Here is a 115,343-nt window from a genome sequence, read left to right as displayed (position 1 = left end):
GGCTGAAGCGGGATCATTGGAGGATGAGTGGGCAAAGTTGTTGGAAGAGGATGCCGCAAACAAAAAACCGGAATAGCGTTCCTTACTATGGGGCAGCAACATAGGTGGTTAAATAAAAAAAGGACGCCCAGGGGCGTCCTTTTTTACGCATATCTAAACAAGTGATGTTTATTTGATGGCGCTTGTCATGCTGTCGCTGCCACCTTTGTTGTCGCTCCAGGAGAGTTCAAGTTCATCACCCTTGGCGCCGCCGGTAAATTTAAATGAAATATAGGGGTTCTTGGATACGCCACCGCTCCATTCCGCAGTCATCACCGTATTGCCCTTATGTTTACATACCACCTCTTGGATGAAGTGGGCAGGTATCTTTTTACCAGTCTTTTTGTCCTTGCGACCACCGGTCTCCATGGGATGGGTCATAAGGGCCTTGACCGTGGTTACGCCGCCTTTCTCTTTGGCGCGGATCTTAATCGATTTAGCCATGTTCTATTCCTCGTATACTTTGTAGCCGGGGTTGGTCCGAGTGGGATCAACCGCCACAACCACCGATGGTGACTTTAACTTCTTTCTTGGCGCTGTGGAGCTTACCGCCAGCCTTTACAATGCCGATTACATCGCCAGTCTTGCCCATCTTGATACGGGTGGATACAAAACCTGTCGCGCCAGCACCCATAACGAAGTTCGCTACCAATGGTACCGGGTTATTCGAGGCGATGATGGAAATCGATTCAACACCGTCCATGCCGGTATCGACGGTGACCGGAACCACGGCGCCGTTCTCTGCAATGTCGGGTGCCTTTACGTTGATATCGGCTGACTCCGCCATATCAGAGCTACCTAGCAGCGCATTCAATGCGGCTGGCAGTTCTTTAGCTTCAAAGGCTTCTTTGTTCCAAGCTGCAAGCAGCCGTTGAGGTGCCAGGAGACCGGCGGCAGCAGCCACGCCTACCGTGCCTGCTGCAAGCGATCTTTTGAGGAAGATCCTGCGTTTGATTTCAGTGCTCATTCATTCTCTCCAGACTGAGAAAGTTTAGTGATTAACAGTTTATTTTTTTGAAACTGATTTGGTTGGTCAATTTCATTTCCCGGTTATTCTAATCATCGATATGCCATCCACCCATCAACAAATGAGCCTTTACACCATGACCACCGGGTTGAGTGCACAATATCAATTGTCGTCATCATTGTTTACAGGCGTGTGTCAGACAAAAACCACCAAGGTTTAGCTGTCGGTTCTGTACAAGGTCTTGCTGCACTGGGCAATCAAGACGTACCAATTCCGGCATTTCATATGACATCAGACGCTTTAGAACAATATAAATAAAAAAAAGTTGCGACAACCTGCACTCACTCATCCTTGTTGCAATTCACTGTATGGCTAAACCACTTCAATAGTTTTTGTGTAGATGGTGGCTTGCCGATACACATCATACCTTAAACAGGTAGGTCGTAAGAATACCTAAACAATCGACGATATCAAGTGAAAAATGTTGAATTATTAGTGATTTGTGGTTTTCAGGGCGTGTCATCTGCATACCGGAGTTGGGTTTTATGCGTGGTGGATTGGGGTTTACCGGAATAGATGCTGATGGATCTGCAGTCTTTTGCTTTTTGGATCAGATTTCTGTCGCGCTTTTTCGATATCACGCAGTTTACTCAGCCGGGATTCTATGCGTGATGTGAGGAAGAAGTCCGATTTATTCACACCATTTAAGGCTATCTCTAATTGCTGTATAGCGGCTGCTAGCTCCCCATCGGCAGCGAACGCCTCAGCCAGCATACGGTGAGATTCCACTTGATTGTTGTCCAGCTCCTCGATTTTGCTGAGCAGGCGATAGAGTCTGGGCTCGTTGTTACGCAAAGTGATTGATTGTTGACTGATTTCACGGGCTTTCTCCAATCTGCCCGCAGCGGTCAGCGCCTCGATATAGGCAATAGCCAGAGGATAGTTCTCCGGCATCAAGCTGTAGTAGGTATCAAGTATCTTGAGTACTTGTTCATGTTTGCCATTTTTCCTCGCAATATCCGCGCTGGCCAGGATGTACTCGATCTGGCCCGGATTATTCCGCAACAGCTCGTCGATAATCTTTTCTGCTTTGCCAAATTGACGATCAGCCACGAGGGCCAGTGCCGAACCATACTTATGGGCCTCCTGATTGAGGTGACGTCCTTCTTTGAGTCCGCTGGCAAAATGGGTGACAGCCTTGCTTGGATCCTTGAACTGTCTGGCCCGCAAGGCTTCACGTGTCAGGTGATAACTCAGGTTGCCCGGAAACTGGCGATAGGTGTATTTTTCCGCCCGTCCCAGCGCATCGGCTACACGGTTGGTTGTGACTGGATGGGTACGCAGTATTTCCGGTATACCCGATTCATAGAGTCGGCTGGCATGGGTCAGGCGCTCAAAGAAAAGTGGCATCGCACGGGGGTCGAAATCGGATTTCGCAAGGATTTGGATACCCACGGTATCCGCCTCCTCTTCGTTGCTGCGGGTGAAGTTGATCTGTTCTTGTATGGCGCCGGCCTGGACACCTGTCGCCATGGCAAGGCCGGCATCCGGTGAACCGGAAATCCCCACCAGGATAGAGGCCAGTAGCAGGGCTGCGGTCTTACCGCTCATGCGGTTGGCGGCATCGAAGGCGCGTAGCAGATGCTTCTGCGTGACATGGGCGATTTCATGGGCAATGACTGATGCCAGTTCACTCTCGCTTTGGGTTGCCAATATCAGGCCGCTATAGATGCCGATGTAGCCACCAGGGCCGGCAAAGGCGTTGATTTCTGGCTGATCGATGACAAAGAAGGTGAATTTCTGCCCAACCGCTTCGCTCTGTTTCAGCAGTTTGTCACCCAATTGCTGGATGTACTCTGTAATCTGGGGATCATCCAGCACCTTACCTGTTTTACGCACACTGAGCATGAACTCCTTGCCAAGCCGGGCTTCATCACCGGGTGTCAGATACTGATCTGATGGAGAGCCAAGTTCCGGCAACTGGATCGATTCACCCTCCTCGGAATTGGCACTGGATATCGCCACCAGGCTAATGAGGAGGACGATGATGGAGGCTTTTTTCATCACATGCATGGTCATGCCTTTAACTGATCCCCGGCGATGATGGTTAGTTCCTGATTTTACAGAATTGAATGTTCTACGCAGTCCATGCTGGTTAGTTAACACAAACATCCGGTTGTCGCCAAGGAGATTTATCCTTTCAGGGGCTCTATTGAGCATCCCCCAGTTCAGTTGAGCTGAATCCGTTCTCCCCAGGGAGTGGTTTTTTTTCCTTTAACCAGCCAGATTACCGGATAGTGTGGTGCATGGTCCGGGAAGGCACCCTCCGCATCGGTGAAATAGACCAGCAGGTCGGGTCTCATGCCCTGGGCCGAGATCCACTCGAAGACCGGCTCGAAACTGGTGCCGCCGCCCCCGGTGATCTTGGCTGGCAGCTGGAAATCCTCCCAGGCCTCATATACCCAGGGTGCGCCCTCGGCAATCGCCGAGTCACAGGCGAGGAGGGTGATACGGGCCCGCATCTGCCCCTTCAGGGCATTGATTTCAGATAAAAAATCACCCATCTCGTGATCCTGTATTGAGCCACTGCTATCCAGTGCGACCACCAGCTCGACCTGATTGCTGCGCAGGCTGGGAAGAATATGTTCACCCTCCCTCCGGGCGGGGCGCATATAACTGAAATCGTCCCGTGCGATAGCTGTCATATAACGGGCAAGCAGCAGCCGCCAGGGGAGTTGTGGTTGCAACAGGTGATCCACCATGCGGGCCATCGCCCCATCCAGCTTGCCCACCTGCATCGCCGATTGGGCTGCGCCGGCAAGGCGTTGCTGCCACTGGATATTCAGGGTTTCCGCCTCATCGGGAGTGGGTGGCGGTGGTTGGCTGGCGGCTGATCCGTCTCCGCTTTGCTGATTCTCGCTCTCATCCCCTTCGTTTTCGGTCTCGCTCTGATCCTGCTTATTGGATATATCCTTCTCAGTTTTGCCGGCCCCCGAACCCTTGGTGTTGTCCTGATCGTAGATATGATTGTCCAGGGGTGTCTCATCATCCTTCTCATCCAGCAGGGGATAGATCTCCTCGGCGGTCATACCCTCGAACTCGGGTAGGAAAAGCGAGCCTGGGGGCGGCTTGAGATCATCCTCTATCAATAAGGGATTGATGGCGTAATCACAGGCCATATCCCAGTGGAGTTTGTGACGATGCTGGCGGCGGGCAAAATGGGAGAGGGCGCAATGCAGGGCCTCGTGGGCGAGCATGAATTGGGTCTCGTCCAGACTCAGCTGATCGATAAATTCAGGATTGTAATAGAACTTTTTCGCATCCGTGGCGGTGGCGGGACACCAGTCAGGGTTCGCTTCCTCCATCGGTAGCCGCATAACTAGCGCACCGAGGAAGGGCTTGTCGAGGATTAATTTGGTGCGGGCTGCTGCCAGCTTGGTTTCGATCTGTTCCTGGTTCATTTAATTTTGAGTCCGCGAATGAACGCAAATGAACGCGAATGATCGATATGAATGTAGGGTGCGGCTTGCCGCACCGCATGCCACCGATGCCTGTTTGTGCGGTGCGGCAAGCCGCACCCTACGCACTGAATGAAAAACATTTGCGTTTATTCGCGTTCATTTGCGGACTAATCAAGATTCATACAACATCACATCCGACACCGCCTGGGCCCAATCACTGAATTGGGGAACGGTGAAAATCGCCTCACCGATGGCGCGGTGCATATCAGAAACCAGCATCACCCCCATCTCCCGCTGCGGAAACTGGCGTGCATAGTCGAGGATCCGGCCATGGGTGAGGCTTCCATCACCGGCGTCATGGGCACGTATGGCACGCCCCACCAGGGCTGCGGCTATGGCGTACTGCAGGTCTATCTCCTTGGGTACAGGCAGATCCTCCCCGGCGATAATGGCATCCAGATCGGGCATCTTATCGAGACTGTTTATAAAGGCGTTCAACTCAATGCCTGCAGCGGGTCCAACGCAAGCCTGTAGGGCACCCTGCAAGAGTTGTGGGTGATTATCAAACTTTTGCAGGGCACGGTGGGCGAATTCCCAGGAGCGGGGTGAAGGGAAGGCAATGGGATTGTGTGCGGGATCGAAGTCGAACAGCAGTTCGGGCCGAAAACGCAGGAAGGCGATAATCCGCTCATCGATTGAGTTGCGATAGGCCCAGGCAACCCAGTCATCCAGATTGGTCTCCACCTCGAAATGAGAGAAGCGGTTGGCCAATGGCGCTGGCATGCTATAGGTCACACCACGGTCGCCCTGGCGATTGCCTGCTGCAAAGATGGCCCACCCCTGGGGGACCTGATACTCACCTAAGCGGCGATCAAGGATCAGTTGGTAGGCGGCAGCGGAGACAGTGGGGGGTGCCGAGGTGATTTCATCCAGGAAGAGGATTCCCTCCGGGCCATGCCTTTCCCTATTCGGTAGGATTGAGGGGATTGCCCATTCCACGCTGCCATTGACTCTGAAAGGAATGCCCCTCAGGTCGCTGGGCTCCATTTGCGAGAGCCGAATATCGATCACCGGCGCCCGGTGGTTTTCAGCGACTTCGCGCACCATATCCGATTTACCGACACCAGGGGGCCCCCAGAGCATGACCGGTGTATGGTGACCGGCCCGGGTGCTGATGAACTCCTGTTCAAGAATGGTTATTAACTGAGTGGGACGCATAGGAATCTCCTAGTCAAAGAGATTTCTGACAGCGCGTGCCAGCTGTTTGTAGACTTCAGGGGCATCCACGTCCATCACCTGATCGATGACCCAGCGGTTTTCATGCGCTTTGTCTCCCATGACCTGTTGAATCTCATAACCGAGATGTCGCAGAAACGGATAGCTGGGACCTTGCTGATCGAAATTGAATTCGGCGTACTCGCCTGAACGTTGGTTATAGCGTTCAATGAAACTGTTGCCATGGTCACCGGGACCGAACAGATCGCTGGCGTTGTCCTGAAAGTGCTCAGCCAGTTTCATCACCAGTGCGGTGATGATTGCCACCCGGGACTCATTATCGACCATTTTGTGGATCAGGCGATCGCTGATTTGTGCCTCAAAGCACAAGTATTCGGCAATCACGGCAAGCCGTTGTTGGTCGTTTTCATACACGAAGTGTTTGCCGTGCAGGGTGATGGCTTTATCCAAAGCGAGACGCCAGGCGATAAAGGCGATGGCCCCTCCCAGCTCTTCCGCTGAACGGGAGCTATCCTCATCATGCCACTGACTTTTGATTCTGATTGCCAATGCAAATCTCCTCTCATTGCCTGCATCGTTCGATGCGGTCTACAGGCAGTCAAGTCATAAGGGGGTATACCATCGGAAGCGATGATGCTTGTACTGCAGGTTCAATAACCAAGTATTTTACTGGGTTTAGATTGAAATTCAATAACCCATACGAAATTTATCCCTTTGCCTTTTTCGGATTGCGCAGTAATAGATAGGCCGCGCCGGTGCCTCCGTCCCGACGGGGGGCTGAGGTGAAGGCCAGTACATCATCCCGTTGCCTCAGCCAGAGATTGAGCTTCTGCTTGAGAATCGGTTGTTTTCCCTCTGACCGATAGCCCTTGCCATGGATGATGCGCACGCAACGGATATCCCGTTCCTGACAGATCTTGAGGAACCGGTTCAGCTCATCCCTGGCGTGGCGTACGGTCAGGCCGTGCAGATCCAATTCGGCGCCAATCTCCAGGTAGCCGCGACGCAAATCGTGCATGACACGGTGTTGTACACCGGGCCTTGCATAGTCGAGTACCTCGCCTGTCTCGATCTCCTGATCGGAATAGAGATCCTGTTCGGTATCATCCTCATCGCCGACGGGGAGATTCAGGGGCCTGGGCGGCAACTTGCGGCGATAGGGCTCAGTCCGTCGCTGCTGTATCGGCTCTACATCATCAAGTGCCTTGTATAACAATGTCTTGTCATCGGTTTTTTTCTCATCGTCACTCATTTCCCAGTCCCTCAACGGGTGTTTATATGCATGGTATGGGCTGCTGAAGGGAATCTCAATCGGAGAGTGGAATGGAAGGATGAGAAGGTTGAGACTTTCCAGTATATTGTGCCCGGTATGAAAATCCTCCTTAGTAACGATGATGGTTATCAGGCCCCGGGTCTGCGGATACTGGCCGAACAGCTGTCAGCGGTTGGTGATATCGTGGTGGTGGCACCGGATCAGGATCGCAGCGGTGCCAGCAACTCTCTAACCCTGGTCAATCCACTGCGTGCCCGCACCATGGAAAACGGCTTCATTCGTGTGGATGGCACACCAACGGATTGTGTCCATCTGGCAATAACCGGACTCCTGTCTGATGAACCGGATCTGGTTGTCTCGGGTATCAATGCGGGTCCGAATATGGGCGACGATGTCCTCTACTCCGGTACTGTTGCAGCGGCTACTGAGGGACGCTTTTTGGGTTTTCCTGCGATTGCCATCTCCATGAATTCCCATGATCCGCAACATTTCGAAACGGCGGCCCGGGTTGCCCAGGAGCTGGTGAGTCGACTGCTGCGTTATCCTTTATCGTCAAACGTTATTCTGAATGTCAATGTGCCAGATATTCCTTATGACCAACTGCTGGGGATTCGCTCCACCCGTCTCGGTCACAGACACAAGGCCGAGCCAGTAATCAAGGCCAGCGATCCGCGGGGAAAGACCATCTACTGGGTCGGACCCGCGGGGGCTGAGCAGGATGCTGGGCAGGGTACCGATTTTTATACGGTCAGGCAGGGCTATGTCTCTGTTACACCCCTGCAGGTGGATCTTACTCGTCACAGCGCACTGCAGACAGTCAGCGAGTGGCTTGAACAGTGATGATACGCCCTGAGCATCAAGGGATCGGCATGACATCCCAACGCACCAGGCAGCGTTTGATCGAGCGCCTGCGAAAAAAAGGGATTCGTCACCAGGCTGTGCTTGAAGCAATGCGTAATACGCCCCGGCATATCTTTGTCGATGAGGCGCTGGCCAGTCGGGCCTATGAAGAGACAGCCCTTCCCATAGGTCATGGTCAAACCATTTCTCAACCCTATACCGTGGCACGTATGACAGAAGCGTTGTTAGAGGCCGGGGTGCCGGAAATGGTACTCGAGATCGGTACCGGTTCCGGTTATCAATGCGCAATTCTGGCCCAGCTGGTGCGTCGGGTATACAGTGTCGAGAGAATTTCGGCGCTGCTCGATCAGGCCCGGCTCAGGTTTCGGGAACTTGGTCTACGCAATATTCGTCTCAAGCATAGTGATGGTGGCATAGGGATACCAGAGTACGCACCCTTCGATGGCATATTGGTTACAGCCGCACCGCTGGGCTTGCCACAAACACTACTTGATCAATTGGCGGTGGGAGGTCGCTTGGTGATACCGATCCAGAGCGAAAAAGGACAGGTTATGGTCAGGGTTACACGCACTAGCGATGGCTTTCAGCAGGAACATCTTGAATCAGCGAATTTTGTGCCGTTGATGGGTGGTATGATCTGATGCGCCTCTTCTCCTCGCTCTACGCTCGCACCATGCAGTGGTCCCGCCACCCCCATGCGCCTGCCTATCTTGCGGGGCTAAGCTTTGCCGAGTCCTCCTTCTTCCCCATCCCCCCGGATGTGATGTTGGCACCCATGAGCATGGCCCGGCCAAACCAGGCATGGTTTCTTGCCGGCTTGACCACCCTTGCCTCTGTCCTAGGCGGTATGCTCGGTTACCTGATAGGCGTGTATGCATTCGATTTGATCCAACCCTGGCTGCACAACTGGGGTTATTGGGAAGGCTATCTGGAGACCAAGGGGTGGTTCGGCGAATGGGGATTCTGGGCCATATTCCTGGCAGGCTTTTCCCCCATCCCTTACAAGATATTCACTATTACCGCAGGGGTGATCGGAATGGCGTTTATACCCTTTGTGATCGCATCCGTGATTGGACGGGGGGCACGCTTCTTCCTGGTGGCGGCTCTCATGGCCTGGGGCGGGGCACGCATGGAGAGGGTACTGCATCGCTATGTGGATCGTCTTGGCTGGCTGTTGGTGATCGTCTTTTTGATATTAATAATTTATCTGAGATAGTCAGGGGGTTAGGTATCGCAACTCTGCTTGTCAGACACCGACGCCAAAGAGTGCAGCTGGGGCCTGTCGGTCTCATGCTGCTGCTGAGTCTGCTGATTGGCATAACCGCCTGTACGTCTAGAGGCAGTGCCCCTGTCTACAACCGCACACCCTCACCCTCGCAGGGAGTGGAATCAGGTCAACAACAGCATCAGTCGCCGTCGGCTCGGCATAAAACCTCTCGCACCTACTACCTGGTGCAAGCCGGGGACACCCTCTACTCTATTGCCTGGCGGCACTATCTCTCCTTTCGCTCATTAGCTACCTGGAATGGGATAAAAGGGCCGAACTACTCCATCTACCCTGGTCAGCGTTTGCGCCTGAAGCCACCCGAGACAAGGTCAAGGCGGGTTAATCGTCCGGCACAGGCTGATCGGCTCCCAGCGAAGAAAAAGAGCTCTCCTGTTATCAAGCCGTTGCCGGATAAGCGATCCGGGGTGGCGACTGCCAAGGCCCAAGCGACCCCGTTGAAGCAGGAGGGGTCTGTCAGGCGGACAAAGTCTCAACAGGTGAAGAAACCTATTAAGTTAAGCTGGAGATGGCCGACCAAAGGTAGAGTGGTACAGACCTTTTCGAAATCGGATCAGAACCGAAAAGGAATCAGAATCCAGGGTGATACCGGACAACCTATAAAGGCAGCCGAAGCCGGTAGGGTGGTGTATGCTGGCGGGGGATTGGTCGGATATGGGAATCTCGTTATCATCAAACACGGCCAGGAGTTTTTGAGTGCCTACGGGTACAATCGGAAACTACTGGTAAAAGAGGGTGATAAAATAGCCAAAGGCGATATAGTGGCTCAAATGGGATCACCGAACAGAGGTGGTCAACCAATGCTGCACTTTGAGGTCAGGAAGCAGGGGAAGCCGATCAATCCGCTCCCACTGCTCCCGCGTAGATAAAAATAATATGGCCTCACCACTGAGAAGGGTGATTGAGGCATGCTTGGGGCTGGATTGGCGGTTGTGCGAGCAATCCCTAACGAGCTTCGTATGCAGGCATGTCCAGGTTGATGGAGATGTGAGATGAGTAAAAGTCCGGTAGAGCCTGATGATTCGGATGAAAGTCCGATCATTGACGATCTTGCGGCAGATGAAGTCATCCTGTCGGATGATTCCGCTGACAGCGAAGAGGTCGTAGAGGAAAAAACAGAAGATATCAGCGATGTCCTTAAGCTCAAATCACCTGAGCCGGGTGATGCACAGATGGATGCCACCCGGCTCTATCTGAATGAGATAGGGATATCCAAATTGCTGACCGCCGAAGAGGAGGTCTACTTCGCCAGGCTCGCGCAAAAAGGCGATCAGTCAGCCAGACAACGCATGATCGAAAGCAATCTCCGCCTGGTGGTGAAGATTGCGCGTCGCTACATGAATCGTGGTCTCGCACTGTTGGATCTCATCGAGGAGGGAAACCTAGGATTGATTCGAGCAGTGGAGAAGTTCGATCCTGAACGGGGATTTCGCTTTTCAACCTATGCCACATGGTGGATCCGCCAGACCATTGAGCGGGCAATCATGAATCAGACCCGCACAATCCGTCTTCCCATTCATGTGGTCAAAGAGATCAATGTCTATCTGCGCGCCGCCAGAAAGCTGGCTCAAACCCTGGATCATGAACCAAGTTCAGAGGAGATCGCCGATCTGCTCGACAGGCCGATAGATGAAGTCAAGCGCATGCTGGGACTGAATGAACGTGTCACATCGGTGGATACGCCCTTTGGCAAGGATGCTGACAAACCCCTGCTCGACACCATTGCCGATGAGAAGAGCATGGATCCAACGGTGGATATTCAGAATGATGGACTCAACGCCAATCTCGACCGATGGCTGAGTAAGCTGAATGACAAGCAGCGCGAGGTGGTGGAACGCCGCTTTGGTCTGCATGGCTATGAGAATTCCACCCTGGAGCAGGTGGCCAATGAACTGGGTGTCACCCGTGAGCGTGTCAGGCAGATTCAGATGGATGCCCTCAGACGTCTGCGTGATATCCTGGAGAGAGACGGTTTTTCGGTAGAGTCGATATTTAAGTGAGGGTGGAACTGTTTAACTGAGCCCCTCCCTAACTGCGGTATTAATTGTACAGTGTTAAAGTCTTGCTGCCTTTCAGATGGACATGATGGCGAGCACTTGCTCGAGGTCGCTTGCAGGGAGTGCGGTCTCGATCCCATGTGCCAGGTTCTGGATTATGCAGCGCCGGACAGTGGAGTGCCGTCAGGGATCTTGCTGCGCCGCCAACCGGTCAGCAAGGGGGAGAGGCTGTTTGGCGTCGATCAGCCGTTTGATGCCGTCTACGCCGTCAAATCGGGATCCTTCAAGACCATGCTCCCCGATCTGAACCGGCGGGAGCGAGTTATCGGCTTCTACCTGCCAGGGGATTTGATTGGCGCCGAAGGCATGGCCAATCGTTACTACTCCTACTCAGTCCGGGCCCTTGAGGCCAGTAGCGTTTGCGTACTGGATATTGGCCGATTGGAGCAGAGTGGACGTTCCCCCGAGGCGGTTCAGCGCGCACTTATTGAAATGCTGGGACAGGAGGTTGCATTGAATCACTCCGTGACCGCATCGCTGATACGGCAGAATGCGGATCAGCGCCTGGCCGCCTTCATCCTTTCCCTCGCCATACGCTCCTCGCTACGAGGATTGGGTAGCAATCGACTCTATCTGGCCATGTCAAGAAGTGACATGGCGAGCTATCTTGGTCTTGCGCGAGAGACAGTCAGCCGGGTGCTGACAAGGTTCCAAAAAGACGGATTAATTCGACTCCGCAAGCAAAGTCTGATGCTGCTGAGTCGGGAAAAATTAGAGCAAGTCGCCACCTCCCGTTGAGTACCCTTTCGATTTAGTCAACTACTTACCACATCCCATGACTGCTGGATGCGGTGGGTAAAACTTGCCAAGTACACTCTGTTTGTGCCAATTAGCCCAATTCTAATGCCAAGCACCATCTGGAATAGGGAAAAACATGTTTTTTTCACTTTCGTTGATCTATGTCAATTAAGGTAATGTGCCTATAAAATATTTTTTATATCAATATCTTAGATTCATTGTCTGGCATTAGATTTTTCTAATGTTCATATTGACATCTGAGCCATTTAAGAGTGATATATGTCACGCTGCAATTGTGTCATTTCACACAGTTGTGGGTAGTGGGGCTTTTCTTAAAAGTCAAATTTTAAAGTCTTGTTCAATCTTAGTTTTATGAGGGGGGTTCATGGACGCCGCAGCCGAGCAGAAATACAACTTTGCAGTTGTGCGCTGGTTTACCGTCATGGCCGTTGTCTACCTTGTTGTAGGCGCACTGGTGGGGGTTTATATCGCCGCCGAACTGGCATGGCCGTTTCTTAATTTCGATATTCCATATATCACTTTCGGGCGTCTACGTCCGCTTCACACCAATGCAGTAATCTTCGCCTTTGGCGGTTGTGCATTGATGGCAACATCTTTCTACAGCGTACAACGCACCTGCGGTGTTCGGTTATGGAGTGACAAGCTGGCTTGGTTCACCTTTATCGGCTGGAACCTGATTATCGTCTCCGCGGTAATCACCCTTCCTCTCGGCATCACCACCGCTAAGGAATATGCTGAGCTGGAGTGGCCGATTGATCTGGCGATCGCTGTGGTCTGGCTGGTCTATTCATTCAACTTCATCATGACCCTGGCGACCCGTAAGACATCCCATATCTATGTCTCTAACTGGTTTTTCCTCGGAATGATGGTGATGATCACCTACCTGCATGTGGTTAACAGCCTGGCGGTTCCGGTTGACCTGTTCAAGTCCTATTCAGCCTTTGCCGGCGTCCAGGATGCGATGATTCAATGGTGGTACGGACATAATGCAGTGGGCTTCTACCTGACTGCCGGTTTCCTCGGCATCATGTACTACTTCGTGCCAAAGCAGGCCGGTCGCCCTGTCTACTCCTACCGTCTCTCAGTGGTCCATTTCTGGGCACTGATGTTCGGTTATGTATGGCTGGGTTCCCACCATCTGCAATACACCGCACTGCCAGACTGGGCCGGTTCACTCGGTGCCGCTGTCTCCCTGGCGATGATCATTCCGTCATGGGGTGGTGCAGTTAACGGCATGATGACCCTCTCCGGTGCTTGGGACAAACTGCGTACCGACTACATTCTGCGTTTCATGATCATGTCCCTGGCCTTCTACGCCATGTCCACCTTCGAAGGACCGGTCATGTCCCTGAAGACCGTGAACGCACTCTCACATTACACTGACTGGACTGTGGGTCATGTTCACTCCGGTGCTCTGGGTTGGGTGGCCATGGTCGCTATTGGCGCCATCTACCACTTGATGATGCGTACCTTCCACACCGAAATGTGGTCCATGAAGCTGATCAACGCTCACTTCTGGACTGCCACCATCGGTGCGGTCATCTATGTCGTTGCGATGTGGGTGTCCGGTATCATGCAGGGTCTGATGTGGCGTGCCTATGACGAGTACGGCACCCTGGCCTATACCTTTGCCGAGTCTGTTGAAGCGATGCATCCATACTACGCCATGCGTACCGTGGGTGGAGCGATCTTCCTGCTTGGTGCATTGATGATGTTGATCAACGTTCTTATGACCGTTGCCAAGGCATCCAGTGAAGGTAGTCTGCAGCAAGCCCGCACCGCTGCGGCATCTGCTTAATTAAAGGGGGTTTCGCAAAATGGCGAATGAAAACCAATCAACAACCTTCCAGGAGAAGATGGAGAAGAACGTTTGGTTGCTTCTGCTAATCCTGGCTTTGTCTCTCACCGTGGGTGGTATTGTCGAGATCGTACCGCTGTTTACCATGAATTCCACCATGGAACACAACAAAGCACCTGAGCTGATCTGGCAGCGTCAGGCCGGTCAGACGCTGCAGGACCATAAACCTGGTGATGGCATACGTCCCTACACAGCCCTTGAGCTGGCGGGTCGCGACATCTATCAGCGTGAAGGCTGCTATACCTGCCACTCTCAGATGGTTCGTCCTTTCCGTGATGAGAAAGAGCGTTATGGCCACTACTCTCTGGCATCAGAGTCCATGTACGACCATCCCTTTCAGTGGGGATCCAAGCGTACCGGCCCTGACTTCGCCAGACTCGGTGGTAAATACTCTGATGACTGGCAACGCAAGCATCTACGGGATCCGCGCTCGGTTGTGCCAGAGTCTGTCATGCCCAACTATCCCTGGCTGAAAGATAGCATGGTCGAGGGTAAGGATATGGCAACTCGTTTCACAGTCATGAGACTGCTGGGTGTCCCTTACACCGATGAAGACATTGCCAGTGCCAATGGTGAACTGGCCGGCAAGACCGAAGAGGATGCTGTAGTGGCATACCTGCAGGTCTTGGGGACCATGGCAAAGCTAGACGAGAACAAGGTCTATCGTGAGTAGTTTCAGTGACTATTTTCATACTGACTGGGAGGCTATGACCACCAGTGATTGGGTGGGCCTGATCATGACGGTGGTCACCTTCTTACTCATGATAGGCGTATATTTCTACGCCTTACGTCCGAAGAATCGGGAGAAGCTGGAGAAGAACCGTTTCATCCCGATGGACGATGATGATGCAATTGATAGCGGAGAGAAAAATGGCGGATAACAATTCTTTTCCGGGTGAAAACAATACCGGACACGTGTGGGACGACAACCTCCGGGAGTTGACCAACCCACCACCACGTTGGTGGATGCTGGCCTTCTGGGCCTCGGTGATCTGGTGGGTAGTCTACGGTGTTCTCTACCCCATGTGGCCAGTTGGACATGAGTCGACCAAAGGTGTCATGGGCTGGACTCAGATGGATGAGTACATTAAGGGCGTCGATGAGGTCGAAGCCGTGCGTGCCGAGTTTGAGACTCAGATCAAAGGCATGTCAGCTAAGGATGTATTGGCTGCACCTGGACTTTCCCAGTATGCAGTGGCCTCAGCCAAGGTACTGTATGGTGACAACTGTGCGGCCTGTCATGGCGGCGGTGGTCAGGGTGGCCCAGGTTATCCTGTACTTGCTGACGATGACTGGCTCTATGGCGGAAACATTGAGAACATTCAGCAGACCATCACCATGGGTCGTAAAGGTATCATGACGGCACATGGCAAGATCCTGTCTGATGCCGAAATCGATAGCCTGGCGAAGGCGATTCAAGCGGGTGATCCGACTTCTGATCCCAACTTTGCCCAGAAGGGCTGTATCGCCTGTCACGGAATGGACGGTAAGGGTATGGCTGTCCTCGGTTCTGCAAACCTGACTGATGGTATCTATCGCTTTACACCCGCTGAGGGCGAGTCCGTATTGGATAGCATAAAATACACCATCAAGTATGGTGTGAATGATGCGACCGAGCAGAAGACTCGTGAAGCGGTGATGCCGGTTTTTGGTGATAGACTGTCACAGGATGACATCAAGAAGCTGGCTGTTTATGTTCACAAGTTCGGTGGTGGCCAGTAAACAAGGTTGAATAATTTATTCACTGAGTAGACTTTTTCCACCATTACCTCGTGGAGCTGTAGGCTTCACGGGGTCTTAGAAAAAATCAGGGGTTTGCTATGAACGGAGATGCAGTGTTTTGGGGTTCGATGATCACTGTCGCAATTAGTGTAGTGATTATTATTTTCCTCGCCTTCAAGGTTAAAAATCTCATCAAGAGCGACGCTGAAAAGCATCAAAACTAAACCAAGCAAGTACTAAGAGATAGTCAAGGGGGGTTGAATACCCCCCTTTTTTTGTTGGATGAGAAATGTATCTGTGATTCCCCTAGTAACCGCAGTTGGAAAATCTGGCAGAATGGTTGTTTAATTGTTACTAATGTATTGATAAATCGCATTGGTGTTCATTAGAGTCGGCATATATGATTTTCTCTAAACGACATTACTGATTTCACAGGAGTTGATCCCTTGAGCGGAAACGAAAACACGGCAGCCAGGCAGTCTGTGGTGGATGACCTTTATGCTGAATCGGTGCATTGGCATCTGAATACCGGCGAGGAGACTATCCACGCCAAACGTATGGGGGGGTATTGGCGCAATGTCAAGTGGCTGAGTGCCGCGGTCTGGATCATCTTCTTCATTGGACCCTATTTTCAGTGGGGTGACCGGCAGGCGGTTCTGTTCGATATCCCCAACCGTCAATTTCATATCCTTGGGATTACAGTGCTGCCCCAGGATTTCTGGATGCTCTCTCTGACGCTGCTCTTTTTTGCTCTTTTGCTGGCAGTCGCCACCGCATTGGCGGGTCGTATCTATTGCGGATTTTTCTGTTTCCAGACTGTCTGGACCGATGTGTTTACCTGGTTTGAAGATAAGCTTGAGGGTACACCTCAGAAGCGGCGCAAACTTGAAGAGGCGCCGATGAGCCTCAAAAAGGCTAGAATCAAGACAACCAAACACTTGATCTGGCTGCTGATCTCGGTGCTGACAGGTATCAGTTTCGTCGCCTGGTTTTACGACGTCTTCGATCTATGGCGCGATCTGTTTACCCTCCAGGCCAGTGCGGTCGCCTATGGCACCATCGCCCTGTTTACCGCCGGCACCTATGTGCTTGCGGGATATATGCGTGAGCAGGCCTGTTTCTGGCTCTGTCCCTATGCCCGTATCCAGGGTGTGATGATCGATAAGGCCACGGTAGTGCCCACCTACGATTTTCATCGCGGGGAGCCCCGGGGCAGGATTAAGAAAGGAGAATCCGAAGAGGAGCGAACCACAGGTGATTGTGTCGATTGTAAGATGTGTATCGCTGTCTGCCCCACCGGTGTGGATATCCGCCACGGTCAGCAAGAGGGCTGCATTATGTGCGCGCTCTGCATCGATGCCTGCGATGAGGTCATGGAGAAGATCGGCCGGCCGATAGGGCTGATTCGCTACGAATCCTACGAGGCCATGGAGGCGAACAAGAAACCCCAGCCCCTCTACAAACGGCCCAGGGTATGGATCTACGCCACAATCATGTCGGCGGCCCTGCTGGGTATAGCCTATGGACTGACCTCTCTGGCGCCCCTGGAGTTGAAGGTCATCCATGATCGTCAACCGTTGTTCGTGCTGCAGAGTGACGGTAGTATTCAGAATAAGTATACCTTGAAGATTCTAAACAAGATGACCAGTGATATCCCTGTCACAATCAGTGCGGAGGGGATTGAGGGCCTGATTCTGGTGGATAAGGACCAGGTAACCACCGCTCGTCGTGGCAAGGTAACCGCGCGTACGGTATTCATTCGCGTACCGCAAGAGTTATTGAGCAAAGAGACCACACCGGTGACATTCACTGTACAGGGCGAGTATGATGACCAGTTGTTAAAAGGCAACCGGAAGAGTGTCTTTATCGGCCCCAAGCGTTAGAATTAACAAGTCTGAACCTAAGGGCGGGCACAAATGCCCGCCCTTTTTTAATTGTTCCTCAAAAAAGTTATAATCCGCTGTTATGACAGAGAAAAAATCAGCCTGGCAGAGTCCATGGGTCATCGCTTGGGTAGTTATGGTGGTAGTTTTCTTCACCATGAACATGATCATGATCTATCTCGCCATCGACAATAATCCGGGTCTGGTGGTGGAAGATTTCTACGATCGGGGTGAGGATTATGAAGAAAACATGCTCAAGCGTCAGGCAAGAAATCCTGGCTGGATCATGAATATAGGTCTGCCCCGGAAAATCGAAGTCGACCAGCCGGTTGTCTGTCATTTCTCGGTTAAGGATAAACAAGGAAATCCGATTTCCCGGGATGGTGTGACCTTCTATGCCTATCGACCGTCTGATGCGAATCAGGACTTTTCCGTACCCATGGTGCAGGTTGCGCCTGGTGAATATGAAGCGGAAGTAAGCTTTCCTCTGAAGGGGGCCTGGGATACCCTGGTGAGCATTAAAAACGGGGAAGATGAATTCAACACACCCAAGCGAATTGGCGTTGGCATTGATTGGATCCCTTGAGCAGCTCTCCTTTATTACAAGCAAATCCAGCAGAGGCAGAGAGTCAAGCGCTCTGTTTTCACTGTAATCTGCCTGTTCAACCCGAAGAGGATGTGGTCGCAGAGATTGAGGGCGAACCTCAGCACTTCTGCTGTATAGGGTGCAAAGCAGTCTGCGAGGCGATCTATGCGGCGGGATTGGATGGATTCTATCGGCGCACCCCGGAAGATGGCTGCCTGGCCCCACCCCCCGATATACCCAAGGAACTTGCGCTCTACGATCTGGATGAGGTGCAGGAGGAGTTTATCGATGAGCTGGGTGAGGAGAGAGAGATACACCTGCTTATCGAAGGTATTCACTGTGCAGCCTGCGTCTGGCTCATAGAGCATACCTTGAATGCCGAATCCGGCGTGACCTCGGCTCAGGTCAACCTGTCCGGGAAACGCCTGCATGTGAAGTGGCACAACAGTGCTATCAGTCTCTCCCATATCATCAAACGTCTTGGCCAGATTGGCTATGCGGCTGTGCCCTATGACCCGGAGGTGGCAGAGGGTTCGCTGAAAAAGCAGAACCGCAATCTGCTGTATCGCATGGCCTTTGCCGCGTTCGGCATGATGAATCTGCTCTGGGTGTCCATCGCACTCTATTCAGGGGCCGATGAAGGTGAGTTCCGCTCTCTGTTTCACTGGATCGGCTTTGCCCTGGCAACCCCGGTGCTGCTCTACTCAGGCTATCCATTCTATCGTGGCGCCTGGTCCGGCTTGCGCAATCTTCATCTGGGTATGGATCTGCCCATTGCCATCGGCGCCTCGATCACCTATCTCTATTCTGTCTATGTGACTGTTACCGGGAGTCAGATCGGTGAGGTCTACTACGATACGGTGGTCAATTTTCTATTCGTTATTCTGGTCGGACGCTACCTGGAGGCGATATCCAAACGCCAGGCGGTGGCCGCAACCCAACGTCTGCTTGACCTGCAACCCAGGGTTGCAACCTGCCTGGTGGATGGAGATGAGAAGATTGTGCCGATTCGGGCTGTCACGAACGACGACACCATTTTGGTTAAGCCGGGTGAAAGGATACCCGTGGATGGTGTTGTCACCCATGGGCAGAGCAACGTCGACGAGGCCATGCTCACGGGAGAGTCTCAAGCCGTCAATAAAACAGAAGGTGACAAGGTCTCCGCGGGCACCATCAACGCTCACGGTGTACTCCAGGTCAAGGTAACCGGTTCACTAAAAAATACCGCCCTTGGGCGTATTATCCGTCTGGTAGAGGAGGCCCAGGGTTCCAAGGCACCCATTCAATGCCTTGCGGATCAGATTGTACCCTGGTTCGTGGCGGTAACGCTCCTGCTGGGCACGTCTACCTTTCTGTATTGGGTCGGTAGCTCCTTCGAAGTGGCACTGCTGGCAGCCACTTCGGTACTCATCATCACATGCCCCTGCGCCTTCGGCTTGGCAACACCCATGTCCATTGCGGTGGCATCCGGGCTAGGGGCGAAATATGGCATTCTGGTAAAGAACGGCGAGGTGCTTGAAACCCTCTCATCCATCAATCATGTCATTTTCGACAAGACGGGGACCTTGACCGAGGGTGGCATGTCAGTGGTTGGTATCTATACGGAAGAGGCCAAATGGGAGATAGGCCAAACCACATCTCCAGCTGAACCCCTGATTGAGCTTATGCAAAATGCACTCGCCATAGAGCGATTTTCGGAACACCCTACAGCCCAGGCTATTGCAAGATGGTACGAAGAATTCACTGAAGGGGGGGGCCGCTTACAGGGAAGCGATTTCACCTATAGGCCCGGCTTGGGGGTTTCCGGGATAGTGTTGGGTAAAAAGCTGCTTGCAGGTAACTCGGGTCTGATGAAAAGTGAAGGTATAGTGCGATCGGAGCAACTTGAGCAGTTGACCCGGCAGCTGGGAGAGCAGGGTGTGGGCTCCTTCTATATTGCCATCGATGGCCGCCAGGTAGGATTGATTGCGGTAGAGGATAGAATACGTCCGGGTGCCAAGGAACTAATTGCAGAGCTGAAGGCTGCAGGCCTGCACCTGACCCTGTTGAGCGGCGACCATCGCCAGGCAGCGGAAGCGATTGCGCAGCGCCTGGGGGGGCTGGATGTCATTGCCGAGGTGTTGCCGGAGGAGAAGGATCAGGTGGTGCGGCGACTCCAGGAGCAGGGGCAACGGGTGGCCATGGTTGGAGACGGGGTCAACGATGCGCCTGCATTGGTTCGGGCCGATGTGGGAATTGCCATGGGCTCGGGAACCGATGTGTCTATCGCCAGTGCGGATATCGTGTTGATGAGCAGCGAACTGGATAAGGTGAGGCTTGCCATTGGCCTCTCCAGGCGGACTCTGCTGACCATCAGGCAAAATATAGGTATATCAATCGTCTACAATATCATTATGGTTCCTTTGGCGATGGCGGCGATTGTCACGCCACTGGTTGCCGCAATTTCGATGCCACTGAGTTCATTGGCTGTAATTGGCAATTCGGCACGCATACGAACTCTGTTCAAAGGTGTAAAAGCCCAACAATAATGCCTACTGGCCAGAAATGTATTGAATCGTAACCCGAACCGGGCAGGCCTGGAGGATATGCCCTCCCAGAGTTTGCGTTAGATAAACCTATTGGAGCAGTTAGATGGATGTCATTTATGGTTTGATACCAGGCATGATTCTTTTGGGCCTCGCCGCAGTCGGGGTGCTGTTTTGGGCAGCCCGCAGCGGTCAGTTTGATGATCTGGATGGGGAGGCCCACCGAATCCTGATGGACGACGATATCAAATCGGTCAAGCAGAAGAGGAAGAAGCCCAAACAGATGATGCCGGATGCAGAGGATCAGGAATGACTTTTTAGATCATCTAGCCGTTTCGTCTTGGTTGTGAGAGATATGTGCCACAAAGGACGGGATCCTCTCCAGCGGCATGTATTGAATCAGCTCTTTTCCTTCGGGATTGACGCCGATACTCAGCCCTTTATTGGGATAGATCCAGTGTGTCATCCCACTCTCACCTTCACTGATTCTCTCGGAGGGCTCACCAAAACGGTTGAGAATCAGGGATTCATCCAGGTTGGCCGCTGGTATGTAGTTGATCAGTTCGATAGGTAGATTGGCTGCTACAAGCTGGTCTTCACCAGACAATGCCACCTTATGAATGGATTCAGATGTCCTGCTGATGCGGGATCCCCGGTTGAACAATCCCTGTAGCTGCCCTGTTTCAGCCTTGAGAACCAAAATAATGTCAGCCCGCAAGCCGCTCAGGAAGACCCGTTCAAAATAGGCCTCCAGGGAGGGGGCTCCGGATTCGGCAATAAACATATTGATCTCCCCCTGCTCCTGAAAGACATCACGGGCGTCAGCGAGACGACTGTGATTCAGGGTAAGATCGAAAACCTCAACCTCATTACTGGCATTGATAGTAATGTCCCAGGGCAATCTGGGATTGGGGTCGACAGTGCGTCCGCCAGGCAGAAGTATTGCGAGTGCAACTGCTACCAGCGACAGTGAGACAACCCAAAAAATAATCTTTTTTTCCATATTTCAAACCGATAACAGAAACATCTTTTATATCGACTCAGATGAGAAATGTGCGAGCTTGTATGTTCCAGCTTGCAATCGCCCCAGTCGAATCTATTTCAGTGGGGATTCTACAATGGGAAACAGCGTTTGGGTTATAACAATTCTCAAAGAGCATCCATGGATTGGTATCCTGATGGGTATCATACTGTTTTTCCAGCTTATTTGTTAAAGGAATGGCTGATAAAAAACTTATACCAGCCAACGAGGGGTAAAGAAATCGACTATCTTTCATCTGGTTACGGTTTCTCATTGATGCATTCAGCCAGATCCAATGGTAGTCTCATATTTCACTTAGATGATGGTTTAGGCTCAGAATAATGAAATTCGAGATTTCCGATGAATTGGTGCATAAAGCCAAGATTCCCCACGATATCTTTCTTAGCAATCTGATCGGTAACCATATCCTGTGGTTCGTGGCGGCGCTGGGGCTCGTTCGGTCATACTGGCAACCCCTGGCGCTGGTGCCAATCTTCTCTTTCGCGGCGCTTTTTTACACCCTATGGCGGGCCAAGCGCTCCAAGGATCCCTGGTATGTCTGGGTGCATTGGCAGATTGCGGCAGAGCGTAGCCGTGTCTTTATCTACATGCTGCTGGCCGTTCTTACCGTCTGGTTTTTGGGCTGGGTTGGATTCACCTATTTCGAAATGAAAAAAGTTGCCGTGCTGGCGCTGATAGGCGGGGTTGGTATTTTACCTATCATGGTCACGGTATTGATCCTGATCCTGATGGAATCTGACGCATTGCACCAGGCTTCATCGCGTCGATTGAGTAAAAGGGTGGCGGATAAGTATCCCTATCCCGAGGATGTTGTGGTGCTGGAGTACGATACTGAGGAAGCAGTGCCTGTGGAAGTGGAGGAAGAGGTTAAATCATAAAAAGTGCGGCAGCTACGCGTCGCCCTTCTGCCATCAGGATATTATACGTCCGGCATGCCGCAGATGTAGCCATTACTTCCAGCCCGATCCGGTGTTGCATTAGTGGTTCAGTCAGGCTGGGATGGGGAAAGTGCTGAGTGGCACCTGTGCCCAGAATGACGATTTCCGGCGTCAGCTCAAGCAGAAGGCTAAAATCCTCCGCTTTGAGATCGAAAAAGTCACTTGGCCGCCAGGTTGGGATGACCTGGTCAGGCAGTACGATACAGTTGTCTTTGTAAATGACGCCCCTGACAGTGACTTCACCCTGATCATAGCGCTGAATGACATGGCCTGCGCTGGTGTCATCGAGTATGAATTTCATGCCCTGACCATACCCTATTCAAAACCAGGAAAAAAGTCAGCTTCAAACTGAACAACTGCACCCCTCCACTGGGATCTCATGTGGATTATCCCTCCAGCAGTATCTATGCAGGTGATAGGTGCGGTGAATCACGATTCTGTTGAGGTTGAACAACCGGCTGGATTGATCAACCTGGAAAGATCTGATCTTGTCAATTGATCTTTGATAGTGGGTCAGTTAACTTTACCTCTTTTAAGCCATGTGAAAAGTCGAGGTTTTCGTGTCTACGCCTGAGATGGAAGAGTTCCGCAGAATCAAGCGGTTGCCACCCTATGTGTTCGCTATAGTCAATGAACTAAAGGCGGCGGCTCGAGCGCGTGGGGAGGATATCATCGATTTCGGCATGGGAAACCCGGATCAGCCGACACCCCAGCACATCGTGGATAAGCTATGCGAAGTGGCGAATCGAAAGGATACCCATCGCTACTCCATGTCCAAAGGCATACCGAGACTTCGCCGCGCCATGAGCAATTGGTACAAGGTTCGATACGATGTCACCTTGGATCCGGAGACCCAGGTTATCGCCACCATCGGTTCGAAAGAGGGGCTGGCGCATCTGGCATTGGCTTGTATGGGGCCGGGTGATTCTGTACTGGTACCCAATCCCGCCTATCCGATACACCCATACGGCTTTATTATTTCCGGTGCTGATGTGCGCCATGTACCGATGGTTCCGGGTATCGATTTTTTCGATGAGCTGGTGAAATCGATCAAGGACTCCTGGCCGCGCCCCAAGATGCTGGTGCTCAATTTTCCAAGTAATCCCACCACCCAGTGTGTGGATCTGGAGTTTTTCGAAAAAGTTGTCGAGATTGCCACAGAGTATAATATCTGGGTTGTTCATGACCTGGCCTATGCGGATATTGTATTTGATGGATATGTGGCACCGTCGATCCTGCAAGTGCCTGGCGCCGATCAGGTAGCGGTTGAGTTTTTCTCTTTGTCGAAGAGTTACAATATGCCTGGTTGGCGTGTCGGGTTTATGTCGGGTAACAAGACCCTGGTCGCAGCACTGGCACGGATAAAATCCTATCTGGATTATGGTACCTTCACGCCGATTCAGGTGGCAGCAATCGCTGCCCTCGAAGGTCCACAGGAAGTGGTAAAAGAGATTTGCAGTATGTATCAGAATCGTCGTGATGTACTGTGCGACGGATTAAGCAACATCGGCTGGCAGGTGGAAAAGCCCAAGGCGACAATGTTCGTTTGGGCACCTATACCTGATGCATATAAATCAATGGGATCGCTGGAATTTTCCAAGAAACTTCTGAGTGATGCAAAAGTTGCGGTCTCACCAGGTATCGGTTTTGGTGAACATGGTGATGACCATGTGAGGTTTGGGCTGATAGAAAATGAGCACCGGACCCGGCAAGCTGTGCGTGGGATCCGTGATATGTTTCGAAATGATGGCTTGAAAGCCTCGTAACTGATTGGACTTTTACAGCAGGAGTAGAGAACTTGAATCCAGTTAAAGTTGGTTTATTGGGGCTTGGGACCGTGGGTGGTGGTACGCTGAATGTTCTGACCCGCAATGCCGATGAAATCGCTCGCAGGGCAGGCCGGGGTATCCATATCACCCATGCGGCGGCAAAACAGTATGACCCCAGCAAGCTGATTGGGCTAGAGAATGTGGAGGTCACCGATGATGCATTTGCTGTTGTGGACAACCCCGAGTTGGATATCATCATCGAGCTGATTGGTGGTTACACGCCAGCACGAGAATTGGTCATGAGGGCGATCGAGAATGGCAAACATGTGGTGACCGCCAATAAAGCCTTGATCGCCATGCATGGCAATGAAATCTTCGATGCAGCCCAACAAAAGGGTGTTGTTGTAGCCTTCGAGGCCGCCGTTGCGGGTGGTATTCCGATCATTAAGGCAGTTCGAGAGGGTCTCGCGGCAAACCATATTGAGTGGATTGCAGGCATCATCAACGGAACCGGTAATTTCATACTCACAGAAATGCGTGACAAAGGGCGTGAGTTTACCGATGTGCTAAAAGAGGCGCAGGCCTTGGGTTATGCGGAAGCTGATCCCACCTTCGATGTGGAGGGTATAGACGCAGCCCATAAATTGACCATCCTCGGTTCCATTGCCTTTGGTATTCCTCTCCAGTTTGAAAAGACCTATACCGAAGGTATTACAAAAATTGAACCGCAGGATGTTGAGTACGCCGATCAGTTTGGCTATCGGATAAAACACCTTGGAATAACCCGTAAGACAGAGGCTGGAATAGAGATGCGGGTCCATCCGACCATGATTCCCCGGCGGCGGCTGATTGCCAATGTAGATGGGGTTATGAATGCTGTGCTGGTGAAGGGTGACGCAGTGGGTCCCACACTGTACTACGGTGCGGGTGCCGGCTCTGAACCCACGGCTTCGGCTGTTGTGGCGGACGTGGTCGATGCGGTGCGTATGCTGACGACCGATCCTGAAAACCGGGTGCCACATCTTGCATTTCAACCAGGAAAATTGGTTGATTTAGCGATCTTACCCATTGAAGAGGTGGAAACCACCTTCTATTTACGTATGCAGGTTGTGGACAAACCTGGGGTGGTTGCAAGGATTGCCAGTATTTTGGCTGAATCGCATATCAGCATAGAAGCGATTCAGCAAAAGGAACCTAATGAAGGTGATAATACTGTGCCACTAGTAATGCTGACCCAAAAAGTCATCGAAAAGCAGCTCGACAAGGCTATCGCAGAGATCGAGCAGTTGGAGACCGTGTTTGGGCAGGTGATGCGTATACGTGTGGAGCGTCTGGATGGATGACCATTGGTCTATCTATTTTCGCTACAGTAAATTGAATTATTATTGAGGTTTATATATGCCATTCCGTTCCCGCTATACAGGATTGATAGAAAGATACCGTGACAGACTGCCTGTTCATGATGATACGCGGATCATAAGTCTTGGCGAGGGCAATACTCCGCTTATACGTCTTAACAATATCCCCCGGCAGTTAGGAAAGGATGTGGATATCTACGTTAAGTACGAAGGTTTGAATCCAACAGGCTCGTTCAAGGATCGGGGTATGACCATGGCCGTAACCAAGGCCGTGGAAGAGGATAGTCAAGCCATCATTTGCGCATCCACGGGAAATACCTCAGCTGCTGCGGCTGCGTATGCAGCACGTGCTGGTATTACAGCCTTTGTACTGATACCGGATGGTAAGATAGCGATGGGCAAGCTGGCCCAGGCAATGATGTATGGCGCCATAACCATTCAAATCAAAGGCAATTTCGATGATGGTATGCAGTTGGTAAAGGATGTCGCTGACCATGCCCCTGTGACCATCGTCAACTCGATTAATCCATACCGTCTACAAGGTCAGAAGACAGCCTCTTTCGAGATTGTTGAGGAGCTGGGCCATGCTCCTGATTACCACTGTTTGCCGGTTGGGAATGCTGGGAATATAACGGCACACTGGATCGGGTACCGTGAATATAGTTGTACATCTGCAGACAATGTGACAGAGGCATGTGCCTACTGTAATGGCAAGTGTAAATTTGCTGGGGGTGCGGTTACAGGCAAACAGCCAAAGATGGTTGGATATCAGGCCTCCGGCTCGGCCCCCTTCTTACGTGGCGGTCCTGTTAAAGATCCGGAAACTATAGCTACAGCAATTCGGATTGGAAATCCGCAATCCTGGAATCAGGCATGGAAGGTCAAGGAAGAGTCGGATGGATGGTTCGATGAATGTACTGACCAAGAGATTTTGGCCGCGCAAAAGCTATTGGCTGAGCAAGAAGGCGTATTTTGTGAACCGGCATCAGCCGCCTCTCTGGCTGGTGCCATGCGTGATGTTGGTTCTGGGCAAATACCGGAAGGATCAAGTATCGTGTGTACTTTGACAGGAAACGGATTGAAAGATCCCGACACGGCTATTCAGCAATCGGCTTCACCTGTACTCACAATAGATGCAAAACTTGATGAAGTTAAACGGGCCATTTTCAACAACATGGAAGAGAGTTGAATGTGATTAGTAACGAATGCAGTATGCCTTTGTAGTGCTCTGTGGTAGATATAATAACCATACACCTCCTATTACCGGAACTGCTTTGGCCAGTTGATAACGACAGTATAGAGAAAACAAATGTCAGACCCAGGTTCATTGAAAAGCTGTTGTCTAGAGCAAGCAAACAGCATACTGAAGGTTTGGGCTTAGAAGAGACGCTATTTCGTCTATTTGATGTTTCTTTACACAATTCCTTCGATCTACCCACTGCTGCTGTAACCTATCTGGGCGATGGCGGAGATCCAGCAGAATATTGTTGGGCCGTGGCTTCTCCAGTCCAATTTATAGCAGACAGAGACAGGTTGTTAATGGTCGGCTCAGAACATTTGAATATACAATATTCAGAAGCTGAAGTCCTGATAAAGCTATTTAATAGGCACTTTGAAGAAGATGGTTTAACGCTTGTATATGGACGCTCAGGTATTTGGTATTTAAGAATATCTGAATGCCCAGAGGTTAGAACTTGTAGTCAAGAGTCGGTTGTTGGTCATTTTCTCGATGACTACCTGCCGCAAGGTGCAGATGAACAGAAATTACTGAGTCTTCTCAACGAAACTCAAATGCTTTTCCATCAAAGCGATGTAAACCAAGAAAGAACAGTTGCCGGGAAGGAAACTATAAGTGGTTTATGGCTTTCTGGTTTTGGTAGGTTGCCTAAGGTTGATGCTCGTGCTGTTCCGATATATTCCTCCCTACCGATAACCAGGGGATTGTCTAACCTGATGACTGCCACGCATTATGAGTTAAGTGCAGATATTAACGATATAGACCTTCAGCATGAAGAAGTATTTATAATTAATTCGGAGTTTATGGAGACAAAAAAAGCGCTTGATTTGCCCGGGTGGAGGGCGGCATTGATGCGTTTAGATAGCAATCTTGCATCACTAATGGTGGACAATAGGAAGAACATAGAATTAGTTATATATAATTGTATGGGGGAGAGGTACCATATAAACAAGAAAAGACTGAGTTACGCGTTTTGGAAAATATCCAAAAACATTAATTCATTTAAATAAATTGCATTAATTTATCAGCTTTTAAATATTCGGTATTCGTTTAAATGATTTAATATCTGTCTGCATGAGTCGAGGCGATATTTTTTTGGTTTAGAAATCAAATAGCATTTATTTTGAGGTGCTTTACTGGTGACTGATAATAATACGTTTATTAAATCTAAAAACATGCAGATCCCTCCTGTCATAGTAGGTTTTGCAGGCGTTATGCGTTTGGATGGACAGTCTCATGACCTCAAAAAAGAACTGGACTTAATTGATAGCCAATTTGCTAGATCCGAATCTACATCGAAGACAGTCTGGTTAGGTGAGAACGTTGCTGCACTGTCATATCAAAATACACAGGAAAGCAAAACTGATTCTGATGTTAAAGAGTATACAATTCCAGTTTTGGATGGCCTTCAAGGTGTGTTGCATGGATCACTCTTCGAACAAGAACAAAGTCATGATCATATAAAGTCCAGTTTGCGGTTATTGGAAATATACAGGCAAAATGATGTCTCAAAATTTCAAACAATCAATGGCGCATGGGCTGGTTTTATTTTTGACAGCAAAACAAAGACCATATCGTTTATTAGAGACAGGATAGGTATTCAGACACTCAATGTTATAAAGCATGGTGAGAGTGTTTATTTTGCCACTGACTTACGTTTATTAAGAAATTCTGTTGCACTAAATGCCGACAGTCAATCCATAGCTGAATTATGTCACTATCTATATGTGCCCGCACCATTAACAATCTACAAGAACTGCACCGCAGTACTTCCAGGGCATATCCTGCAAATAGATAGTCAATTTAAACAGAAAAAATACTCTAAAGATCGATTTGTCATAGGTAATTCACTTAATGACGATAATCGAATTAATGAAGCTATAGAAAAACAGCTACCAAACTTTGAGAATCATTTAATCAAAGCAGTCACGGACTGTCTACCTGAACAGGGTAGGATTGCGCTAACACTAAGTGGTGGAAAGGACTCGTCAGCTCTTGCTATCGCTCTAAGTAAAATTTGTCCGGATAGAGTAGTTGCATTAACAATAGGACAATCGGAAAAACGGAGTGATGAAACAAAAGATGCGAGAAAAGTGTGCAAGGCATTAGGGTTGCAGCACATAAGTTATTACCCAACAGATGATGAGATTGAAGAGGGGTTTTACAAATTCACGGCCCTGTCTGATCAGCCTATTGGTGATCCGGCTACATTGCCATATTTTCTCGGCATGACAAAATTACCCGATGACTGCAATTTGATTTTAGATGGGACTGGAAATGATTATTACTTTGGTGTTTCAAGCGTTCCACGCGGTATTTGGAAATATCAAAAGCGTATAGATATAGAGGATCACGTACCTAAGTATCTATGGCGTACAGTTCTAGGCGCAATGAAGTTGACGACTTCAAATATGCGAAATCTAGCAAAAAACTGGGATATGCCAATAGAAGAGGCGTTCGTTGCATGGCAGGGATGGAGTAGTAAGGAATTAGAGGACCTCCTGGATAGGGAAGTATCTTTTGAACATACCTATTTATGGAATGTGATGGGTCGTCGAAAGTCAATGACTCGCATAGAGTTGGAAACAGAGGTCATTTGCGGTGTCTGGGAACCACATACCGCCTATAGGAAAGCGCATTATTTAGCTCATGCTCTGGGAAAGGGAATAAGATTTCCTTTTACAGACAACAGGCTTGCTGAATATATAAATGACTTGCCTGAAGAGCTAAAACTTAAAAATAATGTAAACAAGCAAATACTGCGAGCCTATCTCAAAGCTAATCTGCCTGAAGAGATTGTGAATAAAAAGAAAATGGGATTTGTGTTTAATATCAATCGAATCCTAGAGGATTCTAGTTATAAGTGGATTGATTATTTGGTTAATTATAAAGAGGAACTATTCTCTAACAATGCAAAATCGATAATTGATAAACTGTTGAAGGATTATCGTGACAATCCAAATGATCCATCAAATCAGCACAGGCTCTATGCGCTTATGTTATTAGCTTTTGTATTGGCATCAAAGGATAAAATCCAGTTGGAATATTGATCTTAGTAATATTCAAGCATAGATATAATATTATCGGGTTGGCTTAATCTAACTTATCAATTTGACTACCTTAATAATGGTACATATCTTTGGAGCAGGGACCATAACAGTTCTTTTTCATCCTTCTTTAAACAAATTATAAATATGGAAATAATGTACACAGGCATAATCGCCGCCAATTGCAGGAAAAAAGTAAATAATGATTCTGCTGCATGATAATTTGTAATATAGAGACCTGCCAGCGCAAAAGGCAGACCTGCAATTAGTGGTTTGGTGTAAACGTCGATAATGTATCTGTAACCATCAAATTGGATGTGTTTTCTGACTAAAATTGGAAGGGTTATAACCATGAATATAATCTGTGGAATTGCCGTACCTAGTGCAACCCCGAATATACCAATATAGTTGACTAATATAATGCTCAACAATAAATTACATATTGCTTCAAGTACTCTTAGATAGGCAACGGTTTTGTGCTTGCTAATACCATATAGAATAATGTTGATAGTATTATGCGGAACAGCAAGTAACGTACTCACAGCTAAGATATAGAGTACTATTGGTGATGACTCAGTGTATTCAAGCCCCATCCATACCCTAATAAAATCTTCACCCAATGATAAGTAGACGATGCACACAGGTAATGCGATCAGCATAGTCAACCTGCTTGCATTTAAAACAAGTTGACCGACACCTGACATGTCGTTCTTTGATTCGAGTTCACTGGCAACAGGGTTCAGGACGCTGTTGCTCATTAATATCAACTTCCGAAGATAAATTATCAGGTTTCCAGCTATTGCGTAGAAAGTGACAGCTGGTGCTGATAAAAAGATACCGATTACTAAGGCGTCGGTACTGAAAATTGCCTTCTCACCTAGATTGTTTATCAAAACAAAGACACTGTAATTGTAAAGCTTCTTAAATATTGGGAATCTTTCTTTAAATGGCTTGTGTATATACTTGAAAGGTACGTTATGTTTTTTAAGTAATCTGTGCGCAAAAATATAAATAAATATACTTACACCAAGACTGATTATCAGTTGTATTGAAGCAAGGGCAACTAGTCCATATCCATTACCCAGGAAATAGAGAATAAGTCCTAATCTTATGAAAGCGGCAAATATACCTATAATGTTGTAAACATCGTAACGCTGTAACCCCATTAGAATGCCCATGTAAACATTAAAAATGAGGAACTGCATTATAGTTATACCGCTTAATACAACGGCAATACGAATATCTGTAAGATCACCAGCAGGACTTGAAAATATATAGGGAAATATAAAGGAAAAAAGAATAGCTATAAATAAGCTTAGGACGCCTATACCGCCATATAAGAGTATACCGGTACTTAATATCTCATTTAATTCTCTATTATCATCTTTGGCTTCAAGTTTAGAAACATATCTAATAATTGATTCACGTATACCAAAATCCATAAGGTACAGATATCCGGTAAACTGCATCAGGATTACCCAGATGCCATAGTAAGTATTACCAAGACTGTGAACTATGAAAGGCGCCAAAAAGAAAGAAATTAATACATTAACAGCAAAATTCATCCAGTTGGAAAATATGTTCTTGAATATTTTCTTTTTATTCAACATCTTTATTCAAATCTAGGTCAGAAAAATAAGAAGTTATAGCGATTGTTTCAAATCAAAAACTACACACAGTCAAGTGAATCGTCTGGGTTACTCTAAATAGCGACAGCAAATCAGGAATGTACTTTGGGTGTACAAGTTAGCCAACAATTCTACAATCATTTTAGGAACATTACGATGCTTACAACTAGGGCCTGTTAACAGGCCCTAAATGGCTTTATAGCAATAAACAATGTAGTTGAAAAATTTAAGGATTGATCCGGATATAAATATAACTGCCATTATCTGAGTTTAAATTTTAAAACCCTCTGCTCATAGGAATTAAATTAAAGTCATATGAAGAGCCCAATATTGAAAGGAGTAAGTCTAAAAACGAAAAAATTGTCGTATAAATATACAATGGTAGACTGTTACTGCTTATGAGTAACTGTTGCATTTGAATGGCATATGATTCACTAAAAGAACTGGATGGCGGTAGGTCGCATCTGAAAACAGTGTTGTTATTAACCACAATGTCCAACAGGGTAGAAAACTGGAACGGTAAAGATCTGTATAATCAAGTGTGATCGACATTTACTCAAAAAAGATATAAATATAACATATGTACCAATTAAAAAAATTAATGGATATGTGAGAATTTGTTTCGATTAGCAGGGATTGTGAATTATCCACACATTTTTTATATCTAAATTCATCCACAACAATTCACTATAATTTCACACATATATTCTTACTGTGTCACCTGAGTATCTGTACTATTGGTGTGGAAGGTAAAATTTTCTGGATTAATAGTTGTCTCATGATCGGTCGGGCACAGCCAGCAGATAGGGTCTTAGATGCCATGCATGCACAGAGAGGGGAGTGACAATCGGCGATATGCATAGGTAACACTCTGAATGAGCAGGCAAATTCACGAAAAGTCCAAGAAATGTTAAGCACACAATCGTGATTGGTCTCTTGAAATACCTCCCACATCTGGGATGAGAGCGGTAAAATATAAATATGTGAACTGCTACATCAACATTTGCGAACTAACACTCAAAGAAAATCGTGTTGCATGCCGATAATGGCTATGAATAGAAACTAAACCCATGCTGAAATTTACAACAATATGGAAATTTCTAATTAGTATAGTAAATTCAGCGAGTTATGAGAGTTCATCATGAAGAAATTAATATTATTTGCAACATTATTGCTAGCGTTTTCTCTGGTACAGGCTAAAACCCTTTACGTAGATGCAAGTACAGGTAGTGATTCCACCACCTATGACGCTAACAGCAGCTCACAACCATGGGCGAGTCTAGGCCGTGCCGTGTGGGGGAGCACATCAAGGACCAGTCCGAACTCTCAACAGGCGGCGCGTGCAGCGGATGTCGTTATAGTACGAGCTGGCACATACACTACCAACCAAGGTATCGGTAGTAGATACATCCCCATCTATAATCCTGTAAATTCAGGATCCGCGGGTAGCCCAATTACATTTCGCGCAGAAGGCAATGTGATCCTGGCTTCTCCCACCAGTTCAGCCGGTGAACCGATTGTCGGTGCATATGATAATAGTCACATTGTTTGGGATGGCTTTATTCTGGATGAGAGAAATATCAATACAACTCCAGATACAGGACCTGTAGTGATATGGACTTCCGATAACATAACAATTCAAAACTTCACTATTCGAAGTGTCACGGCCGGTTGGCATGACAATCATAATGCTATCAGGGTTGAGAGCTCTCGAGACTCATTAGTAAGGAATAACACTATTTATGGGAATAGAAACGCTGACGGTAATACTAACGGCAGCGCGATTATGACTTACACATCAAGTAATATCACTTTTGAGTATAATGATATTTCTGAATCAAATGGTGGCATTTTTATCAAGGGTCACAATATCGGACCTTTCACAATCAGAAACAACTACATCCACGATATAGACGTAGCAGCCGTCACTTTTGGTACAGTCGGAAGTGCTGGTGTGCTTGCCTACCAAAATATTATCCGTGACAGCTTTATCGGTTATCAGTTCGTTGGCTATGATTCCAGTAATCCGGCAAACATAGATGTTGTGAACAACACTATCTATAACTGTGTCAGCGGATTTGCATTGATGCCTGGAACCAGTGGTTATAGAGATATTGTTATTGCAAACAATCTGGTAGTTGGCGGTACTAGGGCTATTCAGGCTGAAGATATTTCAAACATTCCTGGAACTACCTTCAGGTATAACATGTATTACAATAATGGTTCTCAAGCGAGAGTCTACTATCAGAACTATTCATCATCTGGTTGGCAAAGCAGCTTCAATCAGGATGTCACTGGATCACAATTCACAAATCCACAGTTGAGTGATGTGTCTGCAAACAATTTAACGCTCTCATCCAACTCCCCAGCTTTAAACGCGGGCGTGGATATGTTGAATTTACTATCGAGTGGTACTAACGCATCGATAAATATAGGTGCCCGTGTTTCCTCAAATGATGTCATTGGCGCTAGTGGTGCGGCTCCGGATACACAGCCAACGGTAGCAAATTCGCCACCGAGTTCCCCATTTTTGTACTAAACGTACAGCTTATTCATTGAGTAGATAAAAGCACTACCCGCGAGAGCGGGTAGTGCTTTTTTTATTATTAACTTCCCTGACAGTTGAAGTTTTTATAGACCCGGGTGTTGTTGAATGGCCTCGTTTAACTCAGCTTTTAAGTCTTGCGGGCTTTCTTGCAGAATGAATAAACGTTTCCATATTCCATAATTAATCCAGTTCCAATAGATCATGGCTCGTCTTTCGTCTGAACCCTGAAAAGTTCTTACCAGTTCAATATCAACAACAGGTTCAATGAGTTTTAACAGAGGCTCGCTAAGGCCCCCTTTATTGGCCCAAAGAGATGATCTAACACCAAAGCCAAGCTTGGGTCTATTGAGTATAAATTCTGGGACACCTAGCTTGGAGCCAAGGTGGAACATAAGCCTTTTAGGCTCAGTCAATTTCTCCTCCCAGCTTATACTGTTGGCTGTTTTTATAATATTTTCTGGATTGAATGAGTAATATACGTTGCGGCCTGTATCAATAGCCATTTGTGACCAGATATCTTGAGTTACAGCCACATCTGAAAGAAAATCCAGGGTTGAAAATGCATCAAGAACAGAGTTCGGTTTTATATTATTAATGGTTGTAAGTCTGCTTTGAAAAATATCTGATTGATCGACATTGAATTCATTCATAACCCAGTCCATATCACCAAATATTCCAAGCATCCAGATGGCATGGTTAAGATTGCTGTAATCAGAATTCCATTTGCGTTTGGACCATGTGTGAAACCTGGCAAATGTAAAGGAATTTTCAGAGATTAATTTGGAAGCGATTAAAAGAAGAGGTGAGAGGTAGGGTTTGATCATATATTTATAATGTTGGTAATTAAACATGACATTTAAACCAACTAGACCATCTGCGCCTTGCCCGCAAAGGATAATTTTATCTTTTTCACTCAGGGAGTTTTTGAATAGTAATGAAAGCAAGATCGATTGCAGATGAACTACAGGCATCTCAGCCTGGCTGATTGAATCTACTAAACCATTGAGGAATTGAGTATTGGTGAATTTGTGGTAGACATGCTTGGATCCTAATGCCTCTGCGGCGGTGGTTGCATATAATAATTCACCATTTTCCTCCTCGATTTCGAAAGGATATCCAGTTGAATGTGAGTTATTAAGAGTTAATATGTCTTTAGCAGATTTGAATATTACAGATGAGTCCATTCCACCGCTCAATAGGCAGGAGACATTATCCTTTAAAGGTAATAAGTCTTGAGTATTGCTTGTGAAATTTTCGACAAGTAAATCAGAAGCGCTATTGAATGATAAGTCGTCTTTTTTATCAAAGGCGCGGGTCCAGATTAGATTTTTTGTTTCTACTTTCGTTGAACCAACTGTAAAGACAAATTGACTATCCAAAGGCAGGGACAAAATATTCTTGTACAAGGTACTTGGTGGAGTAACATACCTGAAAACAAAATACTCCGGTAAGACCTTAGTATTGATATCTGTCTTGATACTTAGTTTATGAAAAAGTCTTATATTGGAAGATATTATAAGGGCGTCTGAGTTATCATATATATAAACAGGGCAGCTGAGCATGAAATTCTTTATAGAATAGCCTGACTGATCCTGTTTGTTGAATACAAATATATCACAAGAATAAATCGAAGATTTTATTAAGGTTACTTTGTTATTTTTCTCTTCTATTTCATAATCTCTCTTTGAGTAATAGATGTGGCAATCCAGATTATCATTTATTGAAAAGCTGTAATGCTTTAATTCCGGAATGCTTTTTTCGTTGAGAGTCTTTGAACCGGTGATGGATATTAAAAACACTTCTACTCCCCTTGTTGAGTATTTTTTGTAATTAAATATACTATCTTTGATACGGTTGTGTAAGTTGTTTTGCGTTCTTGATATGAAACTTGAGTCAAGCTGTGAATATAATAGAACATTTAAAAAGTAAGGGCACGAATGGCTGTGTCAACGGTAAAAACACCATTATTAATACATGTTAATATATATAATGCACAGTAGCTCAAGATTCACAGGAATTAGCCAAAATTTTACCAGATTATCTTATTAGGCATTGACCTAAATACTGAGTGTGGTCCAATAAATTGGAATGGTTGTGGCCAGACTTCATTTGACATGAGCTTGGTCTGCCCTGGGTAAATGTTAGAGTAATCTACTTGCTATTTATTATTTATTGCCTAAGTGAAGTAAAAAATGACTAAGAAGAAAAATATCATGTATTGCGAAGGTAATACTGATGGTACTGTTGGTGGATCATTTTACAGTTTATTATTTTTGACGAAGGGTCTGGATAAATCAAAATATAATCCCATTGTTGTTTTCCATAATCACCATTCTCTGATACCTGAATACGAAAAAGCAGGAGTAAAAACGCTAATTCTACTCCAGTTTAAACCGAAGGCGTTGCACATAGACAATGATTATTTAAAATTATTTAACTCAATTGCTAGAGTAATACAAAAAATAATTAATTTAATTGGCTTTCTTGTTGTGTCGAGTTTTAAACTAAAAAAATTATTAAATGAATATGAAATAGATCTGGTTCATTTAAATAATTCAATTCTTAGAAATAACAATTGGATCATCGCTGCATATTTGGCGAATATACCCTGCATTACACATGAGCGTGGGATTAATAATTATTATCCGCGCATTCCGAAATATTTATCAACCAAATTAAATGCAATTATCAGTATTTCTAATTCAGTTACTGAAACATTAGTTAGCAACGGGATTCAAAAAAGCAAAATAGTGACGATACATAATGGAATTGATCCTTACGAGGTCATTTCAAAGGTATCCGATGAAGATATCCTAGAGAAGTTGGGCTTAAATAAGGTCAAAAATTTAATAGGTATTATAGGGAATATAAGAGAGTGGAAAGGGCAAATCGTCGCTGTCAGGGCTATGCGAAAAATTGTTGAAATCTATCCCGAAACTGTTTGTCTTCTGATAGGTGATACAGCTAAAGAAGATGGCTATTATGAAGATCAGTTACATTCACTTATTAAGGAACTGGGATTGGAATCAAATATTATTTTTACAGGATATGTAAAAAATGTTCCTGATTATCTAAATATTCTACAAATAGTACTTCATACATCGATTGATCCTGAGCCTTTTGGACGTGTATTAATAGAGGCTATGTCTCTGTCAAAGCCGTTGATTGCTGCGAATGATGGGGCAATACCAGAAATTATTGAAAATGGAAAGTCGGGTCTGACATTCACTCCAGGCGATCATGATCATCTCGCTGAACTCGTCATACAATTAATAAAAGATAAGCAATATGCGGATAGTCTTGGAAAAGGGGGGTACGATAGGCTTGTCGATAATTTTCATATAAAAGTTAATGTTGATAAGACACAATTACTATATGATAAGATACTGTCACATGAATCAGGCTAACAAATCTAATTGGCATGACACTTTCTTGTGTTAATTCACTCATTAATTTCTTGCAAATGATGCAAAGCACTTGGATGGTTGGTGACAGATGTTAGTAAATGCGATGACGGTTGACGTAGAAGATTACTATCAGGTATCTGCTTTTTCGAAAAATGTCGATAAATCTGAGTGGGAAAAATACCCTTCCAGGGTTAATTCAAATACAAATAGGTTACTGGACCTGTTTGACGAAAAAAATATCAAAGCTACATTTTTTGTCTTGGGGTGGGTTGCTGAAAGAGAGCCGAAATTAATTAAGCATATTTCAGATCTTGGACACGAAATAGCGTGCCATGGATATAAACACGACTTAATCTATAATCAAACAAAACAGGTATTTACAGAAGAAACAATAAAATCGAAGTTGATCCTCGAGGATATAATTGGTAAGCCGGTGAATGGTTACAGGGCGGCAAGTTATTCTATTACATCAAAATCAATTTGGGCGATGGATGTACTATGTGAGGCCGGCTTTACATATGATTCGAGTATTTTTCCAATAGTTCATGACCGTTATGGCATACCCAATGCCAAAACAATTCCGCACAATTTCCGTACCGACTCAGGTAATGAAATCGTAGAATTTCCACTATCAACTATCGGTTTCGGTAATAAAAGGTTACCAATCAGTGGTGGTGGTTATTTCCGGTTGTTTCCGTATTGGTTGACACAACAAGGTTTGAAGAAAGTTAATAATAAGAATATCCCGTTTATCTTTTATATGCATCCTTGGGAAATAGATATTGATCAGCCAAGAATTAAGTCATCGATGTTATCTGAATTCAGGCACTATCAAAATATTGATAAATTTGAATCTAGACTCAATCGTCTGATTGGACAATTCGAATTCAGCACAGTAAAAGATGTTCTTAATAATAGTGGGTTGCTGAATCTGGACTGACTGATTGACTAATTAGAAAATGTTTAGGTTTATCGCAAGAGTCATATCTTCATTAAATAGAAGAATGTCGCATATTATTGTATTAATTAGTGCAAAGAAGAATAGTCGAGAAGCAGTCAAAAACAGACAAGGAAATAATATACTTATACTATGCTATGGTAATATTTATCGTAGCCCTCTAGCGGAATATTTAATGAAAAAAAATTGTTCTGGAGGTAAGTATTTTATTAAATCAGCAGGATTTCACACCAACACTGATCGGGAATGCGAGCCTGGATATTTAAAGATCCTCAATCAATCTGGCCATGATTTAACCAATCACAGGTCAAAACTTATTAATAAATCAGATATATTATGGGCAGATATAATTGTAATAATGGATAGATATAATTGGGATTTACTCAATAAAATGGATAGAGACTGTGGAAAAAAGACAGTATGGATCGGTGCTTTTTCAAATAATAATAGTGTTGAAATAATGGATCCATATAATAAGGGGCAAATATTTACAAATAAAGTAGTGGCTGAGATTGAAAATTGTGTAATAGATATCTGTAAAGTACTATCTCAACCAAGATAATGACTTGATTATAATGTGTGGAGTTACGTTGTAATTATTTTGATAGAATTCACGCATCAATTATTAATAGTGACAGGCCGAAAATGGAAGAAACCCCAACATTCTTAACAATAAATAGTGAAAAAATATTTTCAATATTTCATGTTCCCGATAAAAAAGATGTCAGGGGAGCGTTTGTTTTTATACATCCGTTTGCGGAAGAAAAGTTGTGGAGCCATAGAGTTTATGTCAGTTTTGCCCGTGAACTTTCAAATATGGGATATATCGTCGTTAGGTTCGATTTCAGAGGGCATGGCGATAGTGATGGGGAATTTGTAGACTCATCGATAGAAAATAACATTGCTGACATCTCTGCTGTCATCAGAGAGATAAAAGATAAATATCAAATAGAACATGTTGGTTTGTTTGGTCTAAGGTTGGGAGCCACGCTAGCTGCAATTTATGCAGACTCGTATAATGATATATCAAATCTGATTCTCTGGGATCCAGTCATAAGCGGTGAAAGGTATATGCAAGAATTACTTAGAAGTAATCTAGCTGCACAAATGGCTTTAAAAGGAAAAGTAGAAGTAACTAGAGAAGACCTGGTTAATCAAATGCAATCAGGAACACCTATCAATATCGAGGGATATTTACTGACATATGACTACTACAAGCAGATATCGGAGTTGAATTTACTTGAGGTTGATTATAGAAAAACTATAAGCTGTCTGATTAATCAAATAGTTAGGAACCCAAAGCAACCAATAAATAAAACCTACTCAGAAATTATCAGTAAATTTGCTGAAGATTCACAATTAATCAAGTCTCATGAGGAGCAATTTTGGAAGGAAATAAAGACGTTCTACCAAAACGCAGAGAATCTTAGCTCATCAACAGTAAACTGGTTGCAGGCATTAAAATGATAGCTACTCCTGTTACTTTCAATAATAGAAATGGATTGAAATTATTCGGAATACTCGAAACACCGTCTACTAACGCAAATAATGTTGCCGTTTTATTACTCTCACCCGGCATAAAGATGCGTGTTGGCCCACATCGATTATATAATAAATTATCGAAAATACTGGTTAGTAGTGGCTTTACTGTCTTAAGATTCGACTTTTATGGCTTGGGAGATTCCGAAGGGACATTGAATCAAAGTGCTCTCGTTGATGTATATAATAGTATCCAGAATGGGCGCTATATTGAAGATACGATAGACGCAATGGATTGGCTAAGTGACAAATATAATATAGGAAAATTTATATTAGGTGGTCTTTGTGGTGGTGCCATAACAGGTATGTTGGTTGGCAGTACTGACGAGAGAGTAAAAGGATTGATCGCGCTTGGATTAATTAATGTGTTTGAGGGGGGGGAAGGTAATTTCTCTAAATTTGTCACAGAAGGTCAGCTAGATGATCTAAAACAAGGATATATGAGCAAACTCACCGACCTTGATTCATGGAAGAGAATAATTACATTTAAAAGTGATTTTAGGACTATATTTAAGATCTTATTAAAACCAATTAGAGTTATTTCTGTAAAAATTAAAAATATATATAAAAACAAATCAAATAAACAAATAGAATTTATACAAGATGCTTCGAGTAACGTTAATCCCAAATTCGCACCAACCTTTTTCTCCATGTTACAGCAATCGAAGAAGATGCTTTTAATCTACAGTGGTGGAGATAGGTTACTGTGGGAATTTAAGGAAAAATTTGAGGATGTATATAAGTCTCATTTAACAGAGTACAGTCACATATACCAATTGCATACAATACCGGATGCCAACCACATTCTCTCTTTATCAAATTGGGAAGAGTCAATGCATAAATATGTCAGAGAATGGTTGGAAATAAATTATAAATAATGACTGTAAGATAAAAAGAGCTGTTCCTCATAATATTTAGAATAGTTTGTATTGAAACTCACTATCCTAAATACAATTAAATATTCAAATTATCGAGTTGTCCTTGGTAGTAGTAGAAACTCCCATGAAAAAAATCTTTAAGGATGCGTCGAGTATTTTCGATATCTGTTTTAAATTGGGAGGAAATAATAAAAACTGATTCATCTTTTCTTCCGGTCAGGATATTGATTATACCCAATAATTTTGCTCTATGATTATCATGCGTCACCTTTCCACCTATATAGTACCAATGCCAAATTAATCGTTTCTGCATGTATTGATTAACGACAAGAGTCTCTTTTACTTTATAAGTATCACCGGATTCTAAAACAATTTCGGTAGTATTCGTTTTTTCTATTTTCCAAATACCAGTCTCATATGGAAGATTTAAATCATTGATTAGCTCTTTACCCTGCCTCTGGTTAAGAAAAGTGGATAAAAAGAGGTCCACCTGATCATGCTCATATGAATAACTCGTAAGTATTTCGTAATCTGAGGGTTGCCAGGTTGGTTTCCATTTTTTAGTTGCTGTTATTTGATTCCAGCCATCTAATTGTGACTCTAACTTAATATCTTTGATATTTGTATTTGAAGTGGAACTGTTCGATAAAGAGATAATTGGTCCGATACTGATAAGTGCAATAAGTATTATAGGTAAGATAGAAGTCACTACATGATTGGTTTTTTGGGGTTTCGGTGATATAGGATGAGATGTAGTTACTCTCGTTTCTACAGATAAGCGATTATCGATTCGTCCTAAAAATACTAGATAGGCTAAAAAAAAGATCCCGAATACGAGCCACCCAAGCCAAATGTGATCTTCAAGCAGAGAGTGAGTCATATTAGTATAATGACCCGAAAGGACTACTATATAAATACGTATTACATTAGAGATAAAAGCAACAATTGAAGCAATAATAATACATATTATAGATATTTTAAGTGTATATTTTGAAAAAAATACATAGAGAATTGTTGTAGTAATAGCTGCTATTTGATATCGAAGGCCACTGCAAGTATCGCCAATCTCAAATATACCCTCGGGGATATGGATATAGAAACTCTCCTGAAAAGAAGTATAGCCTGTTAATTTGAGTAGATGATCAACGATTATTGCAGTCGGAAGTTGAAGTGGTGCCGAGAAAATAGACCACAAGGGGACTGAGCTTAGTAAAATTAATATCGTGAAGGAAAGACGAAGAGTTTGTCTAATACCGAACAAACTATAAATATAAAAACATAAAATTAGTATAAATAGAATTTGCGATGAAATCTGAATGTGTATGGATTCAGAAATAAACCACAGTATGGATAACGATATTAATAGCAGTGCCGAGAATGGTCTGAATTTAATTGAGAAATTATCTCTGGTAGATTTCCACTCATTGTAAAAAAGGAACAGGGATATGGGCAGTAATAGTAAACCGTGAGTATAAAGGCTGTTTTCTGCCGTCCAATTATTATAAATACTGACAGCTGTTTTATTATAAAATACAAATATTATAGCTATTCCAAAAAATAGTGAAATATCACTAATAGTAAACTTGAGAGATGCCGGTTTATGCATTTTTTATTAAGTTTAAAGCGTTGTGAAATATTTACTATTTTTATATAGCATCCAAAATTATAATCATTCTAAAACTTTTTCGTGTTCTGATCCAGGTGAAGTAAAATCCTGATTAAATTGTATGGAAATATGCTACGCGTAGACAAATCAATTTAGGTCTTTTTAGAGATATGGGATTCACGACTATTTAATACTATTTACAGATAAAAGACACATTGATTGGTTAAAAAAGTACTTATAAATAATAGCCGAATAAATGAAATTATGCGATTATATAGAAGCTTATACGGTAATTTTGTAATTTATTTAAATCTCTAAAATGATATTGATATGAAAATTGATCACATATGTATAGCTGTCAGATCTATTGAAAGGGCCATACCGAGGTTTGTGGAAATATTTGGGTATAAACAGAAGACCGAGAAAATTACAAATACACGCCAAAAAGTAAATGTAGTTTTTTTAGAGAAGCAGGAATCTCTGGACATTAAACTGATTGAACCATCTGATTCTGAATCACCTCTTATTCAGAGTTTAAAAAAAGGGGAGGGCCTTCATCATATATGCTTCAAAACAGAGAATGGCGTAACTGAGGAACTGGAAAATTTGAGGATGAAAGGTCTTAGAGTGCTGTCTGAGGCAGACAAGGGAGAGGCATTCGAAGATGAGCTGATAGCATTTATTTATGCTGGTTATGGGCTTAATATAGAATTGATCGATACAGATAAAAGAAGAGGAGTTATTAATAATTAAATAAGAACTATTATGATAAGAATTAAAAATAATTACTAATATGTAAATTACACCGGCATGAGAAATTAATATTTAAGTAATCCAATGAATGATTCTTCTGATATGATCAATGCCAATTTTAGTACTGCTGCTCTAAAACATCACTCAACGCGGATTCTGTAACAAAATGACAATCCTGTTTTGGTTAATGCTTTTCTTTATCCTTTATGCCTATTTTCTTTATCCACTTTTGCTGGTCTTTATCGGTAAAAATAGACAAAAATTAACTTACAAAACAGTTGGAGATGAAGAATTACCAAGTGTTGCAATATTGTTACCTGTTCATAATGAAGCAAATGTTATTCAAGCAAAATTAGAAAATATAGAGCTTCTCAACTACCCGACTGAGTTACTTAATGTGGTAATCGTGTCAGACGGATCAACAGATAATACAATAGAAATAGTTGAAAATTACAAGAGTAGATTAAATATCAAAGTAGTAGAGGTCGAGCAACAAAAAGGAAAGGCTAATGCGTTAAATCAAGGATTGAAAGAGGTGAGTTCATCCATTGTGATATTTACTGACGCATCTATTATGCTAGATAAACAATCCATCAAGAATATTGTCATGCCATTCACGGTAGATAACATTGGTTGTGTGTCCGGAGAAGATCATATACCTGCAAATCAAGGAGGTGAGGGGCTTTATGGGAAGTATGAGTTGTTTTTGCGTAATAAAGAATCAGCAATTGATTCCATTGTAGGGGCCAGCGGTTCCTTTTATGCGCAGAGAACTTCACTGGTAAAGTCTTTCAAGGAGGGTTTAGCGCCTGATTTTCTTTCTGTTCTATATACTGTTGAAGCTGGGTTCAGAGCAATTACAGAACCGAAAGCCATTGGAATAATGAGTGCGTCAAAAAGTACAAGCAATGAATATAATAGGAAAGTAAGAACAATATTACGAGGAATGACTGCGTTATTTTCAAAACTAAACTTATTAAACCCAATCAGATATGGATGGTTTTCGATATTTTTGTTATCGCATAAAATAATGAGATGGTTAGTTCCATTTTTTTTGATCATGCTGTTTTTAATTAATATATATTTATTGGATTACGATCTATATAGAATTATATTTGGATGCCAGATAGCATTTTATATATTGGCTGTGGGCGCAATCCATGAAAATAGCATCTTACACAATAAATCTGTTGGTAAAATTCCTCTCTTTTTTACAATGGTTAACCTGGCAATCCTTAAAGCTTGGGTTCTTTACTTGTTCGGTAAACGGCAAGAAGTATGGAGGCCAACGAAGCGTGAACATAGATTATGAGGCAATATTTTAGTGCCAAGATAATTGTTATTAATTTTGTAGCAGTGGCAAAGATACTATTTTATAAAAACTGTAATTTATATTATTAAAATGCAACAAAAAGTAATTCAGGTACTAGATTTACGTGATTCACCTTGGGTGGATGGCCCTGGTAGGACGATTCTACAGTGCGCTGATATGATGGATGAGGAAAAATGCAAAATAGTTATAGGAGGTTTCTCAGGTGATAGCCATAATGATCATGCCTATATCAAAAAAGCTAAGCAGTTATCACTAGATATAGTGACGATTGAGGAAAAAAGATCTTTCGATTTGGGTGTTATAAAAAAGATAAAACAAACTGTTGAGGAAAAATCCATAGATATTATTCATACCCATGATTTTCGTTCTAATATATATGGGCTTGTATGCGCTAAGAGTCTAGGGTTGCCGCTTGTTTCAACCTGTCATGGTTGGATTTCTAATAATCTAAAAGGTCAAATTTATACAAAAATAGATCGCTATTTATTGCGCTACCACGATAAGATAATAACTGTATCAGAGCTTATGAAAAAACAGCTGGTTCAAGGCGGAATTGACCCTAATATAATTAAAGTAATTAACAATGCACTAGTAATAGAAGATTATATAATTGATAAAGAAAATAGGCGATTTAGAGATGAATTCAAAATCCCGCATGATAAAATCGTTGTAGCCAATATTGGTAGATTAAGTATCGAAAAGGGACAGGAAAATTATTTAAAAGCAGCAAAATATATATGCGAAACAAATAGTGATTTTGTTTTTTTAATTATTGGAATAGGTCCAGAGTATGAAAAATTAGTCAACATGGCAAAAGAATTACAAATATCAGATAAAGTAATTTTTACTGGTTACAGAGAGGATATGGTTAATATCTATAATGGTGTGGATTTGGTTGTTCAAAGCTCAAGTACAGAAGGTATGCCAAATGTAATTCTGGAGTCATTGTTGATGGAAATACCGGTAATAGCAACAGATGTGGGCGGGACCTCTCAAATAGTCGATCACAACCTAACAGGGTTCCTTATAGAGGCAAATAATGTTGAATCATTGAAGAATGCGATGACCGAATACGTTAAAAACAAATCTCACTTTAACAAGATGGCAACATTAGGAAGAGAAAACATAAAATTAAATTATAATCAGGATAATAGAGTGAATAAATTGTATGATGTCTATCACGAAATAGTGCACTGATAAAGCCATTTAAATATGTTGTATATAGGTTTACTGCTATCTCTCTTCATGGATTATGTGCGACCAGACGCATACTTGCCAGTACTTGCGGCTATAAAGCTAAATTCAGTTATTCCGCTGGCTGTTACACTCGGTGCTATTTTTTATGCTAGTGCCAACGGTAATGGCAAAATATTCAGCCATAGCAACACCAAGTGGTTTTTGTTCTTTTTATTTCTACTATTCATATCATTATTCATTTCAGATGTAACAGAATATGCATACAAAAAATTTAAACTAATATTTGGTTTTGTGTTGTGGTACTACATCATCGTTAAATTAGTAACAGACATAAATAAAATCAAGGGAATATTTATTGTCTTTGTCTTAAGCCATATACTACTTGTTATCCTGAATCCAAATGTGGTTTTAGAGCCTGCTACCAGATCCTATATCAGGAATAATGCCTTTCTAGGTGATGGAAATGATTTTTCCCTGTCAGTATCGCTGACAATACCAATGTGCTTGTTTCTGATACAGGATGCTAAGAAGTTTATATCTAAATCTTTTTATATTCTTGCATTGATAATATTGATAGGTGCAATTATAGGTACTCAATCCCGTGGAGCGTCATTGGCCTTAATGGCGACTTTCGCTTATCTATGGTGGATGGGGCGACAGAAGTTGCTGGGAATTATGCTGATAGGTGGAGCACTTGTAACAGTTTTAGCTTTTGCTCCACCCGTATATTTCGAGAGGATGAACACAATAAGGAATTATGAATCAGAAGGATCTGCTATGGGTAGAATTATAGCGTGGAGGACAGCCATAAGAATGGCGGCAGCCAAACCGCTTACTGGGGTTGGGCCTGGCCATTTTGCAGTGAAACTAGGGACTGATTTCAGACCGCCTGAATATGGTTCAGAGAATTTACCATGGCTAACAGCACACTCATCCTATTTTTTGATACTCGGTGAATTGGGATTGCCAGGGATCATATTCTTTCTTGCTATACTCATTGGCAATTATAGAAGGAACAGTAAATACATGAAAACAATGAGGGAGTATGCAGACTCTGGAGGAGATTCTGGAGTGGAGTCTGAGTACAGAAAGTTATTTCTAATGTTGAATGCCAGCCTTGTAGCATTCTCCGTCGGTGGTGCATTCCTATCTGTTACATATTATCCTCATATATTTGTGCTAGTGGGGTTATTTGTGGCAGCTGAATTTATGTATAAATTGGATCTGGAAGAAAAGAATATTAATAAAAGTTTAGCAACCGATAAATAAGTTAAAAACAGTGGCCATGAATAACAGCAAAATCAAAATATGCATATTGCATTCAACTTTACATATAGGTGGTGCCGAAGAGGTTACAGCAAATATATGCAAAACAATCGACAAAGATTTATTTGATATTACGGTCTGTTATCTTAAAGAGATGGGTTTGGTAGGAGAAAGAATTGCAAAACAAGGTACAGATGTAATTGGGGTTGCAAAAAAATCTATAAATAAAACAGACTATTTAACATCACTACGCCTTAGAAACCTTATAAAGAAAGAGCAATTCAGTATTGTACATACACATGACATTCACTCTCTAATTGATGCATCAATATGTAGGCTAACGATGCCATCACTAAAATTGGTACATACATTTCACTTTGGGAATTATCCACACAGAGAACCGAAAAGGGCAAAACTTGAGAAATTATTTTGGAGAGTACCTGATAAGCTAGTCTCCGTATCAGAGAAACAAAAGAGTGATTTATGTAAATTTTATAAAATCCCGGAGAATAGAGTAACAACTGTTTGGAATGGGGTGGATATTTTAACAGAGAATAAAAAACTTGATGCTATAGAAGGATACAGGCAACAAGGCAAGGTGATTATTGGTTCAGTCAATACACTTATAGAACAGAAGGGCATGTTTGATTTGATTGAGGTATCCAAGGTTTTAAAAGACAATCTACCTGACAAGTTTGTCTTTGTTGTTGCAGGAGATGGACCTCTCAGATCTAAATTGGAAGCAGAGATAGCCAAATACAATCTAGAGGATTATGTCCATCTTTTGGGCTGGGTAGACTCAGCATCGTCAGTTATTCTACCGAAAATAGATATATTCTTTCAGCCATCGCTATGGGAAGCAATGTCAATGGTTTTACTTGAAGCCATGGCATCAAGTAAGGCAATAGTCACAACGAGTGTAGGAGAGACGCCAAAAATCATCAACAGTCCGGAATATGGAGTAGTGGTTGAGCCGGGTAACATCCAAGCAATGATTTCATCTTTGACAGAAATGATAGAAAAAAAGCAGTTGAGAGAACAGCTTGGAAAAAATGCAAGGTTAAGATATGAAGAGCATTTCACGGCAGCTAAGATGTCTTCTAGATATGCAGATCTGTATCAAAAATTAATAAATGTTTAGGTAGCCAATAAATGAAAGTTTTATTTTTATCACAAATCATACCTTACCCTCCGCATGGTGGAGTTTTACAAAGAGGCTACAATATCATTCGAGAGATCGGAAAAGAGAATGAAGTCTACCTACTCGCATTTCATCATCCCGATACAATAGCCACAGAATCGCTGTTGGAAGAGAGCAAACAGGAGTTAGAGAAAATATGTTCTCAGGTGCACTATTTCAAGCTGTGGCCAAAGCAATCAAAGATTCACAAATTCCTGGCGTTTTTGTTGGGCTTCTTCTATCCATTACCATTTAGTGTGCTTGCTCATAAAAGCTCGGCATATAAAAAAACGATTAGAGAAATTCTAGAAAAAAATAAAATCGATATTGTCCATATTGATACCGTGGGTTTATCTCAGTACAGAGAATGTATAGGTGATATTCCATGTATTGTTACTCATCACAATATAGAATCATCTTTGATGGCCAGGAGATCAAAGGTTGAATCTAATTGGTTTGCAAGATATTACGTTGCAAAACAGTCAAAAAGATTAAGAGAATATGAGGCAACAGAAAGCGAAAAATACCCCGTCAATGTGATGATGTCAAAAACAGATGCAGAAGAGTTGAACCAAATGTCACCAGGCGTTAATACTGCAATTGTACCAAATGGTGTTGATGTAAACTATTTTACCAAGCTTGGTGATAAGGAAGAGCAAGCGATTATTTATACCGGTGGTATGAATATGTTTGCTAATAAGGATGCAGTCATGCATTTGATTAATGATATTTGGCCGATGGTAAAGAAGAAAATACCAGCAATTAACTTTTATATAATAGGTCAGGATCCGCCAAAAGAATTGTTATCTATTGCATCTCAAGATAGTGGTATAAAAGTCTTGGGATTCGTTGATGACATCAGGCCATACGTTGCTAAATCAGCCATATATGTTGTGCCATTAAGGGTTGGCGGTGGAACAAGGCTGAAGGTATTGGATGCACTTGCACAAGGAAAGGCAATTGTGTCGACTTCAATAGGTAGTGAAGGAATTGAAGTGACTGATCGATTGAATGTTTATTTAGAAGATACTGATGAAGGTTTCGCTAACAGTATTATCGAATTAATAAACGATGAAGAAAGAAGAGATGAATTGGGTAAACAAGCAAGACTTCTTGCGGAACAGAAGTATGCATGGCCTTCTATAGCTGAAGGTTTAATAGCAGCGTATAAAAGTGTAATACACTAGTTTGAATAATTAAGATAGACCATGGATACCCCATTTAAGAATATATATGATTTATTACCAGCTCCAATTCAAAATTTAGCTGTAACAACTTATAGTATTATTTTGGATAAAAAAAGGTACGGTGGGGAATTCAAAAAAGTAAAAAGTTTCTTGGATAAGAGCCAGTGGTACGATGAAAATGAAATTATAGATTATCAGGAAACAATGCTTAGAGACCTCATAAAGTATAGTTATGAGCATGTAGAATATTATTCTTTATTGATGAAAAAACTTAAATTAAAACCATCAGATATTACTACTATCGATGATCTGCAAAAACTGCCTATCTTGACAAAGGAAAATATTAAAAATAATTTCAATGCTCTGCTGTCTGACGAATATAATATGAATACTGTTGATAGAGGTCATACAAGTGGAACAACAGGCTCTCCACTTGAAATTTGTTATAGTAAAAATCTTATTAACTTTAACTATGCCATGTTAGACAGGCAATATAATTGGGCTGGGGTAAATCTTGGTAAATTCGGCGATAAAGTTGCCGTGATCAGAGGTAACATCATAGTACCGTTGAGCAATCAAACCCCGCCATTTTGGAGATACAACTATTTTCATAATCAATTGTTACTATCATCCTTTCATTTAAAACCTGAATATATAAATTACTACCTGGATGAGCTTAGAAGATTCTCACCAAAGACCCTGGATGGTTACCCATCAACTGTTTACATTTTAGCAAAATACTTGAAAAGTATCGGTGAACAACTGAAGCTGGAATCTGTACTGACATCATCAGAAACTTTGTATGATTTTCAAAGAGAAACAATCGAACAAAGTTTTGATTGTAAGGTTTATGATTACTACGGTTCAGCTGAAAGAGTACTATTTACAACAGAATGCTCTCACTCTGGTGGTCACATTGGGATGGAGTATGGCATTACTGAAATATGCGATAGCGATGGTAATTCATTAGAGCGTGGAAAAACAGGTACTGTAGTAGCAACTTCATTACACAATCTTGCAATGCCTTTAATACGTTATAAAACGAATGATATGTCAGCTATTAAGCAAGAGAAGTGTGCATGCGGTAGAGCTCATTATTTACTTAATGAGGTGACCACAAAGGCAGAAGATACAATAGTGCTTAAGGATGGAAGGCTGATATCGCCATCAGTACTTACCCACCCTTTTAAGCCGCTGACTTCCATATTGGAGTCTCAGATAATCCAAAATGATATTGACAATATAACTGTCAAACTTAGAACAGATGACAATTTTACTGAACACGATAAAAATGAATTGTTACACAGCCTATCAGAAAGGTTGGGAAAAGATACCAAAGTCTCTATAGAGATGGTACAAGAACTTGAACGCACAGCAACAGGTAAGTTTAAGTGGGTTATTTCCAATGTAGACATGAATATTTAACAGGAATAATAAAAGATGTGTGGAATAGCCGGTGTACTATATGCAGACTCATCTAAGAGTGTCGACAAGTCAAAGCTGCAAGCAATGACAGATATATTTTCTTATAGAGGGCCGGATGACAGTGGTCAATATGTCTCAGGATCACTTGGCATTGCTCATAGAAGGCTAAGTATTATAGGACTTTCCACTGGCCACCAACCAATGACGGATAGTAGTAATAAATATTGGATAGTATTCAACGGAGAAATCTACAATTACTTAGAGCTAAAAAAAGATTTGGTAAAAAAAGGATATTCGTTCAATACCGAATCAGATACTGAGGTAATTATATACCTTTACATTGAGTATGGATTTGACTGTTTGAAGTATTTAAATGGTATGTTTGCTTTTGCTATTTATAATGAAATTGATAAATCATTGTTCCTGGCAAGAGATAGGATGGGTATCAAGCCTATCTATTACAGCCATATAGAAAGTGGTTTTTACTTTGCTTCAGAGATTAAGGCAATTCTGGAGTACGGTGATATCAGAGGTGAATTGAATACTCAATCTATATATGAATATTTCATGTTTAGAGGTGTTGCTGGTCCAAATACAATGTTCAGCCAGATTCATTCGCTTCTTCCTGGCCACTATATGGTCGTGAAAAACAATCAAGTTAATATTGTAAAATACTGGAATTTGCAGGCCATAAAGCAGGATAAATCTCTAGATAAAGTCTCAGCTATGGAAGGCATTGAATCCTTGCTCAAGGATGCTATAAACATTCGATTAATGAGTGAAGTACCGCTTGGTACATTTTGCAGTGGTGGAATAGATTCCAGTCTTGTAACTGCAATAGCTGCTGGTATTGCCGGCAACAATATGAATACATTCTCTGTTGGCTTTAACGAAGAGAACTATGATGAGTCAAGATACGCAAAGATAGTTTCGGACAAATATGGCACAAAACACCATGAGCTTGTACTGAATAGTGATGATTTTGCTGGTTTACTCAATAGATCCATAACGTTAAATGATGAACCGCTTCATTTCTCAAATTCTGTACACATATTAGCACTGAGCGAATTGGCAAAGGAGCACGTGACAGTAGTGTTAACTGGAGAGGGGGCAGACGAACTCTTTTTGGGTTATCCAAGATATTTTATTCCTGAATTAATAAATAAGTTCAGAAGGTTATCATGGGTGATGTCACCAATATTGAGATTATTATCAAAAGTAATATCTGATCATCGCTTTACAAAATTAAGTGACTATTCAAGTTTTGATAAAGAGTTATTATTAATGCTTAATTCTGCTGTTAATAAATATGACTCGGTAGAAAAAATTGCGTTGAATGATCAAAGTATTAATCTTGATTATAGAAAACATGTTTCTTCTTCAATGATGAACTATGAGAAGACCATGGATATGGTTTCGATACAAGACCAGTTAACATATCTAGTATCAATTCTAAACAGGCAGGATAAAATGAGCATGGGTGCTAGTGTTGAAGCCAGGGTACCATTTATTGATTACAGATTAGTGGAGTTTGCAAACTCGATACCCTCATCTGTAAAAATAGAAAAGACAAATACAAAAATGCTCATAAAAAACATTGCAGAGAAGTATTTACCAAAAGAACTGATTTATCGTAGAAAATCTGGTTTTGGTGTGCCATTGTCTGACTGGATAAGAGATGGTAGCGGATTTGGTAAAATGGTAAAAGAGGTTTTATATGATACAAAAAATGATGAAAATATAGACCTGGCATACGTTCGAAATCGGTACAAAGATCACATGTCTGGAAAGTCAGATATGTCAGAAATAATCTGGACGACTGTAAATTATTTACTGTGGAGAAATATTTACAGTATATGATTTCCTCAAATTACTCTGTAAAACTTTAGTGATGAGACTACAACAGTGACTACACAAAACTCAAATGATGCAGAAAAGACATTACAACAAAATTCGATTCATGACGAGTGGGTGGATAATTACAGAACGCCAGATAATGAGTTATTTTACAACATGGCTTTTGACTTCATACGCGATTCTTTTGAGCAAATAGACGGTGACCAAGTATTGGACGCTGGATGTGGCAGCTGCGCAAAGTCTAAAAATTTAGTAGACCGGGGCTATCAGGTCGTAGGAACAGATCTTTCTGAGTCCGCACTTGATTTAGCTAGAAAGGGATTAGCTGGATCTGACTATGACGACAAGATAGAACTCAGGTGTGAAAATTTAACCAAATTAACAATAGAAGACGAATCGTTTAGCAAGGTTTTATGTTGGGGAGTATTAATGCACATTCCTGATGTTGATAAAGCGATATCTGAACTGTCGAGAATTGTTAAAAGAGGAGGCATACTTGCGATAAGCGAAGGTAATATGCATTCATTGCAGACAATCGCAATCAGGTTATTGAAAAAAATCCTAGGACGCGAAAAAGCGGTAGTCAATATTGTCGATGCAGGTATAGAAAACTGGGAAGAAACAGGTGATGGTCGCTTAATGACAAGACAGGCAAATATAGATTGGTACGTCAAAGAGTTTGAAAAACATGGTCTTGAGCTGGTATCAAGGAGAGCAGGTCAATTCACTGAATTGTATTGGGTGGTATCATCAAGCGTATTAAAAAAAGTAATCCATTACTTTAACAAGATTTGGTTTAAATATATAAAAATACCGGGCCCAGCATTCGGAAATATATTGATTTTGAGGAAAAAATAAAAAATACTTTCATATGAGAAACATAGTCTCAAAACTGTTTCGTATTATTAAAAGGATTATTGCTTATATCTTATACTATACCGGTATAACTGAATATTTAATAAAAACAAAATTATCAAATAAAATAGTCATTATTACGTATCACAGGGTACTACCCTATAAAAAAAGAAATCTTAGTTTTTCACACCAGGCTATTATGGTAGATCCTGCCAATTTTGATATGCACCTTAGTATCGTAACAAAATTATTTACAATAGAAGATACTAAAGGGATTGCAGATATTTTAAATAATAACGCTAAGATATCTGAACCTAAATGCATAATTACCTTTGATGATGGATGGTCTGATAACTATGAGTATGCATTTCCATTACTTCAAAAATATCACTGTCCTGCATTAATATTTGTTCCCGTAAATTACATCTCATCAACGTCAACATTTTGGCAGGAAAGGCTTGGGTTCTTGATATGGAAATCAACTGAAATCAATACCGTTGACTCACGAATAACTCTGAAAAAATACGGAATGGATAAATTAGATGAAAAAAACAAGCAATCAAGCATCATGAATTATGTCAGGTCGCTTAAATCACTATCGTATAGGGAAATCGACACTATTATGAGTGATTTCTCTCAAATGATCAGCTTAGATGAGGTTTCATCAGTTGATAAGCATATGTCATGGGAAGAATTAGTTGAACTGAATTCAAACAACATTCAGATAGGATCGCATGCATGCAGCCACAAAATATTGACCCAACTTGACAGTAAAGAGATATATGAAGAGTTGAAGCAATCAAAGACAATCATCGAAGATAAATTAAGAATTAAGGTAAAAGATATAGCCTATCCGAACGGAAATTATAATAAAGAGATTGGAGAAATCGCAAAAAAAACTGGGTATGAGTTGGGTTTTGGTACCACCTTTGGTCATGTTGATAGCAGTGTAGATAAATACAATCTTAAAAGAATCAATATTAATGACGATATTGCAGATAGTAAACCTATGTTTCTTGCAACAATATTAGGAATATTTTAGATATATTTTAATGTTTTCGATCGATTTAAATATCACATGTCTTTGTGTGAGATCGGATCAATACATGTTTATAAGGTATATTATATCCAAATATATTATGTGAATCGATATCATTTCATTATCAATAGAAATCCATATGAATGGCAGCTATATGAACCAAAGTAACATCTCCATAAAATTATATAATGCAGATGAATCGAATCGAGAAAAATGGAATTCGTACTTAAAAGAGAACAATCATGCGAATTTTTATCAATTATTTGAGTGGCAATTAATAAATTCTAGGTATTTTAAACATGATGTCTCTAATCTGGTTGCGGAAAAAAATAACGAAATAGTAGGTGTTTTTCCGTTTGTATCGTTAAAAAGTCTGATATTCGGTCATGTAATTTGCTCAATGCCATTCGTGAATTATGGATCAAGCTGTACAGATACGATTGAAATTGAAAAAGAATTAATACAATTTGCCTGTCAAATGGTAAATGACAGAGATGCTAGATATCTTGAGATAAGGAGCCAGAAACCTTCTGAAAACAGTTTAAAGGAATCAACAAATAAAATATCTCTAACAATAAATCTAGATAGTGAAAGCGAAAATATATGGAACAATTACAAATCAAAACACAGAACAAACATAAGAAGGGTATATAAAAACGGGATAACTGTAAAGAAAGGGGGTGAGGAGCTCTTAGCGGCATTCTACAAGGTCATTTCAATGTCATGGAGAGACTTGGGCACTCCTATATATTCCATCGAATATTTTAAACAAATATTTAAATACTTCAAAAATGATATTAAAATATTTGTTGCGTATAAGGATGAAATCCCTGTGGCGGCTGCTTTGAATGGCTACTATAAGGGAACGGTAGAAGGTATGTGGTTGGGTATAAACAATGAATTCAGAAAATACCAACCTAGTTATGTTCTATATTGGGAAATGATTAAAGATGCTTGTGACAGCGGTTATAAACAATATCATCTAGGACGATCAAGCGTTGATTCCGGGGGTGAATCATTCAAGAAAAAATGGAATGCCGATGTTCGACAGCTTTACTGGCAATTCTATCTCAACACAACAGACGAATTACCAAATCTCAACCCTTCAAATCCTAAATACAAACTGGCGATCAGGGTATGGAGAAAACTGCCGTTAAAAATCACTCAATTGATCGGGCCACTAATATCTAAGTACATCCCATAAGGCGACTTTACTGTGTTCAAGTATATTGCTCCAAGTGGTTCACCCATCAATACGTCTGAATTATTATACTGGTTAGTATGTTACTTACTATCTATCGATAAACGTCAGGAGATAAAAAAAGAAATTAAAAGTAAGTACAAAGTTGATAATTGTTTTCTGTTCTCTACCGGCAGGGGAGCAATGACAACTTTGTTAAGTTCTCTAAAACAGCTCAAGCAAGATAATTCAAAATACGAAGTAGTTATACCTGCATACACATGTTATTCAGTAGCAAGCGCTGTGATTAATGCGGGTTTAAAAATCAGATTATGTGACGTAGATCCAAAGACTTTGTCATACAACATAGAACAGTTGAATGATTTACCTTTTGACAATGTGTTATGTATGATAACAGCAAATTTATATGGTATTCCCAATCAACTGAATGAATTAGAAGAAATCGCAAATGCAAACGACATATATTTGGTTGATGACGCAGCGCAATCATTTGATGCCAGCTATGCTGGAAGGCAGGTTGGAACCTTTGGTATAGCTGGTCTATATAGTTTCGATAAAGGAAAAAACATTACTTCAATTGATGGTGGCGTACTTGTCACAAATAACAGTCAGCTGGCGGATATTCTTGAGAATAGATACAAATTATTAACTAATGTATCTGCAAAACATAGTCTGATTACTGCACTAAAAGTATTTATATATTATACTTTTTTAAACCCCTTTCTTTATTGGTTGCCGGCCTCTCTTCCTTTTTTAAACCTAGGAAAGACCAGATATGAGGAGAAGATTGAAATTCAAAAATATCCTGCAAAATTAGCTCCTCTTGCATTGAAGCAGATAAAGAGGTCGAAAGATATTATGGATATAAGAGTAAATAATGGCTTATGGTATAAATTAAATATACAAGAAAACAAGATAGTAACGAAGATTAATGAATTTAATACAACTAAACCTGCTTATTTACGATATCCCTTAATGATTTCAGATCCAATTACAAGAAATACGCTAATAGTGAACGGTAAGAGATATGGATTGACCGTATCATATCCGAAGTCATTAAATATGCTCAAAGAAATACAAGAGTATATCGTTAACAATAATACATTTGCAGGTGCAGAACAGATATCACAACAAATTATTACTTTGCCAACTCAAATGTATATAAAAAATGAGGATAGAAAAAGTATAAATAATCTCATATATAATTCTCAGCATTCATAAAATAATATATAATTACATAGCTAGATAAATATTCGTGACTAAAATAATTAAATTTAAAATAAAGATCAATGAATATAATTAAAAATATTTTAGTTACAGATGGAAATAGCAGAGCGGCGCTTGCAGTTACAAGGTCATTAGGTTCTAAAGGGTACAAGGTTTTTGTAGCTGATAGTGCGGAGACATCACTGGCATCCAATTCAAAATATTGTTCGCAATCTATTGTTTATCCAGACCCTGTAAACAATTTCAATGAATTTTGCTCATCAATAAAAAAAATTGTCAATGAGTTCAAAATAGATCTTATCATTCCAGTAACTGATGTTTGTGTTTTTCCAATTTCAAAATTATTTAAGGACAATGAGTTAAACTGCATCACACCTATAGCAAGTGATGAGACTGTCAGTCTGGCCGCTAATAAAAGTAAACTTATAAAAGTGGCTGAAGAATTAGGTGTAAATGTACCTAATTCTCAAATAATTGAATCAAAAAATGATATCTCAATTGACTACGCTGATATTACTTATCCAATTGTTATTAAACCCTCCCGATCAAGAGTTATGATTGATGGTAAATGGCATTTCACCAGTGTTACTTATGCAAAGACAGGAGAAGAATTATCTACAATTCTAAAAAACACGCATCAAGAAATTTATCCAATAATTTTACAAGAGAGAGTGCTTGGCAATGGTGTTGGTGCATTTTATTGTTACAAACACGGTAAGTGCATTGCTAAATTTGCACATAAGAGAATTCGAGAAAAACCACCATCTGGCGGTGTGAGTGTACTAAGAGAGAGTGTAGAAATTGACCCACTGATAGACAAGCACAGCCAATTACTGTTAAGTCATTTAAATTGGCATGGTGTGGCAATGGTAGAATATAAAAATGATGAGAATAGGGGTATACCATACTTCATGGAAATCAATGGAAGATTCTGGGGTTCTTTACAACTTGCTATAGATGCAGGTGTTGATTTTCCTGATCATCTAGTCAGTATTGCGAAGAATATAGAAATATCAAATGCTCAAACGTATAAAGTTGGCATAAAAACACGCTGGCTGTGGGGCGATATAGACCTAATGTTAATGCTGCTCTTCAAGAGCGGTAATCAACTCAACCTTCCAAAGGACTATGGTCCTAAATGGAAGGTGATAATAAATATACTAAATCCATTTGGAAAAAATATGTTTTATGAGGTTCTAAGATTGAGCGATATAAAACCCTGGCTATTTGAAAGTAAACAATGGATAAAAAGTTTAAAAAAATAAACTTAAGGTACTCGACTGTATTTCATCAAAAAGGGATAGCATCTTTAAGTACAATATTGGATAACTCTCCTTCAACCCCTTCTGTATCGTAAACAGAGATAGCAAAAAAATAGCTTCCGGAAGAGGGAACTCCAATCCGATACTCATCAATACCGGCTTCCTGTAAATCAACTAACATTTTTAAATTGTCACTATCAGTACCGTAGTAAACCTTATAACCGGCAATATTGGATGAGATCAGATAGCTACCATCTTCCCTGGTCTTGGGAGGAATCCAGATCAGGTCCGTGTATGCGGTATACGTACCAGGAGTCTGAGTATCACTGCTAACATTGCTACCACCACCACCTCCACCGCATCCCTGAAGTGCAAAAAAAACAATAAAAATGATGATTGATAAAGTATGTTTGTGATACATAAGACTCTCCAATGAATCTATAGAGACATTGATATCACATAAGTTGTTCCAGGTTTAGTGAATAAATCCTGTTTAGTGAAAGATTACCACCACACTGTACAAAATATATACAGTAAAGAGCTGCGAAGCATTATCATAAAATAAGAATATAACGATAAGCTAAGCATCTAATCAGGACCCTCTACTTAATATGTTAATATCTTATTGCTTAAACTCAAGCCGTTTAGTATGACAAGAAAAAACTGTAAACAGATTATAGAGTTAACTTCTGATTCTTCACTCTGTCATTTTTTGTGTAACAGTGCTTCTGAGACAATTCAGTCTATCTTCATCCAATATTGGCCTGTCATCTCTATCCGTAATAAAAAATATATCTTCCACCTGTGCGCCGAGAGTGGTTATTTTTGAATGCTTCAGTCTGATTTTGCATTCTGCGAATGCCCGTCCAACATTGGATAAAAGTCCAGGACGATCCATTGTTACCAAGCGCATGGCTGTTCTTTTCAGTTTTGGTTCCTGTGTAAAGTAGATAGAGGTTTTATTGTCGAAATGTTTATTTTTTCTAGGAATACGCCGACTCACCTTGAAAGGTTGGGTGCCTTCCAGGGAAAGGCCATCAGAGAGGGTTGTGATTATCTCATCGCTGCGGCGCCCGATTTCAACAGGGCTGCCATCCTGCTCAAGCACCAAGTATGAATTTAAAGAAAACCCATCAGTGGTACTCATTACCCTGGCATTGACAATAGACAGTGCGAGTTGATCGAGCATAGTGGTCGTGACTGCAAAAAGATTGTCTCTATCCAAGCAGTAAATGAGTACTTCACTACCGCCACGCTTTTCTGTCTGACGCATCTGTATCAGTGGTAAATCACTATTTGGTGTTTCTATTATTGCTTTAGTGTGACGTTTTATCGCATTTGGCGAATGTGTAAGAAAGTACTCCTTGGTGAAAGTCGTCCATAGATTACTGATATCTTCGCTAGAGATGTTTTGCTGCAAAAGTTGATGTAGAGCTGCGGTTTGCTTTTCCCGTATCAAATCATCCTGTGCAAGTGGATTATCGAGTCCCCTTAAAAGCGCACGTCGCGTTGCATTGAACAGATCCCGCAATAGTGAGTCTTTCCAAGAGTTCCAAGCTGCAGGGTTTGTTGCTCTGCTATCGGCAAATGTAAGCAGGTAGAGATAGGTTAATCGATTGATGTCGCCGACTAGTGAAGCAAAACTCTGTACAACTTCGGGATCGGTGATGTCCTTGCGTTGCGCAGTCATCGACATAACCAAGTGATGCCGCACAAGCCAAGCTACCAAGTGGCTGTCATATTCACTTAATTGATGTAATCGACAAAAATCGTAAGCGTCTATGGCGCCAAGTTCTGAGTGATTGCCGCCTCGCCCCTTGGCAATATCGTGAAATAGTGCAGCGAGATAAATTATCTCTTCCTTTGGTAGGGTATTCATCAGCTGTGTGCAGACAGGGTGTTCATCTGCATACTTTTTTGTTGTCAAGCGGCGTAGGTTTCTCACTACCATGAGTGTGTGCTCATCCACGGTATAGACGTGAAAAAGATCGTATTGCATACGACCGACTATATTTTCGAAGATAGGAATGTAGACAGCTAGTACACCATAGATATTCATGCGTCGCAGAGCACTGGTGATACCAACCGGTTGACGCAATATCTCCATAAACAGGCTTTTAGCACGTATGTCCTGGCGGAACTTTTCGTCTATTAAATAGGTATGATTGCGTATTAAACGAATAGTACTGGCTCTGACTCCCCTCAATTCAGGGTTTTCCTGCATAACCAGAAAAAGTTCCAATAGTGCAGTAGGGTAATTCTTAAATATATTTTTATGAGTGACTTCTAGAAAGTAGCCGCGTTTTTGAAAACGTTTGTTTATTTCAATCGGGTCTCCCAACTCATTCTTGAAAAGTATATCCTCCTGAAAATGTTGTAGTAACATTTCATTCAGTCGGCTCAACTCCATCACTGTGCGATAGTAATCACGCATAAAAAACTCAACTGCCATGTTGGCGTGATCTGCGTCATAGCCCAGATATGATGCGAGTGTGCGTTGGTGGTCGAAAAGCAAACGATCATCGTGACGACCGGTTAGCAGATGAAGTGCGAATCGAACCCGCCACAGATGCTCCTGACCCTCGATCAAAGTATGGTATTCAGCTTCCGTGAGAAAGGCATGTTCAACCAAATCGTGCAGGTTGTCGATTTTGAAATGGCGTTTGGCCACCCAACCTATCATATGGATGTCCCTCAATCCGCCGGGACTCTCTTTGATGTTGGGCTCCAGATTGCTGATAGTGTCGTCCTGTTTTGCGTGGCGAATACGTTGCTCATTCCATTTCGCCTCGAAGAAATCGTGGCTGTTCCACATCCGCTCAGGCCCGGTAGCCTCCAACATTGCAGTGAATAGTTGGGTCGAACCCACAAGACTTCGGGATTCGATCAGGTTGGTCATTACGGTGATATCCTGATCGCCCTCCCGCACACAGTCGTCGATTGTGCGAACGCTATGGCCGACATCAAGGCCAATGTCCCAAAGCAGGGTAAGAAACTCTGTCAGGGAGTCCTTGAAAGATTCAAACTGATCTTCGTGGTCGAGTAGGATCAGCAGATCAATGTCCGAAGCTGGGTGTAACTCACCGCGACCATAGCCTCCAACGGCCACTAGGCAGGCATCGATAGAGGTATCCAGATAGCGATTCCAAGCGCGTATCAGGATCTCATCGATCATTAGGGCGCGTTCCGCAACTAGCTTGCTGATGGGGGTTTGGCCGGTGGAGAAGCGTTGCTTAGCGCCTTCCGTATAGTGTTTCAGAATGACCTTGCAGGGTTGAATGGGGGAGCCATCCTCTGCGAACGCCTGATTCAGAGCCGAAAAATCTATCATTATATAACCAGCTCAATCCCAGCTATGGGACTTTGCCGTGCTCTTCATCCCGTAAGGTGAGTACTTCAAATCCATTATCCTTTACCAGTATGGTGTGTTCAAATTGTGCCGAGAGACTGCGATCCTTGGTTACCACTGTCCAACCATCAGGTTTAAGTTTCACCTGTTGTTTGCCTGCATTCACCATAGGTTCAATGGTAAAGCACATCCCCGGTTGTAGTTCAATACCCGTACCGGGTTGCCCATAGTGGAGAACTTGGGGATCCTCATGAAATTCCCGCCCGATGCCATGCCCGCAATATTCACGCACAATGGAGTAATTGTAACTCTCCACATGGGTCTGAATGGCATGACCGATATCTCCAAGGCGGCGTCCGGGTTTGACTTGATTAATCCCGATCCAAAGCGCCTGCTGTGTTACCTCAATCAACCGTTTGGCCAACACTGACGGTTGACCGATACAGAACATTTTACTGGTATCCCCATGAAATCCATCTTTTATGACGGTGATGTCTATATTGACGATATCGCCCTTTTTAAGTCTCTTTTCTCCGGGTATGCCGTGACAGACCACCTGATTTACCGAGGTACAGATCGATCTGGGAAAACCCCGGTAATTGAGCGGTGCGGGGATGGCATCCTGCTCATTGACGATGTAATCGTGACAGATTCGATCCAGTTCCAGGGTGGTTACGCCGGGCTGGACATGGGGGGCGATCATTTCTAAGACCTCCGCTGCCAGTTTTCCGGCAACGCGCATCTTAGCAGTCTCTTCGGTGGTTTTTATTGTGATACCCATTTGAAAATGTTTAAGAATCCGGGGAAATATAGGGGCTAGGGGGGTGCGGCGTGTTTGTCGCAACAAGCAGGTTATGGTATAAAACGCCCCGCCGAATCGCAAACGCTTCGGCAGACTAAATCCGCTGCTTAATTAAGGTATTGACAGCGGCAAACCACACACACATATCGACACATGGGCCTGGGTGCCACGGGATGTCGCGATTATAAGTAGTAATTACTTATAAATCAGTGTCTTATGGTTGGACCATGGGATATGTGGAGGTATAACCCGATACAATCAGGAGTCACTCATGAGTGAAGTATCAATGCGCCAAATGCTTGAGGCTGGCGTGCATTTCGGGCATCAGACCCGTTATTGGAACCCAAAAATGGGTTCTTACATCTTTGGTCATCGCAATAAGATTCATATCGTCAATCTTGAAAAGACCATGCCTCTGTTCAAGGATGCGATGAATTTCGTCGGTTCCCTCTCCGCTAACGGCGGTAAAGTTCTCTTTGTAGGTACCAAGCGTGCGGCACAGAATGTGATGCGCGAAGAGGCTGATCGTTGCGGCATGCCATTTGTTAACCATCGTTGGTTGGGCGGCATGCTGACCAACTTCAAAACCATCAAGCAGTCCATCAAACGCCTGAAAGAGCTGGAGGCGATGTTTGAAGACGGCAGTGTGGAGCAACGCTTCAACAAGAAGGAAGCGCTGGGCCTGAGCCGGGAGCTGGAAAAGCTGGAGCGGAGCTTGGGTGGAATAAAGAACATGAACGGCCTACCTGACGCACTTTTCATCGTCGATGTGGGGCATGAGAAGAATGCTGTTGCCGAGGCTCGCAAACTGGGTATCCCCGTGATTGGCGTGGTTGATACCAACAACGATCCAGATGGTATCGACTATGTGATTCCAGGCAACGATGATGCGATTCGTGCCATTCAGCTCTATGTACAGGGGGCTTCTGCAGCCATTCTCGAGGGCCGTGCGAGTGCCGCAACCATGGCTGGCGGCAACGGTACCGAAGAGTTCGTTGAGGTATCGGAAAGCGGTTCCTGAAGCATTGATTACGAAACGATTTAGCGGTTGTTGACCAAATATGCCGCTATCCGCAAGTAAGAATTTTTTAAGCTTATAATTTAAGGTAGACAGACTATGGCGATTACAGCCTCTCTGGTTAAGGAGCTGCGCGAGCGTACAGGCGCAGGCATGATGGAATGTAAAAAGGCACTGGTTGAGACCAATGGCGACATTGACGCCGCCATTGAGCAGATGCGCAAGTCCGGCCAGGCCAAAGCGGCCAAAAAGGCTGGGCGCATCGCCGCTGAAGGTGTGATTGTCATCAGCTTCAGCGAAGATTGCGGTCAAGCTGCGATGGTTGAGGTTAACAGCGAAACCGATTTTGTCGCAAAAGATGACAATTTCACCTCTTTCGCAAAGGCGGTTGCCGAGCGGGTATTGGTGGGTGCAGTGGATGATGTCACCGCACTGATGGAGTTACCACTGCACGAGGGCGAGGAGACTACTGTCGACCAAGCCCGAGAAGCGCTGGTATCGAAGCTCGGAGAGAATATGAATGTGCGTCGATTCTCCCGTATCCAAGCCAGCAGCGGTAAGCTGTCGAGCTATCAACATGGAGCACGCATAGGTGTCGTGGTGGAACTCGACGGAGGAGACGAGGATCTGGGCAAGGATCTGGCAATGCACATTGCAGCCACCAATCCGATCTGTCTCTCTGCGGATCAGATGCCCAAGGATCTGCTCGACAAGGAGCGTGAAATCGTCACCGCTCAGGCAAAGGAGAGTGGCAAGCCGGATGAGATCGTTGCCAAAATGGTGGATGGCCGGATGCGCAAGTACCTGGCTGAGAACACTTTGCTTGGTCAGGCCTTTGTCAAAGATCCGGACACCACGGTGGAAAAACTGCTGAAGAGCAAGGCTGCCACAATCGTTCAATATGCCCGCTTCGAGGTTGGTGAAGGCATCGAGAAGAAGCAGGAAAACTTTGCTGAAGAGGTTATGGCACAGGCGAAAATGTAACCTGGATAATAGATGACTGATCTGATTTGCCAACGCATTCTACTTAAACTCAGTGGTGAAGCCCTCATGGGAGGAGGGGATTTCGGTATTGACCCGGCTGTCATGCGGCGGGTTGCCGATGAGATCAAGGATCTGGTGAATGCAGGCATTCAGATAGGATTGGTGATCGGTGGCGGAAATATTTTTCGCGGCGCGGGTCTGGCCCAGGGTGGCTTTGACAGGGTGCGAGGTGATCACATTGGCATGTTGGCAACGGTCATGAATTCGCTGGCGATGCAGGATGCGCTGTCACGGATCGGTGTCGATGCTGTGGTATTTTCGGCGCTACAGATGCCCGATGTCTGTGAGACCTTCACTGCCAGGGATGCGCGACACGCGCTGCAAGACGGTAAGGTGGCTATCCTCTCCGCTGGTACCGGCAACCCCTATTTCACCACCGATTCGGCTGCCAGTCTCCGCGCGGTGGAGATTCAAGCCGATTTGATGATCAAAGCGACAAAGGTCAATGGCGTCTATTCGGCTGATCCGGTAAAGGATTCACAAGCTGAGTTTTATCCCCAATTGACTTATGATCGTGCATTAGCGGAAAACCTGCAGGTGATGGATGCAACCGCGATCGTGCTCTGCCGGGACAATGAGATGCCGCTACGCATCATGAATATCAATGATCCCGGAGCCCTTATGCGCTTGATGCAGGGCGAGGAGATTGGTTCACTAGTGGTAAAGGGTGGCTGACATGATAGACGACATTAAGAAAGATGCTAAAACCCGTATGGGCAAGAGTGTTGAGTCACTGGTGCATGAATTGGCCAAAGTGCGTACCGGTAGGGCTCATCCCAGTCTGTTGGATCACATTCGGGTTGACTACTACGGCTCGGAGGTGCCAATCAGCCAGGTCGCCAATATCAATGTGGAGGATGCGCGTACATTGACCGTGGTCCCTTGGGAAAAGCCCATGGTGGCAGTGGTCGAGAAGGCGATTCTTACTTCCGATCTGGGTCTCAATCCCATGAGCGCCGGTACCGTCATCCGCGTTCCCATGCCACCGCTGACTGAAGAGCGGCGCAAAGACCTGATTCGGGTTGTACGGCATGAGGCGGAGGGGGCTAAAGTCGCGGTACGGAATATCCGGCGTGATGCCAATCATGATCTCAAGGACCTGGTTAAGGAGAAGATGATTTCCGAAGATGACGAGCATCGTGGTCAGGATGTCATCCAGGACCTGACTGACCAGCATATTAAACAGGTTGACGAACTGTTGGCAGAGAAAGAGAAGGACCTCATGGAAATCTAATCTGTGGCCGTATACAGCATCACGCCGGTTGCAACGCTCTATTGAGGACTAAATGACTAACGGCAAGACAAAGGAGTCCGTACCTGTCGAAAATCGATTGCCGAAGCATATCGCGATCATCATGGACGGTAACGGTCGTTGGGCGAAAAAGCGTGGTCTTCCCCGTTATGCCGGTCATCCGGCAGGTGTGGAGGCCGTTCGCGGGGTGGTCGAGGTCTGTGTCGAACGACAGATTCAAGTATTGACTCTGTTTGCGTTCAGTAGTGAGAACTGGCAACGGCCTCAAAAGGAAGTCAATCTCATCATGGACCTGTTTTTAAGGTCGCTGAAGAAAGAGGTTCGGCGCCTGGACCGCAACCATGTCAAACTCAAGGTGATCGGTGATTGCAGCGCCTTCCCCGGCAATCTCCGGGAACAGATTGCCGAGGCTGAAAACCGCACCGCATCCAATCAGGGTTTGTTGTTACAAGTGGCTGCCAACTACGGTGGACGTTGGGACATTACACAGGCCGCAAAACACCTGGCTGAACGGGTGCAGCAAGGTGAATTATCACCAGATCAGATTGATGAGGAGCTACTATCCCAGAACCTCTGCTTCACCGGTGTACCTGAACCGGACCTGTTTATCCGCACTGGTGGTGAGCAACGGATCAGCAACTTTCTTTTGTGGCAGTGTGCCTATACTGAACTCTACTTTACCGACCTGCTTTGGCCGGATTTCAACCGCAAGGCCCTGGAAGATGCGTTGCATGACTTTTCACGTCGACAACGACGCTTTGGCCGCACCGATGAGCAGGTACGGGATCAGACCGCAGAGGCCTCATAAGGCTGACGATATGAGGCATAGATGCAATGATAGCGGTCGTATCCATACAGGGCAAAAGAGACGGCATGCAGCCTGCAAGCCGCTGAAGGGTAAGATGTCCAATACTCATCTATGTTGAAACAGCGCGTCATCACTGCCCTCATCCTGGCACCTTTGGTTGTCGCGGCGGTATTGTTGCTGCCTAATGGTTACCTGGCATTGATTGCCGCTTTAGTGATCACAGTCGGCAGTATGGAGTGGGTCAGGCTGAGTGGTATTGAAGCCACCTTGCTGCAGATTGGCTACTCATTTTCATTATTGATCTGCCTGCTAGCGCTCTACTATCTAGTACCGCCCGGCTGGGTGCCAGGGATTATGCTGCTCTCTGTGGCCTGGTGGTTACTCGCACTTCTACGCCTGGTTCGCTATCGTGCCGACCAGCCACAATCTGACAGCGTGCCACTTCGGGCGGTCGAGGGTTTTATCGTGCTCCTGCCTGCCTGGCTTGCACTGGTCTCGATACATCGGATTCCAACCACCGGTCCCGGGCTCCTGCTGTTTGTGCTGATCCTGATCTGGAGTGCGGATATCGGCGCCTATTTTGCGGGACATCGTTGGGGAAAGCACAAACTTGCTCCTCAAGTGAGTCCGGGAAAGACCCGCGAGGGTGTGTATGGCGCCATGGCCTGCGCCTTGCTTTGCGCCATTGGTCTGGGCATTTGGTTGGGTAGTGATGTAACTCAAACCCTATTGATTGTCATGCTCTGTCTGGCCACCGTGCTCGCATCTGTTGTTGGAGATCTGTTTGAAAGCCTGATTAAACGCCAACGGGGTGTCAAGGATAGTGGGCAACTGCTACCCGGACATGGCGGTATGCTGGATCGAATCGACAGCCTTACCGCAGCCGCACCGGTTTTTCTGTTTGGTTTGATCCTGCTGGGAGAAGCGCAATGAAGGGTCTTACCGTACTTGGATCCACCGGCTCAATCGGTGTAAGCACCCTGGATGTGGTGGCGAGGCATCCTGACAAATACCGTGTCATCGCCCTGACTGCGAACCGGGATGTGGAGACCATGCTGGTTCAGTGTGAACGCTTCAAGCCAACTATCGCGGTGATGGCGGATCCGGATGCCGCGAATCTGCTGGCGAAAGGACTGAACCAGAGAGGAGTGGCAACAGAGGTCTTATCCGGCTTGAGAGGGCTGGAGATCGCAGCCGCCATTCCCGATGCTGAAATAGTGATGGCGGCTATCGTAGGTGCGGCCGGACTGTTACCCGCGCTGGCGGCAGTTCGGGCCGGAAAGCGCTTGCTATTGGCAAATAAAGAGGCACTGGTGGTCGCGGGCAGTCTGTTTATGGCCGAAGTGGCTGCCCATGCTGCTGAGATCCTGCCTATCGACAGCGAACATAATGCCGTTTTTCAATGCCTGCCACCCAGCGGTGGCGAAGGTTTGACCAGAGGTGGGGTAAAACGCATCCTGTTGACTGCCTCAGGCGGGCCTTTTCGCACCACGCCACTTGCGCAGTTGGCGGATGTCACACCGGCACAGGCATGCGCCCATCCGAACTGGGACATGGGACGGAAAATCTCAGTCGATTCCGCAACTATGATGAACAAGGGTTTGGAGGTCATCGAGGCACACTGGCTGTTCGAGGCCAAGGCTGAAGAGATCGAGGTGGTACTGCATCCGCAAAGCATTATCCACTCCATGGTGGAGTATGTGGATGGCTCGGTGCTGGCTCAGCTCGGCAATCCGGATATGCGCACACCGATTGCCCACGCCCTGGCCTGGCCCCAGCGAATCGATTCCGGCGTCGCGAGCCTCGATCTTTTCCAGGTCGCCCGGCTCGACTTCGATCAACCTGATCTGCAGCGATACCCCTGCCTAAAACTTGCCTATCAGGCGATTCAGGCGGGTGGCACGGCAAGTGTTATCCTGAATGCAGCGAATGAGGTGGCCGTGGAGGCGTTCTTGTCAGAGCGACTTGCCTTCACCGAAATCGCCTGGGTGGTGGATGAGACCTTACAACGGTTGGCGGTGGAAAAGGTCGAAGATCTCGACAGCCTGCTCTCAATCGATAGGGAGGGACGGGCCATTGCGGAACAAGTCGTGCAAAATAGGGTCTTAAGCAGCGGTATGGGTTAGGGCACGTTAACACTATAAAATTCCAATGGACTCACTACTTTTCACAATAGTTTCATTCATCGTCGCCCTGGCAATTCTAATTGCGGTGCATGAGTTCGGTCATTTCTGGGTCGCGCGTAAACTGGGCGTCAAGGTGTTACGTTTCTCGATTGGCTTCGGCCGAGCCCTGTGGCGACGCACTGCTGATGCAGATGGCACCGAATATGTGATTGCCGCCATACCCCTGGGTGGTTACGTAAAGATGCTGGATGAACGCGAAGCGCCGGTAGAACCGGAGGAACAGCACCGCGCATTCAATCGCCAGTCTTTGGGCGTTCGCAGCGCCATCGTTGTTGCGGGTCCACTGTTCAATTTCCTGTTTGCCATCTTTGCCTTCTGGCTGATCTTCGTCACCGGTGATACCGGTCTCAAACCGCTAGTGGGTGAGGTGGAGAGCGGCTCTATCGCGGAACAGGCGGGATTCGCCCAAGGCGATGAGATACTCGCGGTAGCCGACCAGTCCACCCCGACCTGGGAGAGTGTGGTCTATGCGATGCTGTCAGAATCCCTCGACAGCACCAATCTCCATATCCGGGTGCGTGGTCAGACGGGAGTGGAGCATATCCATCAACTCCCTGGACTGGGCCTCTCCGAGTTGGCTGAGGATGGCATGTTGTTGCAGAATCTCGGTCTCTCCCCCGATCGACCCACCCTGCCACCTGTTATCGATGCGGTGCTGGATGGAGAGCCCGCTGACTTGGCCGGCCTGAAACCGGGGGATCGTATCGTCACTGTTGACGGTATCGAAGTGATGGATTGGAGTGATTGGGTCGAATATGTGCGTAAGCGACCTGGCCAAGCCCTAGAACTGGAGATCGATCGCAATGGCGATTATATCGCAATGCGCATCACCCCGTTGTCGATTGAGGGCGATGGGGAGAGCTATGGTCGAATCGGCGCAAGTGTGGCTGTACCCGATGATCTGATGGATGATTACAGATCGGTGGTCAAATATGGGCCGATCGATGCAGTCGGACAATCCATCTACAAGACCTGGGACCTATCCCTGCTGATGTTGCGTATGCTGGGTAAGATGATTGTCGGCGAGGTTTCAGTTAAAAATCTCAGCGGCCCGATATCTATTGCTGATTCTGCAGGAAAATCAGCCAGTTACGGCTTCAGTTATTTTTTGAAATTTCTTGCGGTGGTGAGCATCAGTCTGGGTGTGCTGAATCTGCTGCCGATACCCGTTCTGGATGGCGGGCACCTGTTTTTCTTCCTCATTGAAGGGATCAAGGGCGGGCCCCTATCGGATCGCTTCCTTGAACAAGGCCAAAAAATCGGATTATTAATCCTATTGGCGATTATGAGTTTGGCCTTCTATGTCGATATAAACCGGTTTCTGGGGTAGAGATATCGCTGTTGTCACAGAGTATGGGCCGTGAACGTCGCAGAAGGCTATCGGTATCCTGATCTCTGAAGATCACTTATACTAACGCGCTGTTTCGCAACCGAAATCGTTCTGAATGTGAACCGTCCAGTACGGATAATTTGAAAAAACACTGTTGTAGTTATTGATAATGCCTCTAATTTCCCGGATTTTAATCCTTGTTGTTCTGCTTGGTGGACAGCTGTTGACCCAGCAGGCTGCCGCCTTTGTGGTGGAGGATATACGGGTGGAAGGTCTGCAGCGGATCTCGGCTGGGACAGTGTTCAATTACTTGCCCATCAAGACCGGGGATGTGGTCGACGCGGGCAACACTTCGCACATTATCCGCACCCTCTACAAAACAGGCTTTTTCAAGGATATAAGGCTCGAAAGCGACGCCAATGTTCTGATCGTATTCGTCCGTGAACGTCCCGCCATTGCGGAGATAAATATCTCTGGCAACAAGGAGCTGGATACCGAGCCATTGATGGCCGGGTTAAAGGACATCGGCCTGGCGGAGGGGCGGGTCTTTAAGCGGGCATTATTGGAGAAGGTGGAGCAGGAGCTCAACCGTCAATACTTCGCCCGGGGCAAATATGGCATCAAGATCCAATCCACCGTTACCCCGCTGGAGAGAAACCGTGTCGGCCTGGATATCGAGATTTCCGAGGGCCTGACCGCCAGGATCAAGCACATCAATATTATTGGCAACCAGGCCTATGAGGATGATCTGTTGTTGGATGAGTTTGCCCTGGGTGTACCCTCCTGGTATGCCATCTTCTCCAGCCGGGACAAATATTCCAAACAAGTGCTTTCCGGCGATCTGGAGACACTGCGTTCATTCTATCTCGACCGGGGTTACATCGACTTCAAGATCGAGTCTACCCAGGTATCCATTACACCGGACAAGAAGGATATCTACATTACCGTGGTGGTGGACGAGGGCGATGTTTTCACCCTAAACGATATCAAGCTGGCCGGGGATCTGGAAATTCCCCCGGAAGAGCTATTCCCCCTGATCCACCTTAAACGGGGAGCGGTCTTTTCGCGCAAAAAACTGACCGCCAGCGCAGATAGGTTGAACAGTCACTATTCCGATGTGGGATACGCATTCGCCAACGTCAACACCATTCCGGACATCGATCGTGAAAACAAGCAAGTGGGGATCACCTTCTTCGTCGATCCGGGTAAGCGGGTGTATGTCCGCTACATCAATATATCGGGTAATACCAACACCCGCGATGAGGTGCTGCGCAGAGAGTTGAGGCAGATGGAATCCGCCTGGTTTTCCGGTGAAAAGACCCGCCTCTCCCGGGAACGGCTACAGCGTTTGGGCTTTTTCAGTGATGTGAACATGGAGACCCCTGCGGTACCCGGCTCAACGGATCAGTTGGACGTTAACCTGGCGGTGACCGAGGCCGCGTCCGGGCAGTTCAGTGCCGGTGTGGGATTTACCCAGACCCAGGGTGTGATCTTCAATGCCAGTATCAGTGAAAACAACTTTCTCGGCACAGGGAATAGATTCAGTGCCGGCTTCGATACCAGTGACGCGACCAAAAAGCTCTCCCTCTCCTATACCAATCCCTACTACACCATCGATGGTGTGAGTCAGGGTTATGAGATGAGTTATCGGAAGACTGATTTCTCCGAACTCAATATCTCCAGCTATTCCACCGATGTGGGACGTCTTGGGGTCCACTACGGTATACCCTTGACCGAATACGATCGGCTTAGATTCAGTCTGGCCTATGAGCGTACGACCTTCTTCCTTGGTTCCTCCCCTTCTGATGAAATCGAGGAGTTCATCGATACCAATGGCGATGAGTTTGACGATTTCGAAATCGTGGGTAGCTGGATTCACGATACCAGGGATCGCGCCATATTCCCCAATCGCGGTGGCCGGCAGGTATTCAGTGTCGAGGCCAATACCCCCGGCAGTGACCTGCAGTATTACCGTGTTAAATATTCAAATGCCCACTATTTCCAACTCACCAACTCGCTGACCCTGAAGCTGAATGGGGAGTTGGCATATGGAGACGGATATGGGGAAGATGACGAGTTGCCCTTTTTCCGCAACTTCTACGCCGGCGGCATTGGTTCGGTAAGGGGTTTCGAGGAGAATACCCTGGGGCCACAGGACTCCCAGGATGATGCTTTGGGAGCAAATGCTAGAATCGTGGGTCAGATGGAGTTACTCTTTCCCGCCTTTGGCGATGATTTCAAGGATACGGTGCGTGCCGGTTTCTTTGTCGATGCGGGCAACGTATTTGATCTGGCAGGGGGTGAGAAGATCGAGTGGGACCTGTTTAGGGCTTCCACCGGTCTGATGTTATCCTGGTTCTCACCAGTGGGTGCCCTCTCATTTAGCTGGGGGTATCCGATCAAAGAGGAAGAGGGTGATGATATAAAGAACCTTCAATTCAGGATTGGTGGTGGTTTTTAATCAGTTTGGGAGTGAATGGGTGAATTCGCTAAGACAAATTTTAATTGTTATTACCTTAGGATTGTTCGTGACCTTCAGTGTATCTGCTGAGGAGTATCGTATTGGCTTTGTGAACGCCACAAAAGTCTTCGAGGAGTCACCGCAATACAAAACGGCCAGGGAGAGGTTGCAAACCGAGTTTTCCCGTCGGGAGAAGGATCTGCTTGCCTCCCAGAAACAGCTCAAGCAGCTCGAAGAGAAGCTGCAGCGGGATGGTTCGGTGATGAGTGAGTCTGAGGTCAAGAGGCTGGAACGGGACATTCTCAGTCGAAGCCGTAAGTTAAAGAACGCCCAGACCGAGTTTCGCGAGGATCTCAATCTGCGCCAGAATGAGGAGTTCAAGAAACTTCGTCAGCAGGTGCGTGAAGTGATCCGGGAAGTGGGCAAGAGTGAGAACATAGACCTTATCGTTTCAGATGGTGTCGTCTACTTTAGCAAAAAGATCGACATTTCCGATAAGGTGCTGGAAAAGTTACGTCAGCTGAAAGCGGAATAAGGTGGTATCAAGATCATCTGGATCCAGTCTCGGTGACCTGGCAGATGCTGTTGGGGCGAAACTGCTAGGTGATCCGAAAACGACGATTACCGGGGTTGGGACACTACAGGGCGCAAAACCCGGAGAGATCAGTTTTCTCAGTAATCCCGCCTATCGTCGCTACCTTTCCACGACCCAGGCATCGGCGGTGATCCTTTATGAAAAGGATGCTGCTGATTGCCCGGTTTCCGCATTGGTCTCCGACAATCCCTATCTAGCCTATGCCAAGGTGGCTGAAAAACTATTTCCCCATGAAACCTTTACGCCCGGTGTCGATGTAACCGCGGTCGTAGCTGGATCTTCTTCGATTGACAGCGGTGCCTGGATTGGACCCTGTAGTGTGATCGGGGAGGGGGTGAGGATCGAATCGGGAGTCTATATTGGCCCTGGCTGCGTGGTCGAGGACAATTGCAGGATTGGCGCCGATACCCGCTTGGTGGCGAATGTGACCCTGTGCCATGACACCCGCTTGGGTGAACGTTGCCTGATCCACCCAGGCGCTGTGCTGGGTGCGGATGGCTTCGGCCTGGCCAATGATGAGGGGCATTGGCTCAAAGTGCCGCAGCTCGGTCGGGTGTGGGTTGGGGACGATGTGGAGATTGGTGCCAATACCACCATCGACCGAGGTGCATTGGAGGATACGATTCTGCATGATGGGGTCAAGCTGGATAATCTTATTCAGATTGCCCATAACGTGGAAATTGGCAGGAGTACGGCGATGGCCGGTTGCTCAGCGGTGGCTGGCTCAACCAAGATCGGCAGTCACTGCACCATCGGCGGTCAGACAGGCCTGGTGGGGCATTTAACGATAGGTGATAATGTGCATTTTTCAGCGGCCACCCTGGTTACCCGCTCATTCAGAGAGGCGGGATACTACAGTGGTAACCTTCCGGCTATGGAAAATGGCGCATGGAAAAGAGTGGTTGCAAGACTCCGAAATCTGGAGTCGATGGCAAAACAGATGAAATTCCTTAAGAAAAAACATCTAGACGACCTGTAGAGAGCCGTTGAGATGAATGGCATGAGAAACTGGAGGGCGGTTTGATCGCAATGGACATCAATAAGGTGCTGAGCTTGCTGCCGCACCGCTATCCTTTTCTGCTTATCGATCGGGTGCTTGAGTATGAGAAGGATACACGGCTCTTGGCATTGAAAAATGTCACCTACAACGAACCCTTTTTCAACGGCCACTTTCCCATTCAACCGGTGATGCCGGGTGTACTGATCGTCGAAGCGATGGCACAGGCGACCGGCCTGTTGGCGATGGAGTCCAATCCGGAAACAGTCAATGAGACGACCATCTATCTTTTCGTCGGTATCGATAAGGCCCGATTCAAGCATCAGGTGGAGCCTGGTGATCAACTCATCATCGAAGTCAATCAGAACAAGATGAAACGTGGTATCGGCTTTTTCGCCTGCACCGCAAAGGTCGGGGACAAAACCGTGGCCACCGCGGATATCATGTGTACGGCACGGGAGATAGGCAACTGATAGATCCACGCGCAGTTATCGATCCGGATGCTGAGCTTGATGAAGGGGTCAGCGTGGGTCCCTTCACAATCATCGGCGCCGGGGTCAAGATCGCCGCCGGGACTGAAATCGGTCCTCATGTAGTGATCAAGGGACCGACCCAGATAGGCCGGGACAACCGGATCTACCAGTTTGCCTCGGTAGGGGAAGATCCCCAGGATATGAAATATGCCGGTGAGCCGACCACCCTGGAGATCGGTGATCGCAATGTGATCCGTGAATTTGCCACCCTGCATCGCGGCACCGTACAGGATCAGGGTGTGACAAGGATCGGCAATGACAATCTGCTGATGGCCTATATCCATGTGGCCCATGATTGTGTACTGGAGGACCATATCATTATGGCCAATGCGGCCTCCCTGGGCGGGCATGTGCAGATTGGGCGTCACGCTATCCTGGGGGGGTTCACGAAAGTGCATCAATTCTGTCGGGTGGGGGCACACAGTTTTTCCGGGATGGGATCGGCAATCAGCATGGATCTGCCGCCCTACGTCATGGCCTCGGGGCAACCGGCCAAACCGCATGGTATCAACCGGGAGGGATTGAGCCGCCGGGGATTCAACGATGACGCCATCCAACAGATCAAACGAGCCTATAAACTGATCTATCTCTCCAAGAAACGCCTGGAAGAGGCCAGGGAAGGGATCGATGCGATGCTGAGCGATACCCCTGAACTTGAGATCCTGACCGATTTCCTCAAACATAAGGGTCGAGGTATTTTACGTTAGCCTTGGGTATTTCTATTTCCGTCTATGCAACAGAGACAAGCAAAGAGACCCCCAAGGATCGGCATCCTGGCGAATGAGGTGTCGGGTGATCAGTTGGCAGCGGCATTGATCGAAGCCTTGCACGCCAAGCATGCGGATATCGAGTTCGAGGGTATGACAGGGCCGTTGATGGAGGCGGCAGGTTGCCGTTCTCTTGCCAAGATGGATCCGGTGATGGGGTTTGCCGAGGTCATCGGTCATCTGCCTGGACTGCTACGCACACGTAAAAACCTGCTGGCCTACTTTCTCGCCAATCCCCCCGATCTCGTGTTAGGGGTCGATGCCCCCGATTTCAACCTGGCACTGGAGACCAAGCTCAAAGCGGCCGGTGTAACAACAGCGCATTTTGTCAGTCCCACGGTTTGGGCTTGGCGGCAGGGCCGGGTGAAGAAGCTGCAAAGGGCGGTTGACCTGATGCTCTGTATCTTTGACTTCGAGGTCGATTTTCTGCTTCGACACAAGGTGCCTGCAGTCTATGTGGGGCATCCACTGGCGGACCAGATTCCCCTGGAGCCGTCAGAACCCGCAGCGAACAGGGATGGGTTGGGCCTGGTGAGGGAAAGGCCTGTTGTCGCCCTATTGCCAGGAAGCCGGATGAGTGAAGTGAGCAGGCTTGGCCCGGTGTTCCTGCAAACAGCGTTGTGGCTGCAACAGCAAAGGCCGGATCTGCAGTTTGTCGCGCCGATGGTGAATCAGAAGCTCAAACAGCTTTTTCAGGAACTGATTGAAGCGACTGCGCCTGAATTGCAGGTAACGCTGCTCAATGGTAGACCCAGAGATGCGATTCGTGCAGCAGATGTGGTGCTGACCGCATCGGGTACGGCTACCCTTGAAACCCTGTTACTGAAGCGTCCCATGGTGGTGGCCTATCGACTTTCACCGCTCACGGTTTGGTTGATTCGCCGCTTTAAGTTATTGAAAACTCCCCATGTGGCATTGGCGAATCTGCTTGCCGATCAACCCTACGCCCCTGAATTCATCCAGGAGGCGTGCAAACCGGGCGCCCTGGGTAGGGCGGTGCTGGCGTTTCTCGAAGACGCGACAAAGCGTGCGCAGATTACCCGCGCCTATATGGAAATCCACAGGAATCTGCGTCGTGATGCCGCCCAGGCCGCCGCCGATGCAGTCCTGGATTTGCTGGCTGAAAATTAGAGCCTGGCATTCCGGCGGTCACTCATTATTTGATTAGACAGAGGGTGATTTTTTTGCTCTTATTGGCTATGCGGAAAATATAATCACATATCATTTACCTGCGGCAGGGATACCTTTAGTTAGCGATGGCTGTACTTCTCCATGATCTTATATACGAATCGGCCAGCCGCACTCCGTCACAAACGGCCCTCAAGTACAAATCAACCTCTCTGACCTATGCTGAACTTGCACAACAGGTCGATCACATATCCCGGGCTCTGATCGATATCGGAATCGATAAACAGGACCGTGTCGCAATCTATCTGCCAAAGTGCCTGGAGGATGTGGTCTCTATTTTCGCCACGGCTGCGGCGGGTGCCGTATTCGTGCCAATCAATCCGGCCCTCAAGGCCCATCAGGTTTCGCATATTCTGCTGGACTGCGATGCCAAGGTCCTGATTACCACCCAGGGTAAATGCCGTTCGCTGAAAACCGCCCTTGGGTATTGCGTCGATCTACAAAGCGTGGTTTTGATTGATGGGGTAGACAGCGAGGAGGAGGGAATGCATGCCCAGCGTTTGATCGCCTGGGATGAGTTGATCGCGAATCCTGTCGCCCCTCGCGGACATCGGGTGATCGATACGGATTTGGTCTCGCTCATCTATACATCGGGCAGCACTGGTGATCCGAAGGGTGTAATCCTTTCCCATAGGAACATGGTGAATGGCGCGAAAAGTGTCGCCCAATATTTGAAAAACAGCTCGTCTGACAGGATCCTTGCAGTACTTCCCCTCAGCTTCGACTATGGCATGAGCCAGTTGACAACCGCATTTCTGGTCGGCGCTACTGTCGTATTGATCAACTACCTGTTGCCTATGGAAGTGCTCAACACCCTTGCCCAGGAGCAGATCACCGGCTTGGCCGCGGTGCCACCATTATGGAATCTGCTGGTCGAGCTGCCCTGGCCCGGCGAAGTTGCATCCCACCTGCGCTATATCACCAGTTCCGGTGGCGTGGTGCCGGTAGAGACCACGGAGCTGCTGCGCCAGGTACTGCCCGATACCGAGATCTATCTCATGTATGGGCTTACTGAGGCGTTTCGATCGACCTACCTGGCGCCGGATCAGGTCAAGAAAAGACCCACCTCCATTGGCAAGGCGATTCCGAATGCCGAGGTACTGGTGTTACGCAGCGACGGAAGCCCCTGTGGCGTGGATGAACCCGGTGAGTTGGTTCATCGTGGATCGCTGGTCTCAATGGGTTACTGGAACGATGTGGAGGCGACAAATCAGCGATTCAGACCAATACCCAATCGCAATGATGCCATACCAGGCAATGAGCTGGCAGTCTGGTCGGGGGACATCGTGAAGATGGACAGCGAAGGCTATCTCTATTTCATGCGCAGAGATGATGATTTGATCAAAACAATGGGTTATCGGGTCAGCCCAAACGAGATCGAAGAGATATTCTACCGTTCGGGCCTGGTATCCGAGGTGATTGCATTGGGTATTCCTCACACCACGATAGGCCAGTCGATCGTGCTTGTAGCTACGCTTAAAAGCGGTATCGAAGTGACGGAAAAGCAGTTGCTGGATAATTGTAAACAGCGATTGGCAAGTTATATGATGCCGGCTGAAGTGATTTTTCGTACCAGTTTGCCAACCAATCCCAATGGCAAGGTCGATAGAAAACAGCTTAGGCTGGAGGTATTGGAGTCGATCTCAGAATGAGCTGAACTCCCTATCGATCTCCGTCTGTTTGACAAATAAACTCATGACCTTGGTCATATGATTTGATGTGTTGCCACTCTGATTGGGGTGATGGCACGGGTGTGTAACGCTGATTTTAGGTGACTATGAGCATGGCAAAAGCACTTACCCTGGTTGCAGGTGTCGATGAGGTGGGAAGGGGCCCCTTGGCAGGACCGGTTGTCGCGGCAGCCGTGATACTCGATCCTGAGCGACCCATCGAGGGATTGGCCGATTCCAAGAAGTTGAGTGAGAAACGCCGGGAACAGCTCTCCCAGCTGATCAAGGAGCAGGCCCATAGCTGGTGTCTGGGACGGGCGGAAGTGGAAGAGATCGATCGGATCAATATCCTGCAGGCGAGCCTGTTGGCCATGCAGCGGGCGGTGGAGGGCCTGCCTTGCCTGCCCAGTCTGGCCATGGTGGATGGCAAACACGCTCCGCAGCTGGCCTGTAGGGTGGATACGGTGATTGGCGGGGATGCCCTTGTGGAGGCAATCAGCGCAGCATCTATCATTGCCAAGGTGGCTCGGGATCGTGAGATGGTCGATTTGGACAGCCGCTATCCCGGTTATGGACTCGCGCGCCATAAGGGCTATCCAACCAAGCAGCACCTGGAGGGTCTGCGCTCTCTGGGCGTCACCCCGATTCACCGGCGCTCATTCGCACCGGTAAAACGGTTGCTATCAGGCTCATGACCTGAGACCGATTCGGGGTAGAATAGGCAACCATGGAACTCCCCTTTGTTCATCTTCGCGTGCACTCCGAATACTCCCTGGTAGATGGTCTGGTGCGTGTCAAACCCCTGGTCAAACAGGTGGCTGAGTCAGGCATGCCCGCAGTGGCCTTGACCGACCAGTCGAACCTCTTCGCCCTGGTACGTTTCTATCAAGCCGCCCTGGCCGCCGGGGTCAAGCCCATCGCCGGTGTCGACGCCTGGATTCGCAACCCGGAGGATATCAACACACCTTTTCGCCTGGTGTTATTGGTGCAGAACCAGGTTGGCTACAACAATCTGACCCGTCTGGTCTCGCGTAGCTACCGGGAGGGTCAACACCTGGGTCGCCCGCTCATGGATGCTGCATGGCTGAGTGGCAATACGGATGGACTGATTGCCCTCTCCGCCGGTCGACAGGGGGATGTGGGACGGGCCTTGCTGGCCGGCAACCAGGCTGAGGCGGAGCGGCTGCTCAACCGTTGGCTGGAGTTGTTCGGTGACCGCTACTATCTGGAACTGCATCGTACCGGGCGCACCGAGGAGGAGCGCTGTCTGCATGAGAGTGTGGCCCTGGCGGCGGATTATGGCGTGCCCGTGGTGGCCACCAATGATGTGCATTTCCTGCAAGCGGATGACTTCGACGCCCACGAAGTGCGGGTCTGCATCCATGAAGGGCGTATCATCGACGATCCAAGGCGGCCCAGAAACTACAGCGAGCAGCAATACCTGCGTACCCCGCAAGAGATGGTGGAGCTGTTTGCCGACATCCCCGAGGCACTGCAGAATACCCTTGAGATCGCCAAGCGCTGCACCATCGAACTGACCCTGGGTAAAAACTTTCTCCCCGATTTTCCCATCCCCGAGGGGATGACCATCGCTGAGTTTCTCGCCGCCGAATCCCGCAAGGGCCTGGAGTGGCGGCTGGCACGCATCTTCGATAAGCAATCATCCGACTTTGCCGAGCAGAGAAAGGTCTATGACGAACGCCTGCAGGTTGAGCTGGACGTTATCAACAGCATGGGATTTCCCGGCTACTTCCTCATCGTCGCCGACTTCATTCAGTGGGCGAAGGACAATGATATCCCGGTCGGTCCCGGGCGTGGTTCGGGGGCAGGTTCGCTGGTCGCCTATGCCCTAAAGATCACCGACCTCGATCCCATCGAACACGAGCTGCTGTTCGAGCGCTTTCTCAATCCGGAGCGTGTCTCCATGCCGGATTTCGACGTGGATTTCTGTATGGACAAACGCGACCAGGTGATCGATTACGTCGCCCAACGCTATGGGCGCGATTCGGTATCCCAGATCATCACCTACGGTTCCATGGCGGCCAAGGCGGTAGTGCGTGATGTGGGCCGGGTACTGGGCCATCCCTATGGTTTCACCGACCGGGTGGCAAAGATGATCCCATTCGAGATCGGCATGACCCTCGACAAGGCCCTGGCCGAAAGCGACGACCTGAAGCAGGCCTATGCCACGGACGAGGAGGTGAGCGAACTTATCGGTATGGCGAAAAAGCTGGAGGGTTGTGCCAGGAATGCAGGCAAACATGCCGGCGGTGTGGTCATCTCCCCCGGACTGCTGACCGATTTCACCCCCCTCTATTGTGAAGCCAACGGGGAGGGGCTGGTCACCCAGTTCGACAAGGACGATGTGGAAAAGGTCGGCCTGGTGAAGTTCGACTTTCTCGGTCTTCGCACCCTGACCATCGTCGATTGGGCGCTCAAGACAGTGAATGGGGAGCGGGTAAGTAAAGGCGAGGAGCCGATCGACATCAATGCCATACCCATGGATGACGAGGCCTCCTTCAAACTCCTCAAGAGTGCCGAGACCACTGCGGTGTTCCAGTTGGAATCCCGCGGCATGAAGGAGTTGATCAAAAAACTCCAACCCGACTGTTTCGAAGACATCACCGCTCTGGTCGCCCTGTTTCGCCCCGGCCCCCTGCAGTCAGGGATGGTGGATGACTTCATCAACCGTAAACATGGCCGGGCCAAGGTGTTATACCCGCACCCGGATCTGGAGCCAATCCTGAAGCCCACCTACGGCGTCATCCTCTACCAGGAGCAGGTGATGCAGATCGCCCAGGTATTGGCGGGCTACTCCCTCGGTGGTGCCGACCTGCTGCGACGGGCCATGGGTAAGAAGAAACCGGAGGAGATGGCAAAGCAGGGGGAGATCTTTCGCCAGGGCGCCGTGGAGCGGGGGGTGGAGGAAGAGACCGCCACCTACATCTTCGACCTGATGGAGAAGTTTGCCGGCTACGGCTTCAACAAATCCCACTCCGCCGCCTATGCCCTGGTCTCCTACCAGACCATGTGGCTGAAGGCCCACTACCCGGCCGCCTTCATGGCCGCCGTCTGTTCAGCCGATATGGACAATACCGACAAGGTGGTGCCGTTGATCGAGGAGTGTCGCCGTATGCGCCTCAAGGTCGAGGCCCCCCAGGTCAACCTCTCGGAGTATAAGTTCACCGCCACTGACAATAACAGCGTCGTGTACGGCCTCGGCGCCATCAAGGGGGTGGGTGAATCCGCCATCGAGTCGGTGATCGATGAACGTAACAGCCATGGTGCTTACCAGGATATCTTTGAATTCTGTCGTCGTATCGATCAGCGCAAGGTCAACCGGCGGGTGACCGAGTCACTGATCCGCGCCGGTGCGCTCGACGGCTTGGGCGCCAACCGGGCCACCCTGATGATGCAGTTGCCACTGGCTTTAAAGCTTGCGGAACAGCACCATGCCATGCAGGCGGTGGGTCAGAACGATCTTTTCGGCATGGGCGATCCACAGCCGCAGGAGGCCAGTCACGCCCAGGTGATCCCCAAGGATGTGGATGAATGGGAGGAGGAGCAGCGCCTGCTGGGGGAAAAGGAGACCCTCGGCCTCTATCTCACCGGTCATCCCATCGACCGCTATGCCGAGGAGTTGGGCAATATCAGCAGCAGCCGCATCGGTGATCTCAGCCTTGACGGTACCCCGGAGCCGGGGCAAAGGCGTCGCGGGGTGCCGGTGGTGGTGACCGGTCTGGTGGTCAGCGCCAGCCACCGGCAGACACAACGGGGTCGTATGGGCACCCTGGTGTTGGATGATCGCAGCGGGCGTATCGAATGCACCCTCTTCAGCGAGGCCTATGAACAACATCGTGAACTGATCTCCGCGGACAATATCCTGGTGGTATCGGGTAATCTCAACTACGACGAGTTTCGCGGTGGGCTCAGTATTCGGGTTGATAATCTGCTGACCTTTGAACAGGCCCGTTCACACTATGCGGGTCTGCTGAATATCAAAGTCTCTCTCAACGGTCTCGATATATCCGGATTCAGTGAACAACTGCAACAGATACTCTCTCCCTTCAGGGGCGGCACCACCGGAATCAGACTGCACTATCAGGCAACGGACGCCTGTGGCGATATCCAGTTGGGCAAGGAGTGGCAGGTCAATCCGACAGACGAGTTGCTGCGCAGACTTGAACAGTTCTTCGGACCAGGTTCTGTGCAGGTCGCTTATCGTCACTCCCAGCAAGGGAGTAAAAATGGGGGTCGTCGACAGGCGGTTCATTGATGAAGCCTGCCTGAGATTTCCTGATTTAGAGGCTGTCCTAACCTATTTGAATCCGGTATATTTCGCGCATGGATCTGAATTTTCTAGAATTTGAACAACCGATCGCCGAACTTGAAGCGAAGATCGAAGAACTCCGCTTGGTGGGTACCGACAACGAGATCAACATCCAGGACGAGATTGCCCGGTTGGAGAACAAGTGTCAGACCCTGACCGAATCGATCTTCTCCAACCTCAAGCCCTGGGATATCTCACAGCTCTCACGTCATCCCCAGCGGCCCTATGTGCTCGACTATATCGACCGCATATTCGACGAGTTCCACGAGCTGCACGGGGACCGGGCCTTTGCCGACGATCATGCCATCGTCGGCGGCGTGGCGCGTCTCGAGGGGCGGCCGGTGATGTTGATCGGCCATCAGAAAGGCCGAGACACCAAGGACAAACTGTTTCGTAACTTCGGCATGCCCCGTCCCGAGGGCTATCGCAAGGCCCTGCGCCTGATGGAGCTGGCGGAGCGTTTCAGATTGCCGGTCATGACCTTCATCGATACCCCGGGCGCCTATCCCGGTGTCGGCGCCGAGGAGCGGGGGCAGAGCGAGGCCATCGCGCGTAACCTCAAGGTGATGTCGGGCCTGCGTACACCGATCATCTGTACCGTGATCGGGGAGGGCGGATCCGGTGGCGCCCTGGCGGTGGGTGTCGGCGATCGCATCCTGATGCTGCAATACAGCACCTACTCGGTGATCTCACCGGAAGGGTGCGCCTCGATCCTCTGGAAAAGCGCGGAAAAGGCCCCCCTGGCTGCCGAGGCCATGGCGATCACCTCAGATCGGCTGAAGGAGCTGGGACTGGTCGACGAGGTCGTGCCGGAGCCCTTGGGCGGCGCCCATCGGGACATCGAGACCATGGCCAAGAGCCTCAAACATGCGTTGGTGGAGGGATTGGACAACATCACCAGCATGGCCGTCGACAAACTGCTCGATACCCGCTATCAGCGGCTCATGCAGTATGGTCAGTTTGCTGGAGACTGATAGCAGGAATCCCTTGTGAACCTCACAGCCAGCCGGCTGCTAGAGACGCTGCGGCAGCTGCCGACTGCATCCAGATGCCATCTCGCCCTCAGCGGTGGACTCGACTCCTGCGTATTGCTCCACCTGCTGGTCCAACTCAGACCCCAACTTCCCTTTGAACTTAGGGCGATCCATGTGCACCACGGATTGCAACATCAGGCCGATAGCTGGCAGAACTTCTGCGAAGAGCTCTGCAATGGCTATGACATTCCCCTGAAAAGCGTACATCTGACCCTCAACGTCGACAGCGGCGAGAGTCTGGAGGCGGTCGCCAGGGAGGCCCGCTACCAGGCAATGGCCGATCAGATGAGGGAGGGGGAGCTGTTGCTGACCGCCCAGCATCGGGACGATCAGGCGGAGACCCTGCTACTGCAACTGCTGCGCGGCAGCGGACCCGCCGGACTCGCCGCCATGCCGCCCCTGGCCCGGTTCGATCCCGGCTGGTTGGCCAGGCCACTATTGGATTGCTCACGCCAATCCCTGGAAGAGTATGCCAGGCGACATGACCTGACCTGGCAGGAGGACCCCTCCAACCAGGATCAGCGCTTCGATCGCAATTTCATCCGCCATCAGGTGATGCCCCTGCTCCGTTCCCGCTGGCCGGCAGCGGCCACCACCCTATCCCGGGCGGCCCGCTTCAGCGGTGAAATGCTGATGCTGGTAAGAGAGGAGGCCGAAGAGGACCTGGCCAAGGCCCGCACTAAAGATGGCGATACCCTCTCGATCTCAGCCCTGAAACAGCTGAACTCCGTTCGCCTCAGAAACCTGCTGCGCCACTGGATCAGCGCCAGCGGCGCCCCCCTGCCCAGTTCGAAAAAGCTCGTGCGCATGGAACAAGAGGCGGTGCATGGCCGCATCGATGCGGTACCGCTGATCAGTTGGGAGGGTTGGGAGGTGCGACGCTATCGTGACCGGCTGTTTCTCAATCCCGCCCAGATGATAGATCTACCCGCCCAGCCGCTGGCCTGGCTCGGAGGGAACGAACTGATACTCCCCAAAGGTTTAGGACGGTTGATTGCGCAACCCGGTGAAGGCGGTGTCTCAGTAACCCGTTGGGAGCAGGCCAAAGTGGAGGTACGATTCAGACAGGGTGGTGAGCGATGTCTGCTGCCCAATCAGTCCCACCATCGGCCGCTGAAAAAACTCTTCCAGGAGTGGGGTGTGCCGACCTGGGAACGGGAGCGTATGCCACTGGTCTACCTGGATGGTGAATTAGCGGTGATACCAGGGTTCTGTATCTGTCAGCCTTTTCAGGCGCGAGTGAGCGAGGATGCCATCCTTATTGAATGGATAAAGGTTTAGCTTTTGAATTCTGCATGTTTGGTTTTGCAACAAGGGTTCCTATACAATCATTGCATTAAATCCAGCTCCCGTGAATCGTTATTTGGACCCTGACATTGGTGTGGAAAGTAATAAGGCATGGGCAGAAGAAGCTTCTCAAACGGATTGTTTTTCGGAGTAGGCATCATAGTCGGAGTGCTGGTTTTGCTGTTTATTGCCGCGCCGCAAATATACCTGTCGTCAGAGAATAGGAACTTTGTTGATTTGCGGGAAAAGTCCAAGCTGGATTGCCTGACCATGCCGTTACATTGTTTAGTCCGTGATGGGGATATCGATGGTCTTACTGGTTACCTAAACAATGGGAAAGAGTTAGAGCTTAAGGACAACTGGGGACGGACTGCGCTCTATTACGCTCTTTGGAATGAGAAGCCGCATATCTTCAAAATGCTATTGAGCGCCGGTAGTGATGTAAACACCAAAGATGAAAATGAGCGGTCAATATTATTTCAAGCGGTTGCCTGGAAAAAGTATGCTGTTGCAACGGAATTGTTGGCCAATGGCGCGGATATCGATGCTTTAAACGGGAAAAAACATCCGCAGACAGCCCTGCACTATTGTGTCATGAAAAATATGCCTGAATGTGTGGAGTTGCTATTGAATCATGGGGCAGATAAAAGCCTCAAGGACTCGTTTGGATATACTCTGTATGAAAGGGTGCGAATGCACAGTCATATTGATGACAGGGTTGGAGATCTGTTGCATAAGTAATCGATAAGCACCTATATGCGTGGGCTGTGCAATCTATTTACCGTGTCAATATTCAATCAATGGATCAATACTTTCTTACATGTCTAATGGGAATGTAATATGAAGATTCTGGTGGCCGTTGATCTTTCCGAGTCGTCACAAAAGATCGTCACAAAGGCTGAAGAGATCGCACAAGCATTGTCAGCAACTATTTGGCTGCTGCATGTCGCAGAACCTGAACCGGATTTCGTCGGTTATGAAGTGGGACCGCAATCGGTTCGGGATTCACTCTCGCAGAAATTCCATGATGAACATCGCCAGATCCAAGAGATGGCTGATAGTATGCGAGAGAAGAAGCTGGACGTAACTGCACTTCTGATGCAAGGATCAACTGCAGAAACCATTCTGCAAGAGGCCTCAAGGTTGGGTGTGGATATGATTGTCATAGGCTCGCACGGGCGAGGAGCCATGTATCAGCTTCTTATGGGGAGTGTTACTGAAGGTGTGCTCCATGCGGCAACGTGTCCGGTCCTGATAGTCCCGACACGGAAACAGGTATGACAGCAGCGAATGGATCCAGGATATGGCATGCAAAGCCCGAGGCGTGATCTGTAAAAACGCTACTTGCCCCATTACTGCTACTATCCCTAACAGACTGTGCAGGCTTGCCAAACAGGTCATAGCAGGAAATAAACGAGCGTAAAGTAGTTTTCGCCAGCAAAGGAGAGGGCAGTCCGCTGGTTGTCTTGGAGCCTGGACCTGGGCCTGCAATCCACCCTATCTAACAATCCATAGTGTAAAGTTCGATGAATCAATCACTACAAGATCTGTTGAGCGAACTCGAAGCGTTTGGGCAAAATAACGATCAAGCCATCTCGGATCGACCCCGGCGTATGCTCAACATTACCCGCGACACGGGTGAATTTCTTTCAGTTATGGTACAGGCAACCAACGCCAGGCGTATACTTGAAATCGGCACCTCAAACGGTTATTCAACCCTTTGGCTTGCGCAAGCGGCACAGGCCATCGATGGTCAAGTCATCACTGTTGAGTTATCCGATTACAAAATAGAGCTGGCTGCCAGGAATTTTGCACGCTCGGGTATATCCAACTTCATTACCCAAGTGGAAGGCAATGCTGCAGATCTTCTCGAGGCGAAGAGCGACAGCAGTTTTGATCTGCTGTTTCTCGACTCCGAACGGAGTGAATACCTTGACTGGTGGCCGAACATCCGTCGCATACTCCGCCCGGGTGGTTTGCTTGTGATGGACAACGCCCTATCCCACGCCGAGGAAGTCGCACATTTTATCGGCATCGTTTCCGCAGACCCGGCTTTCTCTACTTGTACCCTACCGGTCGGCAATGGCGAGTTTCTTGCCAACCGTGCCAATCGTTGACCGTCACCCCTGCAGGCCGGTTGAAAACAAGCATGGCAGCGGTTGCATGAAAACTGAATCCGGTACCTACGCCATATTATTGAGGACAGACGAAAACAGTGCTGTGGAGATAGGGCGTTGGGGAGTCCTGCATGTCAGACCTGGTTACTATCTTTATGTGGGCAGTGCATTCGGCCCAGGCGGTGTTCGTGGGCGTGTCTCTAGACATTGCCGGGAGTCGAAGTCGAAGCATTGGCATATCGATTATTTAAGAGAGATGGCAATCATCGAATCAGTCTGGTACAGCCACAGTCAGACTCGCCTGGAACACCGCTGGGCGAAGGCATTGGCTAAATGGAGCAAGGCAGAGTCGCTGCCGGGTTTTGGCTGTAGTGACTGCAATTGCGATTCCCACCTCTTCTATTTCAGGCAGGCGCCAACCTTGGCTGGGCTTGCCAAGACCCTTGGATGTTGTGTTGAATCATGGTCCTGTGAGGAGACCCGGCAGCAAGTTAAAGGCTAGTGAAGAAAATTAAACATCCGGTTGCGATAACGCTTCACCAGTTCACCCTGTCCACCCAACAACTCAAATATCCGCAACATCTCCTTCTGCGCCGCATTGTCCCCATAACTGCGATCCTTCTGTAACAGGGTCATGAGCAGTTCAAGGGCCCTTTCGAAATCGTTTTCCATCACCTTGTGGGTGGCCAGAAGATGCAGGGCTTCGCTGTCAGCGGGATTTGCCTGCAGACGTTTCTCCAGTTCCGCTGCCGGCGGGCTGTCAGCGGTTGCGCGATCGATTTCGATCCGCGCCAACATGGAGGCCACCTCCGGCTTGTTCCTCTCTTCAGGGGGCAGGGCCTTAAGCAGTTTTTCAGCCTCATCCAGCTTGCCCAGGGTGGCCATATAGCGCGCATAAGAGAGTCTGACCCGAGGGCTTTCCGGATCGGTCTCACTGGCCTGTTTGAGCAGGGCCTCGGCCCCCTCCGCATCCCCCTGCAGCAGCAGGGCATCGGCCTGGTCCAGCAGGGCATCCGACTCGCGGGGAATATGCTTGTCGAGGAAGCTGCGGATCTCCGCTTCCGGCAATGCCCCCATGAACTCATCCACCACCTGGCCCTGATGGAACAGCTTTACGCTGGGGATGCTGCGTACCTGGAAATGGGCGGCCAGCTGTTGTTCCTGCTCGGTGTTGACCTTCGCCACTAGGAACTTACCCGCATATTCATCCGCCAGTTTCGCCAGGGTCGGCATCAGGCTCTTGCAGGGATTGCACCACTCGGCCCAGAAGTCCACCAGTACCGGTACATGCATGGAGTTTTCCAGCACCAGCTGTTGAAAGCGGTCTGTGGTGACATCAAAGACATAGGATTGGTCCGCCATAAGTGAAAGCTCCTGTGCATAAGCCGATAAGGGGCGCCATTATACTGAATTCAAGCCAGAATGTTGGACTTGAAATCCCCCTCGTCACGCCCCATTTAAGGCATAATCCAAACGTATAGAATCAGTATCATGAGTGAAGCCCTACATATCGTCTGTCCCCATTGCGACGGCATCAACCGGGTCCCTGCCGAGCGGCTGCAGGACAGAGCCAAATGTGGCAAGTGCCACCAACCGCTTTTCATGGGCCAGCCCCTGGCCCTGGATGAGGGGCGCTTCCCGCGCCATGCGCAGAAGAGCGACATCCCCCTGCTCATCGATTTCTGGGCGCCCTGGTGCGGACCCTGCCAGATGATGGCCCCGGCCTTCGAGCAGGCGGCCGCCCAACTCGAACCGGCGGTCAGGCTGGTCAAGGTCAACACTGAAGAGGCACAACAGCTGGGCGCCCGTTTCGGCATACGCAGTATTCCCACACTGATGCTGATGCGCGGCGGTAGAGAGGTTGCGCGCCAGGCAGGGGCCATGGATCAGGGGGGGATTGTGCAATGGACCCGTCAGCACCTCACAGGATAGTAAACCACTACAGGCTACCAAGGCCCTTACGCTAAAGGTAAAAACGACTGCCGTTTTCGCTGGTTGATCCCGATTAGAGCATCTTGCAAGCAATTGCGAAGTTGGGCGAGCCGGTCCGCTTGGCCAGTTCTATCTTGATCAGAAAATGAACCCCCCATTTTGTAGGTCGTTGATATCGGTTATGGTAATACTGTAGCCAAGACGAACAGATCATTTTCAGGTGAGGATATGGGCAACAGACTGTCGAGTGGAATCACCGGATGGTGTAGCAACAAGTACGATAAACGTGAAGATAGTGAGGATTACCGGATCGCCTTTGCCGGCGGTCAGGGAATAATCATGTTGGACTTGGATCTGGACGACGACGTGCACTATTTCACTGCCGGTGCAGTTTATGAGTCGCAGCTGACCAATTTTTCTGATCGATGAATAAACGGACTGAGGAGGCAGGTCTTAGGGCCTGTTAACACTAATCCAATGCACTCTGTTGTGCCTGAAAAAGCGCCAATCAAGGCGCGAGGAGCGAGGTTTGGTTGTTCCAAATGAGCGACGAGCAACGCCGAGTGGCGCTTTTTCAGGCGCAACCCGGAGGGCTGGGGCTGTTTTTGTGCCCAGCGGCGTTATTATTCGCTCATGTAGCCGGGCTACACCACGCTCATTCTGCCTTGCTGGGTGCAAAAACAGTCCCAGCAGAGTGCATTGGATTAGTGTTAACAGGCCCTAGCCTTTTCCGACGATCATTACAGCTTGTCAGGTACCTGTTGACACGCTTATACCCCCTTTCCAAAAAGGGACAGAATGACACTCAGTCATCGACGCAATCACCAGCGTTGATTCAAGAGGAAAAACCGCAATCCCCGGCATCGGTTCAAGAGGAAAAACCGCAATCCCCCGCTGAATCCGTAGAAAACCAGCTCAGATGTATTGTGCTCTCTGATACTGAAAATGAAATAGTCTCGGTCGAAAACACATTGCGTTACGCGACGATCATCAATGACCGGGGAAAGCTGGTGGATGATTTGAACGGTATCGCAATAATCCACACGGGTGACCTGCTGGATAAGAAAAGACCTGATCCTTCGGTTGTGGATTTCTGGCGGCAGACTCGGCGACAAGCGGAGTTGAACGGAGGGCGTGTGAAAATAGTTGTCGGCAACCACGAGCAGGAGGTCTGGCAAAAAATTGAAGCCGGTAAAAAAATTGGTCTGGGAAAAGATCAATTGGCAGAGTTGAGACTGTTTATTGAATCATTGGATCTGTTTCATCTGGAGGGAGGCGTTCTTTTCATCCATGGTTATCCAACCCTGGAGTTTTTACGTACATTGCAACACTATTGTGAGGTAACGGGAAATGATCTGAATCGATTTAATTCAGATCACTATGAGAAGGCCTTCAAAAGCCCTGAGGCAATGCAGCTATATACCTACACGCGAGACAATAAACAGAGTAATTATCTGCTCTATGATGTTAAGAATGCGGTGCAATATTATAAAAAACACGGCAAATCGATTGATATGCTGTTTAAGGCATTGAAGATAGAAATTGTCATCCACGGACACAGACCGCAGCGTTCAGGTGTGCAGCTTGATTATGAATTCAGGAAGTGGCTTCCGAGTGTAAGAATGATCTGCAATGATACAATGGTGGGACGTAAGGGTTTGGGTGCAACCGTGCTTCGGTCATGTACAGACGGGAAGATCGATATTGTATTCATCAATACCAAAAACAAGTCTAAAAAGCAGCGGAGAATCATCTCTGAATATCTTGGCGCCAATCAGAGTGGATATACGGCAGAGATCCAATAAACGCTAGGGTTCTTTTCTCCACCAGGGTTGCTTTGCATTGACGAACTCCTCCCAGCGATCATCAAAGGTGTCCAGCATTTCATAAAACTGACGCGTGCGCCAACCGACCAGGCCTCCGGCATATTCCAGAACTTCATGGTTGTTTTCATTTTCCATCATGATATCCAGAAGATGCTTCATGACCGATATATCGTTCAGGATACCCAGCAGATCCTGCAAACTTTTCATGTGGCCTATAAAGTCATCCAAACCTTTCAATATTGGAATGAAGAATTCGGCAGCGTAACGAAGTTTTTTGCATTCGATGCGTAACTTATGCATCTCTTGAGCTGATTCCTTGTTCACATCGCTGCCAGCCTCCAATACGCCTCGTTCCAGGTTGTCCAGCAACCTACGGGAAAAGGGGACAATGTTTATTGATAAGTTGTTGCGATGCTTGGTCTTCAATTCCGCCTGCTCCCACTCCCTGGCGTCGATCCATTTGGGGAAATTGTCTTTGAAGTGTTTGTATTGGTCGCTGTCGAGCATGGTGTTGACTTGCTGGTAGGCCTGTTCCCTGTGACGATGGGTGATCAGGGTGACGCCTTCTTCACCACGTAACGGCAGTTTGCCTCGAATTGCACCAAGTCCCTCCTCAATGAAGACATCCAGGTCCCTTGCCATTCCCAACTGGCTGGCGAGATCCCGTAACTCGTTGGACCAGGGCTTGGCGACTTTGCGGGGGATGGCTGCGCGAAAGGCAGACAGGGCGGAACGCATTCGTCTGAACGCTACCCGTGTCTGGTGTACGCCTTCGATATCGTCCCAGGAACGTGCGCTCTGTTCCCATGCCAGCAGATAGTTGAAATTATGTTGGAGAATGATCTGAACGGCTTCGCTGACGCTTTGTTCAGTATCGATGGGTGCTGCTGATTTGGTTTTTTTTATCATTGACGAATAAGTACGTTGAAATAACAGGTTCTATATCAAAGGCCCTGTTAAAAAACTGCCAGGCAATCGCGTCATACTATCAACATGACTCTAGCAGAAATAAGCAGATATGGCAGTCAATAAGTGGAGCTTGAACTGGTTCATGAAGAAAGCGTTCCGTGACCGCAATCGCCGCCTGTGATCCGCCTGCAGGAGCGGGAATGTGATTCACCATGATCCCTAGAGGATAGACAGTCACCTTTGCCATCAGTACAATACCGATTCAATTATTTCGGGTGCACCTCTTTGATCGACGCGCTCGGAACCTACTGAAATCGCATACACTGGGGCAGGCACTTCGTGACCTGCCCCTTTTTGCACGCCTGTAGTGGAGAGACTCTTGAGAAAACCCGCAATTCTGGTCCTGGAGGATGGCAGCCAGTTCAGGGGAGAAGCCATCGGTGCCGAGGGTGAGACCGTCGGCGAGGTGGTTTTCAATACCGCGATGACCGGCTATCAGGAGATTCTTACCGATCCCTCCTATCGCAAGCAGATCGTCACCCTGACCTATCCCCATATCGGTAACACGGGTATTAACCAGGAGGACGAGGAGTCGGGACATATTCATGCCGCCGGCCTGGTGATACGGGACCTGCCGCTGATCACCAGCAACTGGCGCTCCGAGGAGAGCCTGGAGCACTACCTGGAGCGTCACGGCATCCTGGCCATCGCCGGTATCGATACCCGCAAACTGACCCGCATCCTGCGGGAGAAAGGGGCGCAGAACGGCGCCATTATCGCGGGGGATAATCCCGATCCTGCAAAAGGTCTGGAGCTTGCCAAGGGATTCCCGGGGCTGAAGGGCATGGACCTGGCACAGGAGGTGACCACCCAGTCACCCTATGAGTGGGCCCAGGGCACCTGGACCCTTGAAGAGGGCCATCCCGAGGCGCCCCATCCCGTCGAAGAGAAGCTGCCCTATCATGTGGTCGCCTACGACTACGGTATCAAACGCAACATCCTGCGCATGCTGGTCGATCGGGAGTGCCGGATCACCGTGGTACCGGCGCAGATGCCGGCGGAAGAGGTGCTGGCGATGCAGCCCGACGGGGTGTTCCTCTCCAACGGGCCTGGTGATCCGGAGCCCTGCGACTACGCCATCGATTCCATCCGCAAGATCGTCGATAGCGGACTGCCCATATTCGGGATCTGCCTGGGTCACCAGTTGCTGGCGCTGGCATCCGGCGCCAAGACAATGAAGATGAAGTTCGGTCATCACGGCGCCAACCATCCGGTCCAGGATCTGGAAAAAGGCACGGTCATGATCAGCAGCCAGAACCATGGCTTCGCGGTAGACGAGGAGAGCCTGCCCGATCACCTGAGTGCCACCCATCGCTCCCTGTTCGACAGCACGCTGCAGGGCATCCATCGCAGCGACAGGCCCGCCTTCAGTTTCCAGGGTCATCCGGAAGCGAGTCCCGGGCCGCATGATGTCGCACCGGTGTTCGATCACTTTATCGAATTGATGAAAACAAGAGATTCAAACCCCGATTAGATTGTAGGGTGCGGCTTGCCGCACCGGTGTGAGAAATTTCAGAGTCATTCGGTGCGGCAAGCCGCACCCTACATTGACTTAAGAGAAAGGGGTTGTCTTTTGAAAGGCAGAAATATTTAGAGGTCGGATACAAGGGCCATGTTGTGGGAAATTATGTTGCGGATATTGTTGTGGAGAACAATCTGTTGGTGGAACTCAAGACCTTGTCGGCTCTGACCAAAGAACATGATGCACAGGTGATGAACTATCTCTGTGCAACAGGATTGAGAGTTGCGTTGTTACTCAATTTCGGCACACCTCGATTGGGTGTGCGCAGACTTGTATGGCGGCATGACGACGCTTCCATAATCTGATTTTTTTAATTTGCGTTCATTCGCGTTCATTTGCGGACTGAAATATTAAATGCCAAAACGTACAGACATACAAAGCATCATGATCATAGGCGCCGGGCCGATTGTTATAGGGCAGGCGTGTGAATTTGATTACTCCGGGGCCCAGGCCTGTAAGGCGTTGCGGGAGGAGGGGTTTCGGGTCATCCTGGTCAACTCCAATCCGGCGACCATCATGACCGATCCGGATATGGCGGATGCGATCTATATCGAGCCGATCACCTGGAAGACCCTGGAGCGGATCATCGAGAAGGAGCGCCCTGACGTCCTGCTGCCGACCATGGGCGGGCAGACAGCGCTCAACTCCGCCCTCGACCTGGTGCGCGAAGGGGTGCTGGAGAAGTATGGCGTGGAGATGATCGGCGCCTCGCGGGAGGCGATCGACAAGGCGGAGGATAGGGACCTGTTTCGCCAGGCGATGCGCAAGATCGGCCTCGACATGCCCCGTTCCGCCATTGCCCACAGTCTGGAAGAGGCGCAACAGGTGCAGGCGCAGATCGGCTACCCCACCATCATCCGACCCTCCTTCACCATGGGCGGCAGTGGTGGCGGCATCGCCTACAATCCGGATGAGTTCGTCGAGATCTGCGAACGCGGCCTCGATCTCTCGCCCACCAATGAACTGTTGATCGAGGAGTCGATCCTGGGCTGGAAAGAGTACGAGATGGAGGTGGTGCGTGACCGCAACGACAACTGCATCATCATCTGCTCCATCGAGAATCTGGATCCCATGGGTGTGCATACCGGTGACTCCATCACCGTGGCCCCTGCCCAGACCCTGACCGACAAGGAGTACCAGATCATGCGCGACGCCTCCCTGGCGGTGCTGCGTGAGATCGGTGTGGAGACCGGCGGTTCCAACGTCCAGTTCGCGATCAATCCGGAGAACGGACGGATGATCATCATCGAGATGAATCCCCGGGTCTCCCGCTCCTCTGCCCTGGCCTCCAAGGCGACCGGTTTCCCCATTGCCAAGGTGGCGGCCAAGCTGGCGGTTGGCTACACCCTGGACGAACTGCAGAACGAGATCACCGGCGGCGCCACCCCCGCCTCATTCGAGCCCAGTATCGACTATGTGGTCACCAAGGTACCCCGTTTCGCCTTCGAAAAGTTTCCCCTGGCCGACGACAGGCTGACAACACAGATGAAGTCGGTTGGCGAGGTGATGGCGATCGGCCGCACCTTTCAGGAGTCGTTGCAGAAGGCGTTGCGTGGCCTGGAGATCGGTAAATATGGCCTGAATGAGATCCTCGATCTCAACGAAGATGACGTGCGCGATACCCTGGTCAGGGAGATCCGCCTGCCCGGTCCCGAACGGCTCTGGTATGTGGCCGAGTGTTTTCGTTTCGGCATGAGTCTGGAAGAGATCTTCGATATCTGCGCCATCGATCCCTGGTTCCTGGTGCAGATCGAGGAGCTGGTGAATATAGAACGTGAGCTCTCCGGTCAGGGTCTGGAGGCGTTGGATGGGGAGCGGTTGCGCTTTCTCAAACGCAAGGGGTTCGCCGATCGGCGCATCGCGGAGCTGGTGGACAGCAGTGAGGCCGAGATACGCCGGCTGCGTCACGATGCAGGCATCCGCCCGGTGTTCAAACGGGTCGATACCTGTGCCGCCGAGTTTGCTACCAGTACCGCCTACATGTACTCCACCTATGAAGAGGAGTGCGAGGCCCAACCCTCGGAACGAAAGAAGATCATGGTCCTCGGTGGCGGACCCAACCGCATCGGCCAGGGTATCGAGTTCGACTACTGCTGCGTCCATGCCGCCTTCGCCATGCGCGACGACGGCTATGAGACGATCATGGTCAACTGCAATCCGGAGACCGTCTCCACCGATTACGACACCTCGGATCGGCTCTATTTCGAGCCCTTGACCCTGGAGGATGTACTCGAGGTGATCCACAAGGAGCAGCCAGCCGGTGTGATCGTACAGTACGGCGGTCAGACTCCACTCAAGCTGGCCAACGATCTGGAGGCGGCGGGTGCGCCGATCATCGGTACCAGTCCCGATTCCATCGATCTCGCCGAGGATCGGGAGCGCTTCCAGCAACTGGTGGAAAAGCTCAACCTCCGGCAGCCCCCCAACAGGACGGCGAGGGATACCGAGAGTGCGGTGCAACTGGCCGATGAGATAGGTTATCCCCTGGTGGTGCGCCCCTCCTATGTACTGGGCGGGCGGGCCATGGAGATTGTCTATAACGAAAGTGAACTGCGGCGCTACATGCGTGAGGCGGTGAGTGTCTCCAATGACTCGCCGGTACTGCTGGACCGTTTTCTGGATGACGCCATCGAGGTCGATATCGATGCCATCTGTGACGGTAAGGATGTGCTCATCGGTGGCATCATGGAACATATCGAACAGGCCGGCGTCCACTCAGGAGACTCAGCCTGCTCATTACCCCCTTATACTCTCTCAGCTGCGGTCCAGGATCGGATGCGGGAGCAGATGCGTAAGATGGCCCTGGAGTTGAAGGTGGTCGGGCTGATGAATGCCCAGTTTGCCATCAAGGATGACATGATCTACCTGCTAGAGGTCAATCCCCGTGCCTCGCGTACGGTGCCGTTCGTCTCCAAGGCCACCGGAGTACAGTTGGCAAAGGTCGCTGCCCGCTGCATGGCGGGGACATCCCTAAAGGAACAGGGCATCACAAAAGAGGTGATTCCGGAGAACTATTTCGTCAAAGAGGCGGTCTTTCCCTTTGTGAAGTTTCCCGGGGTGGATACCGTCCTCGGGCCTGAGATGAAATCCACCGGTGAAGTAATGGGGGTTGGCAGGACCTTCGGTGAGGCCTATAACAAGTCGATCATGGGTGCCGGCTCCGGGTTGCCACAAGGAGGCCGGGCACTGCTGAGTGTGCGTCCGGCGGACAAGGTGAGGGCTGTACAGGTGGCCCAGGACCTGATCGATCTGGGTTTCAACCTGATGGCAACCGGTGGTACCTGTAGGGTGATTCAGGATGCCGGTCTGGAATGTGCGCGGATCAATAAGGTGATGGAGGGCAGGCCGCATATCGTCGACTCCATCAAGAATCACGAAGTCAGCTTTATCGTGAATACCACCGAGGGTGCGCAGGCGATTGCCGACTCTGCTGAGATTCGGCGTACGGCGCTACAACACAAGGTCAGCTATACCACCACCATCTCCGGTGCTGAGGCAACCTGTCTGGCGTTGAAACAACTGGATGAATTGAACGTCAATCGACTTCAAGATCTCCATCAATAGATGGAAATTGGTGAGCAAACCGCAAATGGACGCAAATCACCCCAATAGTCGCAAATAATTTAAATACGTAGGGTGCGGCTAGCCGCACCGTGGGTGGTTGATTTATTAAATGTTGTCCTTATTGATGCTGGATCATGTGGAATGCTAATAAACATTTTTTGATCTACGTCTATTCGTGTTAACACGATAGCGTTATTTCTGAAAACCAGGATATAGAGGATATATTCGATGAGCAAGGTACCGTTGACGGCCAAAGGCGCGGCTAAGCTGCAGGATGAGCTGAAGCAGTTGAAAACCATCGAGCGGCCGAAAGTCATCAAGGCGATTGCCGAGGCGAGAGCGCATGGCGATCTGAAGGAGAACGCGGAGTATCATGCCGCCCGTGATCAGCAGAGTTTCATCGAAGGCCGGATCAAGGATATCGAAGGCAAACTCTCCCATGCCCAGATCATCGATGTCACCAAATTGGATGCGGGTGGAAAGGTGGTTTTCGGTGCTACGGTGGTGGTGTTGGAACTGGACAATGATGAGGAGTTCACCTATCAGATCGTCGGTGATGACGAAGCCGATATCAAACATGGCCTGGTTTCGATCAGCTCGCCGATTGCACGTGCCCTGATCGGCAAGCAGGAGGGGGATGATGTATTCCTCGAGACCCCGGGCGGACCAAGGGAGTTCGAGATTCTGGAAGTACGCTACGTGTGAGTACCGATCGCGCTGGTTTGTTTATAACGCAAAGATCGCAAAGGCAAGACGCTAGGGACGCCAAGTCAAAAAAATGCTTTCCGTGCAGGTGCGTTTCTGCATTAACACCCTTCGCGGGCTATGCGTCACCATTGCGTACTTTGCGTTATAGGGAGACGCAATGGACGCCAAGTTAAAAATGCTTATTACCCAGGGGCGTTTCTGCATTAATACCCTTTGCGGGCTATGCGTCACCATTGCGTACTTTGCGTTATAAACCCAACCTGGTTTAAATAACAACCCTGTTTTTCTTCTTTTTCGGATTGGGCCGATAGAATATCGCCACCCGGCCGATGATCTGGATCAGTTCCGCCGATAGGCGTTCTACGATATCGCCGCTGAGTTGGATGCGATCCTCTTTGTCCGCGCCCGCCAGTTTGACCTTGATCAGTTCATGGGTGTTGAGGGTGGTGTCGATTTCGTTGAGCACCCCCTCACTGAGGCCGTGCTGACCGACGATGACCACCGGTTTTAGGTCATGGGCGAGTTTTTTCAATGTACGGTTTTGCGCGGTAGTGAGCGGCATGACAGCTATCTTGTAGGGAATGGGGAGGCGGATTCTATATCTTTTCCCTCTAGAGTGGAACAGAACCGTTTAAAATGGGGAAATAAACCGCGAATGCACGCCAATCACAGCAAATGATCGCGAATATTGTGTAGGGTGCGGCTTGCCGCACCTTCAAATCCAATACACAGATCGTGCTAATGCATAACCGGCTGGTGCGGCGAGCCGCACCCTACGTACTCATTGCCATTGTGTAAGACAAATATAATATTGGCGTATATTTGCGGTGATCTGCGTTCATTTGCGGTTAATTGAATGTGTTTATTGAGAATGGACCCTGTCAGAACTTTCAATCCATGCATTTTCCTATGAAATCGGCGTCAATTATCATCTAATCTGTAGGTTATGCAGTCGCTGAGGGCTCGGCAGTCTCATGAAACGCAGTAAAAGCAGTCGCCAATGGCTGGATCGTCATTTCAAAGACGAATATGTGAAGCAGGCGCAAAAGGCGGGATACCGTTCGCGGGCTGCTTTTAAGTTACTGGAAATTCAGCAAAAAGATAGAATTTTCAAGCCTGGGATGAAGGTCGTGGATCTGGGCGCCGCCCCTGGGGGCTGGTGTCAGGTGGCCAGGGAGCTGGTGGGGGAGAAGGGTCGTATCGTGGCGATGGACATACTCCCGATGGATCCCATAGCCGGTGTGGAATTTATTCAGGGGGATTTTCGTGAGTCGCAACCCCTTGAAGCGCTTGAGAAATGTTTGGATGGAGAGGCTGTGGACCTTGTAATTTCAGATATGGCACCCAATGTAACAGGTGTAACGAGCGTTGATCAGCCAAGGTCCATCTATCTTTGCGAGTTGGCCCACGACTTTGCCCGGGAAGTGCTAAAGCCGGGAGGCTGCTTTGTCGTTAAGGTATTCCAAGGCGAGGGATTTGATGCCTATTTGAAGGCGCTTCGGAGTGATTTTGAGCGGGTGGTAAGCCGTAAACCCAGCTCATCACGGGCAAAAAGCCGTGAGGTCTATCTGGTAGCAGGGAACTTTAAGATGGTGTACCGTACCAACCAGTAAATCCAAAAAATCAGTAATTTGCACAGAAGTTTAAGGTTTTTTCGGGGTATCATTGATGGATTGGCCTGACTGGATGGGGTTAAGCGTACTCCCCCAAAATATTAATGCTGATCTGGGTGAATAGATCCCACAAGATAATGGGATTAATACAAGAGGTTTTTTCATTTTGAACGACATGGCAAAAAATTTGATTCTTTGGGTAGTGATCGCCATTGTTTTGATGACGGTCTTCAATAACTTCTCAACTACCCAGCCGAAGTCCCAGCCGATGAGCTACTCCGAGTTCATCGTGAATGTGAAAGCGGGGCAGGTGAAAGAGGTCGAGTTCAGCGGTAGTGGGAACGATATCACCGGATCGCTCACTTCCGGGCAGCGTTTCTCTACCTACAGCCCGGGTGACGATATGCTGGTTAGCGACCTGCTCAATAGTAATGTTGAGATCAAGGCCAACCCTCCAGAGAAACCCTCCCTCTTGATGAATATCCTGATCAACTGGTTCCCACTGTTCGTACTCATCGGACTATGGATATTCTTCATGCGTCAAATGCAGGGTGGCGGTGCTGGCCGTGGTGCCATGTCATTCGGCAAGAGCAAGGCGCGGATGCTGAGCGAAGACCAGGTCAAGGTGACCTTCAACGACGTGGCCGGTGTCGAAGAGGCGAAGGAAGAGGTCTCTGAGATGGTCGATTTCCTGCGTGACCCCTCCAAGTTTCAGAAACTTGGCGGCAAGATCCCCAAGGGGGTGTTGATGGTCGGTTCCCCCGGAACCGGTAAGACCCTGCTCGCCAAGGCGATCGCCGGTGAGGCCAAGGTTCCCTTCTTCACCATCTCCGGATCTGATTTCGTAGAGATGTTCGTGGGTGTCGGCGCCTCCCGGGTACGCGACATGTTCGAGCAGGCCAAGAAACATGCACCCTGCATTATCTTCATCGACGAGATCGATGCCGTGGGTCGGCATCGTGGCGCGGGACTCGGCGGCGGTCACGATGAGCGTGAGCAGACCCTGAATCAGCTATTGGTGGAGATGGACGGCTTCGAGGGCAATGAAGGGGTTATCGTCATTGCCGCAACCAACCGTCCTGACGTGTTGGATCCCGCACTGCTGCGCCCAGGTCGATTCGATCGCCAGGTGGTGGTGCCCCTGCCCGATGTGCGTGGACGTGAACAGATTCTTAAAGTACATCTGCGCAAAGTAGCCGCATCCGAAGATGTGAAAGCCGGCATTATCGCCCGTGGTACGCCCGGTTTCTCCGGTGCCGATCTGGCCAATCTGGTGAATGAAGCGGCCCTGTTTGCCGCCCGCGCCAACAAGACCCTGGTCGGCATGGAGGAGATGGAGAAGGCGAAAGACAAGATTATGATGGGTACGGAGCGCCGTACCATGGTAATGAGTGAAGATGAGAAGAAGCTGACTGCCTACCATGAGTCTGGTCATGCCATCGTCGGACGCCTGGTGCCATCCCATGACCCTGTCTATAAAGTAAGCATAATACCCCGCGGCAGGGCTTTGGGCGTAACCATGTTTCTCCCTGAGGCCGATCGCTACAGCTACAGCAAGGAGCATCTTGAGAGCCAGATCTCCAGCCTGTTCGGTGGCCGTATCGCCGAGGAGTTGATCTTCGGTATCGACAAGGTCACCACCGGTGCCTCCAACGATATCAAGCGCGCCACTGATCTGGCACGCAACATGGTGACCAAATGGGGATTGTCGGAACGTCTCGGCCCACTGATGTACAGTGAGGAGGAAGAGGAGGTCTTTCTCGGACGCTCGGTAACCCAGCACAAAAATGTATCGGATGATACCGCACATACCATCGACGAGGAGATTCGCAACTTTATAGACCGCAACTATGAGCGTGCGGAGAAGATTCTCAACGATAATATCGAGAAGCTTCATATCATGGCCAAGGCCCTGATAAAGTACGAGACCATCGATACGGAGCAGATCAACGATATCATGGAGGGTAAGACCCCAAGAGCACCCAAGGATTGGGATGAGAGCGATATCGGTTCCGATGATGATACCCGGCCATCCGGTGAGTCCCCCTCTTCGGATGATGTCTCCGGGACCATTGGTGGTCCTGCCGGTCAGCACTGATAAAGCGCATTATCATTGATTCTCGATTGTGCAGGAAAACCACTTGACCTGGGTACCCCCCAGGTCATGGGTATCCTCAACCTGACCCCCGACTCGTTTTCCGATGGTGGGCGTTTCCTGAATCCGGATCTGGGTTTAAAGCATGCCCTGGAAATGGTGCAGGAGGGTGCGACCATCATCGATATCGGTGGAGAGTCGACCCGCCCTGGTGCGCAGCCTGTATCGGTCGAAGAGGAGCTGGACCGTGTCATTCCCATCATTGAAAGGCTTGTACAGGCTGTTCCTGTACCGATCTCGATTGATACCAACAAACCTCTGGTGATGCGTGAGGCAGTCTCTGCCGGTGCCGGTATGATCAATGACATCATGGCCCTGCAGGAACCCGGTGCGCTGGAGGCGGCGGCCGAGGTGGGTGTGCCGGTCTGTATCATGCATATGCAGGGGGAACCGAGAACCATGCAGAATGCACCTCGGTATGAGAATGTGGTGGAAGAGGTGAAAACCTTTCTGCGCCAGCGTCTGGATGCGGGGGAGGCAGCTGGTATTGCGCGTCACAATATGATCGTAGACCCGGGTTTTGGCTTCGGTAAGACACTTGCGCATAATCTTACCTTGTTGAAAGAGCTGCGGGCGTTGCACGAACTCGCAGCCCCGGTTCTGGTTGGGATATCAAGAAAATCGATGATCGGGTCGATAATTGGGGATCAGGCCGTTAACGAGCGACTCATGGGCAGTGTCGCGGCGGCCGTGGTTGCCGTAATGGGAGGCGCCGCGATTATCAGGGTCCACGATGTGCGTGAGACGGTTGATGCCCTCAAAGTGGTGGCAGCGGTCAGATCGGCCACATAGCGAGTGAGGATGATTCAGTGAGTCGGAAATATTTTGGAACAGATGGGGTGCGGGGGCGATTCGGTGAGGGGCCAATTACCCCTGAATTCGTCCTCAAGTTAGGCTGGGCCGTAGGCAAGGTACTGGGTACCGAGGACAAAAGCCGGGTGTTGATCGGAAAAGATACCCGCATCTCAGGCTATCTGCTGGAATCGGCCCTTGAGGCCGGACTGACGGCGGCAGGTGTCAATATCACCCTGTTGGGTCCCATGCCGACCCCGAGTGTTGCCTATCTGACCCGAACATTGCACGCCCAGGCAGGGGTCGTCATCAGTGCCTCCCATAATCCCTATCAGGACAATGGTATCAAGTTCTTCTCCGCCGAGGGCCTCAAACTCCCGGATGAGGTGGAGTCCGCGATCGAGGCACAGATGGAGAAGCCGCTGCTGACGGTAGACTCATCCAACCTGGGCAGAGCAGAGAAGATGGCGGCGGAGGGGCGCTATATAGAATTCTGCAAGAGCACGATTCCCCTGAAGACCCGATTCAAAGGGTTGAAGATCGTGGTCGATTGCGCCAATGGCGCAACATACAACATTGCCCCCTATGTATTCGATGAGATGGGTGCCGATGTAATCGCAATCGGTAACCAACCCAACGGATTCAATATCAATGATGGCGTCGGATCGACCTATCCCGAGTATCTGAAGAAGGCGGTACTGGAGCATGAAGCGGATCTGGGTGTTGCCCTGGATGGTGACGGCGATCGACTGATCATGGTCGATGACCAGGGCCAGGAGGTGGATGGTGATGAAATACTCTATATCATCGCCTGTTCCAGGATGAGACATGGTGTGCTCAAAGGTGCGGTTGTAGGCACCCTGATGAGCAATCTCGGACTGGAACATGCATTGCGGGATCATGGGGTGGTTTTTGAGCGCACCCAAGTGGGTGATCGCTACATCATGGAGCGTCTGACTGAAAAAGGCTGGGTGCTTGGGGGTGAACAATCCGGGCATATCATCTGTTTGGACCGCACCACCACAGGTGACGGGATCATCGCCGCCCTGCAGGTATTGGAAGAGATGTACGCAACCAACAGCAGCTTGCGAGAGTTGTGTGCCGGGATGAGTAAATATCCTCAAAAACTGACGAATATCCATCTTGGCAGCAGAAACCCGCAAGAGATCATGGATTCTGAGCAGGTGAGACGGTCGGTCCGCGAAGCTGAAGTCGAAATGGGCAGCGGTGGGCGCGTCTTACTCCGGCCCTCTGGGACGGAACCGCTGATCCGGGTGATGGTGGAGGGCAGTGACGGGGCACAGGTTGATGACCTGTCAGGCCATATAGCCGCCACGGTGAAGGAGTTGGTCACCAGCTAGGACCGCTTGCAATAGTGCCTACAGGGCCTGGTAAGAATGCGATATTCACCTGGTTTGGTGCCGATTGAGATTGATTTAAATCCCATTGACCGTTAAGCTAGCGCGCTTTCTTTTGATCGCAGGAGTGAAGGCATGCGCAGACCATTGGTTGCCGGAAACTGGAAGATGAACGGTTCACTCGAGAGTGTCCGCAGCTTACTCGATGGCATCAAACAAGGTGTTGATGAGGTCAAGGCTGCGGAAGTGGCGGTTTGTCCGCCTGCTGTCTATATCCCCGAGGTGCAGAAACTGCTTTCAGGCAGCGCTATCGCTTGGGGCGGCCAGGATCTGTCTACAGAGTCCTCCGGCGCATTCACCGGTGAGGTGGCAGCGTCCATGTTCAACGATTTCGACTGCAAGTACGTGATTGTCGGGCACTCTGAACGCCGCACCTACCATGCAGAGAGCGATCAGTTGGTGGCAAAGAAATTTGCGGTGGCGCGGGCAGCGGGATTGATACCCATCCTGTGTATCGGCGAGACCCTGGACGAGCGGGAGGCAGGCACCACCAATGAAGTGGTGGCACGTCAGCTGGATGCGGTTATAGCGCTTGAGGGTGTCGAGGCCTTGGCTGAAGGCGTCATCGCCTACGAGCCGGTCTGGGCCATTGGCACAGGTAAGACCGCAACCCCCGATCAGGCACAGGAGGTGCATGCCTTCATTCGTGCCCGGGTGGCCGAGAAGAGTGGTGAGGTAGCGGAAGCGGTACGAATCCTCTATGGTGGCTCGATGAAACCGGGAAATGCCGCTGAACTGATCGGAAAGCCCGATATCGATGGGGGCTTGATTGGTGGAGCCTCCCTTAAGGCTGAGGATTTCCTGGGTATCTGCACCGCTGCGGATTGAAACAGTGTTAACAGGCACTAGGACTTAAGCAAATGCAAACAATATTGACCGTGTTTCATATCTTCCTGGCCGTTGGCCTGGTGGGATTGATCCTGATACAGCACGGGAAAGGCGCGGATATGGGGGCTGCCTTCGGCAGTGGGGCCTCGGGTACCGTTTTTGGTGCCAAGGGGTCGGCCTCGTTTCTCACCCGGACAACCGCCTTGCTGGCGACAATTTTCTTCGTCACCAGTATGGTGATGGCCTATTTCGCTGCCCAGAGAAACGAACAGGTGGGCGTCATGGAAGTTTTGGATCAGGCCCCGGGAGTTCAGGTGGAAGAGGTCCAACGGAGTGACATCCCACCGGTTCCGGTAGAGAGCGATATTCCTGCAATTGCCCCGGCGGCTGAACCAGCTGAGGCGACGCCTGCGGTAGAAGCAGTGACACCTGCAGCAGAGCCGATGACCTCGGAGGAGGCGGGCAGTGCGACTGCAGAGGAGTCAACGGAGCAGGTCAGGGAGTAGGCCTGGCCAGGACGAGTTTTTGCCGATGTGGTGGAATTGGTAGACACGCTATCTTGAGGGGGTAGTGGCGAAAGCCGTGCCGGTTCAAATCCGGCCATCGGTACCAAAATTCAAGGCAGGACGATGTTTGGTATATAACAAACCAAGTGAATCGGAATACTAAAAAAAAGTATCGTAACTGCATGAATTAATTGAAGTATTTAATTTAGTTTCCACTTGACACGAGAATGTGGCTAAGGATAGACTGCTGACCTTCCCGGATGATTATCTAATTACACAACGACTAAACAACACGGGGGCGGCACTCTGATGCTCGAAAACTACTTACCCATCCTGATTTTTCTCTCAGTAGCCTTCGTGATGGGTGGTGTGGTTATCGGAATCGGTTTTCTATTGGGTACGCGCAAACCCGATGATGAAAAAAACTCTCCCTACGAATGCGGTTTTGAAGCGTTCGAGGATTCGCGCATGAAGTTCGATGTGCGTTACTACCTGGTTGCCATCCTGTTCATCATTTTCGATCTCGAGATCGCCTTTCTCTTCCCCTGGGCCGTGGTTTTGGATCAGATCGGCATGGTCGGATTCATCGCCATGATGATTTTCCTCGCCATTCTTGTTATCGGCTTCATCTACGAATGGAAGAAGGGAGCCTTGGAATGGGAGTAATCGGCCCGGTATCTGGGGTATATTCATCTGCTTCTGGAGGTAGCTAGTGGGAATTGAAGGTATTCTGGAGAAGGGTGTCATCACCACTTCTGCGGATAAGCTGATCAACTGGGCAAGGACCGGTTCGATGTGGCCGATGACGTTCGGCTTGGCTTGCTGCGCAGTGGAGATGATGCATGCCGCTGCCGCACGCTATGACATGGACCGCTTCGGTATCGTTTTCCGTCCCAGTCCCCGCCAATCCGATGTGATGATCGTGGCGGGTACCCTGGTCAATAAAATGGCTCCCGCATTGCGTAAGGTCTACGATCAGATGGCAGAACCACGCTGGGTCATATCCATGGGCTCCTGCGCCAACGGAGGCGGTTACTATCACTACTCCTATTCGGTGGTAAGGGGATGCGATCGGGTGGTCCCGGTCGATGTCTATGTCCCAGGTTGTCCGCCAACCGCCGAGGCACTGCTGTATGGGGTGCTCCAGCTGCAGGACAAGATTCGTCGTACCAGTACCATTGCACGCTAAGGTGGAGATGACATGAGCAGCAGTGCGCAAAACGGGATGCATGATCGTCTTGATCGGCTGGCCGAGGATCTTACCCAAGCGTTCGCAGAGCTAGGCTGCAGTGTGGAACGAAGCTGTGGTGAGGTAACCCTGGTGGTGCCGGTGGAACACCTCAGCGATGTGGCCTTAGGTCTCAAGGATGACCAGCAGTTTGCATTTGAGCAGCTGATCGATGTCTGCGGCGTCGACTACTCTTCCTATGGCCAATCCGAATGGCAGACCGATAGCGCACCCAATAGCGGGTTCGGACGCGGTGTGACGCCACTTGGTGAGTTGGAATCGATGGAGTCGAACCGCTATGCAGCGGTCTATCATCTGCTCTCCGTCAGCCATAACACACGCTTGAGGCTGCGGGTCTTCGTCGATACCGAACAGCCGATCCTGGCCTCGTTGGTGGCTGTGTGGTCAAGCGCAGACTGGTTTGAACGGGAGGCCTTCGATCTTTACGGTATCCTGTTCGAAGGGCATCCCGATCTGCGGCGTATTCTTACCGACTACGGTTTTATCGGGCACCCTTTCCGCAAGGATTTCCCGCTTATCGGCCAGGTTGAGATGCGCTACGATCCAAATCTGCAACGGGTCATCTATGAACCCGTGAGCATCGATCCACGCACCCTGGTGCCGCGGGTGACACGTGATGACAACCGCTATCTCAATGAGGATAGCGCCACCCAGGACGCCAGCGATGCCTGAGATCCATAACTACACCCTGAATTTCGGACCCCAGCATCCGGCGGCCCACGGTGTTCTACGCCTGGTGCTGGAGATGGATGGCGAGGTGATCGAACGCGCCGATCCGCACATCGGGCTGCTGCATCGCGCTACAGAAAAATTGGCCGAGAGCAAACCCTATAACCAGAGCATTCCCTACATGGACCGTCTCGACTATGTGTCGATGATGTGTAACGAACACGGCTATGTCAGGGCGATAGAGAAACTGCTGGGGATAGATGTACCGATCCGTGCGCAATATATCCGCACCTTGTTTGATGAGATCACGCGTATCCTCAATCACCTGATGTGGCTGGGTACCCATGCCCTCGATGTGGGGGCGATGACCGTTTTCCTGTATGCCTTTCGTGAACGTGAGGATCTGCTTGACTGCTATGAAGCAGTATCCGGCGCACGTATGCACGCGGCCTATTATCGGCCTGGTGGCGTCTATCGGGATCTGCCGGAGCAGATGCCCCAGTACCAGGCAAGCCAGTGGGTCACAGGACGCGATGTAGCGGTGCGGAATGAGAAACGGCAGGGCTCATTGCTCGATTTCATCGAAGATTTCAGCAACCGCTTTCCCGGATTGGTCGACGAGTATGAGACCCTGTTGACCGACAATCGCATCTGGAAACAGCGTACTGTCGGCATTGGTGTGGTCTCACCTGAGCGGGCGTTGCAGTTGGGTTTTACCGGTCCCATGATACGCGGTTCAGGGGTGGCTTGGGATCTGCGTAAGAAACAGTCCTATGCGGCCTACGACAAGGTGGATTTCGATATCCCCGTGGGGAAAAACGGCGATTGTTATGATCGTTATCTGGTGCGGATCGAGGAGATGCGTCAATCCAATCGCATCATCAAACAGTGTATCGATTGGTTGCGCGCAAACCCGGGTCCGGTGATGCTGGATGACAACAAGATAGTCGCACCCACCAGGACTGATATGAAAGAGGACATGGAGGGCCTGATCCACCACTTCAAGCTGTTTACCGAGGGCTATTGTCCTCCCGTAGGTGAGGCGTATGCCGCGGTAGAGGCCCCCAAGGGAGAGTTCGGTTGCTACATCATCTCCGATGGCGCCAATAAACCCTACCGGTTGAAGATACGCGCACCGGGATTTCCCCATCTTGCGGCCATGGATGAGATGGTCAAAGGTCACATGCTGGCCGACGTGGTGGCAATTATCGGCACCATGGATGTGGTGTTCGGCGAAATAGATCGTTAAGAAAGAGATTAGATGACGACAACTACTGTAAATGAGAATAGGGAGCTCTTCACCCCGGAAGTCCGGGAGGAGATAGACCGCTGGATAGCCAAATACCCACCGGAGTGGAAACAGTCCGCAGTGATGGGTGCACTGATGATCGTGCAAGAGGAGAACGGTGGTTGGCTCACCACCCCGTTGATGGATCAGGTTGCGATGTATCTGGAGATGCCGCCGATCGCGGTATATGAAGTGGCGACCTTCTACTCCATGTATGAGCTGAAGCCGGTCGGTAAGCATAAAATCTGTGTCTGTACCAATGTCTCCTGTATGACCAATAAATCAGACCTTATTGTGGATCATCTTGAAAAGAAACTAGGCATCGGCTTCGGTGAAGTGACGGAAGACGGCCGCTTTTCACTCAAAGAGGTGGAGTGTCTCGGTGCCTGCGGTGGCGCACCGATGATGCAGATCGGTAGACAATATTATGAAAACCTGACCCCAGAGATCGTGGATGCGATCCTGGAAGGCCTGGAGTAGATCGGATGGCCAACGAAGTCTGTTTACGCACCCTGGATCTCGAACGCCCCTGGCTGCTTGAGCAGTATCAGAGTCGTGGCGGTTACGAGATGCTGAAAAAAATTCTCACTGAAAAGACCGCACCTGATTCGATTATCGAAGAGGTCAAGAAATCGGGATTGCGCGGACGTGGCGGCGCCGGCTTCCCGACCGGACTGAAATGGAGCTTCATCTCCCGCAATGCACCTGGGCAGAAATATGTGGTCTGTAACTCAGACGAGGGTGAACCCGGTACCTTCAAGGATCGGGATATTCTGCGCTATAACCCCCATCAATTGATCGAGGGGATGGTGATTGCCGGCTATGCCATCGGTGCCACCCGTGGCTACAACTATATCCGGGGTGAGTTCTGGGAACCCTACGAGCGCTTTGAACAGGCCCTGGAAGAGGCGCGAAAGGCCGGCTTTTTGGGTAATGATCTGCTCGGATCCGGATTTGACTTCGAACTGCACAGCCATCTCGGCGCGGGTGCCTACATCTGCGGCGAAGAGACGGCCCTGCTGGAGTCCATTGAAGGTAAAAAGGGACAACCCCGCTACAAACCGCCATTTCCGGCCCACTATGGTCTGTATGGCTGCCCCACCATTATCAACAATACCGAAAGCCTGGCATCGATACCGATGATCATGGAAAAGGGGGGTGAGTGGTTCTCCGATATCGGGGTGAAAAACAGCGGCGGTTCCAAACTCTTCTCCATCTCGGGCAACATCAACAATCCGGGTGTATTTGAGATCCCCATGGGTACCCCGTTCTCCGAACTGTTGCAGATGGCGGGGGGTATGAAGGATGGGCGTAAGATCAAGGCGGTCATTCCCGGCGGGTCATCCGCACCGGTGATACCGGGCGAAGAGATGATGCAACTGAACATGGATTACGATTCCATCGCCGGTGCGGGTTCCATGCTCGGCTCCGGTGCCGTCATCGTCCTGGATGACACCAACTGTATGGTCAAGGTCCTTGAGCGCATGTCCTATTTCTACCATGAAGAGTCGTGTGGCCAGTGCACACCCTGCCGGGAAGGTACAGGTTGGCTCTATCGGATTGTACATCGCATCGAAACCGGCCAGGGGCGACAGGAGGATCTGGATCTGCTGGATGATGTGGCGGACAAGATCAGTGGCAAAACCATCTGTGCCCTGGGAGATGCGGCGGCGATGCCGGTACAGGGAATGTTGCGCCATTTTCGACACGAATTTCAGCATCACATCGACCACAAGCGCTGCTTGGTCGGGGTTGGCTGAGGTCTTGAAGAGATAGAACACGAAGATGACAGATTCTACAGTCACCATTGAAGTAGACGGTCAAGCGCTGCAGGCAAAGGCCGGCACCATGCTCATCGAGGTCACCGATGCGGCAGGGATTCGTATACCGCGCTTCTGCTATCACAAGAAACTCTCTATTGCCGCCAACTGCCGGATGTGTCTGGTCGAGGTCGAGAAGGTGCCGAAACCCTTGCCGGCCTGTGCAACCCCTGTTTCAGACGGCATGAAGGTATTTACCCGTTCCCCGAAGGCGCTGGCCGCACAGAAGGGGACCATGGAGTTTCTGCTTATCAACCATCCCCTGGATTGCCCGATCTGCGATCAGGGTGGCGAATGTGAACTGCAGGATGTGGCCATCGGTTATGGCCGGGATGTCTCACGCTATAACGAGGGCAAACGCGTGGTGGCGGATAAGAATATCGGCCCCTTGATTGCCACCGATATGACCCGCTGCATCCACTGTACCCGTTGTGTGAGGTTTGGAGATGAGATCGCGGGCATCCGCGAGATGGGGGCCACCGGGCGCGGTGAGCATATGGTCATAGGCACCTATATCGAGAAGAGCGTCGACTCCGAACTCTCCGGCAATGTCATCGACCTCTGTCCGGTGGGTGCGCTTACCTCCAAACCCTTCCGCTTCAATGCGCGGGCCTGGGAACTGACTCAAGTGGAGGCGGTGGCGCCCCACGACAGCCTGGGTTCGAACCTCAATCTGCACCTGCGTGGCAACCGGGTGATGCGGGTTCATCCCCGGGACAACGAATCGATCAATGAGACCTGGATCTCCGATCGTGACCGCTATAGTTATGAGGGACTCTACAGCAGTGACCGCCTGACCTCGCCGATGATCAAAAAGAGCGGTGAGTGGAAGGAGGTCAGCTGGGAGATGGCCCTGGAGATGGCCGCGGCCAGCCTGGGTGAGATCAACGAGGCCGATCAGATCGGTGCCCTGCTCTCACCGACTGCGACCCTGGAAGAGCTCTATCTGGCACAGAAGCTGATGCGAGGCATGGGCAGCGGCAATATCGACAGCCGCCTGCGCCAAGGGGATTTCCGTCTCGATGCGGACCTCAAACAGGTCAACTGGCTGGGCATGAAGATCAGTGAAGTCGATGCCATCGATGGCGTGCTCGTGGTGGGGGGTAACCTGCGCAAGGAACAGCCGATTCTGGCCCATCGACTGCGCAAGGCCGCACTGGCCGGTGCCGATGTCTTTTTTATATCACCCCAGCAGCTGCAACTGAATTACAACGCCCGGCAATCCATATGCACGCCGGGTGAAATGATCCTGCACTTGGCGGCGGTTGCCAAAGCCGCTGGCGTGAAACAGGGCGGCACAGCTGCTGCATTGCTCGATTCGGCAACTGTGGATGAGTTCGCGAGGATGGCTGCCGAGGCGCTCAAGAACGGGGATAGTACCACCGTGATGCTAGGCGCCATGGCCCGGTCACATCCCGATTTCTCCCTGTTGTATACACTCGCTTCCAGTCTTGCAGAGGCGACCGGCGCCAGGATCTCGATGGTTCCTGAATCCGCCAACAGCGTCGGTGCCCAGCTGGCCGGCGCCGTACCTCACTTGCAGGCAGGCGGCAGAGCGGCGGAGAGTGCCGGCCTGGATGCATCAAACATGCTCAAGCTGCCACGCAGAGGCTATCTGTTGCTGGGTGTTGAACCGGGTATGGATTTTTATAATGGCGCACTCTCTCAAACTGCGCTGCAGAGTGCTGACACGGTGGTTGCCCTGAGCGCATATCGCAGTCCGGAACTTGAAGCCTGCTGCGATATTCTGTTACCGATGGCTATCTTCAGCGAAACTTCCGGCACCTATGTGAATGCCGAGGGTGTCTGGCAACAGGGCAGGGGGGCGGTCCAGCCTCAGGGTGAGGCGCGACCCGGTTGGAAGATACTCCGGGTACTGGGCAATCTACTCAATCAACAGGGCTTCGACTATACCGATCCGAGTGAGATAGGTGATGAACTGCGCGCCCTGTGTGACGGTGTGTCATTGGACAACAAACCTGTTCAGGGTGAGGGGTTGGAGCCGAAGCTTGGCGTGGATGGTCTGCAGCGTGGTGGTGATACCCCACTCTATGCGGCCGATCCGTTGGTGCGGCGTGCCGCAGCACTGCAGCAGACCAAGGATGCCGGAGAGGCGGTGATACGTCTGCATCCGAAAGAGGCCGAGCGTCAGGGATTAGGCTCTACTGAGAATGCTCTGATCAAGCAGAATGGCTACCAGGCAACACTTCCGGTGGCATTGGATGAGTCCATACCCGAAGGTTGTGTGTGGATCTCCACGGGACTGCAAAAGACCGCGATGCTCGGTCAACCCTTTGGTGAAGTGACAGTGGAGAAGGCATAACCGATGGAATTCTTTATCAGCCTTTGGGGATCCCTACCCACCGAACTGCAGTATCTGGTCTGGACCATGATCAAGATCATTACCATCGTCCTGCCACTGATGTTGATCGTGGCCTATTACACCTATGCCGAACGCAAGATCATCGGCTACATGCAGGTGCGCGTCGGCCCCAACCGGGTCGGCCCCAAGGGTTGGCTGCAGCCGATTGCGGATGCGGTCAAGCTGATGTTCAAAGAGATCGTGATACCTAGCAAGGCCAACAAGCTGCTGTTCATCATCGCGCCGGCGATAACCCTGGGACCGGCCTTGGCGGCCTGGGCGGTCTTTCCCTTCGATGAAAAGCTGGTGCTGGCCGATATCAATGCGGGACTGCTGTATATCCTGGCACTGACCTCGGTCGGGGTCTATGGCGTGATTATCGCCGGATGGGCCTCAAATTCGAAATATGCCTTTCTCGGTGCAATGAGGTCGGCAGCGCAGATCGTATCCTACGAGATCGCCATGGGCTTCGCTCTGGTGGGGGTATTGGTGGCAGCCGGCAGCCTCAACCTGGGTGATATCGTCAGGGCGCAGGAGGGGGGGTTATTCTCCTGGTTCTGGTTGCCACTATTGCCCCTGTTCGGTGTGTATGTGATATCCGGTGTGGCGGAAACCAATCGTGCCCCCTTCGATGTGGCTGAAGGCGAGTCGGAGATCGTCGCCGGTTTCCATGTGGAATACTCCGGCATGCTGTTCGCGGTCTTCTTCCTGGCTGAATATGCCAACATGATTTTGATCTCGGCCCTGACCGCGATCATGTTCATGGGTGGCTGGCTCTCTCCCTTCCACGGTTGGCCATTACTGGGTCCGCTGTTCGACTGGGTACCGGGCTTTTTCTGGCTGGTGATCAAGACTGCCTTTTTCATGTTTCTGTTTCTCTGGTTCCGTGCCACTTTTCCCCGCTACCGCTATGACCAGATCATGCGCCTGGGGTGGAAAGTGTTCATTCCGATAACCATTGTCTGGATTGCTGTCGTAGGTCTCGCCGTGGTCTATCAAATGCCCTGGTGGTTCGACTGAGGAGCCCTGCTATGAAAGTGCTTTCAAACTATTTTAAGAGCCTTTTCCTGCTGGAGCTGTTTCGTGGCTTGAATGTGACGGGGCGCTATCTGTTCCGTAAAAAGTTCACCGTCATGTACCCTGAGGAGAAGGCGCCGGTCTCCCCCAGATTCCGTGGTCTTCACGCACTGCGGCGCTATCCCAGTGGTGAGGAGCGGTGTATCGCGTGTAAATTATGCGAGGCGACCTGCCCGGCATTGGCCATCACCATAGAGGCGGAGCCGAGGGATGACGGTTCCCGACGCACCACCCGTTACGACATAGATCTGTTCAAGTGCATCTACTGCGGTTACTGCCAGGAGGCTTGTCCGGTGGATGCCATTGTGGAGACCCGCATCTACGAATACCACTTCGAGAATCGCGGCGACAGTATTATGACCAAAGAGAAGCTACTCTCGGTGGGTGATAAGTATGAGGCGCAGATAGCCGCCGATATCGAGGCCCAGGCGAAGTATCGCTGATTGATAGGCAACCTTTGGAATAGATAAGGGAAGCAAATAATGACACTTGAATTGCTGATTTTCTACGCCCTGTCCGCAGTGATCATCGTTGCCGCAACGATGGTGGTGACCCGGCGTAATCCTGTACATTCAGCCCTGTTTTTGATTCTTGCCTTTTTCGCCTGTAGTGGTATCTGGCTGCTCGCGGAAGCGGAGTTTCTCGCCATCGTCCTGGTGTTGGTCTATGTGGGAGCAGTCATGGTGCTGTTTCTCTTCGTCCTGATGATGCTGGATATCGACCTTGCCGTGTTACGTGCCGGATTCATCAAGATGTTGCCGCTGGGTGTGATCATGGCTATCGCAATGGCCGCTGAATTGATCCTCATTGTCGGCCCTGACAATTTCGGCCTGGAGCAGTATGCCGCCCCGGCCAGGCATGCTGCGGATTACAGTAATACGCAAGAGCTCGGTAGCGTACTCTACACCGTCTATATGTACCCATTCGAGATTGCCGCGGTGATCCTGTTGGTCGCCATTATCGCCGCAATCGGCCTGACCATGCGCAAGCGCCCGGATAACAAGTATCTCGATCCGGCCACTCAGGTGGTAATCAAGCGTGACGATCGGGTGCGCATGGTATCCATGGATGCCGAGAAAGGATGACACAGAGATGATTGCACTATCTGATTACCTGATACTCGGCGCCATCCTCTTCGCAATCAGCGTTGCGGGGATCTTCATCAATCGCAAGAACGTGATTATTTTGTTGATGTGCGTGGAGCTGATGCTGCTCGCGGTAAACATCAATTTTGTCGCCTTTTCGCATTTTCTCGGTGACAACGCGGGACAGGTCTTTGTCTTCTTTATCCTGACTGTTGCCGCGGCCGAGGCCGCCATCGGCCTGGCCATCCTGGTGGTGCTGTTCCGCAGCAAGCGCAGCATCAACGTCGAGGATATGGATGTATTGAAAGGGTAAGAATTTATGAGTCCGCAAATGAACGCTAATAAACGCAAATGGTTTTTTGCAGTTCATTTTCGAGCTTGGGGTTAATAGATAACGATTTTGAATATTAGGTACAGCCTGTCGGTGGATGATATGACGGATGCATTAAAGATATTTGCGTTCATTTGCGTTCATTTGCGGACTTATTAAAAGAAACGGTTATGGAAAATATCTATCTGACAATCGTGCTTGCGCCCTTGGTGGGCGCTATCATAGCCGGCTTTTTCGGTGGCGCCATCGGGCGCAGCTGGTCTCACTGGGTGACGAGCAGCGGGGTGGGTATCTCGACCCTGCTCTCCCTGTATGTGCTCAAGGGTTTCATGTTCGACAATGCGCAGGTCTTTAACGGATCCGTCTATACCTGGATGGTAAGTGACGGCATCAACATGGAAGTGGGCTTCCTGGTGGATCAGTTGACCGCGGTGATGATCAGCGTGGTGACCTTCGTCTCCTTCTGTGTGCATATCTATACCATCGGCTATATGGCCGATGATGAACACAACTGGCCCAAAACCAGCCTCGCGGGGCGCAACTCCTATCAGCGCTTCTTCAGCTATATCTCCCTGTTCACCTTCTCCATGCTGATGCTGGTGATGTCCAACA

106 protein-coding genes and 1 tRNA gene (2 of these 107 only partly in view) are annotated in these 115,343 nt (G+C 48.3%); 89 read left to right on the top strand and 18 right to left on the bottom strand.

The window, feature by feature from the left end; translation table 11 throughout:
* Window positions 1–76: the end of a hypothetical protein gene (locus R2K28_RS15700; protein WP_316365868.1), read on the top strand. The gene continues 971 nt to the left of window position 1, outside the view; the window shows 76 of its 1,047 coding nt (coding positions 972–1,047); the start codon falls outside the window, past its left edge; the stop codon is at window positions 74–76.
* A 92-nt stretch (window positions 77–168) separates the two neighbouring features.
* Here the strand turns inward: R2K28_RS15700 and soxZ are convergent, their stop codons facing one another.
* The 7 genes from soxZ to R2K28_RS15665 form a co-directional block, all read right to left on the bottom strand.
* Entirely contained in the window at window positions 169–483 is a 315-nt protein-coding gene (gene soxZ / locus R2K28_RS15695; RefSeq protein WP_116448354.1) for a thiosulfate oxidation carrier complex protein SoxZ, read from the bottom strand.
* A gap of 46 nt (window positions 484–529) precedes the next feature.
* On the bottom strand, window positions 530–1,006 hold the full coding sequence (soxY, locus tag R2K28_RS15690) for a thiosulfate oxidation carrier protein SoxY (protein WP_316365865.1): 477 nt from the start codon (window positions 1,004–1,006) through the stop codon (window positions 530–532).
* Between the two features lie 564 nt (window positions 1,007–1,570).
* Window positions 1,571–3,085: a M48 family metalloprotease gene (locus tag R2K28_RS15685; protein ID WP_316365863.1), complete on the bottom strand. Its 1,515-nt coding sequence runs from the start codon at window positions 3,083–3,085 to the stop codon at window positions 1,571–1,573.
* A 149-nt stretch (window positions 3,086–3,234) separates the two neighbouring features.
* Window positions 3,235–4,467 carry a vWA domain-containing protein gene (locus R2K28_RS15680; RefSeq protein WP_316365861.1) on the bottom strand — a complete coding sequence of 411 codons (1,233 nt, stop codon included), beginning with the start codon at window positions 4,465–4,467 and terminating at the stop codon, window positions 3,235–3,237.
* A 171-nt stretch (window positions 4,468–4,638) separates the two neighbouring features.
* On the bottom strand, window positions 4,639–5,685 hold the full coding sequence (locus R2K28_RS15675; RefSeq protein ID WP_316365859.1) for an AAA family ATPase: 1,047 nt from the start codon (window positions 5,683–5,685) through the stop codon (window positions 4,639–4,641).
* A gap of 9 nt (window positions 5,686–5,694) precedes the next feature.
* On the bottom strand, window positions 5,695–6,252 hold the full coding sequence (locus R2K28_RS15670) for a hypothetical protein (RefSeq protein WP_316365858.1): 558 nt from the start codon (window positions 6,250–6,252) through the stop codon (window positions 5,695–5,697).
* Between the two features lie 157 nt (window positions 6,253–6,409).
* Complete coding sequence (locus R2K28_RS15665; protein ID WP_316365856.1) at window positions 6,410–6,955, bottom strand: Smr/MutS family protein; 546 nt, start codon at window positions 6,953–6,955, stop codon at window positions 6,410–6,412.
* Between the two features lie 117 nt (window positions 6,956–7,072).
* Here R2K28_RS15665 and surE point away from each other — a divergent pair, with 117 nt between their 5' ends.
* The 14 genes from surE to ccoS all read left to right on the top strand — a co-directional run bounded on the left by surE (window position 7,073) and on the right by ccoS (window position 20,825).
* Window positions 7,073–7,816: a 5'/3'-nucleotidase SurE gene (surE, locus tag R2K28_RS15660; RefSeq protein WP_116446491.1), complete on the top strand. Its 744-nt coding sequence runs from the start codon at window positions 7,073–7,075 to the stop codon at window positions 7,814–7,816.
* A 29-nt stretch (window positions 7,817–7,845) separates the two neighbouring features.
* Window positions 7,846–8,478 carry a protein-L-isoaspartate(D-aspartate) O-methyltransferase gene (locus R2K28_RS15655; RefSeq protein WP_116446508.1) on the top strand — a complete coding sequence of 211 codons (633 nt, stop codon included), beginning with the start codon at window positions 7,846–7,848 and terminating at the stop codon, window positions 8,476–8,478.
* Complete coding sequence (locus tag R2K28_RS15650; RefSeq protein ID WP_316365855.1) at window positions 8,478–9,053, top strand: YqaA family protein; 576 nt, start codon at window positions 8,478–8,480, stop codon at window positions 9,051–9,053. The genes R2K28_RS15655 and R2K28_RS15650 overlap by 1 nt, the downstream gene beginning before the upstream one ends.
* 74 nt (window positions 9,054–9,127) lie before the next feature.
* Window positions 9,128–9,991, top strand: a complete 864-nt coding sequence (locus R2K28_RS15645) for a peptidoglycan DD-metalloendopeptidase family protein (RefSeq protein WP_316365854.1) — start codon at window positions 9,128–9,130, stop codon at window positions 9,989–9,991.
* Between the two features lie 123 nt (window positions 9,992–10,114).
* A complete protein-coding gene (rpoS, locus tag R2K28_RS15640) occupies window positions 10,115–11,122 on the top strand; it encodes an RNA polymerase sigma factor RpoS (RefSeq protein WP_316365852.1) in 1,008 nt (335 codons plus the stop codon).
* 135 nt (window positions 11,123–11,257) lie between these two features.
* Window positions 11,258–11,917 carry a Crp/Fnr family transcriptional regulator gene (locus R2K28_RS15635; RefSeq protein WP_316365851.1) on the top strand — a complete coding sequence of 220 codons (660 nt, stop codon included), beginning with the start codon at window positions 11,258–11,260 and terminating at the stop codon, window positions 11,915–11,917.
* Between the two features lie 385 nt (window positions 11,918–12,302).
* Entirely contained in the window at window positions 12,303–13,736 is a 1,434-nt protein-coding gene (ccoN, locus tag R2K28_RS15630) for a cytochrome-c oxidase, cbb3-type subunit I (RefSeq protein ID WP_316365848.1), read from the top strand.
* Between the two features lie 19 nt (window positions 13,737–13,755).
* Window positions 13,756–14,469, top strand: a complete 714-nt coding sequence (gene ccoO / locus R2K28_RS15625; RefSeq protein ID WP_316365847.1) for a cytochrome-c oxidase, cbb3-type subunit II — start codon at window positions 13,756–13,758, stop codon at window positions 14,467–14,469.
* Window positions 14,462–14,677 (top strand): cbb3-type cytochrome oxidase subunit 3, encoded by a 216-nt coding sequence (locus tag R2K28_RS15620; RefSeq protein ID WP_316365846.1) that lies wholly within the window; start codon window positions 14,462–14,464, stop codon window positions 14,675–14,677. Before ccoO ends, R2K28_RS15620 begins: the two co-directional genes overlap by 8 nt.
* The gene (ccoP, locus tag R2K28_RS15615; RefSeq protein ID WP_316365844.1) at window positions 14,667–15,518 is read left to right on the top strand and encodes a cytochrome-c oxidase, cbb3-type subunit III; all 852 of its coding nucleotides are present in this window, start codon (window positions 14,667–14,669) and stop codon (window positions 15,516–15,518) included. Before R2K28_RS15620 ends, ccoP begins: the two co-directional genes overlap by 11 nt.
* A gap of 446 nt (window positions 15,519–15,964) precedes the next feature.
* The gene (gene ccoG / locus R2K28_RS15610; RefSeq protein WP_316365841.1) at window positions 15,965–17,401 is read left to right on the top strand and encodes a cytochrome c oxidase accessory protein CcoG; all 1,437 of its coding nucleotides are present in this window, start codon (window positions 15,965–15,967) and stop codon (window positions 17,399–17,401) included.
* Between the two features lie 157 nt (window positions 17,402–17,558).
* Entirely contained in the window at window positions 17,559–17,987 is a 429-nt protein-coding gene (locus R2K28_RS15605; RefSeq protein ID WP_316365839.1) for a FixH family protein, read from the top strand.
* The gene (locus tag R2K28_RS15600; RefSeq protein ID WP_316365837.1) at window positions 17,984–20,515 is read left to right on the top strand and encodes a heavy metal translocating P-type ATPase; all 2,532 of its coding nucleotides are present in this window, start codon (window positions 17,984–17,986) and stop codon (window positions 20,513–20,515) included. Before R2K28_RS15605 ends, R2K28_RS15600 begins: the two co-directional genes overlap by 4 nt.
* A gap of 103 nt (window positions 20,516–20,618) precedes the next feature.
* Window positions 20,619–20,825, top strand: a complete 207-nt coding sequence (gene ccoS / locus R2K28_RS15595) for a cbb3-type cytochrome oxidase assembly protein CcoS (RefSeq protein WP_316365834.1) — start codon at window positions 20,619–20,621, stop codon at window positions 20,823–20,825.
* 9 nt (window positions 20,826–20,834) lie between these two features.
* Here ccoS and R2K28_RS15590 read toward each other — a convergent pair whose 3' ends face one another.
* On the bottom strand, window positions 20,835–21,515 hold the full coding sequence (locus R2K28_RS15590; protein ID WP_316365829.1) for a hypothetical protein: 681 nt from the start codon (window positions 21,513–21,515) through the stop codon (window positions 20,835–20,837).
* Window positions 21,516–21,874: 359 nt separating this feature from the next.
* On the opposite strand from R2K28_RS15590, the gene R2K28_RS15585 reads away from it, so the two are divergent.
* Window positions 21,875–22,432 (top strand): hypothetical protein, encoded by a 558-nt coding sequence (locus R2K28_RS15585; RefSeq protein WP_316365826.1) that lies wholly within the window; start codon window positions 21,875–21,877, stop codon window positions 22,430–22,432.
* On the opposite strand, the gene R2K28_RS15580 is transcribed toward R2K28_RS15585, so the two are convergent.
* Window positions 22,422–22,793, bottom strand: coding sequence for an Mth938-like domain-containing protein (locus R2K28_RS15580; RefSeq protein WP_316365822.1), 372 nt, complete (start codon window positions 22,791–22,793; stop codon window positions 22,422–22,424). The two genes, R2K28_RS15585 and R2K28_RS15580, sit on opposite strands and share 11 nt — an antisense overlap.
* Window positions 22,794–23,067: 274 nt before the next feature.
* On the opposite strand from R2K28_RS15580, the gene alaC reads away from it, so the two are divergent.
* The 5 genes from alaC (at window position 23,068) to R2K28_RS15555 (ending at window position 29,906) form a co-directional block, all read left to right on the top strand.
* On the top strand, window positions 23,068–24,258 hold the full coding sequence (alaC, locus tag R2K28_RS15575; protein ID WP_116446478.1) for an alanine transaminase: 1,191 nt from the start codon (window positions 23,068–23,070) through the stop codon (window positions 24,256–24,258).
* A gap of 32 nt (window positions 24,259–24,290) precedes the next feature.
* Window positions 24,291–25,604 carry a homoserine dehydrogenase gene (locus R2K28_RS15570; RefSeq protein ID WP_116446477.1) on the top strand — a complete coding sequence of 438 codons (1,314 nt, stop codon included), beginning with the start codon at window positions 24,291–24,293 and terminating at the stop codon, window positions 25,602–25,604.
* A 55-nt stretch (window positions 25,605–25,659) separates the two neighbouring features.
* Window positions 25,660–26,808 carry a threonine synthase gene (thrC, locus tag R2K28_RS15565; RefSeq protein WP_316365819.1) on the top strand — a complete coding sequence of 383 codons (1,149 nt, stop codon included), beginning with the start codon at window positions 25,660–25,662 and terminating at the stop codon, window positions 26,806–26,808.
* Window positions 26,809–26,849: 41 nt separating this feature from the next.
* Window positions 26,850–27,866 carry a hypothetical protein gene (locus tag R2K28_RS15560; protein ID WP_316365817.1) on the top strand — a complete coding sequence of 339 codons (1,017 nt, stop codon included), beginning with the start codon at window positions 26,850–26,852 and terminating at the stop codon, window positions 27,864–27,866.
* Between the two features lie 129 nt (window positions 27,867–27,995).
* On the top strand, window positions 27,996–29,906 hold the full coding sequence (locus R2K28_RS15555) for an asparagine synthetase B family protein (protein WP_316365815.1): 1,911 nt from the start codon (window positions 27,996–27,998) through the stop codon (window positions 29,904–29,906).
* Between the two features lie 65 nt (window positions 29,907–29,971).
* Here the strand turns inward: R2K28_RS15555 and R2K28_RS15550 are convergent, their stop codons facing one another.
* On the bottom strand, window positions 29,972–31,513 hold the full coding sequence (locus R2K28_RS15550) for a lipopolysaccharide biosynthesis protein (RefSeq protein WP_316365814.1): 1,542 nt from the start codon (window positions 31,511–31,513) through the stop codon (window positions 29,972–29,974).
* Between the two features lie 1,159 nt (window positions 31,514–32,672).
* Between R2K28_RS15550 and R2K28_RS15545 the strand changes: the two genes are divergently transcribed.
* Entirely contained in the window at window positions 32,673–34,070 is a 1,398-nt protein-coding gene (locus R2K28_RS15545) for a right-handed parallel beta-helix repeat-containing protein (protein WP_316365812.1), read from the top strand.
* Between the two features lie 92 nt (window positions 34,071–34,162).
* On the opposite strand, the gene R2K28_RS15540 is transcribed toward R2K28_RS15545, so the two are convergent.
* Entirely contained in the window at window positions 34,163–35,878 is a 1,716-nt protein-coding gene (locus R2K28_RS15540; protein WP_316365811.1) for an asparagine synthase C-terminal domain-containing protein, read from the bottom strand.
* A 393-nt stretch (window positions 35,879–36,271) separates the two neighbouring features.
* Between R2K28_RS15540 and R2K28_RS15535 the strand changes: the two genes are divergently transcribed.
* The 5 genes from R2K28_RS15535 (at window position 36,272) to R2K28_RS15515 (ending at window position 40,861) form a co-directional block, all read left to right on the top strand.
* Window positions 36,272–37,486 (top strand): glycosyltransferase family 4 protein, encoded by a 1,215-nt coding sequence (locus R2K28_RS15535; protein WP_316365810.1) that lies wholly within the window; start codon window positions 36,272–36,274, stop codon window positions 37,484–37,486.
* Between the two features lie 88 nt (window positions 37,487–37,574).
* Window positions 37,575–38,426 (top strand): XrtA system polysaccharide deacetylase, encoded by an 852-nt coding sequence (locus R2K28_RS15530; protein ID WP_316365808.1) that lies wholly within the window; start codon window positions 37,575–37,577, stop codon window positions 38,424–38,426.
* 193 nt (window positions 38,427–38,619) lie between these two features.
* A complete protein-coding gene (locus R2K28_RS15525; protein WP_316365806.1) occupies window positions 38,620–39,006 on the top strand; it encodes an arsenate reductase/protein-tyrosine-phosphatase family protein in 387 nt (128 codons plus the stop codon).
* Window positions 39,007–39,089: 83 nt separating this feature from the next.
* A complete protein-coding gene (locus R2K28_RS15520) occupies window positions 39,090–39,911 on the top strand; it encodes an alpha/beta fold hydrolase (protein WP_316365803.1) in 822 nt (273 codons plus the stop codon).
* Window positions 39,908–40,861, top strand: a complete 954-nt coding sequence (locus R2K28_RS15515; protein WP_316365800.1) for an alpha/beta fold hydrolase — start codon at window positions 39,908–39,910, stop codon at window positions 40,859–40,861. Before R2K28_RS15520 ends, R2K28_RS15515 begins: the two co-directional genes overlap by 4 nt.
* A gap of 76 nt (window positions 40,862–40,937) precedes the next feature.
* Here R2K28_RS15515 and R2K28_RS15510 read toward each other — a convergent pair whose 3' ends face one another.
* Complete coding sequence (locus R2K28_RS15510) at window positions 40,938–42,467, bottom strand: exosortase C-terminal domain/associated protein EpsI (RefSeq protein WP_316365798.1); 1,530 nt, start codon at window positions 42,465–42,467, stop codon at window positions 40,938–40,940.
* A 330-nt stretch (window positions 42,468–42,797) separates the two neighbouring features.
* Between R2K28_RS15510 and R2K28_RS15505 the strand changes: the two genes are divergently transcribed.
* The 13 genes from R2K28_RS15505 (at window position 42,798) to R2K28_RS15445 (ending at window position 58,252) form a co-directional block, all read left to right on the top strand.
* Entirely contained in the window at window positions 42,798–43,220 is a 423-nt protein-coding gene (locus R2K28_RS15505) for a VOC family protein (protein ID WP_316365795.1), read from the top strand.
* Between the two features lie 166 nt (window positions 43,221–43,386).
* Window positions 43,387–44,532, top strand: coding sequence for a glycosyltransferase family 2 protein (locus R2K28_RS15500; RefSeq protein WP_316365792.1), 1,146 nt, complete (start codon window positions 43,387–43,389; stop codon window positions 44,530–44,532).
* Window positions 44,533–44,622: 90 nt separating this feature from the next.
* Entirely contained in the window at window positions 44,623–45,750 is a 1,128-nt protein-coding gene (locus tag R2K28_RS15495) for a glycosyltransferase family 4 protein (RefSeq protein ID WP_316365790.1), read from the top strand.
* Between the two features lie 48 nt (window positions 45,751–45,798).
* A complete protein-coding gene (locus tag R2K28_RS15490; protein ID WP_316365788.1) occupies window positions 45,799–47,019 on the top strand; it encodes an O-antigen ligase family protein in 1,221 nt (406 codons plus the stop codon).
* Between the two features lie 16 nt (window positions 47,020–47,035).
* Entirely contained in the window at window positions 47,036–48,157 is a 1,122-nt protein-coding gene (locus R2K28_RS15485; RefSeq protein ID WP_316365786.1) for a glycosyltransferase family 4 protein, read from the top strand.
* An 11-nt stretch (window positions 48,158–48,168) separates the two neighbouring features.
* Window positions 48,169–49,383: a glycosyltransferase family 4 protein gene (locus R2K28_RS15480; protein WP_316365784.1), complete on the top strand. Its 1,215-nt coding sequence runs from the start codon at window positions 48,169–48,171 to the stop codon at window positions 49,381–49,383.
* Between the two features lie 21 nt (window positions 49,384–49,404).
* Complete coding sequence (locus R2K28_RS15475) at window positions 49,405–50,808, top strand: phenylacetate--CoA ligase family protein (RefSeq protein ID WP_316365783.1); 1,404 nt, start codon at window positions 49,405–49,407, stop codon at window positions 50,806–50,808.
* Window positions 50,809–50,823: 15 nt separating this feature from the next.
* Window positions 50,824–52,668 carry an asparagine synthase (glutamine-hydrolyzing) gene (gene asnB, locus R2K28_RS15470; protein ID WP_316365781.1) on the top strand — a complete coding sequence of 615 codons (1,845 nt, stop codon included), beginning with the start codon at window positions 50,824–50,826 and terminating at the stop codon, window positions 52,666–52,668.
* A gap of 45 nt (window positions 52,669–52,713) precedes the next feature.
* On the top strand, window positions 52,714–53,523 hold the full coding sequence (locus R2K28_RS15465) for a class I SAM-dependent methyltransferase (RefSeq protein ID WP_316365779.1): 810 nt from the start codon (window positions 52,714–52,716) through the stop codon (window positions 53,521–53,523).
* Window positions 53,524–53,719: 196 nt separating this feature from the next.
* Window positions 53,720–54,562, top strand: coding sequence for a polysaccharide deacetylase family protein (locus R2K28_RS15460; RefSeq protein ID WP_316365776.1), 843 nt, complete (start codon window positions 53,720–53,722; stop codon window positions 54,560–54,562).
* Window positions 54,563–54,698: 136 nt separating this feature from the next.
* On the top strand, window positions 54,699–55,763 hold the full coding sequence (locus R2K28_RS15455; protein WP_316365775.1) for a FemAB family XrtA/PEP-CTERM system-associated protein: 1,065 nt from the start codon (window positions 54,699–54,701) through the stop codon (window positions 55,761–55,763).
* A 12-nt stretch (window positions 55,764–55,775) separates the two neighbouring features.
* Window positions 55,776–56,981, top strand: a complete 1,206-nt coding sequence (locus tag R2K28_RS15450; protein ID WP_316365772.1) for a DegT/DnrJ/EryC1/StrS family aminotransferase — start codon at window positions 55,776–55,778, stop codon at window positions 56,979–56,981.
* 68 nt (window positions 56,982–57,049) lie between these two features.
* A complete protein-coding gene (locus tag R2K28_RS15445) occupies window positions 57,050–58,252 on the top strand; it encodes a carboxylate--amine ligase (protein ID WP_316365770.1) in 1,203 nt (400 codons plus the stop codon).
* A gap of 25 nt (window positions 58,253–58,277) precedes the next feature.
* On the opposite strand, the gene R2K28_RS15440 is transcribed toward R2K28_RS15445, so the two are convergent.
* The 3 genes from R2K28_RS15440 to map all read right to left on the bottom strand — a co-directional run bounded on the left by R2K28_RS15440 (window position 58,278) and on the right by map (window position 62,379).
* A complete protein-coding gene (locus tag R2K28_RS15440; protein WP_316365767.1) occupies window positions 58,278–58,670 on the bottom strand; it encodes a hypothetical protein in 393 nt (130 codons plus the stop codon).
* A 276-nt stretch (window positions 58,671–58,946) separates the two neighbouring features.
* The gene (gene glnD / locus R2K28_RS15435; RefSeq protein ID WP_316365765.1) at window positions 58,947–61,580 is read right to left on the bottom strand and encodes a [protein-PII] uridylyltransferase; all 2,634 of its coding nucleotides are present in this window, start codon (window positions 61,578–61,580) and stop codon (window positions 58,947–58,949) included.
* A 22-nt stretch (window positions 61,581–61,602) separates the two neighbouring features.
* A complete protein-coding gene (map, locus tag R2K28_RS15430) occupies window positions 61,603–62,379 on the bottom strand; it encodes a type I methionyl aminopeptidase (protein ID WP_316365763.1) in 777 nt (258 codons plus the stop codon).
* 307 nt (window positions 62,380–62,686) lie between these two features.
* Between map and rpsB the strand changes: the two genes are divergently transcribed.
* From rpsB to R2K28_RS15315, 23 genes are all read left to right on the top strand, one after another.
* The gene (gene rpsB, locus R2K28_RS15425; RefSeq protein ID WP_316369758.1) at window positions 62,687–63,421 is read left to right on the top strand and encodes a 30S ribosomal protein S2; all 735 of its coding nucleotides are present in this window, start codon (window positions 62,687–62,689) and stop codon (window positions 63,419–63,421) included.
* A 96-nt stretch (window positions 63,422–63,517) separates the two neighbouring features.
* Window positions 63,518–64,402 (top strand): translation elongation factor Ts, encoded by an 885-nt coding sequence (gene tsf / locus R2K28_RS15420; protein ID WP_316365761.1) that lies wholly within the window; start codon window positions 63,518–63,520, stop codon window positions 64,400–64,402.
* A gap of 12 nt (window positions 64,403–64,414) precedes the next feature.
* A complete protein-coding gene (gene pyrH, locus R2K28_RS15415) occupies window positions 64,415–65,137 on the top strand; it encodes a UMP kinase (RefSeq protein WP_316365759.1) in 723 nt (240 codons plus the stop codon).
* Between the two features lies 1 nt (window position 65,138).
* The gene (frr, locus tag R2K28_RS15410; protein WP_316365758.1) at window positions 65,139–65,696 is read left to right on the top strand and encodes a ribosome recycling factor; all 558 of its coding nucleotides are present in this window, start codon (window positions 65,139–65,141) and stop codon (window positions 65,694–65,696) included.
* Between the two features lie 52 nt (window positions 65,697–65,748).
* Entirely contained in the window at window positions 65,749–66,522 is a 774-nt protein-coding gene (locus tag R2K28_RS15405) for an isoprenyl transferase (protein ID WP_316365757.1), read from the top strand.
* A 111-nt stretch (window positions 66,523–66,633) separates the two neighbouring features.
* Window positions 66,634–67,455: a phosphatidate cytidylyltransferase gene (locus tag R2K28_RS15400; protein WP_316365755.1), complete on the top strand. Its 822-nt coding sequence runs from the start codon at window positions 66,634–66,636 to the stop codon at window positions 67,453–67,455.
* Entirely contained in the window at window positions 67,452–68,648 is a 1,197-nt protein-coding gene (ispC, locus tag R2K28_RS15395; RefSeq protein WP_316365752.1) for a 1-deoxy-D-xylulose-5-phosphate reductoisomerase, read from the top strand. Before R2K28_RS15400 ends, ispC begins: the two co-directional genes overlap by 4 nt.
* 25 nt (window positions 68,649–68,673) lie before the next feature.
* Window positions 68,674–70,038 carry a sigma E protease regulator RseP gene (gene rseP / locus R2K28_RS15390; RefSeq protein WP_316365750.1) on the top strand — a complete coding sequence of 455 codons (1,365 nt, stop codon included), beginning with the start codon at window positions 68,674–68,676 and terminating at the stop codon, window positions 70,036–70,038.
* Between the two features lie 169 nt (window positions 70,039–70,207).
* On the top strand, window positions 70,208–72,499 hold the full coding sequence (bamA, locus tag R2K28_RS15385; RefSeq protein ID WP_316365748.1) for an outer membrane protein assembly factor BamA: 2,292 nt from the start codon (window positions 70,208–70,210) through the stop codon (window positions 72,497–72,499).
* Between the two features lie 109 nt (window positions 72,500–72,608).
* Complete coding sequence (locus R2K28_RS15380) at window positions 72,609–73,034, top strand: OmpH family outer membrane protein (RefSeq protein ID WP_316365747.1); 426 nt, start codon at window positions 72,609–72,611, stop codon at window positions 73,032–73,034.
* A gap of 1 nt (window position 73,035) precedes the next feature.
* Window positions 73,036–74,073 carry a UDP-3-O-(3-hydroxymyristoyl)glucosamine N-acyltransferase gene (gene lpxD / locus R2K28_RS15375; protein WP_316365745.1) on the top strand — a complete coding sequence of 346 codons (1,038 nt, stop codon included), beginning with the start codon at window positions 73,036–73,038 and terminating at the stop codon, window positions 74,071–74,073.
* Window positions 74,074–74,123: 50 nt separating this feature from the next.
* On the top strand, window positions 74,124–74,564 hold the full coding sequence (gene fabZ, locus R2K28_RS15370) for a 3-hydroxyacyl-ACP dehydratase FabZ (protein WP_116446685.1): 441 nt from the start codon (window positions 74,124–74,126) through the stop codon (window positions 74,562–74,564).
* Entirely contained in the window at window positions 74,537–75,331 is a 795-nt protein-coding gene (gene lpxA, locus R2K28_RS15365) for an acyl-ACP--UDP-N-acetylglucosamine O-acyltransferase (protein WP_442871405.1), read from the top strand. Before fabZ ends, lpxA begins: the two co-directional genes overlap by 28 nt.
* A gap of 24 nt (window positions 75,332–75,355) precedes the next feature.
* The gene (gene lpxB / locus R2K28_RS15360; protein ID WP_316365739.1) at window positions 75,356–76,522 is read left to right on the top strand and encodes a lipid-A-disaccharide synthase; all 1,167 of its coding nucleotides are present in this window, start codon (window positions 75,356–75,358) and stop codon (window positions 76,520–76,522) included.
* A 125-nt stretch (window positions 76,523–76,647) separates the two neighbouring features.
* Window positions 76,648–78,231 (top strand): acyl-CoA ligase (AMP-forming), exosortase A system-associated, encoded by a 1,584-nt coding sequence (locus R2K28_RS15355; protein WP_316365737.1) that lies wholly within the window; start codon window positions 76,648–76,650, stop codon window positions 78,229–78,231.
* Between the two features lie 131 nt (window positions 78,232–78,362).
* Window positions 78,363–78,944, top strand: coding sequence for a ribonuclease HII (gene rnhB / locus R2K28_RS15350; RefSeq protein ID WP_316365736.1), 582 nt, complete (start codon window positions 78,363–78,365; stop codon window positions 78,942–78,944).
* 32 nt (window positions 78,945–78,976) lie between these two features.
* The gene (gene dnaE / locus R2K28_RS15345) at window positions 78,977–82,525 is read left to right on the top strand and encodes a DNA polymerase III subunit alpha (RefSeq protein WP_316365735.1); all 3,549 of its coding nucleotides are present in this window, start codon (window positions 78,977–78,979) and stop codon (window positions 82,523–82,525) included.
* 68 nt (window positions 82,526–82,593) lie between these two features.
* Window positions 82,594–83,553, top strand: coding sequence for an acetyl-CoA carboxylase carboxyl transferase subunit alpha (gene accA / locus R2K28_RS15340; protein WP_116446680.1), 960 nt, complete (start codon window positions 82,594–82,596; stop codon window positions 83,551–83,553).
* Window positions 83,554–83,568: 15 nt separating this feature from the next.
* Window positions 83,569–84,894 carry a tRNA lysidine(34) synthetase TilS gene (tilS, locus tag R2K28_RS15335; RefSeq protein ID WP_316365734.1) on the top strand — a complete coding sequence of 442 codons (1,326 nt, stop codon included), beginning with the start codon at window positions 83,569–83,571 and terminating at the stop codon, window positions 84,892–84,894.
* 117 nt (window positions 84,895–85,011) lie between these two features.
* On the top strand, window positions 85,012–85,641 hold the full coding sequence (locus tag R2K28_RS15330; protein WP_316365733.1) for an ankyrin repeat domain-containing protein: 630 nt from the start codon (window positions 85,012–85,014) through the stop codon (window positions 85,639–85,641).
* A 99-nt stretch (window positions 85,642–85,740) separates the two neighbouring features.
* On the top strand, window positions 85,741–86,181 hold the full coding sequence (locus R2K28_RS15325; protein WP_316365731.1) for a universal stress protein: 441 nt from the start codon (window positions 85,741–85,743) through the stop codon (window positions 86,179–86,181).
* Window positions 86,182–86,426: 245 nt separating this feature from the next.
* Window positions 86,427–87,017 (top strand): O-methyltransferase, encoded by a 591-nt coding sequence (locus tag R2K28_RS15320; RefSeq protein WP_316365729.1) that lies wholly within the window; start codon window positions 86,427–86,429, stop codon window positions 87,015–87,017.
* A gap of 46 nt (window positions 87,018–87,063) precedes the next feature.
* The gene (locus R2K28_RS15315) at window positions 87,064–87,519 is read left to right on the top strand and encodes a GIY-YIG nuclease family protein (RefSeq protein ID WP_316365726.1); all 456 of its coding nucleotides are present in this window, start codon (window positions 87,064–87,066) and stop codon (window positions 87,517–87,519) included.
* Here the strand turns inward: R2K28_RS15315 and trxA are convergent.
* The gene (trxA, locus tag R2K28_RS15310; RefSeq protein WP_316365724.1) at window positions 87,516–88,379 is read right to left on the bottom strand and encodes a thioredoxin; all 864 of its coding nucleotides are present in this window, start codon (window positions 88,377–88,379) and stop codon (window positions 87,516–87,518) included. The two genes, R2K28_RS15315 and trxA, sit on opposite strands and share 4 nt — an antisense overlap.
* Window positions 88,380–88,508: 129 nt before the next feature.
* On the opposite strand from trxA, the gene trxC reads away from it, so the two are divergent.
* From trxC to R2K28_RS15295, 3 genes are all read left to right on the top strand, one after another.
* Window positions 88,509–88,949: a thioredoxin TrxC gene (gene trxC, locus R2K28_RS15305; protein WP_316365722.1), complete on the top strand. Its 441-nt coding sequence runs from the start codon at window positions 88,509–88,511 to the stop codon at window positions 88,947–88,949.
* Between the two features lie 228 nt (window positions 88,950–89,177).
* Entirely contained in the window at window positions 89,178–89,378 is a 201-nt protein-coding gene (locus R2K28_RS15300; RefSeq protein WP_316365720.1) for a hypothetical protein, read from the top strand.
* Between the two features lie 113 nt (window positions 89,379–89,491).
* Window positions 89,492–90,754: a metallophosphoesterase gene (locus R2K28_RS15295; protein WP_316365718.1), complete on the top strand. Its 1,263-nt coding sequence runs from the start codon at window positions 89,492–89,494 to the stop codon at window positions 90,752–90,754.
* 3 nt (window positions 90,755–90,757) lie between these two features.
* Here the strand turns inward: R2K28_RS15295 and R2K28_RS15290 are convergent, their stop codons facing one another.
* The gene (locus R2K28_RS15290) at window positions 90,758–91,684 is read right to left on the bottom strand and encodes a CHAD domain-containing protein (protein WP_316365715.1); all 927 of its coding nucleotides are present in this window, start codon (window positions 91,682–91,684) and stop codon (window positions 90,758–90,760) included.
* A 379-nt stretch (window positions 91,685–92,063) separates the two neighbouring features.
* Between R2K28_RS15290 and carA the strand changes: the two genes are divergently transcribed.
* The 4 genes from carA to greA all read left to right on the top strand — a co-directional run bounded on the left by carA (window position 92,064) and on the right by greA (window position 97,535).
* Entirely contained in the window at window positions 92,064–93,218 is a 1,155-nt protein-coding gene (carA, locus tag R2K28_RS15285) for a glutamine-hydrolyzing carbamoyl-phosphate synthase small subunit (RefSeq protein ID WP_442871404.1), read from the top strand.
* Between the two features lie 92 nt (window positions 93,219–93,310).
* Window positions 93,311–93,571: a GxxExxY protein gene (locus R2K28_RS15280; RefSeq protein WP_316365712.1), complete on the top strand. Its 261-nt coding sequence runs from the start codon at window positions 93,311–93,313 to the stop codon at window positions 93,569–93,571.
* Window positions 93,572–93,620: 49 nt separating this feature from the next.
* Window positions 93,621–96,830, top strand: a complete 3,210-nt coding sequence (gene carB / locus R2K28_RS15275; RefSeq protein ID WP_316365710.1) for a carbamoyl-phosphate synthase large subunit — start codon at window positions 93,621–93,623, stop codon at window positions 96,828–96,830.
* Between the two features lie 228 nt (window positions 96,831–97,058).
* Entirely contained in the window at window positions 97,059–97,535 is a 477-nt protein-coding gene (greA, locus tag R2K28_RS15270; protein ID WP_316365707.1) for a transcription elongation factor GreA, read from the top strand.
* A 268-nt stretch (window positions 97,536–97,803) separates the two neighbouring features.
* Here the strand turns inward: greA and yhbY are convergent, their stop codons facing one another.
* A complete protein-coding gene (yhbY, locus tag R2K28_RS15265) occupies window positions 97,804–98,100 on the bottom strand; it encodes a ribosome assembly RNA-binding protein YhbY (RefSeq protein WP_316365704.1) in 297 nt (98 codons plus the stop codon).
* A gap of 412 nt (window positions 98,101–98,512) precedes the next feature.
* On the opposite strand from yhbY, the gene rlmE reads away from it, so the two are divergent.
* The 19 genes from rlmE to nuoL form a co-directional block, all read left to right on the top strand.
* Window positions 98,513–99,151: a 23S rRNA (uridine(2552)-2'-O)-methyltransferase RlmE gene (gene rlmE, locus R2K28_RS15260; protein ID WP_316365702.1), complete on the top strand. Its 639-nt coding sequence runs from the start codon at window positions 98,513–98,515 to the stop codon at window positions 99,149–99,151.
* Window positions 99,152–99,326: 175 nt separating this feature from the next.
* On the top strand, window positions 99,327–101,249 hold the full coding sequence (gene ftsH / locus R2K28_RS15255; RefSeq protein WP_316365699.1) for an ATP-dependent zinc metalloprotease FtsH: 1,923 nt from the start codon (window positions 99,327–99,329) through the stop codon (window positions 101,247–101,249).
* 18 nt (window positions 101,250–101,267) lie between these two features.
* Window positions 101,268–102,098: a dihydropteroate synthase gene (gene folP, locus R2K28_RS15250; protein WP_442871446.1), complete on the top strand. Its 831-nt coding sequence runs from the start codon at window positions 101,268–101,270 to the stop codon at window positions 102,096–102,098.
* A 17-nt stretch (window positions 102,099–102,115) separates the two neighbouring features.
* Window positions 102,116–103,459 (top strand): phosphoglucosamine mutase, encoded by a 1,344-nt coding sequence (gene glmM / locus R2K28_RS15245; RefSeq protein ID WP_316365696.1) that lies wholly within the window; start codon window positions 102,116–102,118, stop codon window positions 103,457–103,459.
* A 132-nt stretch (window positions 103,460–103,591) separates the two neighbouring features.
* Entirely contained in the window at window positions 103,592–104,344 is a 753-nt protein-coding gene (gene tpiA, locus R2K28_RS15240) for a triose-phosphate isomerase (protein ID WP_316365693.1), read from the top strand.
* Window positions 104,345–104,376: 32 nt separating this feature from the next.
* Window positions 104,377–104,850, top strand: a complete 474-nt coding sequence (gene secG / locus R2K28_RS15235; RefSeq protein ID WP_316365691.1) for a preprotein translocase subunit SecG — start codon at window positions 104,377–104,379, stop codon at window positions 104,848–104,850.
* A gap of 21 nt (window positions 104,851–104,871) precedes the next feature.
* Window positions 104,872–104,956: transfer RNA gene (locus R2K28_RS15230), tRNA-Leu, on the top strand.
* A gap of 203 nt (window positions 104,957–105,159) precedes the next feature.
* Window positions 105,160–105,516: an NADH-quinone oxidoreductase subunit A gene (locus tag R2K28_RS15225; protein WP_316365690.1), complete on the top strand. Its 357-nt coding sequence runs from the start codon at window positions 105,160–105,162 to the stop codon at window positions 105,514–105,516.
* 46 nt (window positions 105,517–105,562) lie between these two features.
* Window positions 105,563–106,039, top strand: coding sequence for a NuoB/complex I 20 kDa subunit family protein (locus R2K28_RS15220; RefSeq protein ID WP_116446763.1), 477 nt, complete (start codon window positions 105,563–105,565; stop codon window positions 106,037–106,039).
* Window positions 106,040–106,075: 36 nt separating this feature from the next.
* On the top strand, window positions 106,076–106,771 hold the full coding sequence (locus tag R2K28_RS15215; RefSeq protein ID WP_316369754.1) for an NADH-quinone oxidoreductase subunit C: 696 nt from the start codon (window positions 106,076–106,078) through the stop codon (window positions 106,769–106,771).
* Entirely contained in the window at window positions 106,764–108,017 is a 1,254-nt protein-coding gene (locus R2K28_RS15210) for an NADH-quinone oxidoreductase subunit D (RefSeq protein ID WP_316365687.1), read from the top strand. The genes R2K28_RS15215 and R2K28_RS15210 overlap by 8 nt, the downstream gene beginning before the upstream one ends.
* A 12-nt stretch (window positions 108,018–108,029) precedes the next feature.
* Window positions 108,030–108,536: an NADH-quinone oxidoreductase subunit NuoE gene (nuoE, locus tag R2K28_RS15205; RefSeq protein WP_116446766.1), complete on the top strand. Its 507-nt coding sequence runs from the start codon at window positions 108,030–108,032 to the stop codon at window positions 108,534–108,536.
* Between the two features lie 5 nt (window positions 108,537–108,541).
* Window positions 108,542–109,816: an NADH-quinone oxidoreductase subunit NuoF gene (gene nuoF / locus R2K28_RS15200; RefSeq protein WP_316365685.1), complete on the top strand. Its 1,275-nt coding sequence runs from the start codon at window positions 108,542–108,544 to the stop codon at window positions 109,814–109,816.
* A 25-nt stretch (window positions 109,817–109,841) separates the two neighbouring features.
* On the top strand, window positions 109,842–112,199 hold the full coding sequence (gene nuoG, locus R2K28_RS15195) for an NADH-quinone oxidoreductase subunit NuoG (RefSeq protein WP_316365684.1): 2,358 nt from the start codon (window positions 109,842–109,844) through the stop codon (window positions 112,197–112,199).
* Window positions 112,200–112,202: 3 nt separating this feature from the next.
* Entirely contained in the window at window positions 112,203–113,258 is a 1,056-nt protein-coding gene (gene nuoH / locus R2K28_RS15190; RefSeq protein ID WP_316365682.1) for an NADH-quinone oxidoreductase subunit NuoH, read from the top strand.
* Window positions 113,259–113,269: 11 nt separating this feature from the next.
* Window positions 113,270–113,758, top strand: a complete 489-nt coding sequence (gene nuoI, locus R2K28_RS15185; RefSeq protein WP_116448869.1) for an NADH-quinone oxidoreductase subunit NuoI — start codon at window positions 113,270–113,272, stop codon at window positions 113,756–113,758.
* A gap of 39 nt (window positions 113,759–113,797) precedes the next feature.
* Window positions 113,798–114,400: an NADH-quinone oxidoreductase subunit J gene (locus R2K28_RS15180; protein WP_116444784.1), complete on the top strand. Its 603-nt coding sequence runs from the start codon at window positions 113,798–113,800 to the stop codon at window positions 114,398–114,400.
* A gap of 7 nt (window positions 114,401–114,407) precedes the next feature.
* Window positions 114,408–114,713 (top strand): NADH-quinone oxidoreductase subunit NuoK, encoded by a 306-nt coding sequence (nuoK, locus tag R2K28_RS15175; protein WP_316365678.1) that lies wholly within the window; start codon window positions 114,408–114,410, stop codon window positions 114,711–114,713.
* A 188-nt stretch (window positions 114,714–114,901) separates the two neighbouring features.
* Window positions 114,902–115,343 carry the 5' end (the start) of an NADH-quinone oxidoreductase subunit L gene (gene nuoL / locus R2K28_RS15170; protein WP_116444786.1) on the top strand. The gene runs 1,547 nt beyond the window's last position, so the window shows 442 of its 1,989 coding nt (coding positions 1–442); the start codon lies at window positions 114,902–114,904; its stop codon lies beyond the right edge, outside the window.

Source organism: Candidatus Thiodiazotropha sp. CDECU1 (assembly GCF_963455295.1).
GTDB lineage: Bacteria > Pseudomonadota > Gammaproteobacteria > Chromatiales > Chromatiaceae > Thiodiazotropha.
The sequence above is the reverse complement of the archived record's forward strand: the minus strand, read 5'-3'. Positions and strand labels throughout refer to the sequence as shown.

Bases quoted from the DNA above. Each gene is read 5' to 3' on its own strand.
- R2K28_RS15330 (WP_316365733.1), top strand. From the start codon at position 85,012: ATGGGCAGAAGAAGCTTCTCAAACGGATTGTTTTTCGGAGTAGGCATC.
- R2K28_RS15455 (WP_316365775.1), top strand. From the start codon at position 54,699: ATGAATGGCAGCTATATGAACCAAAGTAACATCTCCATAAAATTATAT.
- R2K28_RS15445 (WP_316365770.1), top strand. From the start codon at position 57,050: ATGAATATAATTAAAAATATTTTAGTTACAGATGGAAATAGCAGAGCG.
- R2K28_RS15315 (WP_316365726.1), top strand. From the start codon at position 87,064: ATGAAAACTGAATCCGGTACCTACGCCATATTATTGAGGACAGACGAA.
- nuoH (WP_316365682.1), top strand. From the start codon at position 112,203: ATGGAATTCTTTATCAGCCTTTGGGGATCCCTACCCACCGAACTGCAG.
- asnB (WP_316365781.1), top strand. From the start codon at position 50,824: ATGTGTGGAATAGCCGGTGTACTATATGCAGACTCATCTAAGAGTGTC.
- R2K28_RS15300 (WP_316365720.1), top strand. From the start codon at position 89,178: ATGGGCAACAGACTGTCGAGTGGAATCACCGGATGGTGTAGCAACAAG.
- accA (WP_116446680.1), top strand. From the start codon at position 82,594: ATGGATCTGAATTTTCTAGAATTTGAACAACCGATCGCCGAACTTGAA.
- R2K28_RS15685 (WP_316365863.1), bottom strand. From the start codon at position 3,085: ATGACCATGCATGTGATGAAAAAAGCCTCCATCATCGTCCTCCTCATT.
- alaC (WP_116446478.1), top strand. From the start codon at position 23,068: ATGGAAGAGTTCCGCAGAATCAAGCGGTTGCCACCCTATGTGTTCGCT.
- nuoE (WP_116446766.1), top strand. From the start codon at position 108,030: ATGACGACAACTACTGTAAATGAGAATAGGGAGCTCTTCACCCCGGAA.
- R2K28_RS15325 (WP_316365731.1), top strand. From the start codon at position 85,741: ATGAAGATTCTGGTGGCCGTTGATCTTTCCGAGTCGTCACAAAAGATC.
- R2K28_RS15675 (WP_316365859.1), bottom strand. From the start codon at position 5,685: ATGCGTCCCACTCAGTTAATAACCATTCTTGAACAGGAGTTCATCAGC.
- ccoP (WP_316365844.1), top strand. From the start codon at position 14,667: ATGGCGGATAACAATTCTTTTCCGGGTGAAAACAATACCGGACACGTG.
- R2K28_RS15580 (WP_316365822.1), bottom strand. From the start codon at position 22,793: ATGAAATTCATACTCGATGACACCAGCGCAGGCCATGTCATTCAGCGC.
- pyrH (WP_316365759.1), top strand. From the start codon at position 64,415: ATGACTGATCTGATTTGCCAACGCATTCTACTTAAACTCAGTGGTGAA.
- R2K28_RS15485 (WP_316365786.1), top strand. From the start codon at position 47,036: ATGAATAACAGCAAAATCAAAATATGCATATTGCATTCAACTTTACAT.
- rlmE (WP_316365702.1), top strand. From the start codon at position 98,513: ATGAAACGCAGTAAAAGCAGTCGCCAATGGCTGGATCGTCATTTCAAA.
- R2K28_RS15405 (WP_316365757.1), top strand. From the start codon at position 65,749: ATGACTAACGGCAAGACAAAGGAGTCCGTACCTGTCGAAAATCGATTG.
- nuoK (WP_316365678.1), top strand. From the start codon at position 114,408: ATGATTGCACTATCTGATTACCTGATACTCGGCGCCATCCTCTTCGCA.
- R2K28_RS15295 (WP_316365718.1), top strand. From the start codon at position 89,492: ATGAGCGACGAGCAACGCCGAGTGGCGCTTTTTCAGGCGCAACCCGGA.
- nuoG (WP_316365684.1), top strand. From the start codon at position 109,842: ATGACAGATTCTACAGTCACCATTGAAGTAGACGGTCAAGCGCTGCAG.
- R2K28_RS15645 (WP_316365854.1), top strand. From the start codon at position 9,128: ATGCTGCTGCTGAGTCTGCTGATTGGCATAACCGCCTGTACGTCTAGA.
- trxC (WP_316365722.1), top strand. From the start codon at position 88,509: ATGAGTGAAGCCCTACATATCGTCTGTCCCCATTGCGACGGCATCAAC.
- bamA (WP_316365748.1), top strand. From the start codon at position 70,208: ATGCCTCTAATTTCCCGGATTTTAATCCTTGTTGTTCTGCTTGGTGGA.
- R2K28_RS15525 (WP_316365806.1), top strand. From the start codon at position 38,620: ATGAAAAAAAATTGTTCTGGAGGTAAGTATTTTATTAAATCAGCAGGA.
- R2K28_RS15495 (WP_316365790.1), top strand. From the start codon at position 44,623: ATGCAACAAAAAGTAATTCAGGTACTAGATTTACGTGATTCACCTTGG.
- ftsH (WP_316365699.1), top strand. From the start codon at position 99,327: ATGGCAAAAAATTTGATTCTTTGGGTAGTGATCGCCATTGTTTTGATG.
- R2K28_RS15655 (WP_116446508.1), top strand. From the start codon at position 7,846: ATGACATCCCAACGCACCAGGCAGCGTTTGATCGAGCGCCTGCGAAAA.
- R2K28_RS15500 (WP_316365792.1), top strand. From the start codon at position 43,387: ATGACAATCCTGTTTTGGTTAATGCTTTTCTTTATCCTTTATGCCTAT.
- rpsB (WP_316369758.1), top strand. From the start codon at position 62,687: ATGCGCCAAATGCTTGAGGCTGGCGTGCATTTCGGGCATCAGACCCGT.
- fabZ (WP_116446685.1), top strand. From the start codon at position 74,124: ATGGACATCAATAAGGTGCTGAGCTTGCTGCCGCACCGCTATCCTTTT.
- tsf (WP_316365761.1), top strand. From the start codon at position 63,518: ATGGCGATTACAGCCTCTCTGGTTAAGGAGCTGCGCGAGCGTACAGGC.
- R2K28_RS15490 (WP_316365788.1), top strand. From the start codon at position 45,799: ATGGATTATGTGCGACCAGACGCATACTTGCCAGTACTTGCGGCTATA.
- tpiA (WP_316365693.1), top strand. From the start codon at position 103,592: ATGCGCAGACCATTGGTTGCCGGAAACTGGAAGATGAACGGTTCACTC.
- ccoO (WP_316365847.1), top strand. From the start codon at position 13,756: ATGGCGAATGAAAACCAATCAACAACCTTCCAGGAGAAGATGGAGAAG.
- R2K28_RS15510 (WP_316365798.1), bottom strand. From the start codon at position 42,467: ATGCATAAACCGGCATCTCTCAAGTTTACTATTAGTGATATTTCACTA.
- R2K28_RS15680 (WP_316365861.1), bottom strand. From the start codon at position 4,467: ATGAACCAGGAACAGATCGAAACCAAGCTGGCAGCAGCCCGCACCAAA.
- R2K28_RS15210 (WP_316365687.1), top strand. From the start codon at position 106,764: ATGCCTGAGATCCATAACTACACCCTGAATTTCGGACCCCAGCATCCG.
- rnhB (WP_316365736.1), top strand. From the start codon at position 78,363: ATGGCAAAAGCACTTACCCTGGTTGCAGGTGTCGATGAGGTGGGAAGG.
- map (WP_316365763.1), bottom strand. From the start codon at position 62,379: ATGGGTATCACAATAAAAACCACCGAAGAGACTGCTAAGATGCGCGTT.
- nuoF (WP_316365685.1), top strand. From the start codon at position 108,542: ATGGCCAACGAAGTCTGTTTACGCACCCTGGATCTCGAACGCCCCTGG.
- ccoS (WP_316365834.1), top strand. From the start codon at position 20,619: ATGGATGTCATTTATGGTTTGATACCAGGCATGATTCTTTTGGGCCTC.
- R2K28_RS15400 (WP_316365755.1), top strand. From the start codon at position 66,634: ATGTTGAAACAGCGCGTCATCACTGCCCTCATCCTGGCACCTTTGGTT.
- R2K28_RS15480 (WP_316365784.1), top strand. From the start codon at position 48,169: ATGAAAGTTTTATTTTTATCACAAATCATACCTTACCCTCCGCATGGT.
- R2K28_RS15590 (WP_316365829.1), bottom strand. From the start codon at position 21,515: ATGGAAAAAAAGATTATTTTTTGGGTTGTCTCACTGTCGCTGGTAGCA.
- yhbY (WP_316365704.1), bottom strand. From the start codon at position 98,100: ATGCCGCTCACTACCGCGCAAAACCGTACATTGAAAAAACTCGCCCAT.
- trxA (WP_316365724.1), bottom strand. From the start codon at position 88,379: ATGGCGGACCAATCCTATGTCTTTGATGTCACCACAGACCGCTTTCAA.
- R2K28_RS15585 (WP_316365826.1), top strand. From the start codon at position 21,875: ATGAAATTCGAGATTTCCGATGAATTGGTGCATAAAGCCAAGATTCCC.
- R2K28_RS15180 (WP_116444784.1), top strand. From the start codon at position 113,798: ATGACACTTGAATTGCTGATTTTCTACGCCCTGTCCGCAGTGATCATC.
- thrC (WP_316365819.1), top strand. From the start codon at position 25,660: ATGCCATTCCGTTCCCGCTATACAGGATTGATAGAAAGATACCGTGAC.
- R2K28_RS15290 (WP_316365715.1), bottom strand. From the start codon at position 91,684: ATGATAAAAAAAACCAAATCAGCAGCACCCATCGATACTGAACAAAGC.
- soxY (WP_316365865.1), bottom strand. From the start codon at position 1,006: ATGAGCACTGAAATCAAACGCAGGATCTTCCTCAAAAGATCGCTTGCA.
- R2K28_RS15320 (WP_316365729.1), top strand. From the start codon at position 86,427: ATGAATCAATCACTACAAGATCTGTTGAGCGAACTCGAAGCGTTTGGG.
- R2K28_RS15650 (WP_316365855.1), top strand. From the start codon at position 8,478: ATGCGCCTCTTCTCCTCGCTCTACGCTCGCACCATGCAGTGGTCCCGC.
- frr (WP_316365758.1), top strand. From the start codon at position 65,139: ATGATAGACGACATTAAGAAAGATGCTAAAACCCGTATGGGCAAGAGT.
- R2K28_RS15605 (WP_316365839.1), top strand. From the start codon at position 17,559: ATGAACATGATCATGATCTATCTCGCCATCGACAATAATCCGGGTCTG.
- R2K28_RS15635 (WP_316365851.1), top strand. From the start codon at position 11,258: ATGTGCCAGGTTCTGGATTATGCAGCGCCGGACAGTGGAGTGCCGTCA.
- R2K28_RS15355 (WP_316365737.1), top strand. From the start codon at position 76,648: ATGGCTGTACTTCTCCATGATCTTATATACGAATCGGCCAGCCGCACT.
- R2K28_RS15460 (WP_316365776.1), top strand. From the start codon at position 53,720: ATGGTAGATCCTGCCAATTTTGATATGCACCTTAGTATCGTAACAAAA.
- R2K28_RS15440 (WP_316365767.1), bottom strand. From the start codon at position 58,670: ATGTATCACAAACATACTTTATCAATCATCATTTTTATTGTTTTTTTT.
- dnaE (WP_316365735.1), top strand. From the start codon at position 78,977: ATGGAACTCCCCTTTGTTCATCTTCGCGTGCACTCCGAATACTCCCTG.
- R2K28_RS15545 (WP_316365812.1), top strand. From the start codon at position 32,673: ATGAAGAAATTAATATTATTTGCAACATTATTGCTAGCGTTTTCTCTG.
- lpxB (WP_316365739.1), top strand. From the start codon at position 75,356: ATGCAACAGAGACAAGCAAAGAGACCCCCAAGGATCGGCATCCTGGCG.
- secG (WP_316365691.1), top strand. From the start codon at position 104,377: ATGCAAACAATATTGACCGTGTTTCATATCTTCCTGGCCGTTGGCCTG.
- surE (WP_116446491.1), top strand. From the start codon at position 7,073: ATGAAAATCCTCCTTAGTAACGATGATGGTTATCAGGCCCCGGGTCTG.
- R2K28_RS15530 (WP_316365808.1), top strand. From the start codon at position 37,575: ATGTTAGTAAATGCGATGACGGTTGACGTAGAAGATTACTATCAGGTA.
- rseP (WP_316365750.1), top strand. From the start codon at position 68,674: ATGGACTCACTACTTTTCACAATAGTTTCATTCATCGTCGCCCTGGCA.
- R2K28_RS15515 (WP_316365800.1), top strand. From the start codon at position 39,908: ATGATAGCTACTCCTGTTACTTTCAATAATAGAAATGGATTGAAATTA.
- soxZ (WP_116448354.1), bottom strand. From the start codon at position 483: ATGGCTAAATCGATTAAGATCCGCGCCAAAGAGAAAGGCGGCGTAACC.
- R2K28_RS15520 (WP_316365803.1), top strand. From the start codon at position 39,090: ATGGAAGAAACCCCAACATTCTTAACAATAAATAGTGAAAAAATATTT.
- greA (WP_316365707.1), top strand. From the start codon at position 97,059: ATGAGCAAGGTACCGTTGACGGCCAAAGGCGCGGCTAAGCTGCAGGAT.
- nuoI (WP_116448869.1), top strand. From the start codon at position 113,270: ATGAAAGTGCTTTCAAACTATTTTAAGAGCCTTTTCCTGCTGGAGCTG.
- R2K28_RS15535 (WP_316365810.1), top strand. From the start codon at position 36,272: ATGACTAAGAAGAAAAATATCATGTATTGCGAAGGTAATACTGATGGT.
- ccoN (WP_316365848.1), top strand. From the start codon at position 12,303: ATGGACGCCGCAGCCGAGCAGAAATACAACTTTGCAGTTGTGCGCTGG.
- ispC (WP_316365752.1), top strand. From the start codon at position 67,452: ATGAAGGGTCTTACCGTACTTGGATCCACCGGCTCAATCGGTGTAAGC.
- R2K28_RS15225 (WP_316365690.1), top strand. From the start codon at position 105,160: ATGCTCGAAAACTACTTACCCATCCTGATTTTTCTCTCAGTAGCCTTC.
- R2K28_RS15215 (WP_316369754.1), top strand. From the start codon at position 106,076: ATGCATGATCGTCTTGATCGGCTGGCCGAGGATCTTACCCAAGCGTTC.
- R2K28_RS15665 (WP_316365856.1), bottom strand. From the start codon at position 6,955: ATGAGTGACGATGAGAAAAAAACCGATGACAAGACATTGTTATACAAG.
- carB (WP_316365710.1), top strand. From the start codon at position 93,621: ATGCCAAAACGTACAGACATACAAAGCATCATGATCATAGGCGCCGGG.
- R2K28_RS15505 (WP_316365795.1), top strand. From the start codon at position 42,798: ATGAAAATTGATCACATATGTATAGCTGTCAGATCTATTGAAAGGGCC.
- glnD (WP_316365765.1), bottom strand. From the start codon at position 61,580: ATGATAGATTTTTCGGCTCTGAATCAGGCGTTCGCAGAGGATGGCTCC.
- R2K28_RS15550 (WP_316365814.1), bottom strand. From the start codon at position 31,513: ATGTTGAATAAAAAGAAAATATTCAAGAACATATTTTCCAACTGGATG.
- R2K28_RS15475 (WP_316365783.1), top strand. From the start codon at position 49,405: ATGGATACCCCATTTAAGAATATATATGATTTATTACCAGCTCCAATT.
- rpoS (WP_316365852.1), top strand. From the start codon at position 10,115: ATGAGTAAAAGTCCGGTAGAGCCTGATGATTCGGATGAAAGTCCGATC.